We start from the raw sequence: 113,303 nt of genomic DNA, 5'->3' as shown, positions 1-113,303 counted from the left end.
ATCCCGCTCGGCCGGCCGCCGGCCACCAGCCAGCCGACGAACAGCAGCAGTTGCAGCACCGCCTGCACGCCGAGCGCGTGGGTGACCCGTACCGGCCAGGGGTCGGTGTCGTTGGCCCGGGTGTGGCCGAGGAACCGGGTGCACACCGCGACGCCGACCACGTACGCCGCCAGCGACACCACCGAGCGCACCGCGGCGCCGCCCGACCCGGCACCGGCGGCGATACCCAGCAGCGCCAGGTTGCCGGTCATCACCGCGGTGAACACGTGGCCGAGCGCCAGATAGCTCAGCGCGTCGGTGGCACCGGCTCCGGCGGCGAGCACCAGCAGCAGCGTGTCCGGGACCACGCGCAGGGCCGGCGGCCCCACGCGCTCCCGATCATCCTCGGACCGCTCGGCAGACATTGCTGTGAGCATCGCATCCGTGACCGTCGGTACGGGCCGGAACCGGCGAGGCTCACCGCGCGACGCGGTGCCGGATCACACCTCGACGACGTTGGGCACGATCATCGGGCGGCGCCGGTACTTGTCGTTGACCCAGCGCCCGACCGAGCGGCGCACCAGCTGTTGCAGCTGGTGCGGGTCGGTCACCCCGTCCTTCGCCGCCTTGTCCAGCACTTCGGTGATCAACGGGACCACCGGGTCGAACGCGGTCGGGTCCTCCGAGAACCCCTTCGCCGAGACGGTCGGCCCGCCGACCACCTTGCCGGTCACCGAGTCGACCACCACGGTCGCGGCGATGAATCCGCCGTCCCCGAGGATGCGCCGCTCGGTCAGCGCGCTCTCCCCCACGTCCCCGACGGCGAGCCCGTCGACGTAGACGTACCGGTTGGGCAGGTGGCCGACCAGCCGGGCCCGGCCGTCGACGAGGTCCACCACGTCGCCGTCCTCGCACAGCACCACGCCCTCGGCCGGAACCCCGGACTCGGTGGCCAGCCGGGCGTGCGCGCGCAGGTGCCGCCACTCGCCGTGAATCGGCAGGAAGTTGCTCGGGCGTACCACGTTGAGCAGGTACAGCAGTTCACCGGCCGGGGCGTGCCCGGAGACGTGCACCCGCGCCACGTCCTTGTGGATCACCGTGGCACCGGCCCGGGACAGCGCGTTGATCACCCGGTACACCGAGGTCTCGTTGCCGGGCACCAGCGAGGACGCCAGTACCACCGTGTCGCCCGGTTCGATCTTGACGTGCCGGTGGTCGCCGGAGGCCATCCGGCCCAGCGCGCTCATCGGCTCACCCTGCGAACCGGTCGACATGAACACGATCTCGTCGGCCGGCAGGTTGGTCGCCTCCTCCAGCGACACCACCAGCCCGGCAGCGATGTGCAGCAGGCCCAGATCGCGGGCGATGCCCATGTTGCGCACCATGGACCGGCCGATCAGCGCCACCTTGCGGCCGTGCTCGGCCGCCGAGTCGAGTACCTGCTGGACCCGGTGCACGTGGGAGGCGAACGAGGCGACGATGATCCGGCCGCGCGCGCTGCGGAAGATGCCGTCGATGACCGGCCGGATCTCCTGCTCGGAGGTGACGAACCCGGGGATCTCGGCGTTGGTCGAGTCGGACAGCAGCAGGTCGACGCCCTCGCCGCCGAGCCGGGCGAACCCGGCCAGGTCGGTGACCCGGCCGTCCAGCGGCAGCTGGTCCATCTTGAAGTCGCCGGTGTGCAGCACCGTGCCGGCGCCGGTGCGCACCGCCACCGCCATCGCGTCCGGGATCGAGTGGTTGACGGCGAAGAACTCGCACTCGAACGGGCCGAGCTGCTCGACGCCGCCTTCCCGCACGGTCAGCGAGTACGGCGTGATCCGCCGCTCGGCGAGCTTCGCCTCCACCAACGCCAGGGTGAACTGCGAACCCACCAGCGGGATGTCCGGCTTGCGGGCGAGCAGGTAGGGCACCGCACCGATGTGGTCCTCGTGCCCGTGGGTGAGCACGATCGCCTCGACGTCGTCGAGCCGGTCGGCGATCGGCGAGAAGTCCGGCAGGATCACGTCGACGCCCGGTTGGTCCACATCCGGGAACAGCACACCGCAGTCGACGACGAGCAGCCGCCCCTCGTACTCGTACACGGTCATGTTGCGGCCGATCGCACCGAGACCACCCAGCGGTACCACCCGCAGGCAGTTTGCGGCGAGCGGCGGTGGTGGGGCCAGTTCCGGATGTGCCTGGCTCACTGAGCCCTCCTATTCACTTCGTACAGTCCTCTACTCCCGGCGGCCCGGCGCCCACGGCCCGGCTCGCCGGCCGCGGCACAGCGTGGCCGCTCTCGTTCGCATCGCCGCTGGCCCGCACGGCTGGCACGGGCACCGCGGCGGTCAGAGTTCGACGCCGGCTCGCTCGCAGTCGGCGCGCAGCTGCTCGATCTCGGCCTCGGTCGCGTCCACCAGCGGCGAGCGAACCGGGCCGGCCGGCAACCCGCGCAACCGCATCGCGGCCTTCACCAGGATGACGCCCTGGGTGCGGAAGAAGCCGGTGAGCACCGGCAGCAGCCGGTGGTGCAGCGCGAGTGCGCCGGCATGGTCGCCGGCCTCGAACGCCTCGATCAGCTGCCTGGTCTCCCGCCCGATCACGTGCGTCGGGGTACCGACGACGCCGACCGCGCCGACCGCGAGCAGCGGCAGGGTCAGCTTGTCCTCGCCGGAGTAGACCGCCACCCCGCCGTGTCCGGTGACCGCCGAGGTCGCGGCGAGGTCACCCTTGGCGTCCTTGACCGCCGCGATGTTCGGGTGCTCGGCCAGCCGCAGCAGCGTCTCGGTGGCGATCGGGGTCGCCGTGCGCCCGGGTATGTCGTACAGCATCACCGGCAGGTCGGTGGCCTCGGCCACGGCGCGGAAGTGGGCGAGCAGCCCGGCCTGCGGCGGCCTCGAGTAGTACGGCGTCACCACGAGCAGACCGTGCGCGCCGGCCTTGGCGGCGTCGCGGGCGAGCTCGACGGTGTGCGCGGTGTCGAACGTACCGACGCCGGCGACGATCCTGGCCCGGTCACCGACCGCCTCGACCACGGCGCGCAGCAGCGTGTCCTTCTCCGCGTCGGTGGTCGTCGGCGCCTCGCCGGTGGTCCCGCTGATCACCAGCGCGTCGTTGCCCTGCACGTCGACCAGGTACTCGGCCAGTTTCTGCGCACCGGCGACGTCGAGCGAGCCGTCTGCGGCGAACGGGGTGACCATCGCGGTCAGCAGCCGGCCGAACGGCCGGCGCGGGTCGTGCGTCATGCCACCAACCTATCGGACCGACCGGCGGGCCCGGGCGGATCATCCGGTGAGACGTCCGTCCCCGGCCGGCTGATCCCACCCGGCTCAGCCCTCGGTGACGAACGGGCTGGCGGCGATCTCGGAACCGTCGTCCAACGCCGAGATGGTGAAGTCGCCGAACACGTTCGGGGCGACGATCTGGAGCTGCCGCAGGCAGGCGATGGCGAGCGCCCGAATCTCCACGTCCGCGTGCTCGGAGGCACGCATCGCGACGAAGTGCCGCCAGGCGCGGTAGTTGCCGGTGACCACGATGCGCGTCTCGGTCGCGTTCGGCAGTACCGCCCGGGCCGCCTGACGGGCCTGCTTGCGGCGCAGCGTCGCGTTCGGCACGTCGGCGAACTTCTTCTCCAGCCCCTCCAGCAGCTCGGTGTAGAGCTTGACCGCGGCCTCGGCGCCCTCGACGAACTTCGCGTGCAGCTCGGGGTCCTCGGCGATCACGTCCGGCTCGACCATGGCCGCGTTGCGCTCCGGCACGTACCGCTGGGAGAGCTGCGAGTAGGAGAAGTGCCGGTGCCGGATGAGCTCGTGGGTCAGCGACCGGGAGATGCCGGTGAGGTAGAAGGTGACGCTGCCGTGCTCGAGCACCGAAAGGTGCCCCACCTCGAGGATGTGCCGCAGGTAGCCGGCGTTGGTCGCGGTGGCCGGGTTCGGCTTCTTCCACGACTGGTAGCAGGCCCGGCCGGCGAACTCGGCGAGCGCCTGGCCGCCGTCCGCGTCGGTGGTCCAGGGCACGTCCTCCGGCGGCGCGAACTGGGTCCAGGCGATGGGCCGCACGGTGGGCGGAACGATCTCGGGCACGGCATCCCCCTCGAAGACTGACGACACGGCGCACCGGTCCCCTCCGCCGCCGCGCGCGCCTCGAATTTACCGGCAACCTCGATGCCTGCCGGCACCGGCCGGTTCGGTGTTCGGTGGCCGATTCGCAGGCCGGGTGGCGGTGCGCCGACCGCCGGGACGACCGGAGACAGCACGCAAGACAGCAGTACGGCATTGACTGGCGTCGTGGATGGTGTCATGATGACGTCATGAACGCATCAATGCTGGAGCTGGAACTCGTCCGCCGCGACCTGAACACCCACGACGAGGCCGTCCACCACGAGCCGGCCACCCGCCGCACCGGTGACCACCACTGGGAAGGCTGGCTGTACCGGGGCGGCACCGCAGCCGGCCCGGAGGACGACGGAGCCGGCCGGAACCGGTACGTCGACCGCGGCGGCAGGCCCGCTCCGCGGCGACGTCCTCGACATCGACGGGCGCGCCCCCGGTTGGTTGACATCACCCGTGCTGTCAGGATAGTGCCATGGACCTGAACCCGTACCTGGAAACGTTGCGCCACGACCTGGAGGCCAGCGCGGCACCCGGCGACGACGACGTACGGCGGGCGGCCGGGCTGCTCGCCGGTTCGCTGGAGGCCGCCGCGCGGCTCAGCCTGCTGGAGGCGCTGTCCGACGCCGCGGCCGAGATCACCACGAAACTGGACAACGCCTCGGTCGAGGTACGACTGCGCGGGCGGGCCGCCGACCTGGTCGTCAGCGAGGCGGCGCCGCCCGGCCCGCCGGAACCGCCGCCCAGCGCCGAGACCGAGACCGGCGACGTCGCCCGGATCACGCTGCGACTGCCCGAAGGGCTCAAGGCACAGGTCGAACGGGCCGCGTCGACCGAGGGCATCTCGGTCAACGCCTGGCTGGTCCGCGCCATCGGCGCCGCCGTCCGCGGCGGCAGCGGCCCGACCACCCGCACCCGGCTCGGTCGCCGGGTCACCGGCTACGCGCAGGCCTGACCGCCACTCGTTGACCCGCGGCCGCCCCGGCGTGCACCCCAAGCCACCCCACCGTCAGGTGAGCGCGCGGCCGATGCCACGCGCCGACATCCAGGAGCAGACATGTACGAGTTCGCGACCGACACCCCGGTCAGCATCGACCTGCGTGTCGCGGCCGGCCGTTGCGACCTGACCGCCGAGCCGCGCGACACCGCCACGGTCGAGGTGGAACCGCTCGATCCCGGCGACGACCGGGCCCGGCAGGCCGCGGCGGACACGATCGTCCAGCTCAGCGGCGGTCAGCTGACCGTGAAGACGCCGGACACCAGCGGCGTGGGCTGGCTGTTCGGCCGGCGTACCGCGAAGCTGCGGATCACCATCGCGGTGCCGGCCGGCTCCTCGCTGGAGTCCAAGGTCGCCTCCGCCGACCTGCGCTGCGTCGGCACCCTGTCCACCGTCTCGGTCAACAACGCCTCCGGCGACGTCCAGCTCGACCAGGTCACCGGCGACGTGTCGATGAACTCCGCCTCCGGCGACGTGCGGGTCGGGTACGTGGGTGGCAACCTGAAGGCCAACTCGGCGTCCGGCGACATCGACGCCGGCCGGGTCGACGGGGACGTCGCACACAACTCGGCCAGCGGCGACACCCGGATCGGCGAGACGCACGGCGCGGTCAAGGTACACAGCGCATCCGGCGACGTCCGGATCGACGCCGTGGTCGCCGGCTCGGTCCGGGCCAACACCGCCTCCGGCGACCTGTACTTCGGGGTGCCGGCCGGGACCGGGGTGTGGATGGATCTCAACACCGCCTCCGGCACCACCTCCAGCGACCTGTCCATCGGCGGCGAGCGGCCGCTGGCGGGTCACGACGTGGAACTGCGCGGCAGCACCGCGTCCGGCGACATCGAGATTCACCGGGTACCGGCACCGGCGACGTCCTGACCGGCGCGCGAGCCCGGCGGCGTCCTGGACGAGAGGGTGTCGGCGGCGGCCGGCACCCTCACACGTACAGGTAGGTGAACGGCGCCCAGGGCAGGTTGCGCAGAACGAAGAACGCCAACCAGGCGCCGGCGAACAGGGCGAGCGCCAGCGACGGGATCCGGGGCATCGGCAGGGTGATGCCGAAGACGCGGCGCAGTGCCCAGGCGACGTACGCGTACGCCACGAAGGGCGCGGCGAACACGGCGAGCACGTGGTTGCGGGCCGCCTCCGGCAGATTTCCGTGCAGCAGGTACCAGAAGGCGCGGGTGCCGCCGCAGCCCGGACAGTCAAGGCCGGTCAACGCCTTGAACGCGCAGCCCCCGGTCGGGCCGGCCGCACCGGTCGTCGGGTTGAAGTGTTCGACGTAGACCACGGCCATGCCGAAGCAGGCGAGCACCGACAACGGTGCCAGCCAGGTCTGCCGAACGAACAGGAACGCGAAGAACCGACCGATCGGGTTCCGCGGTGCGGGTGGCAGCGTGGGCTGCTCGGCGCCGGCCGGCACCGGGTAGCCGTAACCGGATGCCGGAGCCGGGTAGCCGTAACCGGCCGGCGGGACCTGCCCGCCGTCGCCGGCCACGCCCCCCACGCCGGCGGCCGGCGTCGCACCGGGCACCCCTGGTTGCGCGCTGACCGTGTCGCTCACCGACGCCATGGCCTCCCCTTCGCCAAACCACCTCACCGTACCGGACCGGTGCCCGCGGCACCGACCACGGCGGTCACCGCGCCAGAGCGGCGGCAAGCGGGCCGGCAAGATCACCCTGCTCCGGCCTGGCGATGTCGGTCAGGCCGAGCCAGCCCGCCATCGTGCGCAGCTCCGCGGCCAGCTCGACCGCGACCCGGTCGATGCCGCCCGGCGGGCCCGGCTCGGCCCACGCCGCCGGCACCCGAAGCAGCCCGGCGGACCGGTCGGCCTTCAGGTCGACCCGGGCCACCAGCGCGTCGTCGAGCAGGAACGGCAGCACGTAGTAGCCGTGCACCCGGCGGTGCGCCGGCACGTAGATCTCGATCCGGTAGCTGAACCCGAACAGCCGCTCGGCGCGCGAGCGCAACCAGATCAACGGATCGAACGGGCTGATCAGGGTCCGCGCGGTGATCCGCCGCGGCCGGCGGGCGGCCGGATCGAGATAGGCCGGCGCCGGCCAGCCGTCCACCTCGACCTCGATCAGCTCGCCGGCCGCCACCAGCGCGGCCACCGCCGGCCGGCTGGCCGCGGCCGGCAGCCGGAAGTAGTCGCGCAGGTCGGGCTCGGTGGCCACGCCGAGTGCGGTGGCGGCGGTGCGAACCAGTTGCCGGTACGCCTGAGCGGGCGGTGGTGTCGGCGCGGCCAGCACGTCGGCCGGCAGCACCCGCTCGGGCAGGTCGTACAGCCGCTCGAAGGTGGGCAGCCGGGCCGCCGAGGTGACCTCGCCGCAGTAGAACAGCCACTCCAGGCTGGTCTTCACCGCCGACCAGTTCCAGCCCCAGTCGCTGCGGTCGCGGGCCGTGTCGTCCTGGATCTCGCGGGCGGTCAGCGGCCCGCGCCGGGCCACCTCGTCGCGAACCCGGGCGACCAGGTCGGGACGCTCCGCGGCGAGCCGGCGCACCCCGCTCCAGGCGTGCTGCTCGGCCTCCGCCATCCGCCACCGCAGGGCCGGCTGCAGCCGGACCGGCACCAGCGACGCCTCGTGCCCCCAGTATTCGAACAGCTCGCGGGGCGCGGCGTGCGCGGCACGGTCCAGCAGCCGGGTCGGATAGGGCCCCAGGCGCGAGTAGGCCGGCAGGTAGTGCGCGCGCTGCAGCACGTTCACCGAGTCCAGCTGGATCACACCGACCCGGCGCAACACCCGCCGCAGGTGCCGGACGTCGGGCACCCCGGTGGGGCGCGGGTCGGCGAAGCCCTGCGCGGCCAGCGCGATGCGGCGGGCCACCGCGGCCGACAGATGCGGAACGCGTGGGTTGATCACCTGCGGCAGGCTACCGGCGGGGTCCGACAACCGGCCGGGCCGGCACCGGCGCGGTCAGGAAGCGAGGGCCGTCGGGGCGAACCGGGCACCGAGGGCGATCAGCGCCATGCCGGCCAGGAACACCAGCCCGGACAGCACCCAGCGGCGCGCCGTGGCCAGCGCGGTCGCCGACACCTGCGGCCGCTCCGCCGACTCGACCTGCGCCCGGATCGCGAACACGACACCACCGACACCGAGCACCTCGCCCAGCACGAACACCGCGATCACCCCGCGGGCGCCCAGCACGGACAGGCCCAGGGAGCGCAGCCACAGCAACCCCACCGCCAGTACCGCCACCGCGATCGCCAGCGCCAGCCAGAGCGCCCGCTCGCCCGGCCCGGACGGCCCACCGCCGGGACCGAAGCCGTTCTCCCGGTGCGCCACCCGGCCCTCCCCTCGACGCCGGTCGCGGCCGATCCGCCGACGCCGACCTGCCCCGGACACCGTGTTGCCGGGCCGGCCCCAGCGTACGGCCGGTGCACCGGCCGGGGCCGCCGGACGCGCCAACCCGCCCCGCGGTCCCCCGGGCTCCGGCCCGGCGGGCGAGGTCCTAGGGTTGACGGCATGGCGCTGGGTTACGTTCGTACCGCCCGCGCGGCCGAGGCCGCCGAGATCGCCCGTCTCCAGCTGGCCACCTGGCGCGCCGCCTACACCCGGATCGTCCCGGCCCGGATCCTGGACGGGCTCGACGAGGACGCGCTCGCCGCCCGCTGGCACGCCGCGATCACCGACCCGCCGTCGGCCCGGCACCGGGTGCTCGTCGCGATCGAGCAGGGCGGAGAGGCGAACCTGGTCGGGTTCGCCGCGATCGGCCCGGCCGACGAGACGGTCACCGCGCCGGACGAGCCGGCCGACGCGCTGCCGGCCGGGACGGCGGCCGTCACCGACCTGCTGGTCGAACCGCGGTGGGGCCGGCGCGGGCACGGCAGCCGGCTGCTCGCCGCGGCGGTCGACCTGTGGCGCGGCGACGGTGCCGACCGCGCGGTCGCCTGGCTGTTCGACCGGGACACCGCGAGCCGGGCGCTGCTCGGCTCCGCCGGCTGGCAGGACGACGGCGCGGTCCGGGCCCTGGACATGGACGGCACGCTGGTCCGGCAGCGCCGGCTGCACGTCTCCCTGGCAGCCGACGCCGACACCGAGACCGACGCCGAGAGCTCGCCCGCGCGGTCCGACTGACCGGCCGGGGCCCCCGCCGTCGGGAGTCTGGTCGGTTCAGACGTCCAGCAGTGTGCCGAGACCGACGGTCAGCCCCGGCCGGGACAGCACCGCCCGCACCGCCATCAGCACACCGGGCATGAACGACGTCCGGTCGTACGAGTCGTGCCGCAGCGTGAGCGTCTCCCCCGCCGCGCCGAACAGCACCTCCTGATGTGCCACCAGCCCGGCCGACCGCACCGAATGCACGTGCACCCCGGACACCTCCGCGCCCCGGGCACCCGGCAGGGCCGTCGCGGTCGCGTCCGGCGCCGGGCCGAGACCGGCGCGCTCCCGGGCTGCGCCGATCAGCTCGGCGGTACGCACCGCGGTCCCGCTCGGCGCGTCCAGCTTGTTCGGGTGGTGCAGCTCGACCACCTCGGCGGAGGCGAAGAACCGGGCGGCGCGCTCGGCGAACTCCATCATCAGCACGGCACCGATGGCGAAGTTGGGTGCGACGAACACCCCGACCTCCGGCCGGGCGGCGAGCCACTGCCGAACCCGGTCGAGCCGGTCGGCGTCCAGCCCGGAGGTACCGACGACGGCATGGATGCCCTGGTCGATGCACCAGCGCACGTTGTCCAGCACCGCCTGCGGGCTGGTGAAGTCGACGACCACCCGGGCGCCCGCGTCCGTCACGGCACCCCGCTCGTCGCCGGAACGGGCCGTCGCCACCAGCTCCATGTCACCGGCCGCCCGCACCGCGCGGCACACCTCGCTGCCCATCCGGCCGGCGGCACCAAGCACCCCGACCGGGATCGGCCCGCCGCTGCCCGTCTCACTCATCGCGCCCCTCCCTCGTTGCCCGCCGGCCGTCAGCGCCAGCCGAGCGGAGTGTCGAAGTCGTGCCCGGCGAACGGGCCGACCACCGCGAGCGACATCGGCCGGGCCATCAGGTCGGCCGCGACCGCGGCCACCTCCTCGGTGCTGACCTGGTCGATCCGGGCGAGCAATTCGTCGACGCTGAGCAGGTCGCCGTAGAGCAGCTCGCCCTTGCCGAGCCGGGTCATCCGGGATCCGGTGTCCTCCAGGCCGAGCACCAGCGAACCCTTCACCATGCCCTTGCCGCGGGCCACTTCCTCGGCGGTCAACCCGTCGGCGGCGGCCCGGGACAGCTCCGCGGAAACCAGCGACAGCACCTCGTCGGCCTTGCCGGGCGCGCAGCCCGCGTACACCCCGAACAGTCCGGTGTCGGCGAAGTGACTGCCGAACGAGTAGACCGAGTAGGCCAGCCCGCGCTTCTCCCGGACCTCCTGGAACAGTCGGCTGGACATGCCGCCGCCGAGCGACGCGTTCAGCACGCCGAGCGCGAACCGCCGCTGGTCGGCACGCGAGTACGCCGGGCAGCCGAGGACCAGGTGTGCCTGTTCGGTGTCCCGCGCGTCCACCACGGTACGGGGCCGCCCGAGCTGCCGGTTCGCGCCGGCGCGGTGCGCGGCGACCTCGTGCCCGCTGCCGATCAGCGGCCCGAACGCCGCCCGTACCGAGCGGAGCACGGCCCGGTGCTCCAGGTTGCCGGCCACCGCGACGACGATCCGGTCAGCGGTGTAGCGCCGGTGGTAGAAGTCGAGGATCTGGCGGCGCGACATGGCCGACACCGACTCGGTGGTGCCGGAGACCAGCCGGCCCAGCGGCCGGTCGCCGAACACCGCTTCGGCGAACCGGTCGTGCACCACGTCGCCCGGCTCGTCGTCGGTCATGGCGATCTCCTCCAGGATCACGCCACGCTCGGTCTCCACGTCGGCGGCGGCCAGCACCGACGAGGTGATCAGGTCGCCGAGCACGTCGAGCGCGAGCGGCAGGTCGTCGTCGAGCACCCGCGCGTAGTAGCAGGTGTACTCCTTGGTGGTGAACGCGTTCGTCTCGCCGCCGACCGCCTCGATCTCGGCCGAGATGTCCAGCGCGGAGCGCCGTTTCGTGCCCTTGAACAGCAGGTGCTCGAGGAAGTGCGAGGCGCCGGCCTGGCGCGGCGACTCGTCCCGGGAGCCGACCCCGACCCAGACGCCGACCGCGGCGCTGCGCATCGCCGGCACCGCCTCGGTGATCACCCGCAGCCCGCCGGGCAGTACGGTGCGGCGTACGGCGCCGCTCAGCGGGTCGGCGACCAGGGTCCGGGTCTTGGCTCGTTCGCTCACGCGTTCCTCACGTTCCTGGGCCGGCCTCGTCGCCGACCGGTACGTCCAGATGCGCCGAGGCGTCGGGTCCGGTAGCCCGGATCCCGACGCCTCGCCACGTTTGCCGACCGAGATCAGTGGTGCCGGCTGCGCCGCCGACGACGCTCGCCACCGTCGCGGTGCTCGCCGCCGTCGCTGTGCTCGGCGCCGCTCTCGGCGTCCTCCGCCTTCGCCGGGGCCGCCTCGCCGGCGGGCTCCGCCGCCTGCTCGGCCTGCTCCTCCTCCGGCTTGACCAGGTCGAGGTAGACCTTGCCGCGGTTGTCGACGTCGACGATCTCGACCTCGACCTTGTCCCCGACGTTCAGGTAGTCCTCGACCCGCTCGACGCGCTTGTTGCCGCCCAGCTTGGAGATGTGCAACAGCCCGTCCCGGCCGGGCACCAGCGAGATGAACGCGCCGAACGCCGCGGTCTTCACGACGGTACCGAGGTACCGGTCGCCCTTCTTCGGCAGCGTCGGGTTGGCGATCGCGTTGACCCGCTCCACCGCGGCCTGCGCCGACGGACCGTCGGACGCCCCGATGTAGATCGTGCCGTCGTCCTCGATGGACAGCTCGGCGCCGGTCTCGTCCTGGATCGCGTTGATGGTCTGGCCCTTCGGCCCGATCACCATGCCGATCTTGTCGACCGGGACCTTCACCGTGGTCACCCGCGGCGCGTAGTCGCTCATCTCGGCCGGCTGCGCGATCGCCGCGCCCATGACCTCCAGGATCGTCGCGCGGGCCTCGCGGGCCTGCTGCAACGCCTGCGCCAGCACCTCGGACGGGATGCCGTCCAGTTTGGTGTCCAACTGCAGGGCGGTGACGAACTCGCTGGTACCGGCAACCTTGAAGTCCATGTCGCCGAACGCGTCCTCGGCGCCGAGGATGTCGGTGATGGCCAGGTATTCGGTCTTGCCGTCGACCGTGTCGGACACCAGGCCCATCGCGATCCCGGCGACCGGCGCGGCGATCGGCACGCCGGCCGACATCAGGCTCATCGTCGAGGCGCAGACCGAACCCATCGAGGTCGACCCGTTGGACCCGAGCGCCTCGGAGACCTGCCGGATCGCGTACGGGAAGTCCTCCCGCTTGGGCAGCACCGGCACCAGCGCCCGCTCGGCGAGCCGGCCGTGGCCGATCTCGCGCCGCTTCGGGGAGCCGACCCGGCCGGTCTCACCGGTCGAGTACGGCGGGAAGTTGTAGTTGTGCATGTACCGCTTGGACTTCTCCGGCGCGAGGGTGTCCAGGCTCTGCTCCATGCGCAGCATGTTCAGCGTGGTGACACCCATGATCTGGGTCTCGCCGCGCTCGAACAGCGCCGAACCGTGCACCCGCGGCAGGATGTGCGTCTCGGCGCTCAGCGGCCGGATGTCGCGCGGGCCGCGGCCGTCGATGCGGACCTGGTCACGCAGGATGCGCTGCCGGACGAGCTTCTTGGTGACCGCCTTGACCGCGGCACCGATCTCCTTCTCGCGCCCCTCGAAGTTGGCGCCGACCCGCTCGTAGGCGAGCTCCTTGACCCGGTCCAGCTCGCTCTCGCGCTCCTGCTTGGCACCGATCTTCAGCGCCTCGGCCAGCTCACCGGAGATCGCCTGCTCGACCGCGTCGTACGCGTCCGGCTCGTAGTCCAGGAAGACCGGGAACTCGACGGTCGCCTTGCCGGCGGCGTCGGCCAGCCGCTGCTGCGCCCGGCACAGCTCGGCCAGGTGCGGCTTCGCCGCCTCCAGCCCCTGCGCGACGATCTCCTCGGTCGGCGCGACCGCGCCACCGCGAACCAGGTCGACGGTGGCCGGGGTGCCCTCGGCCTCGACCATCATCACGGCGACGTCACCGTCGTCGAGCAGCCGGCCGGCGATGACCATGTCGAAGGTGGCGCGCTCGCGCTCCTCCTGGGTCGGGAACGCCACCCACTGGCCATCGACGTGCACCACGCGGGTGGCGCCGATCGGGCCGGAGAACGGCAGCCCGGACAGCTGGGTGGAGGCCGATGCGGCGTTGATCGCGACCACGTCGTACGCGTGCTGCGGGTCCAGCGCCAGCACCGTCTCGACGACCTGGACCTCGTTGCGCAGGCCCTTGACGAAGCTGGGACGCAGCGGGCGGTCGATCAGCCGGCAGGTGAGGATCGCGTCCTCGCTGGGCCGGCCCTCGCGGCGGAAGAACGAGCCGGGGATCCGGCCCACCGCGTACATCTTCTCCTCGACGTCCACGGTCAGCGGGAAGAAGTCGAACTGCTCCTTGGGGTGCTTGCCGGCGGTGGTCGCCGACAGCACCACGGTGTCGCCCAGCTGGGCGAGCACCGAGCCGGCGGCCTGCTGCGCGAGCCGCCCGGTGGAGAACGTGATGGTACGGGTGCCGAAGTCGCCGTTGTCGATCACGGCCTGGGACGAGTGGGTGCCCAGGTTGACGACCTCGGGTTCGTACCCGGTGGTTTCGGTCATGGTGCGGATGCTCCTTGCATGTCGGGCTTCCCGACAGGCCGGCCTGCCACCAGACGACGTGCGGAGCCACTGCGCGTCCGGTCTTCGATCGAAGCACCCGGTCGTCGCCGTATCGGAATCGGCGACGCGCCGAGGGCCACTACCGAGGACCGGTGCGAAGCTCCCCGCCGGTCACGGTCGGCGGATGCCTGCCGGGGATGCGGCGGCACTCTGCCGACCGCATCGGATCCTGTGTGCCAGCCCCGCAGGCAGCGGCGGCGGCACGCAGGACCGGGCGGGGACGTCACCTGCACCGGTGCTGTCCCCGCCCGTCACGTCAACGCCGCAGGCCGAGCCGCTCGATGAGCGCCCGGTAACGGTTGATGTCCTTGCGGGTCAGGTACTTCAGCAGCTTGCGGCGACGGCCGACCAGCTGCAGCAGACCACGCCGGCTGTGGTGGTCGTGCTTGTGGCTCTTGAGGTGTTCGGTCAGATCCTGGATCCGCCGGGTCAGCAGCGCCACCTGCACCTCGGGCGAGCCGGTGTCGCCCTCCTCGGTGGCGTAGTCCTTGATGATCTGCTGACGGGTCTCGACGTCGAGCGCCATGTTCTCCCTTGTCGTTGTCGCCTTCTGTGTCCGGCCGGGGCGAACTGTCGTCCGCGCCGCGAAACCGGCCCGCACCCACGGCGCCGTGCAGGCATGCGGGTCACCACCGCTGACACGGTGTGCAATCCAACCGTACCAGTCAGGCGACCCGCGCCCGCCGCAGCCCCACCCGGCGCCAGGCTCAGACCGACCGGGGCAGGCCGAGCACCCGGCGACACTCCCGCACGTCCGACTCGATCTGCGCCACCAGCAGCTCGACCTGGTCGAACCGGCGCATCGGGCGCAACCGGGCGATGAAGTCCAGCTCCACCCGGTCGCCGTACAGATCGCCGTCGAAGTCCAGCACGTACGCCTCGACCCGGCGGTCCTTGCCGGAGAACTGCGGGTTGGTACCGATGCTGATCGCGGCCGGCAGCCGATCGGCCGCACCGTCGCGCATCAACCAGCCCGCGTACACCCCGTCCGCCGGCACCGCTGCCTTCGCCGGGGTGAACAGGTTCGCGGTGGGGAACCCGAGCAGCCGGCCGCGCCGGTCGCCACGTACCACCACGCCGGCGAGCCGGTGCGGCCGGCCGAGCGCGGCCGCGGCGGCGCCGACGTCGCCGGCGTCGATGCAGGACCGGATGTAGGTCGAGGAGAAGACCGTGTCGTCCTCGGCGACCAACGGCGCGCCCTCCACGGTGAAGCCGAACTTGCGGCCCAGCTCACCCAGCAGCGCGACCGTCCCGGCCGCCTTGTGCCCGAACCGGAAGTTCTCCCCCACCACCACGGCCTGCGCGTGCAGGTGCTCGACCAGCACGTCGTGTACGAACGTCTCCGGTGCCAGCTTGCTGAACTCGACGGTGAACGGCAGCAGGCAGAACACGTCCGCGCCGAGCCGCTCGACCAGCTGCGCCTTGCGCTCCGGGTCGGTCAGGACGGCGGGATGGCTGCCCGGCCGAACCACCTCCGACGGGTGCGGGTCGAAGCTGATCACCACGCTGGCCACGCCGAGCTTCTCGGCCAACGCCACGGTGTGCTCGATGATCGCCTGATGACCCCGGTGTACCCCGTCGAACACCCCGATCGTGACCACCGAGCGACCCCAGCCGTTCGGTGCCGCGTCCACCCCTCGCCAACGCTGCACGCCGCCCTCCCCCTTCGTCCTCGGTCGGCATTACCGACCGGTATTCACCGTACTCAACGGCGGGCCGCCCGCATCGGGTGCGGCCGGCGTGGGCCGGACCACCGGGCTCAGCGCGCGCCCTCGGCGGCGGCCAGCACGATCTGCGGCCGGGCCCGGCCGTCCCGGTCGGCCACCACGGCCAGCAGCGCACCGTCCGGCCCGTACACCGCGTACGGGCCGGTGCGCCCCTCGGCCGGCAGCGACCCGCCGTGGCCCAGCACCCGCGCCGCCTCGGCGTCGACGGTACGACCGGGCAGGATGCGCCCCGCGGCGTCGGCGAGCGACAGCGGTACCGGGTCGGCGCCGTCGAGGAGCGCGGCCAGCGGCACCGCCTCGGCCAGGGTGAAGTCGGCGACCCGGGTACGGCGCAGCGCGGTGAGGTGACCACCGACCCCCAGGCCGGCGCCGAGATCGCGGGCGATGGCCCGGACGTAGGTACCCGACGAGCAGGCGACCCGCACGTCGACGTCGAGCAGCCCGCCCGGCTCCCGGCGCAGCGCGTCGACCTCCAGCCGGTGGACGGTGACCGGGCGGGGCGGCAGGGACACCTCGTCGCCGGCACGGACCCGCTTGTACGCCCGCTGGCCGTTGATCTTGATCGCGCTCACCGCGCTGGGTACCTGCTGGATCGCGCCGGTCTGGGCGGCGAGCCCGGCTCGTACCTGCGCCTCGGTGACCGCGCTGGCGTCGGCGCCGCCGGTCGGTTCGCCCTCGGCGTCGTCGGTGACGGTGCTCGCACCGAGCCGGATCGTCGCGTGGTACTCCTTGTCCGCGCCGGTCAGGTAGGTCAGCAGCCGGGTGGCCCGGCCGATGGCGAGCACCAGTACCCCGGTGGCCATCGGATCCAGCGTTCCGGCGTGCCCGACCCGCCGGGTCCCCGCCAGCCGGCGCAGCCGCGCCACCACGTCGTGCGAGGTCATCCCCGCCGGCTTGTCCACCACCACGAACCCGGCCCTGTCCACGACCAGGCAGCTTAGAGGCCCGCGCAGGCAGGGCCATCGGCGCCTGCCGGTGCCGACCGGCCCGGAGGTCCGTGCCCGGCTGGGGCGGCCCGGTCCGACCGGGTCGGTGGGCTGTCTCGCCCCGGCCGGCACGGGGGCCTCGGCGGGGTCCGGCAGGGCTGTTTCGACGGTGCGGCACATCACCCGTCGGACCGGCCCGCACGACGGAATATTCGCTGCTTTCCGGGCGATACTCCAAGTGAGGCCGTTGGCCTCGCGACAGCCGAGAGCCCCGTCCAGGAAGGGGCCGGCCCGAGCATCCGAGGAGGAAGCCATGGTGTTGACAGCATTGCTGGTGGAAGCCGTAGCAGCGGTGTTGGTGGCGGGTGCGTTGGCGATGTGGTCGCGGCGCCACTTCGCTCCCCGGACCGTCGCCGGCACCCGGCGCGATCACCAGCTCTGAGCGAGCGCCGGCGCCGCGGGCGCCGGTACCCAGCCACCGCGGCGCCCGACCGGTCCGGTCGGGCGCCGCGACGCGTCAGCGGGGCAGCGGTTCGAGCTTCTGCCCGACCCCGCTCTCGTTGATCGCCTCCATCGGGACCCGGGCCGTCTCCGGGATCCGGATGATCGGCACCAGTGCGATCACCGCGGCCACCATCAGGTAGTACGCCGGCCAGTCGTCGTTGCCGGTGGCGTGGATCAGCGCCGTGACGACCACTCCGGTGGTACCGCCGAACAGGGCGGTCGAGACGTTGTAGCCGATGGCGAACGAGCCGTACCGCACCCGGGTCGGGAACATCGCCGGGAACGTCGACCCGATCACCGCGAGCATCAGCAGCAGCAACAACGCCACGATCAGGAAGCCGACGAACAGCAGGACCGTGCTCCCGCTCTGCATCAGCTTCAGGCTCGGCCAGCTCAGCAGGATGAACCCGATCGCCGCGGTCAGCAGCAGCGGCTTGCGGCCGACCCGATCCGACAGCGCACCGAGCGGTCCGATCAGCGCGATCTGGATCGCCTCGACCGCGATGATGATCAGTACCGAAGTGGTGTCGCTGATCTTCAGCGTGTCGGTGAAGTAGCTGGGCATCGTGGTCAGCAGCATGTAGTCGGCGACGTTGAGCAGGATGACGATGCCGACCAGGTTGAGGATCATCCGCCAGTTGCGGGACAGGGTCTCCAGGATCGGTGCCTTCTCCGCCTTCTGTCCGGACTCCTCCAGCCGCTGGAACTCCGGGGTGTCCTCCAGCTTGGTCCGCAGGTACAGGCCGACCAGGCCGAGCGGCAGCGCGACGAAGAACGGGATCCGCCACGCCCAGGACGAGATCTGCGAGTCGGTGAAGCCGAGCGTCACGGCCAGCACCACGATGTTGCCGAGGATGTAGCCGGACAGCGTGCCCGCTTCCAGGAAGCTGCCGAAGAAGCCCCGGCGCCGGGTCGGCGCGTACTCGGCGATGAACGTCGCCGCACCGCCGTACTCACCGCCGGTGGAGAAGCCCTGGATCAGCCGCAGCAGCAGGACCAGGATCGGCGCCGCGATGCCGATGCTGTACGCGCCGGAGTAGGTGGGCAGGCAGCCGACCAGGAACGTACAGCCGGACATCAGCAGGATGGTGATCGACAGCACCCGCTTGCGGCCGAGCTTGTCACCGAGCGGCCCGAAGAAGGCACCGCCGAACGGGCGGACGATGAAACCGACCGCGACCAGCGCGAGCGACTTGAGCACGGCGGTACCCCCGCCACCGCCGGGAAAGAAGACGGTACCGATCGTCGCGGCGATGATCCCCGAGGTGAAGACGCCGTAGTCGTACCACTCGGTGGCGTTGCCCATCGCGGACGCCAGTACCGCCTTGCGGACCGTGCTCGGGTCCACCGGCGGCTTCGTAGCCTGCGCTTCGGCCATGTTCGTCATCGACCTCCTCGTACCCGGTGCCGCCCGCGGGCTGGGTGCCGCACCGGCCGGGTTTCCGCTGCATTCGTCAAGGCAATCAATATCCAGGCGGGATCGGAGGCAAACGCGGGTAATTGCCCGGTTACCGACCGCGGTCAGCTGGTTCCCGGCCCGACTCCCGACCGGATCCGCCCGGGACCGCGCCGCCAGCTCAGGGCGTGTCGTTCGCCAGCGCGAGCAGCCGGTCGGCCGAGCCGTTGAACACGTCGGTGTCGACCGCACCCGAGATGCCCGACACCGAGCCGTTGTCCGCGTACTGCCAGAACGTGTACGTGCCCCAGCCGGCCGGCACGCTCGGGCTGCTGACGCCCCAGTGCGCCACCCACATCGGGTTGGACGAGCCGAACGCGGTACTGCCACCGGTGCAGCTGGACCACCAGGACGCGGTCGTGTACAGCACCGCGTCGCGGCCGGTGTCCGCCTTGTAGGTGGCGGTGAAGTCCCGGATCCAGCTGACCATGGCGGACGCGGACAGCCCGTCGCAGCCGGACACCTCCAGGTCCAGCGCGCCCGGCAGGGTGACGTTGTCGGCCGACCAGGCACCGCCGTGCGCGGCGAAGTAGTTGGCCTGCGCGGCGCCGGAGGAGCTGCCGGGCCGGGCGAAGTGGTACGCGCCGCGGATCACGCCGGCGTCGTACGCGCCGGTGTAGTTCGCCGAGAACGCCGAGTCGACGACCGACGTGCCCTCGGTGGCCTTGACGTAGGCGAACCGGATGCCGGACCCCTTCACCGAGCTCCAGTTGATGCTGCCCTGGTAGTGCGACACGTCGATGCCGGGCAGGCCGGCCGGCGCCGCCTGGACCGGGGCCGCGGCGAGCAGCGCCACGCTCGCGGCGGTGAGCACCCCGGCCAGGGCGACCATCGCCCGGAACCGGCGGGGAGTGCGGCTGACGACGGCAGGAACTTTCATGAGCCCTCCATCTCGGGTAGCTAACTGCCGCCCCATTAGAGCCCACTTCTTCGGCAAAAGCCATATTTGAAGCAAATCCGTTGTAACGGATTCATCGCCCGAAGCGAAGAAACCTGCTCCACCGTTCCGGTCGGCGGAGCTGACCGAACGGACGATCCGGCGCGGTACGCACGGTCGCGACAATCACCTGTCGCCGCCCACCAGAGAACGAAGAGAGCAGCCGTGCCCGAACCCGACCGCTCGGACGACTGGTGGAAGCGCGCGGAGCGCCGCGCGGTACGGACCGACCGGCGTCGCCGGATCGGCCGGGCACTGCTCGCCCCGTTCCGGTTCGTCCTGGCGCCCCGCTCCCCCGCCACCGTCGCCGTCACGGTGCTGCTGGCGGTCGCCGCGGTGCTCGCCGGCGACTACCTCTGGCGCCACCCGGACCAGCTCACCGACCGGTTCGCCGCCGCACACTCGTCCCCACCGGCGCCGGTGACCGACCCGTTCGTGGGCACCCCCGCGTACGACTATCCGTCCGGCGCCGCCGGCATCGCCTTGCCGGCGGCGCACGCCGTCGGCGGGTACTCGGCGGCGACGGTACGCACGGCACTGACCGCGGTGCGCACGGTCCTGGTCCGGGGCCACCTGGAGCGCCGGATGCTGGTCGACCACGACGAGTCCGCCCTGCTCGCCGCCCTGGCTCGCGACTCACGGCACCGTGGCCACGAACTGGTGCACGACGGTGTGTTCGGGCTCAGGGTCGCCGACGACGCCGAACTGACCGGGCAACGGCCGCGCGTCAAGGGCTCGTTGACGGTGTCCGTCACGCACCAGCAGGGCACCGGGTACCTCACGGTCACCAGCAACGTCGTCTGGGCGTACGCCTTCCGGCATGCGAGCGATCCGGTGGTGGTGCACGACAAGCTGGTCTTCTGGTACGTCACCGGCGACCACCTCGCGGCGGACAGCCGCGGCGTGTGGGTTCGCGACGTTCACTCGTACCTGTACGCGATGGACTGTGCCGCATCCGACCACGGACTGCTCAAACCCGCGCCGGACATCGATCCGTCCGCCAAGCCGGGTCGCGGAGCCGACGACGGCACCGCGATGTACGACCCGAAGCACGCTCTGGCCGTGTCGAACGACTGCCGCTGACGGCCGACTGCCGCTGGCGCTGACGGTCCGAGCCAGGCGGCGCCGTCACCCGGCGCCCCGATGACGCCGCTGGCCGGCGCCCGGGGTGGCACCGTCAGCCGGAGCCGGGGACCGCCCAGCCGCCGCGGACGGTACGGCCCACCGCGAGCACCAGCCGCAGCGCGATGAACACGCCGAGACCGGCCCACACGCCGCCCAGCCCCAACCGCAGCGCGTACGCCAGCCAGATCGCCGGCAGGAACCCGGCCAGCGTGGAGATCAACGTCAGGTTGCGCAGGAAGCCCACGTCACCGGCGCCGATCAGCACCCCGTCCAGCGCGAAGACGACGCCGGCCAGCGGCAACAGCCCGACGAACCACGGCCAGGCGAGCATCGCCTGGTGGTGCACCGCCGGGTCGGCACTGAACACGCCGGGCAGGACCGGGGCACCGAGCCCCACCAGCACCGCCAGGCCGGCGCCGCAGACCGCGCCGGCGATGCCGATCCGCCGGGCGGTCAGCCGTGCCTGCAGCGGCCGGCCGGCGCCCAGGTCCGCACCGATCAGCGACTGCGCCGCGACCGCCACCGAGTCCAGCAGCAGCGAGCAGAAGTTCCACAGTTGCAGCGCGATCTGGTGCGCGCCGAGAGCAGCCGCGCCGAACCGGGCGGCGACCGCCGCCGCCGAGGTGAAGCACAGCTGCATGGACAGGGTGCGCAGCACCAGATCGCGGCCGACCGACAGCTGGGCCCGCAGCAGCGCCGGTCGGGGCCGCAGGTCGACGCGCTCGGCCAGCAGCGCGGCCACGAACAGCACGGCCGAAACCGTCTGCGCGGTGACGTTCGCGATCGCGGAACCGACCAGCCCGAGCCCCGCCGGGTAGACCAGCACCGGCCCCAGTACCGCGGAGAGCAGGTTCGCGGCGAGCACGAACACCACCGGCCGGCGGGTCGCCTGGACCCCGCGCATCCACCCGTTGCCGGCCAGCGCGAGCAGGATCCCCGGCGCGCCGAACGCGGCGATCCGCAGCCAGCGCTCGGCGCCGGCGGCGATCGCGGCGCCGCCGGTACCGCCGCCGGCGAGCAGGTGACTGACCGGACCGGCCAGCAGTTGGGCGGCCACGATGAACCCGAGCCCACCGGCCAGGGCCAGCCAGCTCGCCTGCACGCCCTCGGCGACCGCGCCGGCCCGATCACCCGCCCCGTACCGCCGGGCGGCCCGGCCGGTGGTGCCGTACGCGAGGAAGTTGCCGAGGATCGCCGCGGCCGACAGGATGTTGCCGCCCAGTGCCAGCCCGGCCAGCGGAACCGCGCCGAGATGGCCGACCACGGCGGTGTCGACGAGGACGTACAGCGGCTCGGCGGCAAGCACCACCAGCGCCGGCAGGGCCAGCGCCGCGATCCGGCGACCGCCCACCAGGTCGGCCCGTACGGTCGATGTCACGCCGCCATCATGACACGGCGAGGTAATCAGCGAAAGCCGAAGTCACTGCTTACACTTCGGGGGCCCGTACCTCGATCGTCTGGTCCTCGTCCGCGACCAGGATCGGCCCGGCGAAGTGCTCGGCGGCCTCCGCTGCGGCCCGGACCCGGTCCGCGCCGGGCCAGAAGTGGGTCAACAGCAGTCGCCGCGCGCCGGCCTGCGTCGCGAACCCGGCCGCCTCCCGGGCGGACAGGTCGTAGCGCGGGTGGGGCATCACCTCGCTGACCGGACGGTCCTGGAAGGTGGCGTCGACCGCGAACAGGTCCGCGGCGGCGCCGAGCCGGGCCACTGCCGGATCCGGCCCGGTGTCACCGGTGTAGGCGAACACGCCGCCCGGGCCGGTCACCCGCACCCCCGCGTTCGGCACGTAGTGCGGCAGCGCGACCAGCTCCACCCGCAGCGGGCCGAGTTCGATGACGCCGCCCGGCCGGTACTCGTGCCAGTCGAACGTCGCGGCCATCAGCTCCGGGCCGTCCGGCCCCTCCAGCGGGGCGAGCAGTTCGGCGAGGCCGGCCGGCGCGTGCACCGGCAGCCGCGGCAGACCGGTGCCGCGGAAGCCGTAGTGCCGGGCACGCAGCAGCGCGTGCACGTCGAGCATGTGGTCGGGATGGGCGTGCGTGAGCACGACCGCGTCGAGCCGGTCGACCGGCAGCGCGGCGAACAGCCGCGGCGCGGTGCCGTACCCGAGATCGACGACGAGGTGCCGACCCGCGTCACTGACCAGGAACCCGGTGCAGGCGCGGCCCGGCTCCGGCCAGGCCGCGCAGCTGCCGAGGACGCGGATCCGCACCGGCCGAACGCTACCAGCGGCTCTCCAGTGAACGCTGCAGCGCGCGCTGCGCCTCCCGGCGCTGCTCGTCGCGCTCCTGCTGGCGGCTGCGCTCCTGCTCGGTCGCGGCCGGCTTGGACGGTGACTGGATGGTGGTCGGCATGGCAGTGTCCCCTCACGCCCCGGCCGCGGCGCGGCCGGCTGTCGGATCGGCTGTGGGGCCCGGCATCGGATGTCGGGCCGTGCTGTCGAGGCCCGACATCGCTGTCGGGTCGCGCCGCCGGACCGTTGCGGGGATCGCCCGCGGGTCGACCGGACGGACACGCCCTGCTCACCGAGCGCGGCGACAGCGTCGCCGCAGCAGCGAGCGAGGCGCTCGGCACGGCTGGAGCCGACGGATCCGCGTCGGCTCCGGGTGAACCGTCGAACGCGCTGCGTTGCCGCGCGTCCCGACCCAAGTTAACGTTCGTTCCAGTGGTTGCGCCCGACTTCCCACCATGCGGACTGTGATCGTGGCGTCATGCACCGCAGCCAACGCCGGCGGGCCCCCGCCGCCCGACCCGCACGCCGCAGGCCACCCGGCGGCCCCGGAGAACCCGGCGAGCAGGAACGGTCAGCGGGCGAAGAAGTGGAACCCGACCCACCACCAGAAACCGAGCAGCGCCACCCGACCGAGCGGCACCCGGCCCACCCGGTACCGCATGACGAAGCCGCACAGCTGCGCGAGCGTCGGCACCCGGGAACCCTCCCGGCGCCCGGCCACCTCCAGCGTCACGATCGACACCAGGGCCAGCCCGTACGCGACGAGCGTCGCGATGCGCGTGACGCTCATCGCCGTTCCTCCTTCGTCGGAACACCGATGAGGCGCCACCACGCGCAGCACCCATGACTCACTCGCTCACGCTCGCTCATCGCCGTTCCTCCTTCGTCGGAACACCGATGAGGCACCACCACGCGCAGCACCCACGACCCACTCGCTCACGCTCGCTCATCGCTTCACCAGCGCCCAGTACCCGGTGATCCAGCCGAGGAACACCGCCGCCCGGGCCCAGTAGTGCTCCAGCACCGGGTCGGCCAGCGCGGACAGCGTCGGGTGCGCCGGCGTCGACCCGAGCGCGAAGCTGACCAGCTCGAACGTGGCGAAGACCAGCACCGGCACCAGCCACCACAGCGCCTGCCGGGCGATGTGCCGGACCGCCCGGTGCCGGGCGAGCCGCCGGGTGACGCCGAGCCAGAAGAACACGCCGCCGAGCCCGATCATCGTGATCGTCGACCGCAGCGAGAACGAGGGGAACGCGCCGACGGCGAGCGAGGCGCCGACGAAGCCGACCGCGCGGGCCGGCGCGTACCAGCGTGGCGCCGCGGACTCGGCGGCGGCCGGAGAATGTTGATCCACGTCTTCCGATTCTCATCTGCCGGCCAGCCGCGGGACAGCCCGTTGCCCGGATCCGTCGCTCACAACGGGCGAAACCGCCGATTGCTCACCGCCCGGACCGACTGCCGGTCAGCGATCGAGCCGACAGCCCGCGAGTTCGGCGGTGACCGAGGCGAGCACCTCGTCGACGCTCCCGTGACCGGTGAACCCGGCCGCGAACCGGTGGCCGCCGCCGCCGAGCGCCGTCGCCGCCCGGCCGACGTCGACCGCGCCCTTGCTGCGCAGCGAGACCACCCACTCGTCGGCCGCGGCCTGCTTCGCCAGGCAGGCCACCTCCGCCTCCGCCGCCGTGCGCAGGTCACCGATCAGCGTCTCCAGCACCTGCGGTGGCTGGCCGTGCCGGGCCAGATCGTCGAGGGTGGCGTGGCTGGCCACCAGGCCGGCACCGGAGGCGGCGGCCCGGTCGAGCGTGGCCCGGCCCAGCACGTCGGCCAGCAGCCGCAGTGCGCCGAACGGACGCGTGTCGTAGAGCTTGCGGCTCAGCTCGGCGTGCGGGATGCCGGTGGCGACCAGCCGGCCGGCCAGCTCGTGCACCGCCTGGGTGGTGGCGGCGAACTTGAACGAGCCGGTGTCGGTGGACAGCGCGACGTAGAGGCATTCCGCGATCGACGCGGTCAGCCGGACACCGAGCCGCCGCAGCAGCTCGTCCACCAGCACCGCGGTGGCGGCGGCGGCCGGGTCCACCAGGTTCAGCTCACCGAAGCCCGGGTTCGAGGCGTGGTGGTCGAACACCAGGCTGTGCGCCGCGCCGTCGAGTCGGTCGGCCAGGTCGCCGAGCCGATCGACGCTGCTCGCGTCGAACGACACCAACAGCTCCGGCGCGGTCGGCGCCTCGCCCGGCGGTACCAGCAGCTCACGCCCGGGCAGTTCGGCCAGCACCCCGGTCAGCTCGTACGGGCTCGGGAAGCTCGCCTGCACCGGCAGGCCGAGCTGGGCGAGTCCGAGGGCGGCGCCGAGCATGCTGCCCAGCGCGTCGCCGTCCGGGTTCAGGTGGCAGGTGAGCAGGATCGAGCCGGCGGACCGGAGCCGGTCCAGTGTAGCCGCCCAGTCGGCCTCCGCGATCGGGCCGGACGCCGTCACGCGGGTCCGCCGGGCCGGGCGTGCGACAGATCACGGTCCGGCCCGCCGGTGGCGGCCTCCTGACGCTCGTCGTCCTCGACGTCCCCGTCCGTCTCGTCCGTTTCATCCTCGTCGTCGCCCTCATCGACCTTGTACGGCTGGGCGTCCCCGGCGTACTGCGCGTCGACCGCCTGGCGCTGCACCTCGGCGTCGGCGGCGCGGGCCGCGGCGAGCAGCTGCTCGATGTGGTCGGCCTGCTCGGGCACCTCGTCGATCACGAAGGTCAGCGTCGGCGCGAACCGCAGCCCGAGCCGCTTCCCGACGATGCTGCGCAGCAGACCGTTCGCGCTGGTCAGGGCGGCGGTGGTGGCCGCCTGCTCGGTCGGATCGCCGAGCACCGTGTAGAACAGCGTGGCGTCGTGCAGGTCGTTGGTGAGCCGGACGTCGGTGATCGTCACCATGCCCAGCCGCGGGTCCTTGACCTGCTTGCGCAACGCGGACGCGACCAGCTCCTTGATCCGTTCGGCGTACCGGCGCACCCGGGCGGGGTCCGACATGATTCCTCCTGCGCTCGTTTCGAACCCTTCGACAGTACTGGGGATACGGCCGGACGACCGCGCCGCCCCGGGCCCGGTTCACGATGCCAAGCTACCTTTCCAAAGCTAGCTTTCGAAAGCTATGGTGGCATGCATGTCTAAGCCCGTCGTGGAACTCACCGATCCCCGCGCGCTGCGCGCGCTCGCCCACCCGCTGCGCCTCGCGCTGCTCGGGCTGCTGCGCCGGGAAGGGCCGCTCACCGCCACCCGCGCCGGCCAGCTGCTCGACGAGTCGTCCGCCAGCTGCTCGTTCCACCTGCGCCAGCTCGCCAAGTACGGGCTGGTCGAGGAGGCCGCCGGCGGCACCGGGCGACAGCGGCCCTGGCAGGCGACCGCCCGCGCGACGAGCTGGCCGAGCCGGCCGGCCAGCATGGAGGTCCGCGCGGCAACCGATGCGCTGTCGGCGGTGATCGCGGAGCGCTACCTGGCGGCCATGCTGGACTGGATCGGCCGGCGCGAGTCGGAGCCCTCCGAGTGGCGCCAGGCCCCGTTCGGCGACCAGGACGTCTACCTGACCGCCGACGAGATGGCCGAGCTGGCCGAGCGGACCGCCGCCCTGTTCGCGCCGTACCTGCCGCGAACCGACGACGAGTCGCTGCGGCCGGCCGGCGCCCGCCGGGTGATGTACCTCGACGTCGCCCTGCCGATCGACCGCCGATCATGACGCGCGCCGGCACGCTGCGGATGCTGCACGCACCGGACTTTCGCCGGCTGTGGGGCAGCCACACCGTCTCGCTGCTCGGCGACCAGATCCGCACCCTCGCGCTGCCGCTCGCCGCGGTGCTCGTGCTGCACGCCGGCCCGGCCCAGATGGGCTTGCTGACCGCCGCGGGCACCCTGCCAGCCCTGCTGTTCTCGCTGCTGGCCGGCGCAGCGAGCGACCGGTACGGGCGGCGCCGCCGCACCATGGTCCTCGCCGACCTGCTGCGCGCGGCACTGCTCGCCACGGTGCCGGTCGCCGCCGTGTCCGGCGCGCTGAGCCTGACCCAGCTGTACCTGGTGGCGTTCGGCACCGGCACCCTGTCGGTGCTGTTCGACGTCGCGGACGCCAGCATGTTCGTCGCGGTCGTGCCGCGCGAGCGGTTCGTCGCGGCGAACTCGCTGATCCACGGCAGCCGGGCCGCGTCGTACCTGGCCGGGCCGAGCCTGGGCGGGCTGCTCGTGCAGGCCGTCGGTGCGCCGTTCGCGCTGCTCGCCGACGCCGTCTCGTTCCTGGCCTCGGCCGCGCTGCTGCGCGGCATCCGGGCACCCGAACCGCCCGTCGAACGCGCCGGCCTGGCCGGGCTGGTCGGCGGGCTGAGCTACCTGCGCCGCTCGGCGACCATCCGCGCGACACTCGCGGGTACCGCGGTGATGAACCTGTTCAACTTCGCCTTCGCCGCGCTGTTCACGCTGTACGCCACCACCCGGTTGGGCATCTCCCCCGGCACGCTCGGGCTGGTGCTCGGCGCCGGCGCGATCGGCAGCCTGCTCGGCGCGTTCCTGACACCGCGGCTCGGCCGGCTGATCGGGATCGGCCCGGCGGCGCTGGTCGGGATGGTGCTGTTCCCCGCCCCGCTGATCCTGGTACCGCTCGCGACCCGGCCCGGCCCGGCCGCGCTGCTGCTGGTGTTCGGCAGCGAGTTCGGGGCCGGCCTGGGCGTGATGATGCTCGACATCGCGTTCGGTTCGATCACCGCCGCGATCGTGCCGGTCCGGCTGCGGGCCCGGGTGTCCGGCGCGTTCCAGTCCGTCAACTACGGGGTCCGGCCGATCGGGTCGTTGCTCGGCGGCGTGCTCGGGGCTGCTCTCGGGCTGCGCCCGGCGCTGTGGATCGCCACCGTGGGCGCGCTGGCCGGCGTGCTGTTCGTGCTGCCCAGCCCGGTCCGCCGGCTGCGCCGGCTCCCCGACGAGCCGGAGGAGCAGCCGACCGGTACCCCGGTCGACGCCGAGGCGCCCGCCTGACCGCCGCGCTGCCCGGCCCGGCCGCCGGCCCTCGGGGCCATCGCCAGGCGTCGGGCCCGGCTCAGTCGTCCGCGCCGTAACGGCGGCGGCGCACCGAGAGCAGCTCGAGTTCCGGGCGACCGGCGACGAGCCGCTCGCAGGCATCGAGCACCTCGGTCAGGTGCCCGCTGTCGCCGGAGACCGCGGCGACGCCGACCTGGCTGCGCCGGTGCAGCTCCTGGTCGCCGACCTCGGCGACGGCCACGTCGAGCTTGCGCAGCGCGGCCACGACGGGACGCACGTACGACCGCTTCGCCTTGAGGGAGTTGCTGTCTTCGGGCAGCAGGACGTCGAACAGCGCGGTACCGGTATACACGTGCTCACGGTAGCGGGCCAGCCGAACCGCGTGCTGCGGCGGTGCCGGGCGCCGGAATGGCGCAGCGGTGCCGGCCGCCGGAGTAGCGCGGCGATGCCGGGCGTAGCGGTGCCGGCCGCCGGAGTAGCGCGTCGGCCGCCGGGCCCCGGTCAGTCCCGGCGGGCGACCAGCAGGTCGCGCACGATCGCCTGGTCGACGCGATGCTCGAACCCCTGGTACGCCGGGCCGTCCAGGACGGTGAGCCCGGCGTCGGTGAGGATCTCGGCGAGCTGCGCCCGGCGCGACACATGGGTGTTGAACGACAGCCCGAACGCGCCACCCGGCCGCAGCAGCTGCGCCCAGCTCGGCGCCGACGCGGCGATCAGCTCGACCGGGCTGCGCGACACGCTGCGGCCGTGGCTGCCGTGCGCCACTCCGTACGGCGCGTCCGCGACGAGCACGTCGAACGACCGATGCCGGAAGAACTGTCCGATGTGGACCGTGTCGCCGATGATCGCGGTCAGGTCGATCGTCTCGCCGGCCCGGTACTGCTCCTTGGTCGGCGCCAGCTCGACGTCGAACCGCCGCGCGAGCACCGCCCGGTTGCGCCGGATCGGCGCCCACTGCGCCTTGTGCTTGATCCGCGCGGTGCGCAGCCAGGTCTTGAGGAACGCCGCATACGCGTCGATGTCCTTGCCGTCGATGTCGACACCGGCGACCGACAGCCCGTACATCAGCGCCTGGTTGAGCGTGGTGCCGCGACCGCACAACGGGTCGAGCACCCTGAGCTTGCGGCTGAGCAGGTCGCCCGGCCGGTCGGTGGACAGCGCCGTGACGTTCAACAGCAGCTTGGTGAACTGCTCGTTCGTCTTCCCCGGGTACTTGAGGATGGTCAGCAGGTCCGACCCGAACAGGTCCAGCGGGGTGGCCGTGACCGGCCGCAGCAGCTCACCGACCCGTTCGAACATCGCGTACCGCGACGACAGGTTCGCAAGGAACGCCAGGTCGGTGTCGGTCAGCGCGTCGGCGCTGAACGTCACGTACGGCACGCCGGCGATCTCGGTCTCGGCGACGTCGGTGAGCTTGCCACCGAGCACCGCGGCGTCGAACACCGCCAGCTCCCGCCGGGTCAGCGTCACCGCGGTCTGCGAGTACACCCGGTTCAGCGACGGCAACAGCAGGATCGCGTACTCGGCCATGACGGTGCGGTGCTCCTCGCTGTCGGTGCGGTCACCGACGATTCTGCCAGCGCTGCGCGGAGACGGCCCCGGCGGCCGCCCAACGGTGGCAGCATGAGGCCGTGTCCGACGAGCCAGCGCCCGACGCCGACCGGCCCACCCTGGACCGCAGCGCGGCCTGGCGGGACCACCTGGCCAACGAACGCACCTACCTGTCGTGGCTGCGCTCCGCCCTCGCGGTGCTCGCGCTGGGGCTCGCCGCCGCCCGGTTCGGCGGCCGCGGCGGCGTCGGCGCCGGCGCCATCCTGACCGCCGTGGCGATCGCCGGGCTGGTCTTCGGTGCGGTGCGCTACCGGCGCGGCCGGCGCACGATCGCCACCGGCGTGCTGCCGGGAGGCAGCGGCACCGCGCCGATCGTCGCCGGCGTGGTCCTGGTGGCGAGTTTCCTGCTGGCCTTCGCGGTGCTCGAACTGGCCTCCTGAGCGAGGCGCCCACCGAACCTCGCCGGCCCGCCGAGGTTCGGTGAGCCACCGCTCGACGCTGGCCGGCGCCGGGATGCCCGGGCCCGGACGTGCTGCTGGCCGGGCCCCGGGCGGGGTCCGGCCAGCACCGTCACACGTCGCGCGTCAGGCGCGCGGCTTCTCGCGCATCTCGAAGTTCTCGATGACGTCACCGACCTTGATGTCGTTGTAGCCACCGAGCGTCAGACCGCACTCGAAGCCCTCGCGGACCTCGGTCGCGTCGTCCTTCTCCCGCTTCAGCGAAGCGATCGACAGGTTCTCCGCGACCACGGCGCCGTCGCGCAGCAGGCGCGCCTTGGCGTTGCGCCGCACCACACCGGAGCGGACCATGCAGCCGGCGATGTTGCCGATCCGGCTCGACTTGAAGACCGCGCGGATCTCCGCCGAACCGAGCTCGACCTCCTCGTACTCCGGCTTGAGCATGCCCTTGAGGGCCGACTCGATCTCCTCGATGGCCTGGTAGATCACCGTGTAGTAGCGGATCTCCACGCCCTCGCGCTCGGCCAGGTCGCGCACCTTGCCCTCGGCCCGGACGTTGAACCCGATGATCGTCGCCGTCGAGTCGCTCGTCGCGGACGCCAGGTTGACGTCGTTCTCGGTGATCGCACCGACGCCCCGGTGGATGATGCGCAGCTGCACCTCTTCCGGGATGTCCAGCTTGACCAGGGCGTCTTCCAACGCCTCGACCGAGCCGGACACGTCGCCCTTGAGGATGAGGGCGAGGGTGGCCTTCTGGCCCTCCTTCACCTGCTCCATCAGGGTCTCCAGCGTCGCGCGGCCACGCGAGTACGCGTTCGCGGCGGCACGCTTGCGGGCCTCCCGCTGCTCGGCGATCTGCCGGGCGGTGCGGTCGTCCTCGGCCACCAGGAACGTGTCCCCGGCACCCGGCACCGCGGTCAGGCCGAGCACCAGCACCGGGCGTGACGGCCCGGCCTCCTCGACCGGCCGGCTGTACTCGTCGAGCATCGCCCGGACCCGGCCGTGGCCGGTGCCGGCGACGATCGAGTCACCGACCCGCAGGGTGCCCTGCTGGACCAGCACGGTGGCGACCGGGCCGCGGCCCTTGTCGAGGTGACCCTCGATCGCGACGCCGTGCGCCGAGCCGTCCACCGGAGCGGTCAGCTCCAGCGAGGCGTCCGCGGTCAGCAGCACCGCCTCCAGCACGCCGTCGATGTTGATCCGCGACTTCGCGGAGATGTCGACGAACATGGTGTCGCCGCCGTACTCCTCGGCGACCAGGCCGTACTCGGTCAGCTGCTGGCGGACCTTCGCCGGGTTGGCGCCCTCGACGTCGATCTTGTTGACCGCCACCACGATCGGCACCTCGGCCGCCTTCGCGTGGTTCAACGCCTCGATCGTCTGCGGCATCACGCCGTCGTCGGCCGCGACCACCAGGATCACGATGTCGGTGACCTGGGCACCGCGGGCACGCATGGCGGTGAACGCCTCGTGGCCCGGGGTGTCGATGAAGGTCACCTTGCGCTCTTGACCCTCGTGCTCGACCTCGACCTGGTAGGCACCGATGTGCTGGGTGATGCCGCCGGCCTCGCCCTCGACCACGTGCGTGGACCGGATGGCGTCCAGCAGCTTGGTCTTGCCGTGGTCGACGTGACCCATCACGGTCACCACCGGCGGGCGCGACACCAGTCGTGCGGCGTCCACGTCGGCGTCCAGATCGATGTGGAACTGCGCGAGCAGCTCACGGTCCTCGTCCTCCGGGCTGACGATCTGCACGTCGTACCCGAGGTGCTCGCCGAGCAGCAGCAGGGTGTCGTCGGTGCACGACTGGGTCGCGGTCACCATCTCACCCAGGTTGAACATCTCCTGGACGAGCGAACCCGGGTTCGCGTCGATCTTGTCGGCGAAGTCGGACAGCGAGGCACCCCGCGGCAGCCGGACCGTCTGGCCCTGGCCGCGCGGCGCACCCGAACTCATCGTCGGTGCCGACAGGTTGTCGAACTCCTGCCTGCGCTGCTTCTTCGACTTGCGACCACGACTCGGACGGCCACCCGGCCGGCCGAACGCACCGCTGGTGCCACCCCGACCGCGACCGCCACCACCGGGGCGGCCACCGCCACGGAAGCCACCGCCGGCCGGTGCGCCGCCACCGCGGTAGCCACCGCCACCACCGGCACCGCCGCCGCCACCGCGGAAGCCACCGCCACCACCGGCACCGCCGCCGCCACCGCGGAAGCCACCGCCACCACCGGGACGGCCACCGCCGCCACCGGGACGGCCGCCACCGGCACCACGACCGCCGGGCCCACCGGGCCGGGCCGGCCGCTGCGACGGCATCTGGGACGGGCTGGGCCGGGGCGGCATCGAGGCCGGGCTCGGCCGCGGCGGACGCTGGTCGCCGCCGGGGCGCGGGCCACCAGCACCCGCGGCCGGACGCGCCGAACCGCCGCCCTGGCCGATTCCGAACGGGTTGTTGCCCGGACGCGGCGCGGGACGACCGCCGGGCCGCTGACCGGGCCGCTGGGCCGGGCGTGGACCTGGGGTCGCCTGCGGACCGGGACGCGGACCCGGGCGCGGACCCGGGCGGGCCGGCGCACCGGCGCCGCCGGCGGCCGGTGGCTGCTCCTCGGGGCCGGACGCGGCACGCTGCCGAGCCGCCTCCTGCGCGGCGCGGACCGCAGCCTCCTGGTCCTTCTTCAACTGGGCGGCGCGAGCCTCGGCGGCCGCCACCTCGATGTCGTGCGCGCTCGCCGGCTTGCTCGGCGCGCCCGGACGCGGGCGCGGACCGGGCCGCGGACCCGGCTTGGGCGTCGCGGCGGGCTTCGCCACCGGCTTCTCGGCCACCGGCGCCTCCGGCGCCTTCTCGGGCGTGGCCGCCGCCTTCTTCGCCGGGGCGGCCTTCTTCGCCGCCGGCTTCGCCGGCTGTTCGCCGCCGGCCGCCTTCTGCTGCTCCGCCGCCAGGACGTCGCGGAGCCGCCGCGCAACCGGTGCTTCCACCGTGCTGGACGCGGACTTCACGAACTCGCCCATGTCTTTCAGCTTTGCGAGCACGCTCTTGCTGTCGGTACCGAACTCTTTGGCGAGCTCATGTACGCGGGCCTTGCCTGCCACTGCACTCCTCATCTCGAGGCCGGGCGGGCAGACCCGCTCGACCTCACTCGTGCAACACCCGAAGCCTGTTCATCACAGTGACTTCATCGTGCGCTCATGTCGGTCGACCTACCTAGTTCGTTCGGGCCGGATCGGGACGATCCATGCCGTCGGCTGTTCCGTTTGCCGCGTGCTCACGCACGTGCTCCGTGACCAACGTGTCGTCGACACCCGACGCGGAGCTGATCCGCAACGCGCGAGCGAAGGCCCGACGCTTCCGGGCCAGCGCAACGCAGGCCGAATCACGATGCACATGGGCACCCCGACCCGGCAGTCTGCGCAGCGGATCGGGAACCAACCGGAGACCGGCCGGATCCGCAACCGCCACGACACGCAGCAGAACGGTGGCTGGCGCACGACGCCGGCAGCCCACACACGTGCGGACCGGAGACGCGCGACGTACCGCGATCAAGCTTACTCCTCGGCCGCCGGGCAGGCAGAACCCGGTGCATCTGGCCGATCCTGCTCGACCGGGATGCACCGGGGCGTGCCCGATATCAGGTTCAGCGAGCGGTATCGGCGGCGCCGACCGCTCCACCCGCCACCTCGGGCGGTGCGCTACCAGCCGGTTCGGCGTCGGACCGGATGTCGATGCGCCAACCGGTCAGCCGCGCGGCGAGCCGGGCGTTCTGCCCCTCCCGACCGATGGCCAGCGACAGCTGGTAGTCGGGCACCACGACCCGGGCGGCGCGGGCGGCAGCGTCGACCACCTGGACCCGCAGCGCCTTCGCCGGCGACAACGCGTTACCGACGAACTCGGCCGGGTCCTCGGACCAGTCGATGATGTCGATCTTCTCGCCGTCCAGCTCGCTCATCACCGACCGGACCCGGGCGCCCATCGGGCCGATACAGGCGCCCTTCGGGTTCACCCCGGGCACGCCGGAGCGCACCGCGATCTTGGTCCGGTGACCGGCCTCGCGGGCGATCGCGGTGATCTCGACGGTGCCGTCGTTGATCTCCGGTACCTCCAGCCCGAACAGCCGCTTGACCAGGTTCGGGTGCGACCGGGACAGGGTGATCTGCGGGCCGCGCAGCCCCTTGGCCACGTGCACGATCACGCACTTGATGCGCTGGCCGTGCTCGTACGACTCGCCGGGAACCTGCTCGGCCGGCGGCAGCAGCGCCTCGATCTTGCCCAGGTCGACGACCACGATGCCCTTCTCCGCGCGGGCCTCGTGCGCCTGGATCACACCGGTGACGATGTCGCCTTCCTTGCCGACGTACTCACCGTAGGTGACCTCGTCGGTCACCTCCCGCAGCCGCTGCAGGATGACCTGCTTCGCGGTCATCGCGGCGATCCGGCCGAAGTCGGCGGGGGTGTCGTCCCACTCCCGCAGCACCGTGCCCTCGTCGTCGACCTCCTGCGCGTACACCCCGGCGATGCCGGTGCGCCGATCGATCTCGACGCGGGCGTGCGGGTGCGCGCCGTCGGTGTGCCGGTACGCGGTGAGCAGCGCGGTCTCGATGGTGTTCAGGATCGTCTCGTACGGAATGTCGCGCTCGCGCTCCAGCGCGCGGAGGGCGGCCAGGTCGATGTTCATGCCTCCTCCTCCGGCTCGGTGACGCCTGCCTCGGCACCATCCGCCGCGGCGCCGTCCGATCCGGCCCCGGCGGGCCGGTCGAACTCGATCTGCACCCTGCCCGGACCCAGTTCGGCGTACCGGATCCGGCGTGGCGCACCAGCCACGTCCATCTCGACCCCCAATTCACCGGCCTCGACCGGTATGTCCGCCGCGGTGATCCGCCCCACCACCGTCTGCTCGGCCACCGGCACCGAGACCAACCGACCCACGTTGCGCCGCCAGTGCCGCGGCTCCCGCAGCGGCCGGTCCACCCCGGGCGAGGTGACCTCCAGCGTGTATGCCTCGGCGCCGAACGCGCCGTCGGACTCCGCGCCGTCCAACGCCCCGGAGATCGCCCGGGACAACTCCGCCACGGCGTCGAGGTCGACCCCGTCGTCGGAGTCCACCACCACCCGCAGCACGCTGCGCCGGCCGGCCCGGGACACGTCCAGCCCCTCCAGGTCGTACCCGGCCGACTCGACGACCGGCTCGACCAGCGACCGCAGCCGTTCGGCGTGCGCGCCGAGGCCGCCACCGCGGGGCGCCCGGGCGGCCGGCTCGCGCCGTGCCCCGGCGCCGCGCGCCGCTGCCGCACGGCCGGCGCGTTGCGGGCGAGAACTCATGCCGCACCTCCCCTCGACGACGGCGGCGGACGCTGCCGGCGTGACCATCCCCAGATCCGCTTCAGGCCGCGTCAGAACATCCAACGCGGCTCGACGAGAAGCGTAACCCGCCGTAGCGAGAAAGAACGGCCACCCACCCGGTTCCGGCCCCAACGGGTGGTTGCGACCACGGTCCGGGCGGCGCTGGCCGCATCGCGTAGGGTCGTGGGACACCGTGACCGTGTCCGCCCGGTCGGCTCGCCGGAGCCGACCGGCGCGCCGTCCGAGGATGGGGAATGGCTTCGTCGAACGTGCCGCGTCGAGGCGTGCTGGCCGGCGGCCTCGCCGCGGCGGTGACGCTGACCGCCGGTCTCACCGGCTGCCGGGACAGCCCGAAGGCACAGCCACCGAGCCCGATCCTGCCGGTACGGGCGGACAGCCTCGCGCTGCTCGCTGCCTACGACGCCACGCTGCGTCGCCACCCGGACCTGACCGATCGGCTCAAGCCACTCCGCGAGGACCACCGGCGGCACGTCCAGGAACTCGACCACGAACTCGGCAGCGCCGCACCGAGCGCGAGCGGCTCGGCGTCCGCCTCCCCCTCGGCCAGCGCGGTGCCCGCCACGGCCGACGCCGCTCTCGGATCGCTGACCGGGCAGGAGAAGCAGGCCGAGCAACACGCCCGGCAGTCCTGCCTGACTGCGCCCGACCGGTACGCCACGGTCTTCGCCTCGATCGCGGCCTGCCGGGCGAGCCACGTGGAGGCACTGCGATGACCCCCGCGCAGCACCGACTCCAGCAGGCGCTCGCGGCCGAACACGCCGCGGTGTACGGCTACGACGTGCTCGGACCGAGGCTGACCGGCACCGAGCAGACCGCCGCACGCAACGCCGAGCAGGCACACCGGGACCGGCGGGACGCGTTGACCCTGGCGCTGACCAAGCAGCACGTGACGCCGGTGGCCGCCGCGCCGGGTTATGCGCTACCGCAGCCCGTCACCGACCGGGCCAGCGCGCTGCGGCTCGCGGTCACGCTGGAGGAGCGCACCGCGAAGGCCTGGGGCGCCGGGCTGCCTGCGCTGTCCGCGGCGCAGCGCAAGCAGGCCGTCGACGCGGTCTCCGACTGCGCGGTGTGGGCCACCCGCTGGCGCCGCACCGCCGGGATGGCTCCGACGACGGTGCCGTTTCCCGGCCGCCCGTGACGCCGCACTCCCTGCCGGCCGCGACGCCCCGCTCCCGGCCGCCGCTGACGCCGGGTGCCCGCCGCTGACGCCGCGTTCCGGCCGCCACGACGCGGCGCCGGGTCGGCCACCCGCGGGCCGCGCCCGGTGCGCCGCTCAGCACTCACGCCACGTCTCCACGACGCCGAGCAGCTCGGACAGCCGCTGGACCACGGCATCCGGCACACCGTCGGTGTGCCCGCGCTGGGTCGCCGGGATGGCGCTGTGCGGGACGAGCACCGTGCGCATGCCGACGCTGCCGGCACCGTGGATGTCGTCGAAGGTGCGGTCACCGACGAACACGCAGCGAGCCGGATCGCTGACCCCCACCGCCGCCATCGCGGACCGGAACGCCGCCGGATGTGGCTTGGTCACCTCGATCTCGCTGGTGTAGACCGCGCCGTCGATCAACCCCAGCAGCCCGTCCCGGGCGAAGATGCGCTCGTGGTGCGCGCGGGTCCAGGTGGTGTTGGACAGCACGCCGATGCGCACCCCGCGCGCCCGCAGCTCGGTCAGCAGCGCCGCCGCCTCCGGGTCGGTGTGGGTGGCGTGCTCCACCTCGGCGGCGAACACCTCGTAGGCGGCCGGGGTGGGATCGATGCCGGCGGCGGTGAAGATCTCGGTCATGGTGCCGGACCGCTGCTGCAGCCGGGCCCGCTGCCACACCGCGAACTCCGCCGCCGCGAGCGCCCCCGCGGCCCGCTCGGCGTCCGCCGGCACCAGCCGGCGGGCGACACGCAGCCAGCTCTGCTCGTCGGGCGGGCACCACGGGGTCAGGGTGCCACCCCAATCGAACAACACCGCGTCGACGACCATCGCGCTCCCTTCGCCGCCGGGAACCGTACCGCGCGGATACGACGGTTCGCCGAGTCGGGCGCAGCGGGCCCATCGCGGGCCACCGCGGGCCAGAATGGCCCGATGAGCACGGATCAGCTGGGTACCTCGCCGCGCTGGCAGGTCGCGGAGGCGGTGGCCGACGCGGTACGGGCGCGGCACCCGGCGCAGGTACTCGCGGCCGGCGTGCAGGGCGCGCTCGCGCACGACGAGGACACCGGCCACAGCGAGGTGGAACTGGTCGTCGTCACGTACCGGTCGGGCGACGGGCCGCGGCCGGCACGGCGGCGCATCGACGGGGTGCTGGTGGATCTCGGCGTGATCGCCGCGTCCGAGTACCTGCAGCATGCCCGGACGCTGTCGACCTCGTGGCCGCTGGTCGCCGACCGGTACCTGGCCACGGTGCCGATCCACGACCCGCAGGGCTGGTTCCGGCAGCTGGCCAACGCGCACCTGGCCCGGCTGGCCGACGCGGGCGGCGGCGAGTTCGCCACCCTGGCCCGGGAGGCGTGGTGCGAGGCCAAGGCCCGGCACGGGGTCGCCGCCCGGCTCGCCGAGTGGTACGACACCGACGCCGCGGTGCTGGTGCTCGCCGAGGCCCGGATCGCGACGGCGGTGGTGCAGGGGCTGCTGCAGCGCACCTACTTCCGGGACAGCGTCGACGGGGTGCGCCGGGTGGGCCTGGCCGAGGCGAGCCTGACCGCGGTCGCAGACCGGTTGGACGCCCAGGCCGAGGAGCTCGATGCCGCCGGTCGCCCGGTCGATGGCGGCATCGACGACCTGCTCGGCTGAACGGGGCCCGGCGCCAGGCGGGTTCGGCGGCCGTTACCCGCCAGCGCCGGGGTGGTTCGGCGGCGGCTGCCCGCCAGTGCCGGGGTTCGGCGACAGCGACCCGCCAGCGCCGGGGGTTCGGCGGCGGCTACTCGCCGGCGCCGGGGTGGCCGATCTCGATCATGCGGGTGACCGCGGCACGGGCGGCACGGGCGGTCGCGGCCGGTACGTCGACCTCGTCGGTGCCCTCGCGCAGCGACCGCAGCAGCTTCTCCGGCGTGATCATCTTCATGTACTTGCAGGAGGCACGGTCGTTGACCGCCTGGAAGTCGACGCCGGGGGCGGCCCGCCGCAGCTGGTGCAGCATGCCGACCTCGGTGGCGACCAGCACCGCGGTGGCGCTGGTGTGCCGGGCCGCGGTGGCCATGTCACCGGTGGACAGCACCTTCACCTTCTCCGCCGGTACGACCCCCTCGCCGGCGAGGTAGAGCGCGGAGGTGGCGCAGCCGCACTCGGGATGGATGTACAGCTCGGCGCCGGGCACCGCGGCCACCCGCTCGGCGAGCTGGGCACCGTTGATGCCGGCGTGCACGTGGCACTCGCCGGCCCAGATGTGCATGTTGTCCCGGCCGGTGAGCCGCTTGACGTGCGCGCCGAGGAACTGGTCGGGGCAGAACAGCACCTCGGTGTCGGCCGGGATCGAGGCGACCACGTCGACCGCGTTGGACGAGGTGCAGCAGATGTCGGTCTCCGCCTTCACCTCGGCGGTGGTGTTCACGTACGAGACGACGACCGCGCCGGGGTGTTCCGCCTTCCAGGCGCGCAGTTGGTCGGCCGTGATCGAGTCGGCGAGCGAGCAGCCGGCGGCGGCGTCCGGGATCAGCACGGTCTTGTCCGGGGCGAGGATCTTCGCGGTTTCGGCCATGAAGTGCACGCCGCAGAACACGATCGTGCTCGCCTCGCTCGCCGCGGCGAGGCGGCTCAGCGCGAGCGAGTCGCCGGTGTGGTCGGCGATGTCCTGGATCTCCGGCAGCTGGTAGTTGTGCGCGAGGATCACCGCGTCGCGCTCGCGGGCCAGCGCGCGCACCTCGTCGGCCCAGTCGGTGTCCACCATCGGTCCTCCCCCTCGCGCGGCGGTCACGGCCGTCCCGCTGGTTTTCGCCTTATAGTCTAAAACTATGGCTCACCACGCTACCAGCGACACGTCCGCAGCGGAACACGAAGTGCTCGCCGCCGTGCTGTCGGTGCGAGCCGGATCACTTCGGGTGCTGCTCTGGCAGCGCGCCCGCGACCCGGAGTCCGGCCGCTGGTCGCTGCCCGGCGGTCGGCTCGGCCCGGACGAGGACGTGGACACCTCGATCCGCCGCCACCTCGCGCAGAAGGTCGACGTCGCCCGGCTGGCGCACCTGGAACAGATCGCGGTCCTCTCCGACCCGGCGCGGATGCCCGGCCGCCGGGTGCTCGCCACCGCGTTCCTCGGGCTGGTACCGACCGACCGGGACCCGGCACTGCCCGCCGACACCGCCTGGCAGCCGGCGGACGCGCTGCCGCCGCTGGCGTTCGACCACGCCGCGATCGCGGACCGGGCCCGAGGCCGGCTGCGGGCGAAGCTGTCGTACACCAACCTCGGGTTCGCGCTCGCGCCACCGGAGTTCACGATCTCCCAGCTGCGGGAGATCTACGCCGCCGCACTGGGCTACCGGGTGTCGGCGACCAACATGCAGCGGGTACTGACCCGCCGCGGAGTCCTGACCCCGACCGGGGCCGCGGCACCGCCCGGCCGCACCGGCGGTCGACCGGCGGCGCTGTACCGGTTCGCCGAACCCACCCTGCGGGTGACCGACCCCTTCGCGGTACTCGGCCCGCCGCGCCGGGCCAGGCGGTGACCGCCACGATCGCTAGGATCGCGCGGTGACCGACAGCGTGCTGCTCGTGCTGCCCGACCGCGACGACGCCGAACGCATCGCCGCCCAGTTGCACCGCGCCGGGTACGCCCCGGCCCTGGTGCACCGCGACATGCTCACCGGCGAGGACGACGCGGAGGACGTCGACTGGGTGGTGGAGCTGGTGACCGGACCGGGCGGGGCGCCCGCCGCCGACACGGTGGCCGCGCTGCGCGAGCTCGCCGACGAGCACGACGGCTTCGTCACGTCCTGAGCCGTCCGGACCCGGCGGCACGGGTGCGCCCGGGGCCGCCCCGGCTCAGGACGCCGTGACACCGATGAGGGTGCCGACCAGGTAGGTCGCTGCCGCGGCAAGCGCGCCCAGCACCAGCTGGCGCAACCCGTTGACCAGCCAGTTGCGGGCGGTGAACCGGGCGAACAGGGCGCCCGCGGTGAACAGCCCCACCCCGCCGACGGCGAGGCCCAGCCACAGCTGCGAGAACCCGAGCAGGAACGTGATCAGCGGGAACATCGCGCCGATCGAGAAGCACACGAACGACGAGACCGCCGCGAGCCACGGGTTCGGCACCTCCGTCGGGTCGACACCCATCTCCTCCTGCGCATGCACCCGTACCGCCTCGTCCAGGTTGCGCCCGACCGTCGCCGCGACCTGGTGCGCCAGCTCCGGCGGCAGACCACGCCGGATCCAGGCGGCAGCGAGTTCCGCCGCCTCCTCGTCCGGATGGCGTTCGAGCTCCCGGCGTTCCTTGGCGATCTCGTGCGCGACCTGCTCGTTCTGGGTGCGCACCGAGGTGTACTCGCCGAGCCCCATCGAGATCGCGCCGGCGATCAGGCCGGCGACGCCGGTCAGCACGATGGTGTGCCGGGAGACCCCGCCACCGCCCACCCCGGCGATCAGCGAGATGTTCGTGACCAGGCCGTCCATCGCGCCGAACACGGCGGCGCGCAGCCAGCCGCCGGACACGTCGGCGTGGTGGTCGGGTACCAGCGCGGCCGGTGCGGCGGCGCGCTCCGGGCTGCTCATCGACGCACCGCCGGCACGACCCGACGGCGCCCGCTGCCGGGCGCTGCCGCTTCGCCGAAACCGGCCACCGGGCACCAGCGCGCCGCGCCGACGACTCGCTCGCTCACGGCACCGTCAGGATCTCGGCGCCGTCGTCGGTCACCACCAGGGTGTGCTCGAACTGGGCGGTCCACCGGCGGTCCTTGGTGACCACCGTCCAGCCGTCGTCCCACGCATCGTGCAGGTGGGTGCCGAGGGTGATCATCGGCTCGACGGTGAAGGTCATACCGGTCTCGATCACCACGTCGAGGTCGGGCCGATCGTAGTGCGGCACGTACAGCCCGGAGTGGAACGCCTCGCCGATGCCGTGCCCGGTGAAGTCGCGGACCACGCCGTAGCCGAACCGCTTCGCGTACGACTCGATGACGCGGCCGACGACGTTCAGCGCCCGGCCCGGGCGGACCGCGCGGATCCCGCGCATGGTCGCCTCGTGGGTGCGCTCCACCAGCAGCCGCGCCTCCTCCGACACGTCGCCGGCGAGGAACGTCGCGTTCGTGTCGCCGTGCACGCCGTTCAGGAAGGCGGTGACGTCGATGTTGACGATGTCGCCGTCCGCCACGACCGTCGAGTCGGGGATGCCGTGACAGATCACCTCGTTCAACGAGGTGCAGCACGATTTCGGGAAGCCGCGGTAGCCCAGCGTCGACGGGTACGCGCCGTGGTCGCAGAGGAACTCGTGCACCACCCGGTCGATCTCGTCGGTGGTCACGCCGGGCTTGACCGCACGGCCACCCTCGGCGAGCGCGCCGGCCGCAACCCGGCTGGCCACCCGGATCTTCTCGATCAGTTCGGGTGTCTTCACCTCCGAGCCGGTGAACGGCGTCGGCGCCGGCTTCCCGACGTACTCGGGGCGCGCGATGGTGCCCGGCACGGCGCGCTGCGGCGACAGGGTGCCGGGGGTCAGTGGAGCACGGTCAGCCATGCCCCGAGACTATCCGCCACGGGTGGCGGGTCCGGCGCCCGTGCCGGCACGGGCGCCGGCGCCGGCCCTGTCACCGATCGGGGGACGGCGATCGCGCCGCGAGGTAGGGTCGGAAGCGCCATGAGCCATGCCCCACACCCCCGGCACCGTGCAGATCGACCGCGCGTCAGCGGGCCGCACCCCGATTCGTCCCAGGAGGGCGTGAACCGGGCGGGCCGAGCGCGCCACACCGCCGCTCCCGCGGCCCGCCGACCGCAGCGAGTGCAGCGACACGCCCTGATCTGGTACGCGGCGTACGGGTCGAACATGTCCAGCCGGCGGCTGCGCTACTACCTGGCCGGCGGCCGCCCGCCGGGCAACTCGCGCCGGTACCCGGGTGCCCGGGACGGCCGGGCGCCGGCGCGCAGCCGGGCACTGCGCATCCCCGGCGGCGTGTACTTCGCCGGGCACAGCCGGGCCTGGGGCGGCGGCCTCGCGTTGTACGACCCGCAGCTGCCCGGCGCCGCCGCGGTGCACGCGCACCTGATCACCATCCAGCAGTTCAGCGACATCGCCGCGCAGGAGATGGCCCGTACCCCGGGGCTGGACCTGGATCTCGCCGAGGTGCTCGGCACCGGGCGCGCCCAACTCGGCCCCGGCCGGTACGAGACGCTGCTGCGCACCGGGCCGGACATCGACGGCATCCCGGTCCTGACCTTCACCGCACCGTGGCAGGCGCACCAGACGCCGTGGCGGTCACCCGCGCCGCACTACCTGGCGCTGGTGGCACGGGGCCTGCGGGAGGCGTACGGCTGGGAGCCGGACCGCACCGCCGGCTACCTGCGGGCGCTACCCGGGGTCCGGGACGAGCAGGTGTCCGCGGTGGTCGACCGGGTCTACACGGGCGCTGTGCCCCGGTTGGCCCGGCCCGCCGTGCGGCCGGACATCGTGCTGCGGGCCGCGACCGGCACCGGACATCCGGCCGCGGGCAATCTCACGCCTGGACGGCGAGGGTGAACGGCAACACCTGAGCGGCGCCGGCCATCCGCAACTCGCGGGCCGCCACGGTCAGCGTCCAACCGGTGTCGGTCAGGTCGTCGACCAGCAGCACCGGCTCGTCCTCGGCGAGCTGCGCCAGGCCGGCCGCGAGCTCGTCGCCGACGCTGAACGCGTCGTGCACCGCGGCGAGCCGATGCACCGCGTTGCCACCGGCCCCGGCCCCCGGCGCGGCGCCGCCGACCCGGGACAGCTCGCCCAGGAAGTGCAGCCGACCCACCCGCGCCAGCCGCCGCGCCAGCGAGCCGACCAGCCGCGGGCGGGTCCGGGACGGCACCGCGACGACCGCGGCCGGGCGGCGCTGCCACGGCCAGTCCGCGAGCACCCGGATCACACCGGCGAACACCTCGTCGTCGATCTCGGCGTCCGCGGCGTCGGGGCGCAGCAGCGCGCGCAGCCTGGTCCCCCAACCGATGTCGGACAGCCGGCCGAGCGCCCGGCCCGGCGCGGCCAGCTCGGCCGGGTCGATCTTGCCGGTGTGCTCGATGCCCAGCGCAGCGCCACCGGTCGGCCACAGCTTCCGCGGCTCCACCGGTACGCCGGGACGGCCGAGGTGCTGCTGCGCCGCGTCCAGCGCCGCGGTGGACACGCCCGGGTCGTACCACCGGCCGCGGCAGGTGTCGCAGCGCCCGCAGTCGGTGGCGTACGGGTCGTCGAGCGTGTCGCGCAGGAACCGCAGCCGGCAGCCGCCGGTACCCAGATAGTCCCGCATCGCCTGCTGCTCGGCGGCGCGGGCGGCGGCGATCCGGGCGTACCGGGCCGTGTCGTAGCGCCAGCCGGCGCCGGTGGCCAGCCAGCCGCCCCGGACCCGGCGCACGGCCCGTCCACGTCGAGCACCTTGAGCATCAGCTCCAGCCGGCTGCGGCGCAGTTCCACCCGCGACTCCAGCACCGGGGTCGAGGTCGGAACCTCGGTCGACAGCGCGGCGAGGGTGGCCCGTACCTGGTCTTCCGGCGGGAACGCGAGCGAGCCGAAGTACCGCCAGATCGCCTCGTCCTCGGGCCCGGGCAGCAGCAGCACCTCGGCGTGCTCGACCGCCCGGCCGGCCCGCCCCACCTGCTGGTAGTACGCGATCGGGGAGGCCGGGGCGCCCAGGTGCACCACGAAGCCCAGGTCCGGCTTGTCGAAGCCCATGCCCAGCGCCGAGGTCGCCACCAGCGCCTTCACCCGGTTGGCGAGCAGGTCCTGCTCCGCGGCGGCCCGCTCGGCCGGGTCGGTACGCCCGGAGTAGGCGGCGACGGTGTGCCCGCGGGCGCGCAGGAAGTCCGCGACCTCGTCGGCGGCGGCGACGGTCAGCGTGTAGATGATGCCGGAGCCGGGCAGCTCGGCCAGGTGATCGGCGAGCCAGGCCAGCCGGTGCGCCGGGCTCGGCAGTGACAGCACCCCGAGCCGCAGGCTGTCGCGATCCAGCGGGCCGCGCAGCACCAGGGTCCGGTTCGAGATCCCGGGCGCCGACGGCTGCCCCGACGGCCCGCTCGGGACGTCGCCGAGCTGTTCGGCCACGTCGGCGGTGACCCGGGCGTTCGCGGTGGCGGTCGTGGCGAGCACCGGTACGTGCGGTTCGAGCCCGGCGAGGAACGTGGCGATGCGGCGGTAGTCGGGCCGGAAGTCGTGCCCCCAGTCCGAGACGCAGTGCGCCTCGTCGACCACCAGCAGGCCGGTGGTGGCGGCCAGCTCCGGCAGTATCCGGTCGCGAAAGTCCGGATTGTTGAGCCGTTCCGGGCTGACCAGCAGCACGTCGACCGTGCCGGCCGCGATGTCCGCCTCGATCGCCTGCCACTGCGTGACGTTGGCGGAGTTGATCGTGGCGGCCCGAATGCCGGCGCCGGCAGCTGCCTCGATCTGGTTGCGCATCAGCGCGAGCAGCGGCGAGACGATCACGGTCGGCCCGGCGCCGGCGGCCCGCAGCAGCGAGGTCGCCACGAAGTACACCGCGGACTTGCCGAACCCGGTGCGCTGCACCAGCAGCACCCGCCGGCCGGTGCCGTCGGCGGCCGGCGAGACGAGCGCCTCGATCGCGCGCCACTGGTCGTCCCGCAGCACCGCGTCCGGCCCCGCCAGCCGCCGCAGCACCGCCTCGGCGGCCGGCCGGCCCGCCCCGTCGCCGGCGCCGGCGGGAGCGGTGCTCGACTCGTTGCCCATCCCGTCTTGATACCAGCCGGCTGGGACGGCCCGGGCCGAGGGCGCGCCCTTCCCGCCCTTCCCGGCGCCGGTACCAGGCACGACGTACCGTCGCGGTCAGATCGGGGTGACGTAGGCGGCGGAGATGCCGCCGTCCACGAGGAACGTGGAGGCGGTGACGAAGGACGCGTCGTCGGAGGCGAGGAACGCCACCGCGGCGGCGATCTCCTCGGGCTCGGCGAACCGCCCCATCGGTACGTGCACCAGCCGGCGCTGGGCCCGCTCCGGGTCGGCGGCGAACAGCTCGGTCAGCAGCGGCGTGTTGACCGGCCCCGGGCACAGCGCGTTGACCCGGATGCCCTCCCGGGCGAACTGCACGCCCAGCTCACGGGTGAGCGCGAGCACGCCGCCCTTGCTCGCCGTGTACGAGATCTGCGAGGTCGCCGCGCCCAGCACCGCGACGAACGAGGCGGTGTTGATCACCGAGCCACGGCCGGCCGGACGCATCTGCTCGATCGCGTACTTGCTGCACAGGTAGACCGAGGTGAGGTTGACCCGCTGCACCCGCTCCCAGGCGTCCAGGTCGGTGGTGAGGATCGAGTCGTCCTCCGGGGGCGAGATCCCGGCGTTGTTGAACGCCACGTCGAGCCGGCCGTACTCGCGGACCACCGAGCCGAACAGGTCGCGTACCGCCGGCTCGTCGGTGACGTCCACGTGCCGGTAGGCGCCGTCGACCTGCTCGGCGACGGCGGCACCGGCTGTGTCGTCGATGTCGACGACCACCACGGTGGCGCCCTCGGCGGCGAACCGGCGGGCGGTGGCGGCGCCGATGCCGCTGCCGGCGCCGGTGACCACCGCGACCCTGCCCTCCAGGCGTTCGGTCATCGCTTGCTCCTTCGTGTTTCGCGGGTCGTCGGGGGTCGGCGAGCCGGCGGGGGCCGGTCAGCCGTCGGCGAGGAAGACGTTCTTCGTCTCGGTGAAACCGGCCAACGCGTCGGGCCCGAGTTCGCGCCCCAGCCCGGAGGAGCCGAACCCGCCGAACGGGGTCGAGTAGCGCACCGAGGCGTGCGAGTTGACCGACAGGTTGCCGGCCCGTACCCCGCGGCTGACCCGCAGCGCCCGACCGAGGTCGCGGGTCCAGATCGAGCCGGACAGCCCGTACGCGGTGTCGTTGGCGATCCGGATCGCCTCGTCCTCGGTGTCGAACGGCAGGACCGACGCCACCGGGCCGAAGATCTCCTCCCGCCAGGCGCGATCGGTGCCGCCGCCACCGGCGAGCACGGTCGGCGGGTACCAGAAGCCGGGGCCGGCCGGGGCGGCACCGCGCAGCAGCACCTCGGCACCGGCCACGTAGGAGCGCACCCGGTCCCGATGCGGCGCCGAGATCAGCGGCCCGACCTGGGTGCCCGGATCCCGCGGGTCACCGACCCGCACCGCGGCCAGGGCGTCGGCCAGCGCGGCGAGGAACGGCTCGTAGACGCCGCGCTGGACCAGGATGCGGGTGCGCGCGCAGCAGTCCTGGCCGGTGTTGTCGCAGAACGACATCGGCGTCGCCGCCGCCGCGGCGGCAACGTCGGCGTCCGCGAACACGATGTTCGCGCTCTTGCCACCCAGCTCCAGCGTCACCCGCTTCACCTGGTCCGCGCAGCCGGCCATGATCTTCCTGCCGACCTCGGTCGACCCGGTGAAGCACACCTTGCGTACCGCCGGGTGGGTCACGAACCGCTGGCCCACCACGTCGCCGGCCCCCGGCAGCACGGTCAGCACGTGCTCGGGCAGGCTGGCATCCAGCGCCAGCTCACCGAGCCGCAGCGCGGTCAGCGGGGTCAGCTCGGCCGGCTTGAGCACCACGGTGTTGCCGGCGGCGAGCGCCGGCGCGAAGCCCCAGGACGCGATCGGCATCGGGAAGTTCCACGGGACGATGATCCCGACCACGCCGAGCGGTTCGTGGAACGTGACGTCCACCCCGCCGGCGACCGGGATCTGTCGGCCGCACAGCCGCTCCGGCGCGGCGGAGTAGTAGTCGACGACCGCCGCCGCGTTGCCCGCCTCCCAGCGCGCGTTGCCGATCGGGTGGCCGGAGTTGCGCACCTCCAGCTCGGCCAGCTCGTCGGTGTGCGCCTCGATGAGTTCGGCGAACCGCCGCAGCAGCCGCCCCCGGTCGGCGGGAGCCACCCGGCGCCACGTCTCGAACGCCGCCGCCGCCCGTTCGATCGCGGCGTCCGCCATCTCCAGCGATGCCAGCGGCACGTCGCCGATCGGCTCCCCCGTCGTCGGGTTGACCAGTTCCATCGCACCCCCCGGTCCGTTCACTCGCGCCGGTCGCGAGCCGCCTTCCCGTCCGATGACCGCCTGCCGTTGTCCCGTCCAGATCATCCGCCGTCTCGCCCGCCCGCCCCCCTTCCCACCGTCCGCTGCCCGGTCCGGCCGCTCCGGTCGGCCGACCGGAGTCGCCTGCTCCGGTCACCGCACCGCCACGGTTGCCGTCGTACCAGCGATGTCGTCGCCGTCGCCGTCGGGTCACATCCGTTCGAACCCGCGGTACAGCTCCCAGTCGGTGACCGCCGCGTCGAACGCGGCCAGTTCGACCTCGGCGCAGTGCGCGTAGTGCTCGACCACCTCGGCACCGAACAGCTCGCGCGCCACGGCGCTGTCCCGCCACACCGCGACCGCCTCGCGCAGCGTGCCCGGAACCCGCGCCCCGTCCTGCCGGTACGCGTTGCCCTCGCACGGCGGCTCCAGCGCCAGCTCGTGCTCGATCCCGTACCGCCCGGCGGCGGTGATCGCGGCGACCGCGAGGTAAGGGTTGACGTCGCCGCCGGGTACCCGGTTCTCCACCCGCAACGAGTCGCCGTGCCCGACCACGCGCAGCGCGCAGGTGCGGTTGTCCAGCCCCCAGCGCACCGCCGTCGGCGCGAACGAACCGTCCCGGAACCGCTTGTAGGAGTTGACGTTCGGCGCGTACAGCAGGGTGAGCTCGGGCAGGCAGCGCAGCTGGCCGGCGAGGAAGTGCCGCATCGTCGGGCCGAAGCCGTGCTCGCCGTCACCGGCGAGCGCCGTCCTGCCGGCGTCGTCGCGCAGCGAGCAGTGCACGTGGCAGGAGTTGCCCTCCCGCTGGTTCGGCTTGGCCATGAAGGTCAGCGACCGGCCCTGCGCCGCGGCGATCTCCTTCGCCCCGGTCTTGTAGATCGTGTGGTTGTCGCAGGTGGTCAGCGCGTCGGAGTAGCGGAACGCGATCTCGTGCTGGCCGAGGTTGCACTCCCCCTTCGCGCTCTCCACCGTCATCCCGGCACCGGCCATCCCGCGCCGGATCGCCCGCAGCAGCGGTTCGATGCGCCCGGTGGCGAGGATCGAGTAGTCCGCGTTGTACTGGTTGGCCGGCGCCAGGTCGCGATAGCCGCGCCGCCAGGCGTCCTCGTACGAGTCGTCGTAGACGCAGAACTCCAGCTCGGTCCCGACGTATGGGTGCAGCCCGCGCGCCGCGAGCGCGGCCAGCTGGTCGCGCAGCACCTGCCGCGGCGCCACCGCGATCGGCGCTCCGTCCACTGCGGACACATCGGCCAGCAGCAGGGCGCTGCCATCCTGCCAGGGCAGCGACCGCAGGGTGGCGAGATCCGGGGTGAGCAGCAGGTCACCGTACCCCGTGTCCCAGCTGGACGTCGCGTAGCCGTCGACGGTGTTCATCTCGACGTCGACCGCGAGCAGGTAGTCGCACGCCTCGGTGCCGTGCTCGACCACCTCGGCCAGGAAGAAGTTCGCGTCGAACCGCTTGCCCACCAACCGGCCCTGCAGGTCACAGGCCGCGAGCACCACGGTGTCGACGCTCTCACCGGCCACCCGCCGGCGCAGCTCGTCGAGGCCGAGCGCCGGCTCCCGTCGAATCGGCATGGCAGTACCCATCTGCGTCCCTTCGAGCGGTCCGGTGGTGTTCAGTCCAGGTCGCCGACAGGCTCGACGAACGTGCCTCGGGCCGGAATCGTTCGCACCTTCCCCTGCTCCGCGAGCAGCCGGAACGCCTTCCGGGTGGTCATCGGCGCTATCCCGGTGAGCTGCTGAATATCCGATTCGCTGGGTAGTTTCTGGGCAGGCCCGTACTCTCCGGCATCGATGGCCTCCGCGAGGACGCGGGCCAGCTGCCGATAGACGGGTGACGGAGCCCCTCGCGTGATCGATTCCCAGCGCGGCATGTCTCGACGCTACGAGCTTCGTTTCAGCACGCTTCGCCATTCCGCGTACTAGCTCGACATAGCGCGATCTAGCGCGGTTTGCTAACGTGGCCTCACCATCACGCACTGGAACCACGGTCTCGGCAGCGCGGCCGAGGGTTCGGGAAGGGAGTGCCATGAGTCGGCCTGCGATCCGGTACGCGAGGCCCCGCGCGGGCGACGAGTGCTTCATCTGCCCGGCGGCCGGGGTGCCCGGCGTCGGGTCGTGGTGGGCGCTGGTCGTGTCCACCGTGGACACCCTCACCGAGGGAACCATGTACCTGCGGGTCGTTCCGCTCGATCAGGTCGGCAGCGCCGACGCGCGGGTGCACACCTACTTCGTCCGGCTGTCCGGGTTGCTGGTGCGGAGAACGGTGTGAGCGTCCGCATCGCGCTGGGCTGGCTGTTCACCCTCGTGCTGGCGTTCGTCCTCGGCTGCTGCCACGCGCACCGGGGGCGCTGAGGCGCCGACCTAGAGGTGGCGGAGCATGCGGGTGTTGCCCAGGGTGTTGGGCTTGACGCGCTCCAGCTCCAGGAACTCCGCCACCCCCTCGTCGGCCGAGCGCAGCAGTTCCTGGCGCACCCCGGTGTCGACGGCGGAGTCGGAGTCGATGACCGTGAAGCCGTGTCGGGCGAAGAAGCCGACCTCGAAGGTGAGCACGAAGACCCGGGTCACGCCGAGGTCGCGGGCGACCTCCAGCAGCTCGGTGACCAGCCGGTGCCCGATGCCGTTGCCGCGCTCGGCCGGGTCGACCGCGACGGTGCGGATCTCGGCGAGGTCCTCCCAGAACACGTGCACCGCGCCGCAGCCGACGACCCGGTCGCCGCGCTCGGCGATCCGGAACTCCTGGATGCCCTCGTACAGGGTGACGGCGGGCTTGGTGAGCAGCCGGCGCTCCGGCGCGTACCGGTCGATCAGCGCGCCGATCGCCCGCACGTCGGCGGTCCTGGCCCGCCGCACCGTCAGCGATGGAATCGCTATGCATTGCGCTGCATGTTCATCCACAAGGGCAGCATACACGCGAGCGGGCAGCGCCCCACCCTGCAGCGCACCGGATCCGTGACCGAGCACACCCGCACAACCGGGAGCGACCCCGCGCCGGGTCCGCCACACGGCAGCGGCCCGACCAGCCGGCGCCGCACGTACCCCGCGTCCGCCGTACCGGCCGGCCGTCCGCCGTACCGGCCCGACCGCCCGCCGTACCGGCCCGACCGGCCGGCGTCCGCCGTACCGGCCCGACCGCCCGGGCCGGCACGCCCCGTGATCAGGCGGCGTTGCTGGTCGGCTCGGCGGCGCGGGCGCGCAGCGGGGTCGCCTCGACCGCCTGCTTGCGGGCGGCCGCGTCCTCGGACATCCGCTCGGCGATCATGCCGGCCTGGTGTGCGAGCGCACCGACCACCGCGGGCACCAGCGGGAGCAGCCAGTCGGCGACGAAGCCGCGACTGGACATGTTCGCCACCAGCACCGCGGCGCCCGCCGCACCGCAGCCCTTGACCATGGCCCGCCACATCGCTCGGCCGGTGTCGACGATCGCGGCCTTGCGCGCCGAGGCGATGTCCGGCAGGTCACGCAGCGCCCGGGCGTCCCGGCGACCGAAGTTGAGACCCGCCACGGCGGCGGTCACGGACGTGCCGAGCACGGACGCCCACAGACCGCTGTGCGTGAACAGGGCGACCAGCGCGAGGACCACCAGTCCGGCGCCGACGGCGACCGCGGCCCTGATCCAGTCCGCCTTCTCCCCCGGGTACCAGTAGTACTTGGTGACGCCCTCGCCACGGGTCTTGACGATCCTCCCCATCACGCTCACCTCGTCTGCCCTCGGGTTCGGGGAACCATCGGTAACTCTGAGTGGTCCCTCGATTATCCCAACGTAGCGAGCGTGCTGTCACCAGCCCGACCGACGATACGCATAAATCTGACAGAAAATTCGGACTCTAGGGTATTAAAAGGATTCCTTTGTCGTAACATACGTCGCTGTCACGGTTCCCGTCAGGACGCGCCACCAGTACCCACCGTGCACCTCGGCAGACCCGTCACGCCACCCCAGCGACCCGCCCGCGACCGCCGTCAGAACAGCACCGTGGCGAACGTACCGACGGCGCGGAAACCGCACCGCTCGTACGCCCGGCGGGCCGGGGTGTTGTAGTCGTTGACGTACAGACTGACGGTCGGCGCGACCCGCTCCAGCGCGTCGGCCACCACCGCGGCCATCCCCGCCGTACCGATACCGCGACCGCGCCACTCCGGCGCCACCCACACACCCTGCACCTGCGCGGTGTGCCGGGTCACCACCGCCAGCTCGGCCTTGAACACGACCTTGCCGTCGACGAACCGCGCGTACGCCCGGCGGGACCGGACCAGCTCCGCGACCCGCTGCCGGTAGGCCCGACCGCCGGCCTCGGCGACCGGCGACACCCCGACCTCCTCGGTGTACATCGCCACCGACGCCGGGAACAGCGTGCCGACCTCGTTGGGCCGCACCAGCCGCACGTCCGGATCCGGCGGCACCGGAGCACGCTCGTCGGTCATCAGCAACGGCTGGCAGGGCCGGACCTCCCGGGCGGGCGACCAGTGCGGCGACAGCCGGTCCCACAGCTCCAGGACCGCGTCCGCCGCACCGACGATCGACGAGCAGCGCCGGCCCTCCCGGCGAGCCAGCTCGGCGAACCCGGCGATCGCCGCCGAGCCCGCCCGTACCGGGATCAGGTTCGCGCCCAGCCAGCACAGCGACTCCAACCGGCCGGGCGGGCCGTAGCCGAACACCCGCGCGCCGGTACGCCACCACGTCAAGCCACCCGCCTCGACCCGCTCCGCGACCTGCGCCGCCGCGATCGGCTCCGAGTCGAGCAGCCGATGCACCTCGGCCCGGTCGGTGTCGCCGAGCAACCGGACCGGAACCGTCAACACGCCGCGTCTCCGGGCGCCTCTCCCCGCACGCATCAAGCGTGCCAGACGACGGGCGCGGTTGTCGGCCGCATCCGCCGGACCATCGGCACGATCCGCCGTCCGACCCGGACCGATCACCCGGCCTCAGTGCACCTCGACGGTGGGGCCGAGGCCGCGCAGCTCCTCGGGCAGCTCGGCGCCGGACTCCTCGGCGATCCGCAACGCCTGCTCGATCAGCGTCTCGACGATCTGCGACTCGGGCACCGTCTTGATCACCTCGCCCTTGACGAAGATCTGGCCCTTGCCGTTACCGGACGCGACCCCGAGGTCGGCCTCGCGGGCCTCACCCGGACCGTTCACCACGCAGCCCATCACGGCCACCCGCAGCGGCACCGGCAGCCCGTCCAGGCCCGCGTGCACCTCCTCGGCCAGCTTGTACACGTCGACCTGGGCACGACCGCAGGACGGGCAGGAGACGATCTCCAGGCCACGCTCGCGCAGCCCCAGCGACTCCAGGATGCCGATGCCGACCTTGACCTCCTCCACCGGCGGCGCCGACAGCGACACCCGGATCGTGTCGCCGATCCCCTCCGCCAGCAGCGCACCGAAGGCGGTGGCCGACTTGATGGTGCCCTGGAACGCCGGCCCGGCCTCGGTGACACCCAGGTGCAGCGGGTAGTCGCACTGCTGGGCGAGCTGCCGGTACGCCCGGATCATCACCACCGGGTCGTGGTGCTTGACCGATATCTTGATGTCGCGGAAACCGTGCTCCTCGAACAGCGAGCACTCCCACAGCGCCGACTCGACCAGCGCCTCGGCGGTGGCCTTGCCGTACTTCTCCAGCAGCCGCTTGTCCAGCGAGCCGGCGTTGACGCCGATCCGGATCGGGGTACCGGCGTCGGCGGCCGCCTTCGCGATCTCCTTCACCTTGTCGTCGAACTGCTTGATGTTGCCCGGGTTCACCCGCACCGCGGCGCAGCCGGCGTCGATCGCGGCGAACACGTACTTCGGTTGGAAGTGGATGTCGGCGATGACCGGGATCTGCGACTTCCTCGCGATCGCCGGCAACGCCTCGGCGTCGTCCGCGGACGGCACCGCGACCCGCACGATCTGGCAGCCGGACGCGGTCAGCTCGGCGATCTGCTGCAGGGTGGCGTTGACGTCGGCGGTCACCGTGGTGGTCATCGACTGGACGCTGACCGGCGCGCCGCCACCGACAGGGACCCCACCGACGTCGATCCGTCGTGACTGGCGACGTTCCGCGAGCGCCGGCGGCGGAACCTCCGGCATGCCAAGACTGACCGTGGTCATACTGCGCCTCAATTCAGGGTGACCGGATTGATGATGTCCGCGGCCACGGTGAGCACCGACAGCCCACCGAAGATGATCACGACCGCGTAGGTGATCGGCATGAGTTTCAGGTAGTCGACCCGGCCCGGGTCCTGCCGGCCGCGGCGGGCCGCCCACCAGGAGCGGACCTTCTCGAACCAGGCGATCGCCACGTGGCCGCCGTCCAGCGGCAGCAGCGGCACCAGGTTGAACACCCCGACGAACAGGTTGAGCTGGGCCAGCAGCATCAGGAAGAACCACCAGGCGTGCAGCTCGACGGTCTCACCGCCGAGCCGGCTCGCGCCGACCACGCTGATCGGGGTGTCCGCACTGCGCTGGTGCCCGGCCAGCGCCGAGACCAGGTTCGGGATCTTGCTGGGGATCCGGGTGACCGCCTGACCCATCTGCTTCGCGGTCTGCCCGTACAACTCGGCCGCGTGCGGCACGCCGTCCACCGGACCGTACGTGGTGGTCGGCGAGACGCCGGCCTGCTGCGGCGAGACCAGCACGATGCCCATCACGGTCACGTCCGACATCGTCGGGTTGTCGACCGTACCGCCGGTCGGGCGCGGCGCCGAGACGAGCGTGACGGTGGTGCTGTGGGTCTTACCGGCCCGCAGGTAGGTCACCTTGGCCGGGCCGGCCTTCGTCTTCTTGATCCGGTCGGCCAGGTCGGAGTACGTCGGAGTCGCCACGCCGTCGAGCGCGGTGATGGTGTCACCGGCCCTCAGCCCGGCCTTCCTGGCCGGGCCAGGGATGTCCTTGGCGCTGCAACGGTCCGGGTGTTTCGCGTCGTAGGTGCGCTGCACGCAGGTACTGACCTGGCCGAGCTTGGCCGGCACGTTGCCGGTGGCGTAGTCGGCGTACTTCGGGTTCGGCACGCCGACGAACGCGGCGGCGATCCAGAAGATCACGAACGCCAGCACGAAGTGCGTCACCGAGCCCGCGATCAGCACCAGGGTGCGCTGCCAGACCGGCTTGCGCCAGAACACCCGGTGCCGGTCGGCGGGCGGGACCTCTTCCTCCTCCTCCAGCGGCGTCATCCCGTCGATCTTGACGAACGCGCCGGCCGGGATCGCCTTGACGCCGTACTCGACCTCGCCGTGGCGGAACGAGAACAGCGTCGGCCCGAAGCCGATGAAGTACCGGCTGACCTTCATCCCGAAGGCCCGCGCGGTGAACATGTGTCCGGCCTCGTGGATCGAGAGCGACACAACGATGCCCAGGGCGAACAGGATCACCCCGATCGCGTACGCCATCAACGTCCCTTCCGAAAGGCGGAGCACAGCTGCCGCGCCCGCTCGCGCGCCCAGCGTTCGGCGGTCAGCACGTCCTCGACGTTACCTGGTACCCCGAAGGCCGGCGCCTGATCAACAACCGTCGCAATCGTGTCGACGATCGCAGGAAACGGTAGATGGCCGGCAAGGAACGCGGCCACGCACTCCTCGTTCGCGGCGTTGAACACCGCGGGCCGGCAGTGCCCGGCGGCACCCACCTCGCGGGCCAGCGCCACGGCCGGGAACGCCGCCTCGTCCAGCGGCAGGAACTCCCACCGCTGCGCGGCGGTCCAGTCCATCGCCGGCGCGGCGTCCGGCACCCGGTCCGGCCAACCCAGCGCCAGCGCGATCGGCAGCCGCATGTCCGGCGGGCTGACCTGCGCCAACGTCGACCCGTCGGTGAACTGCACCATCGAGTGCACGATCGACTGCGGGTGCACCACCACGTCGATCCGCTCGTACGGAATGTCGAACAGCTCGTGCGCCTCGATCACCTCGAGGCCCTTGTTCACCAGGTTGGCGCAGTTGACCGTGACCACCGGTCCCATGTCCCAGGTCGGGTGCGCGAGCGCCTGCTCGGGTGTGACATCCGCCAACTCCTCCCGGCTGCGGCCCCGGAACGGCCCGCCGCTGGCGGTCACCACCAGCCGGGCCACCTCCGCCGACCGGCCGCCGCGCAGGCACTGGGCGAGTGCGCTGTGCTCCGAGTCGACCGGGATCAGCTGCCCCGGCCGCGCCACCGCGCGCACCAGCTCGCCGCCGGCCACCAGCGACTCCTTGTTCGCCAGCGCGACGGTGCGGCCGGCGCGCAGCGCGGCGAGCGTCGGACCGAGCCCGACCGAGCCGGTGATGCCGTTGAGGACCAGGTCGCAGGGGTGTTCGGCGAGCTCCGCGGCGGCCTGCGGACCGGCCAGGATCTTCGGGATCCGGTAATCACCGGTCGCCCAGCCGCGCCGCTGGGCCTCGGCGTAGAAGGCGAGCTGCAGGTCCTGGGTGGCGCTGGCCCGCGCCACCGCCACCACCTCGACCGACAGCTCCAGCGCCTGCCGGGCGAGCAGCTCGACGTTGCCGCCGCCAGCAGCGATGCCCAGCACGCGGAACCTGTCCGGATTTCGCGTGATCACGTCTATCGCCTGGGTGCCGATCGACCCGGTCGATCCGAGCAACACCAGCTCGCGCGTCGTCATACCGGCCATTGTTCCGTACCCGGCTGAACGCTCACCGGGAGCCGGCCGGCAGCGGTGGCGGGCCGGGGAAGGCGCTGCTGGCGGACGGTGTGCAACGGCTGACCGGCCCGAGAAGCAGGCCGGCCGGGTGACCGGCTCGGGTCGGTGCGGGACGAGCCGGATGCCTCCGTTCGGGTGGGCGGGGGCGCACCGCGAACGGAGAGCGACCGCGGCGCGGCGCACCGGCATGACCCGTACCACGTGACGAGGACGGGAACGGTCATTCGGATGTACGTTTGTCCACAGAATTTGTGGACGTCTGTACACAGAAATCGGGCCAGCCATGCCGTACGTTCTGCTTGCCGTCGCGATCGGCGCCGAGATCACCGCGACCAGCCTGCTCAAGCTCTCCGCCGGCTTCACCCGGCTGTGGCCGAGCGTCGGCGTCGCCGTCGGCTACCTGCTGTCCTTCCTGCTGCTGTCCCTGACGCTCAGAAGCGTGCCGGTCAGCGTCGCGTACGCGATCTGGTCCGGCGCCGGCACCGCGGTGGTCGCCGCGATCGGCATGGTGGTGTTCGGCGAACCGGTCAGCCTGGTCAAGATCGGCGGCATCGCGCTGATCATCGCCGGCGTGGTGGCGCTCAACCTCGGCGGCAGCCACGCGGGTTGAGCACTGCCAGACTGGGGCCATGAGCGAACCCGGAACCGCCGCGGGCCGGCGGGGGCGCAACGACCCCGGCCGGCGGGACCGGCTGGTCGACGCCACCGTCGCGGTGATCGCGGCACGCGGCGTGGCGGGCCTGACCCACCGGGCGGTCGCCGACGCCGCCGGCGTGCCGCTCGGCTCCACGACGTACCACCTGGGCAGCCGCGACGAGCTGCTCGGCGCCGCGCTGCGGGCCGCCGCGGACGACTACAACCGGCGGCTACGGGACCGCTTCGCCGCGCTGCCGCCCGATGCCGACCTGGCCGCGGTGCTGGCGGAGGTGATGCTCGACTGGCTCGGCCCGCAACGCGACCGTACCGTCGTGGAGTACGAGCTGTACCTCGCCGCGGTGCGCCGGCCGGCGCTGCGGGCCGCTGCCACCGGCTGGGTCGAGCAGATCACCGCGATGCTCGCCGAACACGTGGATCCGGTCACCGCCCGCGCGGTGACCGCCACCGTCGACGGCCTGCTGATCGAGTGGCTGGTCGCCGAACGCCTGCCGGACCGCGACGACCTGCTCCCCGTCCTGCGCCGCGTCCTGCGCCGGTGACCGGCACCGGTGTCGCGCCCGGTCAGGACGCCGGCGGGAGCAGCACAGCGGGATTCATGATGCCGGTCGGGTCCATCGTCGCCTTGACCGCACGCAGCAGCGCCAACCCCGCGGTACCGACCTCGGCGCCGAGGAAGTCACGGTGGTCGGCGCCGACGGCGTGGTGGTGCGTCAGCGTCCCGCCGCCGGCCAGGATGGTCTCGGTCACCGCGCGCTTGGCCGCGGTCCACTGACCGACCGGGTCGGCCGGATCGCGGGCCGCGAGGACCGTGACGTACAGCGAGGCGCCGCTGCGGTACAGGTGCGAGACGTGGCTGAGCACCATCACCCGGCCCAGCGAGTCGCGCAGGCTGCGCCGGATCCGCGCGTGCAGCGACGGCAGCGCACCGAAGTCGGCCGCCGTCTCCAGCGTCTCCACCAGCAGCCCGTGGTCGAGCAGCGTGTCGCGCAGGTTCGGCGCGGCGAACCTGCCGTGCAGCCAGGACCGGCCGGCGGCGGCACCGAGCGGTAGGCCGCCGTGCGCGCGCAGCACCCGGGTGGCCGCTCGGTGCCGGAAGGCGACCTGGTCCGGCTCCCCTCCCAGCCGAAGATCGCCAGGCAGCCCGGATGGCGGCCGCGGGCGGCGAGGTAGCCCCGGGCGAGCCGGGTCGACAGCGAGCCGGACAGCAGGAACGTCGAGCGGGTCTCGTCGGCGTCGGACAACCGGCACACGTCCGGTGCGAGCCCGGGCCCCAGCCGCTGCGCCAGCTCGCGCAGTGCGTCCAGGCCGGCCCGCAGGTCCGGCAACGACCATCCCTCGTACCGGCGGTGCGGCGGGATCCGGCGCACCGCCAGGGTCGCCTCGGTGAGCACCCCGAGGGTGCCCTCCGAACCGACCGCCAGGCCGAGCAGGTCCGGGCCGGCGGCGCTCGCCGGGCCCCGCCCCAGCACCAGCTCCCCGGTCGGCGTCACGCAGCGCACCGCGTGCACCAGCTCGTCGATCCGCCCGTACCCGGTGGAGGCCTGGCCGGCCGACCGGGTCGCCACCCAGCCACCGACGGTCGAGTACCGGTAGCTCTGCGGGAAGTGACCGAGGGTGTAGCCGCGGTGGGCGAGCGCGCGCTCCACGTCCGGCCCGCGCATGCCGGCGCCGAACGTCGCGGTCTGCGCGGTCTCGTCCAGCGCGACCAGGCGGTCGAGGCGGGACAGGTCCAGCGCGACCAGGGCCGCGTGACCGCCGCGGTGCGCCCCGGAAACGCCCCCCACCACGCTGGTACCCCCGCCGTACGGGACCACCGCGGTGTCGGTGTCGACGCAGGTGGCGAGCACGGCCTGGAGCTGGTCGGCGGCCGGCGTCAGGACCGCGTCCGGCGCCGCGGAGGCGTCCCCGGCGCGCAGCCGGACCAGGTCGAGGTAGCTGCGTCCGCCGGCGTGCGCCAGCCGTGCCGCCCGGTCGGTGCGCACGTGCTCGGCGCCGAGCAGCTCGACGAGCCGGCGGCGGGTGTCGGCCGGCAGCGCGGACGCGGGCAGCCGCACCTCGCTCACCGGTACCGAGGGGGTGTCCTCGGTGGCACCGAGCAGCCGTGCCAGGACCCGCCGGGCCGGTGCCGACAGCGCGGGCGCCGCGCCCGGCTCCCACCCGTTCCAGGCCGGCCCGCCGGGCCGGGCCGGGGTCGTGTCTCCGGTGCCGGGGCCGGTACCGGACCACTCGGGCCCAGCCGGACGGTCCGTCGCGTCCGGACGGTCGCGTCCGGACGGTCGGGCGGTCGCGCGGTCGGGGGTACCGGCATCGGCACCGTCCGGTTCGGTCCCCGATCGCACCGGACCGGCCCGTAACGGATCGTTTCGACCGGCCCTGTCCGGCCTCGAGGCGGCGGGCGCCCGGCCGCCGTGGACCGGGGCGCCGGTCGGCTGCGCGGGGTCGGGGGTCGGGTTCGGTGACTGGGCTCGACTCACGCGGTACAGTGTGACACATGACGTCGCTTCGTAACATCACTTCCGGCAGCGACACCGCGATCCTGGACGCGGCGCGCGAGTCGGTCCTGCAGGTCGGCGTCCGCCGGACCACCGCGACCGAGGTGGCGCGCCGGGCCGGGGTCAGCCGGATGACGCTGTACCGGCGGTTCGGCGATGTCGAGCAGCTGCTCGTCGCGCTGCTGACCCGGGAGATCGGGATGCTGCTGGCCGACCTCGCCGGCCAGACCGACGGTCTCGGCAGCGGGCGGCAGCGGCTGGTCGAGCTGTCGCTGCGCGGGGTGGACCGGCTCGCCGCCGATCCGCTCCTCGCCCGGCTGATCGAACTGGACCCGGAGTTGCTGCTGCCCTATCTGGTCGACCGCGCCGGTACCAGCCAGCAAGAGGCCCGGCTCGCCCTCGCGGCGGTGCTCGCCGAGGGGCAGGCGGACGGCTCCGTCCGGCACACCGACTCCGACGCCGTCGGCTGGGTGCTGCTGGTGGTGTTGCAGGCGTTCGTGTTCGGCGCCCGGATGCTCGCCGCGCAGACCGACCCGGCCACGGTGCGCACCGAGCTCGGCATCCTGCTCGACCGGTACCTGGCGCCATGACCGGCAGGCCGCAGGCGCTGGCTGCCGGCTCTCGTCGACTGACGGAGGTGGGGCGATGAGTACCGAGACGTTCCGGGCCGGCGCGGTCGCGCGCGAGGCGCCCCGCAGCTGGCTGTCCGCCGCCCGGCGGGACCGCGACCTGGCCCGGCTCGCCGCCGGCGGCACCCTGGACGTGCTGGTGGTCGGCGGCGGGGTGGTCGGAGCCGGGGTGGCGCTGGACGCGGCGTCCCGCGGGCTGTCGGTCGCCCTGCTGGAGCGCGACGACCTGGCCGCCGGGACGTCCTCGGCGTCGAGCAAGCTGGTGCACGGCGGGCTGCGCTACCTCGCCGCCGGCGACGTGCCGCTCGCCTGGGAGTCCGCGGCCGAACGGCACATCCTGATGCAGACGGTGGCGCCGCACCTGGTGCGGTCGCTGCCGTTCGTCACGCCGTACGGGCCGGGGTTCGTCAGCCCGCGCGGCGCGCTGGCGACCGTCGGCACGCACCTGGCCGACCTGCTGCGCCGCGCCGCCCGGACCCCGGGGCACCGGCTGCCGGCGCCGCGCCGGGTCGACGCCGCGACGGCCGCCTCGCTCGCCCCGGCACTGCGCCGCGACGGCCTCGCCGGCGCCGTGCAGCACTGGGACGGCCAGCTGTACGACGACGCCCGGCTGGTGGTCGCGCTGGCCCGCACCGCCGCGCTGCACGGTGCGGCGATCCTCACCCGGTGCGCGGTCGAGAGCATCGACGCTGGCCTGGTCACCGGCGTCGACCGGCGCGGCGGTGGGCGGTTCGAGCTGCGCGCCCGGGTGGTCATCAACGCGGCCGGGGTGTGGGCCGGCAGGCTGGACCCGACGATCCGGCTGCGCCCCAGCAAGGGAACCCACCTGGTCGTCCGGGCGGGCACCCTCGGCCTGCCCCGCGCCGGGCTCAACGTCGCCGTGCCCGGCGAGCACAACCGCTACCTGATCGCGCTGCCCGAACCGAACGGCACCGTCTACGTCGGACTCACCGACGACCCGGTCGACGGCCCGGTGCCGGATCGCTGCGAACCGGCCGAGCGAGACGTCGACTACCTGCTTGGTGTGCTGTCCACCGCGCTGGACCGGCCGCTGTCTCGCGCCGACGTGGTCGGCAGCTACGCCGGGATGCGGCCGCTGGTCGACGACGGTGCCCATCCGCAGGCCGGGACCGCCGACCTGTCCCGCCGGCACGTGGTGGCCGACAACGGCGACCGGCTGGTCACCGTGGTGGGCGGCAAGCTCACCACCTACCGGCGGATGGCCGCCGACGCCGTCGACCTCGCGGTGCGGGCCTACCAGCTGCCCGGCGACCCGTACGGCAGCACCGACCGGCTGCCGCTGGTGGGCGCCGCACCGACCGACCGGCTCGGTACGGTCCGGGCACCCCGCCGGCTGATCGCCCGGTACGGCACCGAGGCGCCGCAGGTTGCCGCGCTCGCCGACGCGGATCCGCGCCTGCTGGAACCGATCGCCGACGGGGTGCCGGTGCTCGGCGTCGAGTTGGCCTTCGGGGTACTCGCCGAGGGCGCGGTCGACGCCGACGACCTGCTGCGTCGCCGTACCCGCTGCGCGCTGGTCGCCGACTGGTACGCGGCGGCCGGCCCCGCCGCCCGGGCCGCCTTCGGCTGAGCGCCGCTCCGCGGACCGGTTGCCGCCAGGGCTGGCCGCCGCCGGCGGCCATGAGGCAGGCTGGCGGCCATGACGACCTACCACCTGCGGGCGACCGGGATGGTCGGCGCGCTGCTGCCGGCCCTGCTCGGAGCCGGCGTCGCGGCGGTCGGCGCCGATGCCGTGGTCCGGGCCGGCGGGCCGGTCGCCTGGGCCGTCCTCGTCGTCGGGCTGCTCGGCGCTCTCGCCTGGTTGCGGCTGCCCTGGGCGCTGCGGCTCGACCCGGCCGCCGGCACCGTGGTGTTCCTCGGGCCGTTGCGTCGCACCGCCGTACCGGCCGAGCAGATCGCGGCGATCTCGGGCAGCTGGACCGGCGGCATGAACCGCTGGTTCCTCGCCTCGGTCTGGGTGCAGCGGGCCGATCGGCGGCTCGGTTTCCCGCTACTGTCCGGCTTTCGCGATCCGGAGCAGGTCCGCGACGACCTGCTCCAGCTCAACCCGTCGATCCGGATGCAGTCGTGACGGCACGCGGTCCCGGTCAGGACCTTCAAAGCCCGGCGGCTCCTGATCCGTCACGGCTCTCGGTCGCGCCCCGGCAGTGCCGCCGCGCCGGGTCCTGGCCCCGCTCCAACCACCGGTCCCGCCGCGACTCCTGGCCCCGCCCCGACTCCTGGTTCCGCTCCAACCACAGGTCCCGCCGCGACTCCTGGTCCCGCCGCGGTTCGTGGTCCCGCGCCAATCACCGATCCCGCGGCGGCTCGTGACCCTGGCGCGACTCCTGGCCCTGGCACGGCTCCTGGCGCCGCTACGGCGCGGCGGCCCCGGTGGTCCCGGTGGCTCGGTCCCGGAGCCGGAAGGCGAGCTGGATGCGCCACTGGTTGAGGTCCGGCTGCTCCGCCGGATCGGTCTGGTAGTGCTCCAGCCGGCAGCCCCAGCGCTCGCCGTCACCGTCCGCCGTCATGTCCCAGCTCAACCCCTGGCCGGCCGCCCAACCGAGCAGCCACGCCGTCACCGGCACCAGATCGTCGGGACGCCCGACGTGGTCGAGAGTCGCGTACCGGCCGCCGGGCAGTTCGCCGCCGCGCACCTCGCCGTCGCCCGGTACCGGCGTGGCGACCGGCACCCCGGCCTCCACCCGCAGCCGCGCGTCCATGTCGATCACCAGGTACCGCAGGAACGGCGCGCCGGCGGGCGGCACCCCGCGGGCGGCCAGCCAGCCGAAGAGCGCCGGGATCCGGTCGGCGACCGCGCCGACGGTACGCATCGTGACCGCGCCGGAGATCCCGACGTACGGCTGGGGTTCGCGGTGGACCACCTGGGGCAGGGTGTGCATGCTCATACCGGCGCAGACGAGCCGTCCCGCCCCGACTCATCGGTACCGGTCAGGTCACGCAGAACTCGTTGCCCTCCGGGTCGGCCAGTACGATCGCCCGACCGGTCGGCTCGTCGACCTCCCGGAGCCGCCGCGCACCGGCCGCGACCAGCATGTCCACGTGTGCGGTGACCCGGCGCCAGGCGTCCGTACCGCGGTCGCCGCCGGTCAGCTGGATGTCGAGGTGGACGCGGTTCTTCGCGGTCTTGCCCTCCGGCACCCGCTGGATGAAGATCCGCGGTCCGGCGCCGTCCGGATCGATCACGGCCGCCATGTCCCCGGCCCGCTCGGGCGCCACGCCGATGTGCTCGGCGAACCGCTCCCAGCTGTCGAAACCGGGCGGCGGCGGCTGCGTCACGTAGCCCAGGGCGAGCGCCCAGAACTCGGCCAGCCGCGCCGGCTCGGCCGCGTCGAAAGTCACCTGTACCTGATGTGCCATGCCCGCCACGCTAACCGGCGCTGCGGTCAACTCCTGACCGCAAGCGGTGCGGTCAGCTCTCCGGCGTCGCCGGCGCGTCCCGGCGGCTGGACCGGATCTCGTGGCCCACGCTGGTGATGCACCGCCCCGACGCGAGATCGAACTTCCAGCCGTGCATCTGGCAGGTCAGCACGCCGTCCTCGATCTTGCCGAACCGGGTCAGGTCGGCCTTCAGGTGCGGGCAGCGGCGCTGCACCACCCAGTCACCCAGCACGATGTCCTCGGCGTCCGGCTTCTGCTCGGCGTACCAGCCCTCGGCGTAGTTGATCCGCTCCTCGGACAGGCACTTGAAGAAGGCGTAGACGAACTCGTTGTACTGCCCGATCCGCGCCGCGGAGAACCGGCAGGACAGGAACAGGCTGTTCACCCAGTCGACCTCGCCGATGTACAGCAGGTGCTCGATCAGGCGGCGCTCGGTGCGGAACCGGTACCGCACCTTCTCCCCCGCGTACGGCCGGACCTGGCGGTCCAGGAAGTCCACCACGATCGACTCGACCTGCTCGGCGTCCGCGTCGCCGTCGCCGTCCGCCCCGCCGGTGACCAGGTCGAACCGGACCGGACCGCCGATGCCCTTCGCCATCTGCTCGGCCTCGACCAGGATCGGCTCGATCCGCTCCTTCATCGCGGCCAGCACGTCGATCTCCGGGTGCGACCAGGACGCCTTCTCCGCCTCGATCACGATGCGCTGGCGCTGCTGGTAGTCGCGCAGGTGCTTCTCCTTGTCGGCGAAGAACTCGCGCACGTCCGGCACCGGCTGGGTCACGTCGCACCCGTCCGCCGTCAGTTCGACGACCGTGCCGGGCAGCGGGATCACGGTGTTGTCGTACCCCAGCTCGTGCAGGTGGTCGACGAACACCTGCTGGTCGGGGAAGATGTTCCCCTCGTCGCCGCCGGTGTTGCCCCGCCCACCCCCGGCGGGCAGGTCGTTGAGCTGCCACAGCTCGTCGTCCAGGAAGCACGGCGGGCCCGCGATCGGGAAGACCCAGCTGGCGTTCAGGTCGTCGATGTAGCGCACCGTACGGTCGAACTGGCGGGCCCGCTTCTGCTTGCCGAACGCGGTCTTCGCCGCCTGCGGCAGCTCGTAGACCATCGGGTACCAGATGGCGCCGGAGAACTGCAGCATGTGCGCGTGCACGTGGCCGAGATCCCGGAACACCGACAGGTCGGTCGGCCGCGCGTCGTTCTGGTTCAGCAGCCGGACCCCGTCGTACTCCACCCACAGCGACGAGTCGCCGATCGGGCCGTCGGTCGGCGAGGTCAGCGCCTGGATCATGACCCTCAGGCCGCCGTCGAGCTCCAGCACCTCGTTGCTGGTCGTCTCGATGAAGTGGCGAAAGCCCAGCTCCGCCAGCTCGTCGCGTAGCTCGCTCGTCGGGTACGCGGGGAGCAGCACGGTGGTCTTCTTCGAGATGTGTTCCTTCAGGTTCTTCGCATCGAAGTGGTCCCGGTGCAGGTGCGAGACGTAGAGGTAGTCGGCCTGCCCCAGCCGGTCCCAGTCGAGACCGGAATTGTCCGGGAACGGAAACCACGAGGCGAAGTAGGCCGGGTTGACCCACGGATCGGTCAGGATGCTGCCCGCACCCGTCTCGATGAACATGCTGGCGTGACCGGTACCCGTCACTCGCACCGCTGCGGTCCTCCCCTTGCGTGCCTGCGTCCGCCCGCGACCGCTGCCGCGCGCCCCTCCCCATCGGCGCCGCCACGGGGTGCGGCACGACGAGTGCGGCACCCAGCGTAATGCGCGCCGCCGCGTGCCGGGCGCGTGCCCACACCTCACCCGCCGCGGGGTCTGCCGGAAACCACACCGGCGGACGTGTCAAACTGACAGGCGTTCATGCGCGTACAGGAGGCTGCCCCGTGTCCGGATCGTCCGAACAGATCACGTCGCCCGACCAGCGCAAGCCGCTCAACCGCAAGGCCGCCCGGGCCGGCGCGATCATCTGCGCGATCGTGTGCCTGCTGATGACGATCGGCAACCAGAAGGGCCACGTCGGCGACGTGTTCCTGGTCGTCACCGCGGTGCTGCTGGTCGGCGCCGTCGTGCTCGACTGGCTGCTGCGCAAGAACGGCCTGCGCCGCTGACGGCGACCGCGCCGAACCACACGAACGCCCGGGTGCCTGTCGCACCCGGGCGTTCGTCGTCTCACGCCGACCACCGAGACAGCCGGCCCACGGAGCGGGTCGCCCACCCGGGTGGCCCGGCGGCGCTTCCCCTCGCCGGGCCCTACGGCGTGTCTTCATGGCCAGCCACCCGGCTGCGCCGGGTCCGTTCGCCCGGGCGGAGCCATGAAGACACGCCCCAGGCGGTCAGTACACCTAGCTGCCTCAGCGGGCGATGCCGCGCCGGGAGAACATGTCCCGCACGTCGCGCAGCGCCCCGTCGACCTCCGCCTCGAACAGGCCGCCCTGCACCAGGCTGAACTGACCGGGGTCCAGCTCGCTGTCCGACACCTGCACGGTGGCCCGGCCGGACATGGTCGCCGCGATCGCGTCGAACAGCCGGTTCACCTGCTGCGGGTCGTAGCCGCTGCCGAACCGGCGCACCTGGAACGTGCGCCGCGCCTGCTCCAGCCGGTGCAGGTCGTCCGGGGTGAACGGCGAGTCCGCCGCCGGGATCTCGGTCGTCATGTCGACCTTGCCATGCCGGCCCGGCTCGAAACCGGTCTCGAACCGGCCCGCGGGCGGCTGCTGCTCGTACCCGCGACGGATCTCACCGGACGGCGGCTCGAACCGCGGCGGCTCCGGCTCGTACCCGCGCGGCTGGTCGAACGCCGGCGGTGGGTACCCGCCCTGGTCGTACCCGGCGGCAGCCGGCGGCGCCGGCTCGTATCCGCGGTGCGCGTCGTACCGCTGGTCGGGCGCGAAGGACGGTGGCTCCGGCTCGAACCGCTCCGGTTCCGGCTCGTACCGGGACTCGCGCCGACGGCCCTCCGCAGCCATCGGATAGTCGCCGGCCGGCTCGTAATCCGACCGCACCGGCGGCAGTTTCTGGGTGAAGTCCTCCGGCTGCTGCGGTGCCGGTGGACGAGGCATCGCTCGGCCGGCCGGGCCTGGCACCTCCGCCCGCCCCGAACCCGGTGCGGTCGGATCGGCCGGCGGCACCGAGGCCGCGGCGCGCGCGGGCCGCACCATCGTCGGCTCGTCCTCGCGGACCGGCCGTGGCCGGTCGTCGCGGTACCCGTCCCGCCCGTACGGGTCGTGCTGTTGCGGCGCGGGGTCGTGGTCACGCGGGGGTGGGGGCGCGTCGAAGTCGCGACGCGGCGAAGCGTCGTAGCCGCCACCGTCATAGCCGCCGCCGTCGTAGCCGCCGCTCTCGTAGCCACCGGGCTCCTGCCTCGGGACCGGTTCGCGGTAGGCGCCGAGGCTGTCGTCACCCGGCGGCAACGCGAACGCCGAGCCCGGACCGGCCAGCTGGGCCGGCTCGGCGGCCGGCATCCCGCCGCCCTCCTCCAGCGCGGTCAGCTGCCGCTCCACCCGGTCCAGGTGCATGTCGACCTGCCACTCGTCGTAGCCGCCGAACCGGACCCGGAACACGAAGTCGTGGACATCGCGCGAGGTCACCGGCGACCCGAGCGGGCTGCCGGACAGGGTGGCCTCAACGCGCTCGAGGAACTCGTCGACCTCGTCGACCTTGTATCCACGTCGCAACGCGCGCCGACGAAACCGTTGACCCTGTTGACTCACTCGCCCACCTCCGCAGCCGCAAGCTGTCCACACGCACCGTCGATCTCCCGCCCCCGGGTGTCACGCACCGTGGTCGGCACGCCGGCCGCGCGCAGCCGCCGGACGAACTCCCGCTCGACCGGCTTGGGACTGGCGTCCCACCGGCTTCCCGGGGTCGGGTTGAGCGGGATGAGGTTGACGTGCGCCAACCGATCCGACAGCAGCCGACCCAGCAGGTCGGCCCGCCACGGCTGGTCGTTCACATCTCGAATCATTGCGTACTCGATCGACACCCGTCGTCCCGTTCGGGACGCATAGTCCCATGCCGCGTCCAGCACCTCGGCGACCTTCCACCGGGTGTTCACCGGGACCAGCTCGTCACGCAGCTCATCGTCCGGGGCATGCAGCGACACCGCGAGCGTGACGTTCATCTCCTCTTCTATCAACCGGCGGATCGCCGGCACCAACCCGACGGTCGACACCGTGACATGCCGCTGCGACAGGCCGAGCCCGGTGGGGGATGGCTCGGTGATCCGGCGCACCGCGGCGACCAGCCGGGCGTAGTTCGCCAGTGGCTCTCCCATGCCCATGAACACGACCCGGGACAACCGATGCGGCGCTCCGGTCAGCCCGCCGGCAGCGGCCAGCCGAGCCGCAGCCACGACCTGCTCGACGATCTCGCCGGTGGACAGGTTGCGGGTCAGCCCGCCCTGGCCGGTGGCGCAGAACGGGCAGCCCATGCCGCAGCCGGCCTGCGAGGAGACGCAGACCGTCACCCGATCCGGGTAACCCATTGCGACGCTTTCCACCAGCGCACCGTCGTGCAACCGCCACAGCGTCTTGCGGGTGGCGCCGTCGTCCGCGGACTGCCGACGGACCGGCCGGGCCAGCACCGGCAGCAGCGCCTCGGCCAGCCGGGCGCGGGCCGCGGCCGGGATGTCGGTCAGCGCCGCGGCAGCGTCCTCGGCCGCCGGGTCCAGCAACCGGCCGAAGTAGTGCTGAGACAGCTGGTTGGCGCGGAAAGCGGGCTCGCCAAGGGCGACCACGGCCTCCCGGCGGGCCGCCATGTCCAGGTCGGCCAGATGCCTGGGAGTGGGGGGACGGCGTCGGTTCGTGGGCTCGGTGATCAGTGGCAGGACTGTCATGTCCTGGCCAGTGTCCCACGTCCACGCACGATTGCCCGCCCCGGCAGGTTGCACCCGACCCGCCCGTCACCCGGCCGGCGCGAGCACGCTCAGCAGCGCGAACGAGACGGGCACCGCGAACAGGATCGAATCGAGTCGATCCATCACCCCACCGTGCCCGGGCAGCAGGTTGCCCATGTCCTTGATGCCCAGGTCACGCTTGATCATCGACTCGGTCAGGTCACCGAGCACGGAGACCAAACTCACCGCGACACCGAACACCACACCGGCCCACAGGGGCTGGTGGAACACGAGGTACACCAGGATCGCGCCGGCGACGGCACACGTCAGGACGGAGCCGGCGAAGCCCTCCCAGGACTTGCCGGGACTGATCCGCGGCGCCATCTTGTGCCGCCCCACGAGCACCCCGACCGTGTACCCACCGGTGTCGCTGCAGACCACCATCGCCAGCGCCGCCACCACGCGCGCGGCGCCGTCCTCCGGCCTGGCCAGCAGTACGGCGAAGCCGGCGAGGAACGGCACGTACGCGGCGATCAACGCGCCGGCCGCCACGTCCCGGCGATAGCCGGGCGGACCATCGGCGAGCCGCCAGATGAACACCGCGACCAGGGTGAAAACCAGGCCGATGGTGAGCGCCTCCAAGCCGCCGAACCAGGCCAGGCCCTGCATCGCGACCGCACCGGCCAGCAGCGGTACCAGTGGCGGGCGGGTGCGCTTGGCCGGCTCGGCGGCCCGGCCGAAGGCGCGCACCGTCTCCCAGGTGCCGAGCAGCACGCCGGCGGCGACCACGATCAGGAACGCGGCACGCTGCACGTACAGCGAGGCGAGCACGATCGCGCCGAGCCCGACGCCCACCCCGATGGCGGCCGGCAGGTTCCGGCCGGCCCGGGGCTTGTGCGCGGCCGCCGGATCCGGCGCCGTCGACCCATCGGTCGCCGGGTCGTCATCCGGGCCGGTCGACGGCGCGGCCGAGCCGGGCAGCCCCGGCTCGGCGCCGGGCTGGGCGGGCAACTGGCCGGTGGCCGCCCAGCTGTCGTCCGCTCCGGGTGCGCCGGCGCGCTCCGCCCGCGAACCTGCCTCGTACCGGGCCGACGGGTCGACGGCCGGCTGCGCCGCCGTGACGTCCCAGGTCGGCTCCGCCGCGCCCGCACCCCAATCCGGCTCCGGCCGAGCATCATCCGGCGCCGGGGTGTCCCACCCGGGCCGTTCCGGCGCGGCGTAGGCGTCGGCCGGGGTCGCCGGTGGTACCGACGTCGACCCGTCCGGGTCGTCGGCGTCCGGAGCGCGGTGCCGGCCGTGCGAGGGCCGGGGCTGCTCGTACGAGGAGAACGGTCCGCTGCCTGCCATCAGACCTCGAGAAGCTCGTCTTCCTTGCGCTTCAGGATCTCGTCCACGCTCCCGGTGTACTTGTGCGTGACGTCGTCGAGGTCCTTCTCCGCGCGGCGGACCTCGTCCTCCCCCGCCTCGCCATCGCGCATGATGCGATCGAGTTCGTCCTTCGCCTTGCGCCGGATGTTGCGCACCGCAACCTTGGCCTCCTCGCCCTTGCCGCGGGCGACCTTGACCATCTCCCGGCGCCGCTCCTCGGTCAGCGGGGGCAGGTTGATGCGCAGCTGGGTGCCCTCGTTGGCGGGGTTGACACCCAGGTCCGAGTCGCGCACCGCGCGCTCCATCGCACCGATCTGGGACGCGTCGTACGGCTTGATGATCGCCATTCGCGCCTCCGGGATGGCGATGGAGGCCAGCTGCGGCAGCGGGGTCGGCGCGCCGTAGTAGTCCACCACGATCTTGGCGAACATCGCCGGGGTCGCCCGGCCGGTGCGCACCGTCGCGAAATCCTCCTTGGCGTGCTCGATCGCCCGTTCCATCTTCTCCTCGGCTTCGAGGAGTGTGTCGTCGATCACCTTGTCGCCTCCTTAGGCGCGGTCTTGCAGAAGATTGTCGCCGACCGGCCAAGATCAAGCGCGGGCGGCCGACGGGGCGGTTCCGGCCGGCGCCGCCGGCCGGACGGTTGCCCCGGCGCGGCCGGCCGGCCGGGTTGGCCGGCAAAGCCGACCGAACGGTTCACTTCACCCGGGCGGGCGTGAGCAACGTACCGATCTTCTCGCCGAGAATCGCGTGCACCACGGTGTCCGCCCCCTCCGCGCCGAACACGAGCATGGTCAACCCGTTCTGGTCGCACATCGCGAACGCCGCCGCGTCGGCGATGGTCAGGCCGCGCTGCAGCGCCTCGGCCAGGCTCATCGTGTCGACCTTGGTGGCGGTCGGATCGATCCGCGGGTCGGCGGTGTAGACCCCGTCCACGCCGTTCTTGCTCATCAGCACGACGTCGGCCTTGATCTCCAGGGCCCGCTGCACGGCGACCGTGTCGGTGGTGAAGTAGGGCATACCGGCGCCCGCGCCGAAGATCACCACGCGGCCCTTCTCCAGGTGCCGGATGGCCCGCCGCGGGATGTAGGGCTCGGCGACCTGACCCATCGTGATCGCGGTCTGCACCCGGGTCTCGACGCCTCGCTGCTCCAGGAAGTCCTGCAGCGCCAGGCAGTTCATCACCGTACCGAGCATGCCCATGTAGTCGGCGCGGGCCCGGTCGATCCCGCGCTGGTTGAGTTCGGCACCGCGGAAGAAGTTGCCGCCGCCGACGACCACCGCGACCTGCACACCCTGCTGCTGGACCGCGGCGATCTGGCGGGCCAGATCGGCGACCACGTCCGGGTCGACACCGACCTTGCCGCCGCCGAACACCTCACCGGACAGCTTCAGCACCACCCGCCGGTACCTCCCGGACGGGGTCGGCGGGACCACCGTGGCTTCGTCCGCGTCGCGCTCTGCCGCCGTGCTGCCTGCCGCCATGCTCTCGCCTTCCCTGCCACCCTCGATTGTCCGCGCTATGCACGGTACCGACCGCCCGGTTTCCGCCGCCCGCAGGCAGGCCGCCGAACACCGCGCCGGCCGGGTCGCTTCGGACACGACGCGGCGCCCCCGCGACGGTATCCGCCGGATGGGGGCGCCGGTCGATGCACGCGCCGGACGGCCGGGCGAGGCCCCCGGGCACGGGGACCTCGCAGCAGCGCCCTGGGTCAGTCCTGGCCGACCTCGAACCGGGCGAATGCGGTCACCTGCACGCCGGCGGCCTCCAGGACCTGACGCACCGACTTCTTGTTCTCGGTCACCGACGCCTGCTCCAGCAGCACGTAGTCCTTGAAGTACGCGTTGACCCGGCCCTCGATGATCTTCGGCAGTGCCTGCTCCGGCTTGCCCTCCTCGCGGGCGGTCTGCTCGGCGACCCGGCGCTCGTTCTCGACGACGTCGCCCGGCACCTCGTCGCGGGTCAGGTACTGCGGGCGCATCGCGGCGATCTGCATCGCCGTGCCGCGCACCGCGGCGGTGTCCTCGCCGGAGTACGTCACCATCACGCCGACGGCCGGCGGCAGGTCGGGGCTCTTGCGGTGCAGGTACACCGAGATCGGGTCGTCGAGCACGGCGAACCGCTTCACGACGAGCTTCTCGCCGATCTTCGCGGCCTCCTCCTCGACCGCCTTGGCCACGCCGCGGCCATCCGGCAGCGTCGAGGCGAGCAGCGCGTCGAGGTCGGCCGGGCGGCTCGCGTCGACGTGCTCGACCAGCGACTGGGCGAACTCGATGAACGGGCCGGACTTGGCGACGAAGTCGGTCTCGCAGTTGAGCTCGAGCATCGCGTTGCCGGACTGGGCGACCAGGCCCTCGGCCGCGGTACGGCCGGCGCGCTTGCCGACGTCCTTGGCGCCCTTGATGCGCAGCAGCTCGGTGGCCTTCTCGAAGTCGCCCTCCGCCTCGGTGAGGGCCTTCTTGGAGTCCATCATGCCGGCGCCGGTGAGGTCGCGGAGCTTCTTGACGTCCGCGGCGGTGAAGTCAGCCATTGTTCTCTCTCTGGTTCAGCGGAAGTCTGGGTACGTTGACGGGCCCGACGCGGGTCGCCGGTGCGGCAGCGCACCGGCCGGCCACAACGTTCGGGCACCGACACCGCGTTCGGTGCCGGTGCCCGGGTGTCGATCATGCGCCACGTCGGGCGGCGGATCAGGAGTCGGCGCCGGCCTTGGCGTCGTCACCGGACTCGGCCGGCTTCTCGGCGGCGGGCGCCTCGGCCGCGGGCTGCTCGGCAGCGGCCTCCGCGGTCTGCCCGGCGGCCGGGTTCTCCAGCAGCTCCCGCTCCCACTCGGCGAGCGGCTCGGCGGAGGCGCCGGTGGTGGCCGGCTTCTCGGTGTCACCCAGCGCGGCACCGGCCCGGGCGATCTGCCCGTCGGCGGCCGCGGTGGCGATCACCTGGGTCAGCAGCGTGGCGGACCGGATCGCGTCGTCGTTGCCCGGGATCGGGTAGTCGACCTCGTCCGGGTCACAGTTGGTGTCGAGGATCGCGATGACCGGGATGCCCAGCTTGCGAGCCTCGTCGACGGCGATGTGCTCCTTCTTGGTGTCCACCACCCAGATCGCCGACGGCACCTTCTGCATGTCGCGCAGACCGCCGAGGGTGCGCTCCAGCTTGGTCTTCTCCCGTTCGAGCGAGAGCCGCTCCTTCTTGGTCAGACCCTGGTCGGCACCGATCTGCTCGATCGACTCCAGCTCCTTCATCCGCTGCAGCCGCTTGTGCACCGTGTTGAAGTTGGTGAGCATGCCGCCCAGCCAGCGGTGGTTGACGTACGGCATGCCGACGCGGGTCGCCTGCTCGGCGATCGCCTCCTGCGCCTGCTTCTTCGTCCCGACGAACAGCACGTTGCCCCCGCTGGCGACGGTGTTCTTGACGAACTCGTACGCCTTCTCGATGTAGTCGAGGGTCTGCCGCAGGTCGATGATGTAGATGCCGTTGCGGTCGGTGAAGATGTACCGCTTCATCTTCGGGTTCCAGCGACGGGTCTGGTGCCCGAAGTGGACTCCGCTCTCCAGGAGCTGTCGCATCGTGACGACGGCCACTGAGCTCTCCTCACATCGTGTGCGGGGCACGCCCGCACTCCCTGGTTGTCGCGGCGATCGGTGATCACCGCCCTGGTGCCCGATGTCCGCTCGGTGCCCGCTGTCGCGGGACCAGGGAGTCGGCGCCCACCGTGACGCTGTGGTGACGGTGACGGGCACGCGAGGTCGACCATGTCCAGCGCCCGGGTAGCTCACCCGGACACGGCGATACGGTCGCCGAGGGTCAAGTGTACGCAGCCGGCGCGGCGACCGGCGAGCGGCCGGGCGGTCGGCGGATCAGCCGGCTGCCATCGCACCGGCGAGCACCAGCAGGACGCCGGCGAACAGCAGGGCGACCGGGCGGCGGGACAGGGCCGCGAGCCCTTCGCCCGACCGTACCGCGATGCGTCCGGAGAACAGCTGGTAGAACCCGGCGGCGAGCAACGGCAGGCCCGGCAGCAGCAAGAGGCCGGACACCACCCCGCCGACCACCACGCCGTTGCTCATCAGCGAGCGCACCAGCACGACCGCGATCGGAATGTCGAACAGGATCGCGAGCGAACCGAACAACCAGGCCAGCTGCGCGTGCGCGCGGTGCACGGTGCCGGCATCGGTACCGCCACCACCCGGATAGACCGGCACCTGCTCGGTGAGCTGGGTCGGCTCGTGCAGCAGGTCGGACAGCGCCGCGTTGCCCTGCGGTGACGCCGGCTGCTGAACCGACTGGTGGGCCGGCTGTCCGGCCGCACCGGGCTGCCCGGCGGGCGCCGGCTGGGGGGTCGGTCCGGGCTGGCCGAACTGCGGCTGCGCGCCGGCTGGGCCGGCGGCGCCGGCCTGATGCGGGGTGGCCGGCTGCTGTCCGACACCCTGGGGCTGCGCGGGAGCCTGGGGCTGCGCGGGAGCCTGGCGTTGGCCGGGGGTCTGGTGTTGCGCGGGGGTCTGGTGTTGCGCCGGGGTCTGGTGCTGGGCGGCATTGTGCGGTGCCGCCGACTGCCCCGGAGCAGCCGATGACACCGGCTGATAGGCCGTGGTCGGCGACTCGACCGGTCGGGCCGGCACCCCGTCCTCGTCGGTCAGGCGCAGCTCGTCCCGGTCGCCGGGATGACGGCCAGGGGGCTCCGCGGCGTCCGGCTGCTGGGCCTCGGGGTAGCGCGGGATCCGCTCCGCATAACGCCGATCGCCGTCCCGGCCGGCGGGGTACCCCGGTCCGGCGGTCGGATAGTCGACGTCGTGGTAGGCCTGGCCCGGGTAGGCCGAGGCACCCGCCTCGGCGGGGCCGCTGTCTCGGTGTGTAGCCACGACCGGGCACGCTAAGCCACCGACCCCCTGGGCCGAAAGACCGGTGCACCACCGTGAGCGACCCCACAGAGCGGTTCGCCCAGAGATGTCATGATATCGACGCGCGTCTATTGATGGACGGCGCGGCAACGGCCAGAGCGGCCAGTTGCGCGAGTACCGCCAGCACCAGGGCGGGCCGGGCCGACGAGGCGGCGACCACGCCGGCGGACGCGGCGCCCACCGCGTAGCCGGCCTGCTTGACGCTCGCCCCGGCCGCGAAGATCTGAGTGCGCAACTCCGGCGCCGCGGCCCGATGCCGGATCTCCAGCAGCGCGGACAGTTGCGGCCCGTCACCCAGTCCGACCACCGCCGCGCCGACCACGGCGACCGGCCACGACCAGGCCAGGGCGAGGACCGAAAACCCCGCGCCCATCACCGCCGTCGCGGCCGCCACCTGGGCCGGCGCACCCAGCGGTACCGGGCGGCGAGACAGCACCGCGGTCGACAGCAACGCCCCGCCCGCGGTCACGGCCAGCAGCAGGGCACCGGCACCGGGCCGTCCGGTCAGCGCGGCACCGAGCACCGGCAGCGCGACCGTGGCCGCGCCGACACCCAGGTACGACAGCGCCGACACCACCGTCGCCGCCCGCAGGGCCGGGTCGGCGAACACCGCCCGGGCACCGCGCCGCAGCACCGCCACCAGCGACTCGTTCGCCTCCGACCGGTGCCGTACCGGCCGACCGGTCGGTCTCGACCGCGCCCGCCGGCCGGCTCGCAACGCGCGCATCTCGCGCCGCGGTCCCCCCGACGACGGCGCGAGCTGCGACGGCGGCGCGGGATGCGAGGGCGGCACGGGATGCGACGAAGACACGGGATGCGAGGGCGGCGCGAGCTGCGAGGGCGGCACGGGATGCGACGGCGCGGGATGCGACGGCGGCGCGGGATGCGAGGGCGGCGCGGCGAGCGACGAGGGCGCGGCTTCGTGTCGTGGCGGAGCGACCGGTACGGGGCACGCCGGGATGACGGGTGGCGGGATGGCGGGCCGCGGAAGGCGCAGCGCGAACGGTGTCGCGACGAGCAGCAGCGCCACGGCGGACAGCACGGCCGCGGTCGGGTACAACGCGGCGGCGAGCACCCCGGCCAGCGCCGGTCCGACGAGCGCCGCCACCGCGAACGATGCGGAATCGGCAGCGTAGCCGCGCCGCACCGTGGTCGCCGACAGCACCGTCGGGAGCCGGGAACTCCACCCCGCGCTGAGCGCCGGACCGAAGGCGCCGGCGGCGACCGCGATGAGCACCGGCGGCCACCACCGCGCGCCGTCCAGTGCCACGGTCAGCAGGACCAGACCCGCCCCGTAACCGAGCAGACAGTAGGCAAGGACGCGGGGCGGCCGGCGGGCCCGGTCCAGTACCGCGCCGAGGACCGGTCCACCGGCGGCGGTGGCGGCGGTCAGGGCACCGATCACCAGACCGGCGGACCAGGTGGAGCCCGTGGCGGCGAGGCCGAGCAGCACCAGGGCGGGGCCGGACGCCTCGTCCCCGGTGCGGGCCGCCGTGGCGCCGGCGAGGTACCGGATCAGCCCGTAACGCCTTCTCACCGACTAGACGTTACACTGATGCGCATGGATGGAGTCCGGTGGACGGCAGGGTCGGCGCCGGCCGACGCGGCGCAACGGGCGGCCGACCTGCTGGTCGAGCTGCGTTCCGCGGAACCCGACCCGGCCGGCCGAATCGCCGCCGTGCTCGGCGAGCACGGCGAGACCGGCGTCCGGCTCACCCCGGCCGACCTCGACGAACTGCGCGCCGCGGCCGAGCCGGTGGCCGCCGTGTTCGCCGCGCCCGACACCACCACCGCGGCCGCCGCGCTCAACGCCCTGTTCGCCCGGCACGCCGGGCCGCCCCGGCTCACCTCGCACGGCGGTACCGCCTGGCACCTGCACGTCGACGCGGACGACGACGGCGGCTGGGGCGAGTGGTTCGTCACCTCGTCCGGGCTGGCGCTCGCCGTGCTGCTGGCCGAACGGCAGGCACCACCCGGCGGGGTGTGCGCCGCACCCGGCTGCGGCGCACCGTTCGTCGCGCACGGCGCGGGCTCCCCCCGGCGCTACTGCTCGGCCCGGTGCGCCACCCGGGTACGCGTCGCGCGGCACCGGGCCGGCGGCTGAGCCGGCCGATCCGCGCCGACCCGACACCGCGCCCGTCGGCGCGGCCGCCGCGCCGGCACCCGCCCGTACGGGCCGGGGCTGAAGCGAGGATCGGCGCGTACCGACCGGCCACGCCCTAAGGTGACGCCATGACGAGCACAGGGTCCGATCCGCTGGTGGCGCGGATGCACGAGTTCGGCACGACAGTCTTCGCCGAGATGTCGGCGCTCGCGGTGTGTACCGGTGCGATCAACCTCGGGCAGGGGTTCCCGGACACCGACGGGCCGGCGGAGATGCTCGCCGCCGCGACCGCGGCGATCCGGGACGGGCACAACCAGTACCCGCCCGGGCCCGGAGTACCGGAACTGCGTGCCGCCATCGCCGAGCAGCAGCAGCGCGACTGGCACCTCGAGTACGACCCGGACGGCGAGATCGTGGTGACCGCCGGGGCCACCGAGGCGATCGCGGCGGCGATCCTCGGCCTGTGCGAGACCGGCGACGAGGTGGTCTGCTTCGAGCCCTACTACGACTCGTACGCGGCGTCGATCGCGCTGGCGCACGCGGTGCGCCGACCCGTGACCCTGCGGCCGGGGCCGGACGGCTACACCTTCGACCCGGACGAGTTGCGCGCCGCGTTCGGCCCGCGCACCCGGGTGCTGCTGCTCAACTCGCCGCACAACCCGACCGGCAAGGTGTTCACCCCGGCCGAACTCTCGCTGATCGCGCAGCTGTGCCAGGAACACGACGTGTACGCGGTGACCGACGAGGTGTACGAGCATCTGGTCTTCATCGACTCGGCCGCGCCGCACGTGCCCCTCGCCGCCCTGCCGGGCATGTGGGAGCGCACGATCCGCATCTCCTCGGCCGGCAAGAGCTTCTCCTGCACCGGGTGGAAGGTCGGCTGGGCCAGCGGGCCCGCCCGGCTGGTCTCGGCGGTACTGCGGGTCAAGCAGTTCCTGACCTTCGTCAACGCCGGGCCGCTGCAGCCCGCCGTCGCGGTCGCGCTACGGCTGCCGCCCAGCTACCTGACCGGGGTGCGGGACCGGCTGCAGGCCGGCCGGGACCTGCTCGCCGCCGGGCTCGCCGAGGCGGGCTTCGGGGTGCACCCCTCCTCCGGCACGTACTTCCTGACCGCCGACATCGGCGCGCTCGGCGGCCGGGACGGGATCGAGTTCTGCCGGGCGCTGCCCGAACGGTGCGGCGTGGTGGCGGTGCCGACCCAGGTGTTCTACGACAACCAGGAGGTAGGCCGGCGCGTCGTCCGGTTCGCCTGCTCCAAGCGCCCCGAGGTACTCGCCGAGGCGGCGGACCGGTTGCGCACCCTCGCCAGCTAGCGCCCGGGCCGCCGGTCCGGGCGAGGCCGATGCCCGGCAGGCAGCCCGGGCGCGGCGGTTCTCCGGCTCTCGGCCCGAGCGAAGCGGTTCCCCCGCTCTCGGCCCGAGCGAAGCGGTTCCCCGGCTCTCGGCCCGGGTGCGGGCCGCGCAGGTGTTCGGGCCCGGGCTGGTCCCGGTCGAACCTGACTCCGGCCCCGTGGGCAGGCACATGACGGCACCCTTAGCACACCGCTGCACGTTTCATGGCTTGTTGTCCACAGCCACCGTGGTTATCCACAGTTTGCGATGAGGTGGTGGCGGCCGGTGCCGTTTGGGGCGACGCTGCCCGGGTGGGACGTATCAGCGGATCGACGCACCGAACGCAACATGCCAGCCCGCACCGCCGCGGGACCGTCACCCAGGATCCGGCCAGCCCGCCGACACGCCGACCGACGGCGGCCGGCCCAGGCCAAGGGCAAGGGCAAGGGCAAGGGCAAGGGCAAGGCGAGTGTCGGTCCAGCCCCGACCGGCCGACATCGGGCTGGGCAGATCTGGGCTGGGCCGCGGGCGACGATTGGATCGCCGCCCCGGACATCCCGCTGCGGCCGCGGCTGGTGCCGGCGCTACCCGACGAGCCGGCCGGGACACTGCGGCGCTGGGCGCAACGGCTCCCGGTGGGGCGACTCTGGTCGCCGCGCCACGGGACCAGGCGGGAGGCCGCGCCGTCGGTGCGGCTCGGCGGGACAGTCGGGGCGGTGTCCGGGGATCCCAACCGGGCCCTGCGCGCCGTGGCCCGCCCGAACGGTGCCGGCCCGGCCCGGCACGGCCCGCGCCGGCTACGGCTCGTACGACCCGCTGTGGTGGCGCGGGAAGCGATCCGTCCCATGGTTCCGCGCCACCCGCAGGGTGCGGACCGACCGGTGGTTCCGGACCACCCGCAGCCCCGGGACAGACCGGTGGTCTCGCCCGGCGCGAATGTCGCCCGGGCGCGCAGCGCGGAGGCCGCCCGGGCGCGCAGCGCGGAGGTCGCCCGGGCGCGCAGCGCGGAGGCGGCGCCCGCCGGCGCACCACCCGGCGAGGCGGCAGCGGCGTGGGGGGCCGGCACGGCACGGCCTGACCGTGAGCGGTGGTCGGTCGTGCGGCGGCCCCGGGCAGTCGGCCAGTTGCCGCGTCACCCGAAGGATCCGTCGCGGCACGACAGTGCGGCGCGCTCGGGACACGACACTGCGGCGCCCTCGGGACACGACACCGCAGCGCCGTCGGGCCATGGCGCTGCGGCCCCCTCGGGACACGTCACGGCGGCACCGTCAGGACATGGCGCTGCGGCTCCCTCGGGACACGTCACGGCGGCACCGTCGCGGCCCGACGCGAGCCATGCCGCGCGAACCTGCGGAGCCAGGGCGGACCGGGGTGTCCGGGCGGGGGATTCCCGGACCGTCGTCGTCGACCTCGCGATCCGCCGCGATCGTCGTCGTGCCGCCACTGGCGAAACGCACCCGGTCGGAGCCGCGGACACGACGAGCAGAGTGAGCGGCGCCGACGCGTCTGGCAGGACCGCCGCCATCCTTCAACTGCCGGAGCGCCGGCGAAGGGCGGTGGACCACAGCTCCGAAGTGCTGTCCCGGCCGGACTCGATCGCCGACCGGGCGACGCCGACCCACCCGAGCAGGCCCGCCGGACGGGTGCGCGGCCTGCTGCGTCGCCCGGGGCGACCGGCCCGGGCCGCTCGCGGCCGATGGATCGCCGCGGTGGCGACGGTGGCAGCGCTGGCGATCTGCGGTGTGCTGGCAGCGCAGCGCCCGGCGCACGGTGGCCCGGCCGGGGCGACGCCCGCACCGCGCGCCGGATACCGCTGGCCGCTGCCCGGCACGCCGGCGGTTGTTCGGGCGTTCGACCCCCCGCCGGAACGCTGGTTGCCTGGCCACCGGGGCGTCGATCTTGGCGCCGCGGCCGGCGTGCCGGTGCTCGCCGCCGGCCCGGGTGTGGTCACCTTCGCCGGGCACATCGCCGGTGTCGGAGTCGTCAGCATCGACCACGCCGGTGGCCTGCGCACGACCTACCAACCGGTGCGACCGCTGGTCCACCCCGGTGACCACGTCGCCGCCGGGCAACGCATCGGCATCCTCGATGCCGGGCATCCCGGCTGCCGCCGGTCGGCGTGCCTGCACTGGGGGCTGCGCCGCGGCGAGCGGTACCTGGACCCGCTGATCCTCCTCGGCTTCGGCCGGGTGCGGCTACTGCCGCTGGCCCCGGATCGGGCTGTCTGAACCGAGACCGCCACGCGACCGACCCGTGCCCATCACGGCGTGGTCCGGACCTCCTGCCAGAGCCGGAGCCGAGCACGCAGGCGGCAGCACCTGGTGGACCGGCGCGGCCGACACGAGTTCCGGCCCGGCCGGGTGGCACCCGGTCCGTCAGCCGCCTGGCAACAGCCGCCGCACCGGTCAAACCGGCAGGCGGCAGGCGGCAGGCGGCAGGCGGCAGGCGGCAGGCGGCAGGCGGCAGGCGGACCATCGCATGGTGGCCCGGTGGGGCGCATCCACGCCCGGAGCCAGCGCTACCGGGCCCGCAGCAGCGGCGGCAGGCTGCGGGCCAGTCGCTCGAAGTCTTCGGCTCCGTTGTAGACCTGGGCGCAGATGCGCAGCAGCCCGATCCGGCGCCACGCGCTCACCGCGACATGGATCCGCAGCTGCTCGGCGATCCGGTCGCGAAGCTGGCTCGCCGCCTCAGGTGTGGTCGCCACACCGGCCGGCAGCCGAACGACCCGCATCGCCAACTCCGGAGCGCTTCGCACCGCCGGCGTGCCCAGCGCCTCGGTGATCAGGCGCTGCCCGTACCGGGCGAGCCGCGCGTTGTGGTCGCGCACGACATCCACCCCCAGCGCGGTCATGGTGTGCAGGCCGGCGGGCGCGGCGAGCCATCCTGCGAGGTCCTGGGTGCCCTGGAACTCGACGCTGGCCGGGAACCCGTTGTCGTACTCCCAGGACGCGGCCAGTGGTCGGACGCTGCCGTGGTGTGCGGCGGCGACCGACAGCAGGCCGGTGCCGCGCGGGGCGTACGCCCACTTGTGCAGGTTGCCGAACCAGGCGTCGACGCCCAGCGCCGACACGTCGACGTCGATCATGCCAGGCACGTGCGCCGCGTCGATCGCGACGAACACCCCGCGGCGGTGCAGTTCCGCCGCGATCCGCCGCACCGGGAACAACTTCGCGGTCGCCGAGCTGATCTGATCGATGATCGCGACCCTGGTCCGGTCGGTGGTCGCCGCGGCGATCGCCGCGACCACCGCGTCGTCGTCGTCCTCCAGCCCGATCCGGGCCTGGACCACGGTGGCGCCGGTCTCCGCGCACCGGCGCGCCGCCTCCAGAGCCACCGCACCGTAGGTGTGATCGGTGAGCAGGATCTCGTCGCCAGGACGCAGCCGCACCGAGCCGAGCACGACGGCGCAGGCGGCTGTGACGTTCGGCACGAGTGCCGTCCCGTCCGGATCGGCGCCAACGAATCGGGCCAGATGCCGCCGGGTGTGCCGGACGCGTTGGACGATTCCCGGCGGTTTCAGGAACCGCATCGGGTCCGCCTCCTGCTCCTCCCGCAGCCGCGCCGCCGCCCGCTGCGTCGGGATCGGCGCCGCACCGAACGAACCGTGGTTCAGATGGACGTAACCGGGGTCCAGAGTGAAGAGCAGTCGAGCGCCGGGCAGCGGCTCGGGTGGCTTGTCGATTGCCATGACCACGGCGTTGGGCCTTTCACGCGCGGGGATGTGCCTGACGGTACGCGCGGCGGAGCCGTTCGACCGAGACATGGGTGTAGAGCTGTGTCGATGCCAATGATGCATGACCCAGCAGTTCCTGCACCGACCGCAGATCCGCTCCCCCATCGAGCAGGTGTGTGGCCGCCGAGTGCCGCAGCGCGTGCGGCGCCACCACCGGCACCCCCGCCTCGGCCGCGCGGGCCGCGACGATGCGACGCACCGTACGCGGGTTCAGGCGGCCGCCGCGCACCCCGAGCAGCAGCGCCGATCCGCTCGGCCGCGCCACCAGCGCCGGGCGACCATCCCGCAGGTACGCCCGAATCGCCTGCTCGGCGGGCACCCCGTACGGGACGGACCGTTGTTTGTCGCCCTTGCCGGTGACGCGGACCAACCGACGCTCCTCGTCCACGTCGCCCAGGTCGAGCCCGCACAGCTCGCCGACCCGTACCGCCGTCGCGTACAGCAGTTCCAGCAGCGCCGCGTCGCGCAGCGCCACCGGATCTCGGACCTGCGCCTCGTCGACCGGCCCGTCGCCGGTCCCGGAGGCGGCCGGACCGCCTGACGCCTCGGTCGCCGACCCACCGGCGCCAGGCGCCTCGACGAGCGCCGCGGCCTGCTCGGCGGCAAGCACGGTCGGCAGCGTGCGCTCGGCTCGGGGCACGCCGAGCGCACGCGCCCGGTCGACGCGGATCAGGCCCGCTTGGTGCGCCCAGCCCGAGAACGTACGGGCGGCCGCCGCCCGGCGTGCCAGCGTGCTGCGTGCCGCCCCCGTACCGCGCTGTCGCGCGAGCCAACTGCGCAGCACCGGCAACGCCAGCGCGGCGTCGAGCGTGCCGGCGCGCATCCGGCCGGCATGATCCAGCAACTGGACGATGTCGGTCAGGTATGCCCGGATCGTGTGCGCCGAGCGGGCCCGCTCGCTCGACAGGTACCGGGCGAACAGGTCGACCGCGTCTCGCAGCTCCTCTGGCAGCGCTTCGTAGCGCGCCTCGGTGGAACTCCCGCTGCCTGCCACGCCTCGTACGGTGGGGTGCAGGGGATCTGGCGTCAAGCCGACCCGCCGCCGATGGGTGCCGCACTCCCGGTCGGGCCGACCGGCACTCAGCTCGGCGTGATCGGTCAACCACGGATGCTGGGGCGGCCCTGCGTCGAATCGCGCGGCGTCTCCTCGGGTCGAAGGCGGTAGCCGGCACCGGTGTCCTCGACGAAGCCCAGCATGGCCAGCAGCGGCACCGTCCGGCGGACCTGCTGCGCGGAGACCCCGGCGGCGACCGCGATCTCCTCGACGCTGGCCGCGCGGCGCAACGGCACGGCATCCAACACGGTCGTGGACACGGCGTCGAGATCATCGCGCGGGGTACGGGCGCCGTGCGGGATCGGCGCGAGGTCGTCGCCGATGCGACCGACCTCCTCGATCACCTCCGCCGCGGTCGACACGAGCCTGGCCTCGTCCTGGCGGATCATCAGGTTCGTACCCACGCTCATGCCCGAGGTGACGGGCCCGGGCACGGCCAGCACGATGCGACCCAGCTCCCGGGCCCGGCGCGCGGTGTTCCTGGTACCGCTGCGGGCGGACGCTTCGACCACCACCGTGCCACGGCACAGCGCGGCGATCACCCGGTTGCGGATCAGGAACCGGTGCCGCTGCGCACCAGCGCCCGGCGGCCACTCGCTGAGCAGCACGCCATCCTGACCGATGCGCTCCAGCAGGCCGGCGTTGGCCACCGGATAGCTGATGTCGAGCCCGCACGCCTGGACGGCGACCGTCGGCCCGCACGCGGCGAGCGCGCCGCGGTGCGCCGCCGCGTCCACGCCGTACGCCCCGCCGGAGACGACGGTCCAGCCACGGTCGGCGAGACCGAACGCGAGTTCCGCGGTGACGTGCGCGCCGTAGTCGGTGGCGGCCCGGGCACCGACGACCGCGACCGCGCGCTCGGTGGCCGCATCGATCCGCCGAGCACCTCGCGCCCACAACAGGATCGGCGGATCGGTGTGCGGGTCGGCCCGCGGATCGGTGTCTCGGCCGATCCGCACCAGGTCTTCGACCTGGGCCGGCCACTCGTCGTCTTCGGGCACGACCACGCGGCAGCCGAGCCGTTCGCCCTCCCGGGCCAACTGCAGCGCGCGCTGCACCGGGTCTCCAGCGGCGAGACGAGCCGCCGCGGCCGAGCTGACCCGCCCCGGCACGGCCCCGGTGTAGAGCCGGCGCAGCACCTCGATCGGACCGAGTTCGCGGACCATGGCACCGAGCGGCCGATGCCCGGGCTCGACCAACCAGCACAGCGCCACCCTGGCCAGGCGATGCCGCTGCCAACCGATGGTCTCCGCGGCCCGCGCCAACCGAGCGTCCACCGGGTCGGGTCGGAGCGACCGGGCACCACCCGCCGGCAGGTGCAACTGGACGGGGCGACGCGCGGGTTCGCCGCCCGCGGCGGCGGCCGGGCGGGGCGCAACCGACGCATCCTCGTCCCGGCTGGCAAACCGGCCGGCCACGCCCGGGCCGGTAGCGGGGGAACCGGACGAGTCTCGGCCAGCGGGATCCCGACCAGCGTCCGGCCCGACACCGCGAGGAGCGCCAGCACCCGGCGCGAGGGTGCGAGCGGCGCCCGGGAGAGCAGGGTCCGGGTGGGCAGTGCCCGGGCGGGCGGCCGCGGGACCGCCGAGCGCGGAAGAATCCGCACCGAAGCCGGTGGTACCCGGGCGAGCCATCCCGGGGCCAGGTGCGGCATCGGTCCTGCCGGTCTCGGTGCCGCGGCCGGTCGCGCCACGATCGGTGCGGCCTGGATCGGGGCGGCCTGGATCGGGGCGGCCTGGGCCGGGCGTGCCCGGGTCGGCGTGGTCGGTGTCGGGAGTCCCGGCGTGGGGCCGGTCGGGTCGTCCGGTCATGTCGATCACCTCGGTAGCCAGCAGAGTCCGGTCGGGGCCGGGCCGGTGTAGCCGGCCCGGAATGCTCGTGTGTCGCCTCACGGCGTGGTCCTGGTTCGCAGCTCGACCGCCTCGGCGACGTCACCGGCGTCCGGACGCGATCGCCCAGCCAGATCGGCCACCGTCCACGCGATCCGCAGCACCCGGTCGTACCCGCGCGCCGACAGGGCGCCGCTGTCCACCAGGCGCTCGGCGAGCGCGGTCACCGTCCGCGGCAGCCGCCATCGCCCCGAGCGCAACGTCCGACCGGGAATGGTGGCGTTGAGCGGACCGGCCGCGCCGGACCAGCGCGACGCGGCACTTCGACGCGCCTGCCGGACGCGAGCGGCGACGGTTGCCGAGTCTTCCGGGGTGCGATCCTCGCTGAGCAGTTGCACCGATCGGATCGGCAACAGATCGAGTTGCAGGTCGACCCGGTCCAGCAGCGGTCCGGACAGCCGACCGAGGTAGCGCCGGCGCACCAGCGGGCTGCAGAGGCATTCGCCGCCGCGTTCCCCGCAGGGGCACGGATTCGCCGCGAGCACGAGCTGGAACCGGGCCGGGAAACAGGTGTTGCCCGCCGCGCGGGCGAGCCGGATCTCGCCGTTCTCCAGCGGCTCCCGCAGCGCGTTCAGCACCCCGGGGCGGTACTCCGGTGCTTCGTCGAGGAACAGCACCCCGTGGTGCGCGAGGGAGATCGAGCCTGGTCGGGGCAGCCCGCTGCCGCCGCCGACGATCGCGGCGGGCGTCGAGGTGTGGTGCGGAGCCTGGTATGGAGGCTTTCTCAGCAGTCCCGCCGACGAGGGCAGCGTGCCGGCCACCGAGTGCACCGCGGTGACCTCGAGCGCCTGCTCGTCCGACAGCGCCGGGAGCACGCCGGGCAACCGTTCGGCCAGCATGGTCTTGCCGGCCCCGGGCGGACCGAACAACGCGACGTTGTGGCCGCCGGCCGCCGCGATCTCGACCGCGCGTCGGCCGCGCTCCTGCCCGACGACGTCGACCAGGTCGGCGCCCGGCGGGTCGTCGATGGTGTCGGCGACGGCGTCCGGACCCGGCAGTTCGCCCTCCCCGCGCAGGTGGGCGAGCAGCGTCGCGAGGGTGTCCACGGTCTGCACCACGGTGCCCGGCACCAGCGCCGCCTCGCGGCCGTTACCGGCGGGAACGAGGACCCGGTGGACGCCGGACCGAGCCGCGGCGAGCACCGCCGGCAGCACTCCCCGGACCGGGCGGACCCGGCCGTCCAGGCCGAGCTCGCCGATCAGCGCCACGTCCTGGATGCGATCGGCCGGGACGGCGCCGGCCGCGCACAGCACCGCCGCCGCGACACCGAGATCGAACAGCGAACCGTGCTTGGGCATCGACGCCGGCAGCAGGTTGACGGTGATGCGCCGGTTGGGCCAGGGCAGGCCGGAGTTGATGACGGCCGCCCGGATGCGTTCCCGTGACTCGTTGACCGCGGCGTCCGGAAGGCCGGAGACGATCATCCCGGGCAGTCCGGCGGACAGGTCGGCCTCGACCTCGATCAGCCGCCCGGCCAGCCCGAGCAGCCCGACCGACAGCACGCGTGCGTATCCCATCGCCGGCGCCTCAGAACGCCGAGGTCAGGTGTTCGAGCCGGACCGTGTCGCCGGGCGGCGCCAGCACGCTGATCACGTCGAAGCGCAGCGGGCCGCGGCGGGTGCCGGTGCTGGCCAGCCAGTCCAGCGCCAGGCCGCGAATGCGCTGCGCCTTGACCGCACCCACCGCGGCGGCCGGCGGCCCGAACCGCTCCGACCGGCGCGTCTTCACCTCGCAGAACACCAGTGTCGCGGTGCCGGGATCGACGGCGACGAGGTCGAGCTCACCGCGCGGGCAACGCCAGTTCCGCGCCAGCACGGTCAGCCCGTGCCCGCTGAGATGGGCGGCGGCCAGCCGTTCGCCGAACCGGCCGAGCGCCGCCCGCCGCTGGTACGCGGTGGTTTGGTCGCCGAGCCCGGCGTGTCGCCCCGAGCCTGATGAGTTCATCGAGCACCTCCCGGATCACGGCAACGGTGCCGCGGACCGGGCGTGCGATCCGGCGCTCAGGGCAGATCTGTGGACACCGGCCACCCCTGTGGACAGAGGTGGCGTTCGACCGAACCCGTGCTATCGCGAGGCGGGATCAGCTGTCCGGATCCGACTCGGGATCGGTACGTTCGTGCGGCGGGGCCGGCAGTCCGGGGCCGGGTGCGCCGCTGGCGTCGCCACCACGCGAGATCCGGCCCCGGCCGGGCAGTGGCCGCTCGCCGGTGTCGATGTCGCGTCCACCTGGCCCGATGTCGGGACGGTAGATGCCCTGAACCGGCCGCTCCCCCTCCGAGGTGCCGGGCATGGCCGGAGGGTTCGGGCCGGTGTCGGGTGGCATGTCCACCTCGCCCGGCGGATCGCTGTCGTAAGGTGTCTCCCGCGGCTCGTCCATGACCTCGGCATACCCGGCTGCGGCCGGATCATCCCTCCGGCCGTACCAGATACCGCCCAACCGGGTCCAACCGACCGAACCGAGTCGGATCGAAGCGGGCAGAACGCATCGGACCGGACCGCGCTGGGTCGGAACGAAGGCGACCGTCAAGCGCCGAAGCTGGCGTCGTCCGGGAGAGAAATGTCCGGCTTGTCGAGCTCTTCGATGTTGACGTCCTTGAACGTCATCACCCGCACGTGCTTGACGAACCGCGCCGGCCGGTACATGTCCCAGACCCAGGCGTCGGTCATCTCCACCTCGAAGTAGACCTCGCCGTCGGTGTTGCGCACCGCCAGGTCGACCGCGTTGGCCAGGTAGAACCGGCGCTCGGTCTCCACGACATAGGAGAACTGGCGGACGATGTCGCGGTACTCGCGATAGAGCTGCAGCTCCATCTCCGTCTCGTACTTCTCGAGATCCTCGGCGCTCATCTCGTCGCGTCCTCCATGCCGATATTGTCGCCTACGCCGGCGAGCCGGTCGCCGCGGGGACGCGCCGACGCCCCGAGCAGATCATGCCTCGTCGGCATCTGCCAGCAAAAGCGTCGACGCCGGTAGGGTGGGTCGGGACCGCCGGGTCGCCGAGTCGGCCCGATCCGCCACGGCCGCCACGTTCACGTACGAGAAGCGGTGCTCCGGGCACGGGCCGTGCCGCTCCAGTGCCGCCGAGTGCACCGGCGTGACGTAACCCTTGTGCTCCGCGAAGCCGTACTGCGGCCAGCGTTCGGCCAGCTCGGTCATCATCCGGTCCCTGGTCACCTTGGCCAGCACGCTCGCCGCCGCGACGCAGGCCGCGACCCGGTCGCCCTTCCACACCGCGAGGCCCGGCACGCCGACGCCGTCGACCGGGAACCCGTCGGTGAGCACGTAGTCCGGCGCCGGCGCCAGCCGGGCGAACGCGCGGCGCATCCCGGCCACGTTGCACACGTGCAGACCGCGGACGTCGACCTCGGTCGGGGTGATCACGACGATCTCGTACGCCTCGGCCCGCGCCACGACCTCGTCGTAGACCCGTTCCCGGGCGGCTGCGGTGAGCAGCTTCGAGTCGGCGAGGCCGGGAATCTCGCCGCGCTTGCCGGCGGGCAGCACCGCGGCGGCGACCACCAGCGGGCCGGCACAGGCGCCTCGGCCCGCCTCGTCGGCACCCGCGATGCGGCGGAAACCACGGCGGCGCAGCGCCTGTTCCAGCCCGTACATCCCGGACCCTCGACGGATCACGGTGCGCTGTGGCGCGAGCATCTGCCGGCAACCTCCGTGGGGCAACGCGGACGAGCGCGTCACGCTACGCCACCCGCAGCCGTCGGCTCGTACCGACCTCCCAGCCTACGGCGCGGCGGCAGCGGCGACCGCGCCGCGGGGTCACGGATCCGGCACCTTGTCGAAGGTCCTCGGGATGCCGAGGAAGCGCATCCGGCTTGGCGGCCAGTAGATCGCGAACGCATCACCGATCACCGAACTGGCCGGGATCGTCGCCTCGACCGGATCCCGGGTCTGCAGGTAGTGCTCCCGCGAGTCGCCGGACTCCAGTCGGTGATCACCCATCACCCAGATCCGGCCGGCCGGGACGCGCACGTCGAACCTGCCGTCGGACGGCGGATGAGTGCCGTTGGCCTCCCGGTACAGGTAGGAGGTCTCGTCCAGGACGTGACCGTTGACGCTGATCCGACCGTTCCGGTCACAACAGGTGACATGGTCGCCGCCAAGTGCGATGACCCGCTTGATGAAGTCCTTCTCGGTGGGATCGGTGCGCCACGACACCGGCGACCGGAACACGATCACCGCACCGCGGTGCGGCGACCGGAAGTCGTAGCTGATCTTGTTGACCAGCACCCGGTCGTTGATGTCGAGGGTGTGCTCCATGGACCCGGACGGGATCCAGAACGTCTGCAGGACGAAGACCCGAACCGTCACTGCGACCAGCACCGCGATCACGATCAGCACCGGCAACTCGCGCCAGAGCGAGCCGTGCTGCCGGGGCTGCGGCGGATGCGCGGCCCGGCGCTGCGCGTGGGTTTCGGTCACTCGGGCAGCCTACGACGCCACGATCATCTTCGATGGCGAGACCGCCGGGACCGCGGGTACGACAACGCCGGGCGGCGGCCCGAAGGCAGCAGCCCGGCGTCGGACCCGGCGCGTCAGCTGGCGCTGGGCTCGCGCTTCTCCTTGATCTTGGCGGCCTTGCCGCGCAGGTTACGCAGGTAGTAGAGCTTGGCCCGGCGCACGGCGCCGCGGGTGACCAGCTCGATCTTGTCGATCACCGGAGTGTTCACCGGGAAGGTGCGCTCGACGCCGACGCCGAAGCTGACCTTCCGCACGGTGAAGGTCTCGCGCAGCCCGGCGCCCTGCCGGCGGATCACCACGCCCTGGAAGACCTGGACGCGGGACCGAGTGCCCTCGACGACGCGGACCGAGACCTTGACGGTGTCACCGGGGCGGAAGTCGGGAACGTCTACCCGCTGAGACTGGGCATCGAGAGTGTCCAGCGTGTTCATCGCGACTGCTTCCTCAAACTCAAGGGCGCGCGTGAGCGCCGGGTGGAAACTTCTTTGGGTTGCGGGCCGTACCAGAGTCGAAGAGGCGATCTGGCGCCTGCGGCAACCCCACTACTCTGCCACACTCTCCGACTCGGGTGGATATCCACCCTCGGCGAGCGCAAGCTGGTCCGTCGCGTCCAGCGTACCGGGTGGCAATGCGGCCAGCAGATCGGGGCGGCGTCTCGCGGTACGGACGAGGGCCTGATCACGTCGCCACCGGGCGATTCGGCCATGATCACCGGAGCGGAGCACGTCGGGTACCGGCCGCTCCCGCCAGACCGGCGGTTTGGTGTACACCGGCGCCTCCAGCAGACCGCCGGTGTGCGACTCCTCGGCCAGCGACTCGGCGTTGCCGAGCACCCCGGGCAGCAGCCGGGTGACCGCCTCGACCACCGCGAGCACCGCCACCTCGCCACCGAACAGCACCACGTCGCCGAGCGAGACCTCCGTCACCGGCATCCGGTCCGCCGCGTCGTCCAGCACTCGCTGGTCGATGCCCTCGTACCGGCCGCAGCCGAACAGCAACCAGGGCTCGGCGGCGAGCTCGGCGGCGAGCGACTGGGTCAGCGGCGCTCCCGCCGGGCTCGGCACCACGAACCGTGGCGGCGCCACGCCGGCCGGCACCAGCTCGTCGAACGCCCGGCCCCACGGCTCGGGCCGCATCACCATGCCCGGACCGCCGCCGTACGGGGTGTCGTCGACGGTGCGGTGCACGTCGGAGGTCCAGCGCCGCAGATCGTGCGCCGACACGTCGAGCAGCCCGCGCTCGCGGGCCCGGCCGATCAACGACAGCGACAGCGGCGCGAGGTAGTCGGGGAAGATCGTCAGGACATCGATACGCACGATTCAGCCTCATCCGACCGGGCGGTCGTCACAGGTCGAGCAGGCCCTCCGGCGGCGTCAGCACCACCTGGCCGGCGTCCAGCCGGACTTCCGGGACCAGCGCGGTCACGAACGGCACCAGTGCCTCGTGCCCGTCCGGCCGGCGCACCGCGAGCAGTTCGGAGGCGGGTAGGTGGTCGACGCGGACCACCTCGCCGAGCGGCGCGCCGTCGGTGTCGACAGCGGTCAACCCGACCAGCTGCTGGTCGTGGAACTCGTCCGGATCGTCCGGGTCGACCAGCTCGGCGGCGTCCACCGACAGCTCGGTACCGCGCATGTCCTCGGCCTGGTTGCGGTCGGTGATCTCGGCGAACGCCACGATCAACCGGACCCGCCCGGCGGCCACCGTGCGCCCCCGGGCGTACTCCACGGTCAGCGGTCCGACGCCGACCGGCGTGGTGGCCAGCACCGCGCCGGTGGCGAAACGGATCTCCGGATCGTCGGTCCGCACGTCGACCAGGACCTCGCCCCGGACGCCGTGCGGACGGACGATGCGTCCGACGGTCAGCTGCACGTCAGTAACTGTCGATGATCTCGACTCGAATACCGCGTCCGCCCACCGACCCGACCACCTGGCGCAGCGCCTTGGCGGTACGGCCACCCCGGCCGATCACGGTGCCCAGGTCGTCCGGGTGGACCCGGACCTCGAGCCGCTTGCCGCGGCGCGAGTTGACCATGCGGACCCGCACGTCGTCGGGGTGTTCCACGATCCCGCGAACCAGATGGTCGAGGGCGGGGCGGAGCACCTCAGGATTCCGCGCCGGCATCGGCACCGGCCGCCTTCCCGTCGGTCGCCGCCGGCGCGCTGTCGGCCTTCTCGTCGGCCTTCTTGGCCGGCTCCTCGGCCTTCTTGGCCGGCTTCTTCTTCTCGGTCTTGGCCTCGGGCTTGCCCGGCGTGTCGACGCCGGCGGCCGCCTTGGCCTCCGCCTCGTACCGAGCCTGCCGGTCCTGCTTCGGCGCCGGCACCTTCAGCGGCTCCGGGGCCGGCTGGCCCTTGAACTTCTGCCAGTCACCGGTGCGGGACAGGATCGCCTGCACGGGCTCGCTCGGCTGCGCACCGACGGACAGCCAGTACTGCACCCGGTCGGAGTTGACCTCGATGTACGAGGGGTCCTCCTTCGGGTGGTACTTGCCGACCTCCTCGATGACGCGGCCGTCGCGCTTGGTGCGGGCGTCGGCCACCACGATGCGGTACTGCGGGTTGCGAATCTTCCCCAGCCGCTTGAGCCGGATGCGTACTGCCACGGTTGTGTTCGCTCCTGTGTCGAAAAGCCCCGCGGGCCGCGGCGCGGCGACCACGTGGGGCATGGTCGACGACGACGGATCCGTGTAGGCATGTTGACTGGCGACGCACCGGGTAGAGGGCGCCGGTCGCGCGCCGGTTCAGCGGTCCATTCTGCCAGACCGGCCGCGGCCTCGACGACACGCCCTCAATCGGGCACCGGTGCCCCGTCCCGGGTCGCACTCGGGTACTCGCCGGCGGCCACCTGCCCGTCCTCGGCGCCGACGCGCAGGGCGGCCGGCCGGCGCCCGAGGTCGGCTGCCGGAAGGTCGGGCAGCGACCAGGACGGATCGGGGCGAAAGTCGCACCAGGTACCGTCGAACGGGAAGCCGGCCCGCTCGGCGACCGGCTGGACCCGCTCCCCTCGGCCCGCACCAGTGCCGCCTCGGCCGCGGTGAAGAAGCCGGGGTCGCCGATCTTGGCGGCGAACGACTCCTCGTCCTTCCACTGCCAGGCGTGATCCGGCGTCACCCAACCGTCCAGCTCCTGGTCGACCACGTCGATGCCGGCGCCGTCCGGCCACAGTTCGTGCCGCTCCAGGTTGACGTACCAGCCGGCGAAGCTGTCCGGCCCGCTCGGACCACCGTCGGCAAAGAACCACCACACCGAATGGTCGGCGCCGGGCAGGTAGCGGCGCAGCACACCCGAGCCGGTCCACTCCGCCGGTTGCAGGTCGGTCGGCCACTGGTCCCGGGGGACGTCGCGCAGGGCACGGCCGGAAACGCCCCGCCGGCGCAGCACCGGGGTGCCACCGGCCACCCAGACCACCAGCTCGTCGGCGTCGTGCCGTAGGACCCGGGCCGGGATCACCTGGCACAGCGCGCCGCCGAAGTAGATCCGCTCGATGAGCACGTCGCCGCGGTTCAGCATCTTCGTCATGTCGGCAGCCTGCCCGCCGTGCGTCACGCCCGGTACCGCCGGATGGCCTCGCTCACACCCCGCCGGCGCACCGTCTGGGCGCCCGGGCGACGAGGGGCCAGCGGCGTTGGCACCCGTCGCCGGTGCCAGCGCCGCTGGCCGCCGCAGCCCGTGCCAGCGCCGCTGGCAGCCGTCGGCCCCGGCCGGGCGCCGGCGAGGCTGGCCACCCCGGCACCGAGCCGGCCGTGCCGTCCGCGCCGAGCCCGGTTCAGGCGGTCGGGGTGGCGAGGGCCTGCTCGGCGTGATGGCAGGCGACCAGGTGCGAGCCCGCGACCTCGACCGGGACGGTACGCAGGTCGGGTCGGTCGGTGTCGCAGGGGCCGGCGGCGAGCGGGCAGCGGGGGTGGAAGCGGCAGCCGGGCGGGGTGCGATCGGGCTCGGGGGTTCGCCGGCCGGCGGTCGGGCGGTCCGGCGCCGGCCGATGGCCGGCGCGGCGGCGAGCAGCGCCTGGGTGTACGGGTGGGTGGGCGCGTCGTACACCGCGTCGGTGTCGCCGGACTCGGCGAGCCGGCCGAGGTACATCACCGCGACCCGGTCGCAAACGTGCCGGACCACCGACAGGTCGTGTGCGATGAACACCAGCGCGACCCCGGTGCGTTCCTGCAGGTCCCGGAGCAGGTTGACGACCTGCGCCTGGACCGACATGTCGAGGGCGGACACCGGCTCGTCGCAGACCAGTACGGAGGGTTCCAGGGCGAGCGCGCGGGCGATGCCGATGCGCTGCCGCTGACCGCCGGAGAACTGGTGCGGGTAGCGGGACACCACGTCGGCCGGCAGCCCGACCAGGTCCAGCAGCTCGATCACCTTGCCGGCGCGGCCGGCCCGGCCGGTGGTGCGGTGCACGGTCAGCGGTTCGGCGACGATGTCACCGACGGTCAGCCGGGGATCCAGCGACGTGTACGGGTCCTGGAACACCATCTGGATGCGCCGGCGCAGCGCGCGGCGTTGCCGGCCGCGAGCGGCGGCGAGGTCGTGTCCGGCGACGGTGATGCTGCCGGCGTCGGGGCGTTCCAGGCCGACCAGCATCCGGGCCAGGGTGGACTTGCCGCAGCCGGACTCGCCGACGATGCCGAGCGACTCGCCGGCGGCGACCGACAGGCTGACCCCGTCGACGGCACTCACCCGGCCGCGGCCGAGCCCGGCCCGGAAGCTGCGGTGCAGGTCGGTCGCGACGAGGATCTGGTCATCCGGCGGCATGCAGCACCTCCGTCGCACGGTGGCAGGCGGCCTGCCGACCGGGGCCGACGATGGACATCGTGGGTTGCGTGCTGGCACAGCTTTCGACCGCCCAGGAGCACCGGGGGTGGAACGGGCAGCCCGGTGGTCGCCGCGCCGGCACCGGTGGGGTACCCGGGATCGCGTAGAGCCGGCCGCCGGCCGCGTCCGGCCGCGGCACCGAGCGCAGCAGCGCCTGGGTGTAGGGGTGCGCGGGGTGGCTCAGCAGGTCCTCGGTCCGGCCGGTCTCGACGATGCGGCCGGCGTACATCACGGCGATGTGATCGGCGACCTCACTGACCACGGCGAGATCGTGGGTGATCAGCAGTACCGCCATGTCGCGTTCGGCCCGCAGCCGGTCGAGCAGGTCGAGGATCTGCGCCTGCACCGTGACGTCCAGCGCGGTGGTCGGTTCGTCGGCGATCAGCAGGTCGGGTTCCAGCGCGATCGCCATCGCGATCAGGATCCGCTGCCGCATCCCGCCGGAGAACTGGTGCGGGTAGCCGCGCACGCGCTGCTCCGGGCCGGGGATGCCGACCGTACGCAGCAGCTCGACCGCCCTGGCCCGGGCGGCACGGCGGGACATGCCGCGGTGGGCGCGGAACAGCTCGCCGAGCTGGTCGCCGATGGTCAGTACCGGATTGAGCGCGGACAGCGCGTCCTGGAACACCAGGCTGATCCGGCTGCCCCGCACGCCGCGGCGCTGCGCCTCGCTCAGCGCGGTCAGATCGAGCTCGCCCAGTCGCAGCTGTTCGGCGTCGACCCGGGCGTCGGAGAGCCCGAGGATCGCGCGGGCGGTCACCGACTTGCCCGAGCCGGACTCGCCGAGCAGCGCGACGAGCTGGCCGCGGTGCACGTCCAGGTCGACGCCGCGTACGGCCGGGACCTCGCCGTCACGGCCGAAGCTCACCGACAGGTCCCGGACTCGCAGGGTGGGTGCAGCCGCCACGGCCACCTCCGATCGATTCGCCGGCGCCGCGCCGGCCGAAGCACCAGGCTGCCGCCAACGGGTTTCCGCGATGTTTCCACGATGTGCCCGACACTGGACATCAACCATTGATCCCTGCCTGATTCTTGCTGACATCTTGACTTCTGCGCCGCAGATTGGCAACCCTTGATTCGCCAGGATCGCCGGCGGCAGCGACGCCGGTACCGGCACACCGACCGCGAAGCGAAGGGAACGCCATGCTCGAACCGGCCGCCCGCTACACCGGCTACACCGCCTGGGACTACCTGGAGCCGGACGTCGACTACCGCGCGTTCCGGTACGCGAAGCAGATCGGCCGGGTGCCCGAGTACGCCGGCCTGTCGCTGTCCGACACGCAGGAGCAGCGGGCGCGACGACTGCTACGCGACGAGATCGTCATCTCGCTGCACGACCACGTCCAGGTCTTCCCGGAGGACATGGGCGAGCTGCGCGAGCACATCCGGCAGGGCCGCGAACCCACCGGGTACGCCGGTCTCGCCCGCTCCGGCATGACCGCCGTGTTCGACAACGGCATGGACGGCACCTGCTGCATCTCCTCCGACGCCGGCTGGAAGTACCAGGACGTGCTGTTCGACCTCGGGGTGCGGATGGCCGACCTCGCGCACCAGGACTTCGTGGTGAAGGCGGAAACCGTCGCCGACATCCGCGACGCGCACGCCACCGGCCGGGTGGCGCACGTGTTCGGGCTGGAAGCCGCCACCATGATCGAGAACGAGGTGGACCGGCTCGACGTGCTGTACGGCTTCGGCGTGCGCCAGATCGGCATCGCGTACTCGGAGGCCAACACGCTGGGGTCCGGGCTCAAGGAGCGCGGCGACGGCGGGCTGACGTTCTTCGGCGAACGCGCCGTGAAGCGGATGAACAAGCTGGGCCTCGCGATCGACATCTCGCACTCCGGCGACCGGACCGCGCTGGAGGTCATCCAGACCTCGACCAAGCCGGTGTTCATCACGCACTGCGGCTCCCGCGAGGTGTGGCCGACCAACCGGATGAAGCCGGACGCGCTGATCGCCGCCTGCGCCGAGCGCGGCGGGGTGCTCGGCCTGGAGGCCGCGCCGCACACCAGCCTGTCCGAGGCGCACCCGAAGCACTCGCTGGAGTCGGTGATGGACCACTTCACCCACCTGGTCGAGGTGGTCGGCATCGACCACGTGGCGTTCGGGCCGGACACGCTGTTCGGCGACCACGTCGGGCTGCACGACGCGTTCGCGAAGAACCTGTCGATCGCGCAGGCGCACGGCCACGTCGACTACCCGAAGGTCGAGTACGTCGACGGGCTGGAGAACCCGGCCGAGTGCTTCACCAACATCATCGGCTGGCTGGTCGCGCACGACTACTCCGACGACGAGATCCGCAAGGTCGTCGGCGGCAACATCCTGCGCGTGCTCGACGAGGTCTGGGTCTGATGCGCCGCCGGTCGTTCGCGGCGCTCGCCGCCACCGCGGTCGGCGCGCCGGCGGTCGGTGCTGCGCTGGCCGGCTGCGCGCCGAGCCCGCGGCCGGGCTCCCGGGCGGCCGGCGCCACCCTGACCGTCGCGACGACCACCGACGTGGTCAACTTCAACCCGCTGGTCGGCAACAGCCGCACCGACTACTGGATCACCGACCTGATGTACCCGCGGCTGCTGACCATCGACGACGCCGGCAACAAGCAGCCGTGGCTCGCCGTCGGGCACGGCTACCACGATCCGAGGACCGGGTACTACCGGATCCGCGACGACGTGCGCTGGAGCGACGGGAAGCCGGTGACCGCGGCGGACGTCGCGTTCACCGTCAACGCGATCAAGCGCGACAAGCCCGCCGGCAACACCACCTTCGGGCAGCTCACCAACGTGACGAGGGCGAGCGCGGCGTCGGACACCGAGGTACTGCTGCACCTGTCCAAGCCGGACCAGACGGTGCTGCGCGAGGTCGGGTTCTGGATGAACGTGGTGCCGGCGCACGTGTTCGGCAGGGTCGGCAACGTGGCGACGTTCGCCAACACCGGCGACTGGGTCGGCTGCGGGCCGTACACGCTGGTGTCGGCGGCGAAGGGGCAGGCGTACACGCTGGAGCGCACCGAGCCGTACCCGTGGGCGCCGGGCGGGAGGCCGAGCCTGGCCCGGGTGGTGTTCCGGGTGTACCCGGACATCAACACCGAGATCCTGGCGCTGCGCAGCGGCGAGGTCGATCTGATCGCCAACACGCTGCCGCCGGCGCAGGTCGACGTGCTGCGGCACACCGCGGGGGTCAGCCTGCGCAAGGTGCCGGGGCTGGGTTACGCGCACCTGGCGTACAACATGAAGCACCAGCCGCTGGACCGGCTGGAGGTACGGCAGGCGCTCGCGCACGCGGTCGACTACGCGGCGATCCGCCGGGTGGTGTTGCAGGGCCAGGCGGTGTCGACGCACTCCAGCCCGATCGCCCCGGTGCTGACCGCCTACGCCGACCCGGCGATGCACGAGTACCGGCACGATCCGGCACACGCGCGGCGGCTGCTGCGGCAGGCCGGGTACCGCCAGGACCGGCACGGCCGGTTCGGGCTGTCGCTGCGGATGATCTACTCGTTGCAGGACGCGGTCACCGCGCAGTGGGCCAGCATGGTCGCCTCGGACGCGGCGAAGGCCGGCATCGCCATCACGTTGCAGGGCATGGACCGCAACACCTACCTGGCGAAGACCGACGCCGGCGACTACGACATCTACGCCGGCAACTTCGCCATCATGGACGACCCGGTCACCAACATGGCGCTGACCTACCTGCCCGGCGGGGCGATCAACTACAGCAAGGTCGACGATCCGAAGCTGTCCAGGCTGATCACCGACGCGCAGGTCGCCACCCCGCAGAAGCAGCGCGAACTGGTCGCCGAGGCCGCCCGGCTGGTCCGGGACAACGTGTACGACAACGTCGTCTACATGCAGAACTTCTACGTCGCGCACCGCACCGAGTGGACCGGGTTCGTCGCCAAGCCGAGCGAGCTGCTCACCGTGGTCGACCCGGCGTCGCTCGCCCGGGTACGTACCCGCAGTTGATGAGGACGTGGCCATGACCACCGCACTGCGATTCGCCGCCCGCCGCGTGGCGCGCGGCCTGCTGACCCTCTGGTTCGCCGTCACCGCAACGTTCCTGCTGCTGCGGCTGCTGCCCGGCAACCCCGCGCTGGCGGTGGCGAACCCGAACATGACCAAGCACGACCAGGCGCTGCTGCTGCACCAGTACGGGCTGGACCAGCCGCTGCTCGTGCAGTACGGCAAGTACCTGTGGCAGTTGCTGCACGGCAACCTGGGGATCTCGTTCACCCAGCAGGTACCGGTCTCGTCGGTGCTGCTGGCCCGGCTGCCGTGGACGCTGCTGCTGACCGGCTCGGCCCTGCTGGTGACGATCGCGATCGGGGTACCGCTGGGCGTGCTCGCCGCCACCCGCCGCGGCACCGTGGTCGACCGGCTGGTGCAGTTGGGCGGCGTCGTGGGACAGTCGCTGTTCGTCCCGAGCGTCGGGATCTTCCTGCTGTTCTTCTTCGGGCTGTGGCTGCGCTGGCTGCCGATCGGCGGTGCGTACTCGCCCGACGCGGCCGGCGCCGGCTGGTACGGCAACGTGCTGGCGCACCTGGTGCTGCCGTGCCTGTCGCTGATGCTGCTGCAGATCGGCTCGTACGTGCTGACGCTGCGGGCCAGCCTGATCGACGCGCTGGGTGAGGACTACTGCGAGCTGGCCCGCGCCAAGGGGCTGCCGAACCGGGCGGTGGTGTGGAAGCACGCGCTGCGCAACGCGCTGCTGCCGACGACCACGCTGGTCGGCCTGCAGCTCGGGTTCCTGGTCGGCGGCGCGGTGCTGACCGAGACGATCTTCGCCTACCCGGGCATCGGCCGCGGCATCTACGAGGCGGTCACCCAGCTGGACTACCCGGTGTTGCAGGGCGCGTTCGTGCTGCTCGCCGCGACCGTGGTGGTGGCGAGCATGCTGACCGACCTGCTGTACGGGGTGCTGGATCCGAGAGTGAGGACCCGATGACCGCACAGGCACGTACCGACTCCCCGGCCGCGCTGGTGGAGCCGGTGCCGGTCGCCGACAGCTCCGCCCGGCGCACCTGGCGGGCGTTTCGCCGCAACCCGCTCGGGCTGCCCGCGGTGGTCGTCGTCGCGGTACTGATCCTGGTCGGCCTGTGCGCACCGCTGATCGCCGCCGAACCCACCGGGTACGGGGCGGACGTGTTGCGGGCGCCGTCCGCGGCGCACTGGTTCGGCACCGACAACCTGGGCCGGGACATCTTCGCCGAGGTCGTCTGGGGTACCCGGGCCAGCATGCTGGTGGCGGTCTGCTCGTCGGCGCTGGCGATCGCGCTCGGCGTGCTGGTCGCCGTGGTCGGGGCGTACTTCCGGCGGCTGGACACCGCGGTCGGCACCCTGGTCGATCTGATGCTGTCGTTGCCGGTACTGCCGCTGATGATCCTGATCGCGGCGCTGGCCGGCCCGAGCCTGCCGGTCACGGTGGCGGTGATCGCCGCGTTCAGCTGGCCGGAGGTGACCCGGGTGGTGCGCTCGGCGGCGCTGTCGGTGGTGGACCTGCCGTACATGGACGCGGCGCGGGTGATCGGCGGCAGCCACCGCTGGATCATCCGCAAGCATCTGCTGCCCGCGACGGCGCCGGTCATCGTGGTCTCGGTGGTGCTGACCGCTTCCCGGGCGGTGCTGTCCGCCGCCGGCCTGGCCTTCCTCGGCCTGTCCGACGCGCAGTCCTGGTCGTGGGGCCGGATCCTGTACGAGGCGCAGCAGTCCGGCGCGATGTCCAGCGCCTGGTGGACCACGCTGTTCCCGTCGCTGGCGATCCTCGCTCTGGTGGTGTCCGCGACGCTGATGTCCATCGCGTACAACGACGCCCGCAACCCGCGCAACCAGGGCCACTGAACGTCCACTGTGGAGGGAGACGGGGTGGGAACGCCGCTGAGTCAACGGCTGCCGGGCGAGCACTACCGGACGGTGCAGGACGCGGTACGCGACCGGCTGGCCGGCGCCGGCCTGGACGCGCTGTGCACCGACGACCCGTCCGACGTCGCCTACCTGACCGGATTCTTCCACCACCCCGGCGAACGGCCGGTCACGGTGCTGCTGGACGCCGAGCGCACCGTGCTGGTACTGCCGGAACTGGAACGCGAGCACGCGCAGGCGCAGCACGCGGCCGGTGACCTCGTCGCGTACCCGGAGTACCCGGGGCTGCGACCGCCGCTGTCGTACCTGCCGGGCACCGGCCGGCGCGACCGCATCGGCGTGCCGGGCAGCATGACCCTGGCCCGCCGGGACGCGTTGCGCGCGGCGTTGCCCGCGGCGACGCTGTCGGTGACGCCGGTGGTCGAGGCGATGCGGCAGGTCAAGTACCCGGCCGAGATCGCCCTGCACGCCGAGGCGGCCCGGATCACCGACCGGATGCTCGCCGCCGGCCGGGAACTGATCGAGCAGGCGGTGGCGGCCGGTGCCGACCTGCCCAGCGAGGCCGAGCTCGCCGCGCACGTCGGCGGCGTCGGCACCGGCATCATGTACGCCGAGCACACCGACGTGGTGGTGGTCGGGATGCTCGCCGGCGGCCTGGTGTACGCCGGCGCCCGCTCGGCCCACCCGCACGCGCTGCCCTCGGAGTACCGGCTGCGCGACGGCGACACGTTCATGCTGTCGCTGGGCTGCGCCGTCGGCGGCCGGTACGTGGAGGGCGAGCGGACGTTCGTGCTCGGTGAGCCGACGGCCGACCAGCGCCGCTACCACGACGCGGTACGCGAGGCACAGCAGGTCGGCGCCGACGCGATCCGAGCCGGCGCGGTGTGCAGCGAGGTCAACCGGCGCTGCCTGCAGGTGATCGTCGACGCCGGCCTCGGCGAGTACCTGCGGCACCGGCAGGGGCACGGGATCGGGCTGGGCATGCACGAACCACCGTGGCTCGCCGACGGCGACGACACCGTGCTGGCCGCGAACATGATCGTGTCCAACGAGCCGGGCCTCTACGTACCGGGCCACGCCGGCTACCGGATCTCCGACTCGATGCTCGTCACCGAGACCGGCGCGCGCCGGCTCACCAGCTACCCGCGGCAGCTCGACGACCTCGTCATCTGCCCGTAGCGCAACGGAAAGGGGCAGCCCGTGCGGCTGACGATCAACGACAACGAGCTGGCCGTCGAGGTGTTCGGCGCCGACGACGCACCGGTCCTGATCGCCCATCACGGGGCACCGGGGCTGGGTTCGCGCGCCGAGCCACGAGCCACCTTCGCGCCGTTCGCCGACACGTTCCGGGTGATCGTGTTCGACGCCCGGGGCTCCGGCGAGTCCGGCGGCAACGAGCCGTACACGCACGAGCAGTGGGCCGCCGACGTGGAAGGGCTGCGGCAGTGGGCCGGCGTCGAGCGGTTCGTGCTGGCCGGCGGCAGCTACGGCGGGTTCATCTCGATGGAGTACGCGATCCGGCACCCCGACCGGGTCTCCGCGCTGGTGCTGCGTGACACGTCGGCCGACCACTCCAACGACGACGCGGCTCGGCGCAACGCCGCCGCATCCACCCGGGTACGCATCGACCTGGCGAAGCTGGACCGGATCAACACCGGCCGGGTCCGCGACGACGACGACCTGCGCGACTGCTGGCGGGAGATCCTGCCGCTGTACGACCACGTGTACGACCCGGCCGCGGTCGAGGCGAAGGTCGCCGCGACGCCGTACCGGTACGCCACGCACAACTACGCCTTCGCGCACAACCAGCCGCACTACGACATCAAGGCACAGCTGCCGACCATCACCTGCCCGACACTGGTCACGGTCGGCCGCGACGACTGGATCACCCCGGTCGCGTGCAGTGAGACGATAGTGTCGCTGATTCCGGACGCCCGGCTCGTGGTGTTCGAGAAGTCCGGTCATTCACCGCAGATCGAGGAGGCCGAGCAGTGGCGGCGGGTGGTGCGTGAGTTCCTGCACGAGGTCGGCGCCGATGCGCGCTGACGCCGGTCGCCGGCTCCGGCACGCCCGGACGGGCGCCGGCGGATGAACTCGCCGATGAACGCTCCCGCGCTGGACGAGCTGAGCCGGCGCATCGTCGCCGCGCTGCAGGACGACGGTCGGGCCAGCTGGACCGACATCGCCGCCGCCTGCGGCAGCTCGCTGTCCGCGGTGTCCCGCCGCGGCCAGCAGCTGCTGCGCGACGGCATCGTCCGGGTCGCCGCCGTCCCGGACACCCAGCACGCCGGGCCGGCCGACCTGTTCGTGCTGCGCATCACCTGCTCCCCCGGCCGCCAGGCACGGGTCTGCGCCCAGCTCGCCGGCCGCGCCGACGTGCGGTTCCTCGCGCTGGTCAGCGGCGCGTACGACATCGTCGCCGAGATCAACGTGCCGCGCGCCGATTCGCTCGCCGCCCGGGTCGTCGAGGAGATACAGACCATCGACGGCATCGCCCGGTGCGAGACCGACCTGCGGCTGCACACCTACAAGGTGGCGCACGACTGGTACCGGGGCGGCGAGATCGCGGCCGGCCCCGAACCGCACGAGTGCGCGCCGGAGCATTTCGACGCCACCGACCGCGCCATCATCGCCGAGCTGCGCGGGCACGCCCGGGACAGCTTCCGTACCGTCGCGGCCCGCCTGTCGATCAACGAGAGCACCGTGCGCCGACGGTTCGAGGCGATGCGCGACCGCGGCTGCCTGACCGTCACCACGCTCGTCCCGTCGGCGGCGCTCGGCTTCGAGTCCGAGGTGCTGCTGGACGTCACGGTCGCGCCGTCCCGGCTGGACGAGGTGGCGCGGGAACTCGCCACCCACCGCGGGGTGCGCTACGTCGCGGCGATGCTGTCCGCGAACTGCCTGATGTGCGAGCTGATCCTGCCCACCGAACGCGACCTGTTCCGGTTCACCACCGACACGCTCGGCGCGCTGTCCGGGGTGGAGGGATGGCGGGCCAGCATGGAGCTGCTCACCATCCGCCGCGGCTTCGTGGAAACCCCGTGGTGGCGGGGTCAACTACCCAGCCGCCCCGCACCCTGACGGCACCGGTCGACGCCGCCCCGCGGCGCCGGTCACCGGCCGGCGCCGCCGCGAGAGCGGGTCGGTACGAGCGGGCTCGGTACGAGCGGGCTCGGTACCAGCGGGCTCGGTACCAGCGGATCGGTACGAGCGGGCTCGGTACCAGCGGGCTCAGTGACAGCGGGCTCAGTACGAGCGGGCGACGTAGGCGGTCAGCTCGGGCTCGTCCTCGCTGTCCGGCACCGAGCCGTCGGCGCGGACCAGGCAGCGCACCGTGACCGCCTGCTTGTTCAGTTCGGCCTCGCCGGCCGCGCCCAGCGCCGACCACGGGATCCGGGCGAAGCCGGTCGCCGCCGCGGCCACCGCGTCGTCCGGGGTCGTCACGTCGACGGTGTGCGCCTCCCGGAACGCGAGTGCCTGGTCGTACAGCGCCTGCTGGTCGGCGGCGAGCGCGGCCTGGATCTCGTCCACCGCCTTGTCCACCGGCACCGGGGTCTTGCCGCCGGTCGAACGCCGGGCCAGCACCACGTTGCCGGCGGCGAGGTCCCGCGGGCCGACCTCGACCCGGATCGGGTATCCCTTCAGCTCCGCGTCGACCGCACGGCGCCCGAACGGCGTGTCGGTACGGTCGTCGAACCCGACCCGCACCCCCGCGTCCCGCAGCGCGTCGCGCAGCTTCGCCGCGGTCTCCGGCACCGCGTCGCCGGACTTGACGACCATCACGTGCGCCTGGATCGGCGCCAACCGCGGCGGCACCCGCAGCCCGCTGTCGTCGCCGTGGCACATGATCAGCCCGCCGACCATCCGGGTGGAGGTACCCCAGGAGGTCGTCCAGGCGTACTCGCGGGTCCCGCTGTCGCCGGTGAACTCGATCCCGAACGCCTTCGCGAAGTTCTGCCCCAGCTCGTGCGAGGTGCCCATCTGCAGCGCCTTGCCGTCGCGCATCATCGCTTCCAGCGTGTACGTGTTGGTCGCGCCGGCGAACCGCTCCGCGGTCGTCTTGCGCCCCACGATCACCGGCATCGCCAGCACGTTGACCATCAGGTCCTGGTACGCCTCGTGCAGGATGCGCCGCGCGTACGCCCGGGCGTCGGCCTCGCTGGCGTGCGCGGTGTGCCCCTCCTGCCAGAGGAACTCGCTGGTGCGCAGGAACACCCGCGGGCGCAGCTCCCAGCGCACCACGTTGGCCCACTGGTTGAGCAGCAGCGGCAGGTCGCGGTAGGACTGCACCCACTTGGCCATGAACTCGCCGATGACCGTCTCGGACGTCGGGCGCACCACGACCGGCTCGTCCAGGTCCTTGCCGCCGGCGTGGGTGACCACCGCCAGCTCCGGCGAGAACCCCTCCACGTGCTGCGCCTCGCGCTTGAGGTAGCTCTCCGGGATGAACAGCGGAAAGTACGCGTTCTGGGCGCCGGCGAGCTTGATCCGGTCGTCCATCTCGGACTGGATGCGCTCCCAGATGGCGTACCCGGTCGGTCGGATCACCATGGTGCCGCGCACCGGCCCGTTGTCGGCCAGCTCGGCCTTGTTGATCACGTCCTGGTACCAGCGGGGAAAGTCCTCCGCCTGCGGGGTCAGCACTCGCGCCATGGTGCGACATCCTATTCGCCCAGCATGACCGCCCCACCAGCGGCGTACCCGCCACCCGGGTACCCGCTGGATTTCTCGGCGCGTGGTGTCGGATCGGGGGTGGCTCGTTCGTGGAGTATCTGGAGGCGGGCATCGGGTCCGCCACGGAACGGGAGTCGACGTGGCGAAGTACATCATCTACTTCAACCAGCAGTGGGTGGGTGACCATCCTGCGGAGTGGTTCGCGGCGCGTGGACCGCTGGCGAAGGCGGTAGTGGAAGAGATCAAGGTGGCCGGCGCGTACGTGTTCGCCGGCGGGCTGGAGGAGGACCACAGCAAGGCGTTCAGCGCGGACGCGACCAGCGGCACGCTGACGTTCACCGACGGGCCCTACGCCGAGACGAAGGAGTTCCTCGGCGGGTTCACCGTGGTGGACGTGGCCGACGAGGAGGCCGCCAGGCTGTGGGCCGGCAAGATCGCGGTGGCCTGCGGTTGGCCCCAGGAGGTCCGCCGGGTCGTTTGAGGCCCGGCGATTTCAGAGCGTGCGCCGCCGGATGGCCCCGACGAACGACCGCCACGCGACCTGGTCGATGACAAGGCGGCCGCCGTCCGGGCTCTTGCTGTCCCGCACGTACCACGCACCGTCGCTGGCGGCGACCTCGACGCATGCCCCGCCCTGACTGCCGCTGCGGCTGCTCTTCCGCCAGCGCAGCTCGTCACTCACCGGGCGTCGTCCTTGACCATGGCTACGAACGACCGCCACGAGGCGACGCCGACCGTGAGGTGGCCGGCCGCGGGGTCCTTGCTGTCACGGACATACCAGGCGTCACCGCTCGCGGCGACCTCGATGCAGTTGCCACCCTGGTTTCCGCTCCGGGTGCTCTTCCACCAGCACAGTCCATCGATGTCGGTCACAGCTCTCCCAACGTTGCCGCGATCATGTTCGCCGAATCGTCCGGCGACAGCGCCAAACCACGCAGCGCGTCGAATCTCAGGCGCAATTGTGTCACCACGTTGGGAGAAATGAAGATTCGACCGGCGCCCGGCCCCTCCACATACACCACGTGCTCCCTGTTCGGCAGATCCAGGACCTCGAAGGCTCCGTCCATCGCGGCGTGGACGCCGGCGGCGAAGGGGAGGACCTGGAGGCGGATGTGTTGGCGTTGGGCCATTTCCAGCAAGTGTTGGAGCTGGGCGCGCATCACGTCGGGGGTGCCGACGGGGCGGCGGAGTACGCCCTCGTCCAGGACGGCCCAGAGCAGCGGCGGGGACGGGCGGTCCAGGATCTCCTGGCGTTCCAGCCGGGCGGCTCGCGGCCTCGACGCCGCCCTCCGCGACCGCCTGAACAGCACTGTGCCCGGACTGGATCTCGCCACGATGCCGCGCCGGTTCCTACTGGTCGACTACACCGACGACAGCGACACCGGCTCGCCCGAGGTCACCGCGTGGGGCCTGCGGCTCGCCGGCTCAGCGCTCGTGGTCCACCGCGACCACACGATCAGCCAGTTCCGGCCCGCTCGCCGTGCCTTCGACCGACTGGTCGACTGCCACGACGAACTCCTCTGGCTCGACGAGCCGCCGACACCGGACGCCGACCAACCGAGGTAGCAGGCAGCCGGCTACACCCGCGACCGAGCAGCCGAGGCAGCCGGCAGCGTGGACCGGGCCGGACACGCCGGCAGGCCGGTGCCGGGAGCCCGACTCGCGGACACCCGGCGACGGCGGGTCCGGCAGCGGGTCACTGGGGCAGGGCGCGGCCCCGCCGCTCGTAGAGTGCCAGGACCTGCTCGCGGGGCAGCACGCCGCAGCGGTCCGCCCAGCGCTGGTAGTCGGCGGCGAGGTCGGCCACCACCTCGGGGTGCGCGCCGGCCAGGTCGTGCAGCTCGGTGCGGTCGGCGTCGATGTCGTACAGTTCCCAGCCCCCGGGTACTTGCGGACCAGCTTCCAGCGGCCCCGGCGGACCGCCGCGTTGCCCTCGTGCTCCCAGTAGAGGGTCCGGTCCGGCGGTTGCTCGCCGCGCCAGGTCGGCAGCATGCTGGTGCCCTCCGGCGGCAGCACGTCCCGCCCCTGGTACTGCGCCGGGTAGGGCGCCCCGGTCAGCTCCAACACCGTGGCCATCACGTCCGGGAGCTGGTGCGGGCCGTGCACGATGCGCGGCTCGGTACCGAGCCCGGCCGGCCAGTGCGCGATCAGCGGCGTCGCGATGCCGCCCTCGTGCACCCAGTGCTTGTATTCGCGGAACGGCGTGTTGGACAGGTTCGCCCACTCCCGGCCGTAGGTGGCGTAGGTGTCCTCGCCGCCCGGCAGGATCTCCGGCGAGTTGCCCGGCCGGACCGGGTCACCGGCGCGGGTGGTCTCGTCGAAGGCCACGAACCCGGTGATGAAGTCGCGGACCGTCTCGACCGGCATCTCCTCGGCGCAGCCGCCGTTGTCGGACAGGAACACGAACAGGGTGTTGGCCAGCCGCCCGGTCTGCTCCAGCGCGTCCAGTACCCGCCCGATCCCCTGGTCCATCCGGTCGATCTGGGCCGCGTACACGGCCATCCGGGCCGCCTGCCAGGCGTGGTCGTCGGTGCTGTCCCACGCCGGTACGGCCGGGTCACGGTCGCTGATCGCCCAGCCGCGGTCCAGGACTCCGGACTCGACGAGCCGCCGCATCCGCTCGCCGCGCAGCACGTCCCAGCCCTCGTCGAAGCGGCCCGCGTAGCGGTCGACGTCCTGTTGACGCGCGTGCAGCGGCCAGTGCGGCGCGGTGTAGGCGAGGTAGAGGAACAGCGGGTCGGCGGCCCGGTCGCGGTGGTGGCCGCGGATGAACCCGGCGGCGTTGTCGCTGATCGCGTCGGTGTAGTAGAAGTCCGGGTCGGCGGCCTCGGCCTCGATGTTGGTCTCGCCGCGGGTCAGGGTCCGGGTGCCGAAGTAGCTGCCGGCGCCTTCCAGCGTGCCGTAGAACTCGTCGAAGCCGCGCCGGGTGGGCCAGGCGCCGTTCGGGGTGTGCAGGTCCGAGGACAGGTGCCACTTGCCGCTCAGGTAGGTCCCGTAGCCGGCGGCGCCGAGCACCTCGGCGATGGTCACGCACTTGTCGTTCAGGGTGCCCGGGTACCCGTCGGGGCGTCGTCGTAGTTGAGGATGCCGATGCCCGTCTGGTGCGGGTGCAGCCCGGTCACCAGCGACGCCCGGGACGGGCTGCACCGTGCCGTGTTGTAGAACTGCGACATCCGGACTCCGTGCGCGGCCAGCCGGTCCAGGTTCGGCGTGGCCACCTCGCCGCCGTAGCAGCCGATGTCGGAGAAGCCCATGTCGTCGGCGAGCACCAGGACGACGTCGGGTTGTTCGGGCATGGGGCGGCCTTTCTTCGTGGTCAGGATGCGGAGCGGGTCGCCGGGATCGCAGCCGGTTCGGCGGCGTGCACGTCCCGCCGGAACGTCTCCGGCAGGAACATCAACGACACGACGCTGATCACGCCGATCACCAGCACGTAGGTGGCCACCGGCCAGGACTGGTGGCTGTAGTGCGCGACCAGCGCGGTGGCCACCGCCGGGGCGATCGCGCCCGAGGGCAGGACACCGATCTGGTAGACGATGGAGATGCCGCTGTAGCGCACCCGGGTCGGGTACAGCTCGGCGAACAGCGCGCCCTCCGCGCCGTACATGGTGCAGGCGGCGACGCCCCAGCCGACCACCAGGGCCAGCCAGATCAGGCCGGTACGACCGGTGTCGATCAGGCCGAACAGCGGGAACGCGGTCACCGCCGCGATGGCCGCGCCGGCGATGAACACCGGCCGCCGGCCGACCCGGTCGGACAGCCGCCCGGCGGCCGGGATCACGAAGAAGCCGACCACCGCGGCGATGAGCAGCCCGTTCAGCGCCACCGACTTGTCCAGCTTCAGCACGACGGTGAGGTAGGTGATGATGAAGGCGTTGTAGATGTTGAACGTCAGGCTCTCGGAGAAGCGAGCACCGACGGCGAGCAGCGTCGTTTTCGGGTGCCGGCGGAACACGTCGGCCAGCGGCAGCCTGGCCTGGCGCTTCGCCCGGACGATCTCGGCGAACGCCGGTGGCTCGCTGACCCGCAGCCGGATGAACAGGCCGATGGCGACCAGCAGGGCGCTGAGCAGGAACCCGATCCGCCACCCCCAGGAGGCGAAGGCGGCCGAGCCGAACCGGCTCAGCAGGTTGACCACCAGCGTGGACGCGAGCAACCCGATCGGCACGCCGAGCTGCGGCCAGCTGGTGTACCAGCCGCGCCGGCCGGCGGGCGCGTGCTCGGCGGTCATCAGCATCGCGCCGCCCCACTCGCCGCCCAGGCCGATGCCCTGCAGCATCCGCAGCACCAGCAGCAGGATCGGCGCGGCCACGCCCAGCTGCCCGTAGGTGGGCAGCAGGCCCATCAGGAAGGTCGCACCACCCATGATCATCATGGTGATCACGAGCATCTGCTTGCGGCCGAGCCGGTCGCCGAAGTGGCCGAAGATCAGCCCACCGATGGGGCGGGTGACGAAGCCGGCCGCGAAGGTGGTGAAGGCGATCAGGGTACTCAGCAGTTCGTTGCCGGTCGGGAAGAACGCCTTGTTGAACACCAGGGTGGCCATCGTCGCGTACAGGAAGAAGTCGTACCACTCGACGATGGTGCCGATCAGGCTCGCGACGGCGATCTGTCTGATCGAGGTGCCCGTGCCGCCTGCACGTCCACGCATCGTGGACCTCCCTTCGAGGGCGCGGCACCGGACTGGCACCACCGCGACCGGATGCAGTAGTGTCCCGTCCAGCGGGACACTGATTCGTTAGATGGGACAGTGTCCGGCACAGGCTCGCGCGTGAGCCGGCCCCGCGTCAACCCCTGCCCGCCCGATCAGGCGGGCCGACCGCCAGAAAGGGACGTCCGGTGAGCGAATCGCTGCGCCGCGGAGTCGAGCTGCTGGAAGCGCTCCGCACCGCCGACGCCGGCCTCGGCGTCCGGGAACTGGCCGCCCGCGTCGGGCTGCCCAAAAGCACCGTCGCCCGGCTGCTGAAGACCCTGGACGACTGCCAGCTGGCCAGCCAGGACCAGGCCACCCGGCGCTACCGGCTCGGCCCACGAACCCTGGCGCTGGGCGCCGCATACCAGGCCGGGCTCGACCTGCGGCGGATCGCGGTGGGCCCGATGCGGCGGCTGCGCGACCTGACCGGCGAGACCGTCGGGCTCAGCGTCGCCCTCGGCGCCGAACGGATGTTCATCGAGGAGGTGCAGAGCGTCTCGGAACTGCGCACCACCTCCGAACTGGGCCACCCGTACCCGATCTGGGCCGGGGCGCCGGGCCGGGTGCTCGTCGCGGGGATGGCCGCCGAGCAACGCGCCACGGCACTCGCCGACGCCGGACCGGACGCGTGGCGGATGGCCACGCCACCGAGCCCGGACGGGCTCGGTGCACTGCTCGAACGGATCCGCGCGGACGGCTACGCCACCGCCAGCAACGAGTCGGTGCCGGGCGTCAGCGCGGTCGCCGCCCCGGTGCACGACTTCGCCGGTACGGTCGTCGCGGCACTGTCGATCTCCGGCCCGAGCGGCCGGTTCACCGACGCCGCGCGGCACGACGCGCTCCCCGAACTGTTCGCCACGGCCCGGACGATCACCGCCGCGCTCGGCGGCACCGGGCACTGACTCGACCGGCAGCCGCTACCCGCCGCCGTGGTCGGGACCGTCACCGCGACCGCCGGATCGCGCCGGACAGCCAGCTCGTGCCGTGCCGCCGGATCCTGCCGGACCATCGGATCGCGCCGTGCCGCCGGATCGCGCCGGACCATCGGCCGGTGCCGCATCGCCGCCGGTACGGATCCAGGCGACGACGGCGGCGAGATCGACCGGCCCGGTGGTGTCGACCCGGCACACCGGACCGAGCCCGAGCGGCTCGGCGGTACGCGCCCAGTACGCCCAACGGTCGTCGCCGTGCGGCTCGCCGACGTGCACCGGGTGCCGCGGCCAGCGGGCGGTCGCCCGCCGGCGGGCCACTTCGACCGGGACGTCGCACCAGATCTCCAGCGGGCGGGTGACGCCGGCGCGGGCCAGACCGGCGGCGGCCAGCTCCCGTACACCCAGCCAGACGCTCTCCAGCACCGCGCCGCCGTACGCGTCGGCGAGCAGCGCCCACATCGCCTCGGACGCGGCGGCACCGAGCCGGCGCGCGGCCGGGCCGTCCGTCAGGTAGGCCGGGTCGGCGAGGTGATCGGCCAGCGTCTCCTTCAGCACGTCCTTGCCGAACAGCGGCAGTCGCAGGGCGGCGGCCAGCTGGCGGGCCAGCGTCGACTTCCCGGACCCGGACAGCCCGTTGACCAGCACCACGGTGCGTTCCGCCATCTCGGCTTCCTTTCCACCCTCAAGCGGGGGAACCGGCTCGACGCCGCGGGGGACGCCCTGCCCGGTGACCGCTGCGAGGGTGACGGCATGCGCCCACCGAACCGCACCGAACCGGCAGAGCTGCGACACACCGTACCGGCGGAACCGCCGGACTCCGCAGACCCGCCGGACTCCGCAGACCCGCCGGACTCCGCGGACCCGCCGGACTCCGGGGTTCGGCCACCGCGGGGCGACCGCGCGGCGAGCGTACGGGCGCTGCCCCGCCGGCTGCGGACCGCCGTACTCGGCTGGGCGGTGCTGTCCGGTGGCCTGGGGCTGGCCGGGCTCGTCACCGGCACCTCGCTGTTCGCGCTGGCCACCGATCCACTGCCGGTCGCGCTCGACTGGTACCCGGTCGCGATCGCCGCAGCGGCCGGCGCGACCGCGCTGCTCGACCGGCGGCGCGGGCGACGACGCGCCGCCCGCGGATGCTACGCGGTGCTGTGCGCGCTGTCCGTGGCCACCGCGTTCGGCCTGCTGATGGACCTGATCACGGCGGCGGTGGCGCAGCGGGTGGACAGCGCGCCGGCGGCGCTGGACCACGTGGTCGGCATGGTCGGCGTGGCACTGCTCGGCGCCGCCGCCCGGTCCGGTACCGGCCGCGCCGGGCCGGTACCGGCGACGCCCTCGCTGCCGGTACGGCTGGCCGCGTATGCCGGCGCCGCGGCGTTCCTGCCGTACGCGGTGATGAAGACGGTGTGGGCGCTGGGCGGGACGTTCGCCGGGATCAGCGGCGCGCGGATGCTCGCGATCTCGGCCCGCAACGGCGCCTCCGGCGTCTGGCTCACCCTGGAGTCGTACGGGCTGGACGCCACCGCACTGCTCGCCGCGCTCGGCGTGCTGCTGCTGTTCGCCCTCATCCGGCCGTGGGGTCGGGTGCTGCCCCGGTGGCTGCCGGTGCTCGGCGGGCGGCGCGTTGCCCGGCCGGTGCTGCTGGTGCCGGCGCTGCTCGGGGTCGCCACGCTCGCCCCGTACGGCCTGGTCGGCGTGGTCGACCTGGCCCTCGCCACCGGCGGCGCGATCCCGGTGGATCGCGGTGACCTGCCGACCGACGCGGACGCGCTGCTGGTCAGCTGGATCGGCCTCGGCGCCTTCGCCGTCTACGGCGTGGGCCTCGCCGTCGCGGCCCGCTGGTACTGGCGACGCACCCGCCGGCCGGCCGCTCCGTCGCCGCATCGACCGGCCGGTTCGTCCCACTGGCCAGCCGCGCCGTCGCCGCAGCGACCGGACGCGTCGTCCCGCTGACCGGCCGGACGCCGGTCGAGCCGCAGCCGGCACCGATCCGTGCGCCGGCTGCGGCTCGTGCGCCGACCCGATCCGCCCGCCGGCGACGGTCAGCCCACCGGTTCCAGCCGGACCACGATCGCCTTGGAGGTCGGCGTGTTCGAGCCCTTCGCGGTGGAGTCCAGCGGTACCAGCACGTTCGTCTCCGGGAAGTACGCCGCCGCGCAGCCCCGGGCGGTCGGGTAACCGACCACCCGGAAACCCGGCGCGCGCCGGGCCACCCCGTCCGTCCACTCGCTGACTATGTCCACAGTGGACGAATCCGGCACGCCCAGCTCGGCCAGGTCGTCCGGGTGCACGAAGACCACCCGGCGCCCGTCGTGGATGCCGCGGTACCGGTCGTCCCGCCCGTAGATCGTGGTGTTGTACTGGTCGTGGCTGCGCACCGTCTGCAGCAGCAGCCGGCCCGGCGGTACGGCCGGGGAGCTGATCTCGTTGACGGTGAACCGGGCCTTGCCGCTCGGGGTACCGAAGGTCCGCGAGTCGCGGGGCGGATGCGGCAGCACGAACCCGCCCGGCTGGTCCAAGCGCGCCTCGAAGTCGTCGAACCCGGGCACGATCGCCTCGATCCGGGCCCGGATGTACCGGTAGTCGTCGGTGAAGTCGCGCCACGGCAGGCCGTCGCCGAGCACCGCGCGGGCCAGCTGGCAGACGATCGCCACCTCGCTGCGCAGCTGGTCGGAGGCCGGGGCCAGCCGGCCGGTCGAGGCGTGCACGCAGCTCATCGAGTCCTCCACGCTGACCCGCTGCCGGCCGCCGATCTGGATGTCCGAGTCGGTACGCCCCAGGGTCGGCAGGATCAGCGAGGTGGCGCCGGGCACCAGGTGCGAGCGGTTGAGCTTCGTCGACACGTGCACGGTCAGCGCGCAGTTGCGCAGCGCCTGCTCGGTCACCTCGGTGTCCGGGGTGGCCGCGGCGAAGTTGCCGCCGAGCGCCATGAACACGCTCGCCCGGCCGTCCCGCATCGCCCGGATCGCCTCGACCGTGTCGTACCCGACGCGTTGCGGCACCTCGATGCCGAACTGCTCGGTCAGCTTCGGCGCCCAGGCCGGCAGCTTCTCCCAGATGCCCATGGTGCGGTCGCCTTGGACGTTGGAGTGACCGCGCACCGGGCACAGGCCGGCGCCCGGCTTGCCGATCATGCCGCGCAGCAGCTGCACGTTCACGATCTCGCGGATGGTGGCGACCGCCTCGGTGTGCTGGGTGATGCCCATCGCCCAGCACACGATGCTGCGCTTCGCCGTGGCGAGCGCCTCCGCGGCGCGTTCGATCTCCTCCCGGGCCAGCCCGGTCGCCGCCGTCGCCGCGTCCCAGTCGACCTCGCGTCGGGCCGACCGGTAGTCGTCGAACCCCTCGGTGTACCGGTCGATGAAGTCGCGGTCGAGCACCTCGTCCCGGCCCGCCAGCAGCGCACCGAACGCCGCGAACAGCGCCAGATCGCCACCCAGCCTGACCTGCAGGAACTGATCGGCCAGCGGGGTACCGGAACCGACGATGCCGCTGGGCCGCTGCGGGTTGCGGAAGGTGATCAGGCCCGCCTCGGGCAGCGGGTTGATCGCGATGATCTTCGCCCCGTTGCGCTTCGCGTGCTCCAACGCGGTCAGCATCCGCGGATGGTTGGTTCCCGGGTTCTGGCCGACGATCACGAGCAGGTCGGCGTGCTCGACGTCGTCGATGCTCACCGATCCC

At 73.1% G+C, this 113,303-nt stretch carries 114 protein-coding genes and 3 pseudogenes (2 of these 117 only partly in view); 34 read left to right on the top strand and 83 right to left on the bottom strand.

All coding sequences use genetic code 11. The annotated features are described in order from the left end of the window. From Athai_RS11810 to thyX, 4 genes are all read right to left on the bottom strand, one after another. A protein-coding gene (locus tag Athai_RS11810; protein ID WP_203961546.1) for a DUF1275 family protein crosses the window boundary here: on the bottom strand, positions 1–368 show its 5' portion. 325 nt of this gene lie to the left of the window's left edge; only the first 368 of its 693 coding nucleotides appear in the window; it begins with the start codon at positions 366–368; its stop codon lies beyond the left edge, outside the window. Positions 369–479: 111 nt separating this feature from the next. After that, positions 480–2,168 carry a ribonuclease J gene (locus Athai_RS11805; protein ID WP_203961545.1) on the bottom strand — a complete coding sequence of 563 codons (1,689 nt, stop codon included), beginning with the start codon at positions 2,166–2,168 and terminating at the stop codon, positions 480–482. Positions 2,169–2,309: 141 nt separating this feature from the next. Beyond that, a complete protein-coding gene (dapA, locus tag Athai_RS11800; protein ID WP_203961544.1) occupies positions 2,310–3,206 on the bottom strand; it encodes a 4-hydroxy-tetrahydrodipicolinate synthase in 897 nt (298 codons plus the stop codon). 84 nt (positions 3,207–3,290) lie between these two features. Continuing rightward, on the bottom strand, positions 3,291–4,034 hold the full coding sequence (thyX, locus tag Athai_RS11795) for an FAD-dependent thymidylate synthase (protein WP_203965557.1): 744 nt from the start codon (positions 4,032–4,034) through the stop codon (positions 3,291–3,293). 511 nt (positions 4,035–4,545) lie between these two features. On the opposite strand from thyX, the gene Athai_RS11790 reads away from it, so the two are divergent. Both Athai_RS11790 and Athai_RS11785 read left to right on the top strand, forming a co-directional pair. Beyond that, a complete protein-coding gene (locus Athai_RS11790; protein ID WP_203961543.1) occupies positions 4,546–5,025 on the top strand; it encodes a toxin-antitoxin system HicB family antitoxin in 480 nt (159 codons plus the stop codon). Between the two features lie 102 nt (positions 5,026–5,127). Then, entirely contained in the window at positions 5,128–5,946 is an 819-nt protein-coding gene (locus tag Athai_RS11785; protein ID WP_203961542.1) for a DUF4097 family beta strand repeat-containing protein, read from the top strand. Between the two features lie 58 nt (positions 5,947–6,004). On the opposite strand, the gene Athai_RS11780 is transcribed toward Athai_RS11785, so the two are convergent. The 3 genes from Athai_RS11780 to Athai_RS11770 all read right to left on the bottom strand — a co-directional run bounded on the left by Athai_RS11780 (position 6,005) and on the right by Athai_RS11770 (position 8,354). After that, positions 6,005–6,640, bottom strand: coding sequence for a DUF2752 domain-containing protein (locus Athai_RS11780; RefSeq protein WP_203961541.1), 636 nt, complete (start codon positions 6,638–6,640; stop codon positions 6,005–6,007). A 64-nt stretch (positions 6,641–6,704) separates the two neighbouring features. Next, entirely contained in the window at positions 6,705–7,928 is a 1,224-nt protein-coding gene (locus tag Athai_RS11775) for a winged helix-turn-helix domain-containing protein (protein ID WP_203965555.1), read from the bottom strand. A gap of 57 nt (positions 7,929–7,985) precedes the next feature. Continuing rightward, positions 7,986–8,354, bottom strand: a complete 369-nt coding sequence (locus Athai_RS11770) for a hypothetical protein (protein WP_203961540.1) — start codon at positions 8,352–8,354, stop codon at positions 7,986–7,988. Positions 8,355–8,534: 180 nt separating this feature from the next. On the opposite strand from Athai_RS11770, the gene Athai_RS11765 reads away from it, so the two are divergent. Beyond that, the gene (locus Athai_RS11765) at positions 8,535–9,146 is read left to right on the top strand and encodes a GNAT family N-acetyltransferase (RefSeq protein ID WP_203961539.1); all 612 of its coding nucleotides are present in this window, start codon (positions 8,535–8,537) and stop codon (positions 9,144–9,146) included. 36 nt (positions 9,147–9,182) lie between these two features. Here the strand turns inward: Athai_RS11765 and dapB are convergent, their stop codons facing one another. The 6 genes from dapB to truB all read right to left on the bottom strand — a co-directional run bounded on the left by dapB (position 9,183) and on the right by truB (position 16,429). Beyond that, positions 9,183–9,950, bottom strand: a complete 768-nt coding sequence (dapB, locus tag Athai_RS11760) for a 4-hydroxy-tetrahydrodipicolinate reductase (protein ID WP_203961538.1) — start codon at positions 9,948–9,950, stop codon at positions 9,183–9,185. Between the two features lie 29 nt (positions 9,951–9,979). After that, positions 9,980–11,350, bottom strand: a complete 1,371-nt coding sequence (locus tag Athai_RS11755) for a M16 family metallopeptidase (protein ID WP_203965553.1) — start codon at positions 11,348–11,350, stop codon at positions 9,980–9,982. A 62-nt stretch (positions 11,351–11,412) separates the two neighbouring features. Beyond that, positions 11,413–13,758 carry a polyribonucleotide nucleotidyltransferase gene (locus tag Athai_RS11750; protein WP_203961537.1) on the bottom strand — a complete coding sequence of 782 codons (2,346 nt, stop codon included), beginning with the start codon at positions 13,756–13,758 and terminating at the stop codon, positions 11,413–11,415. A gap of 316 nt (positions 13,759–14,074) precedes the next feature. Beyond that, positions 14,075–14,344: a 30S ribosomal protein S15 gene (rpsO, locus tag Athai_RS11745; protein WP_203961536.1), complete on the bottom strand. Its 270-nt coding sequence runs from the start codon at positions 14,342–14,344 to the stop codon at positions 14,075–14,077. Between the two features lie 181 nt (positions 14,345–14,525). Then, on the bottom strand, positions 14,526–15,470 hold the full coding sequence (locus Athai_RS11740) for a bifunctional riboflavin kinase/FAD synthetase (RefSeq protein ID WP_203961535.1): 945 nt from the start codon (positions 15,468–15,470) through the stop codon (positions 14,526–14,528). Between the two features lie 107 nt (positions 15,471–15,577). After that, positions 15,578–16,429 carry a tRNA pseudouridine(55) synthase TruB gene (gene truB, locus Athai_RS11735; protein WP_239157383.1) on the bottom strand — a complete coding sequence of 284 codons (852 nt, stop codon included), beginning with the start codon at positions 16,427–16,429 and terminating at the stop codon, positions 15,578–15,580. Between the two features lie 355 nt (positions 16,430–16,784). Here truB and Athai_RS34765 point away from each other — a divergent pair, with 355 nt between their 5' ends. Continuing rightward, the gene (locus Athai_RS34765) at positions 16,785–16,913 is read left to right on the top strand and encodes a hypothetical protein (RefSeq protein WP_275422422.1); all 129 of its coding nucleotides are present in this window, start codon (positions 16,785–16,787) and stop codon (positions 16,911–16,913) included. Between the two features lie 75 nt (positions 16,914–16,988). Here Athai_RS34765 and Athai_RS11730 read toward each other — a convergent pair whose 3' ends face one another. Together Athai_RS11730 and Athai_RS11725 are read right to left on the bottom strand one after the other, a co-directional pair. Then, positions 16,989–18,362: an MFS transporter gene (locus Athai_RS11730; protein WP_203961534.1), complete on the bottom strand. Its 1,374-nt coding sequence runs from the start codon at positions 18,360–18,362 to the stop codon at positions 16,989–16,991. 190 nt (positions 18,363–18,552) lie between these two features. Continuing rightward, positions 18,553–19,311 carry a GH25 family lysozyme gene (locus tag Athai_RS11725; RefSeq protein ID WP_239156881.1) on the bottom strand — a complete coding sequence of 253 codons (759 nt, stop codon included), beginning with the start codon at positions 19,309–19,311 and terminating at the stop codon, positions 18,553–18,555. A gap of 222 nt (positions 19,312–19,533) precedes the next feature. Here Athai_RS11725 and Athai_RS11720 point away from each other — a divergent pair, with 222 nt between their 5' ends. Then, positions 19,534–20,451: a hypothetical protein gene (locus Athai_RS11720; RefSeq protein WP_203961533.1), complete on the top strand. Its 918-nt coding sequence runs from the start codon at positions 19,534–19,536 to the stop codon at positions 20,449–20,451. A gap of 94 nt (positions 20,452–20,545) precedes the next feature. On the opposite strand, the gene Athai_RS11715 is transcribed toward Athai_RS11720, so the two are convergent. The 7 genes from Athai_RS11715 to rbfA all read right to left on the bottom strand — a co-directional run bounded on the left by Athai_RS11715 (position 20,546) and on the right by rbfA (position 25,730). Continuing rightward, a complete protein-coding gene (locus Athai_RS11715) occupies positions 20,546–21,871 on the bottom strand; it encodes an MATE family efflux transporter (protein WP_203961532.1) in 1,326 nt (441 codons plus the stop codon). Positions 21,872–21,920: 49 nt separating this feature from the next. Continuing rightward, a complete protein-coding gene (locus Athai_RS11710) occupies positions 21,921–22,700 on the bottom strand; it encodes an MBL fold metallo-hydrolase (RefSeq protein ID WP_239156880.1) in 780 nt (259 codons plus the stop codon). Between the two features lie 10 nt (positions 22,701–22,710). Then, a complete protein-coding gene (locus tag Athai_RS34760; protein ID WP_275422421.1) occupies positions 22,711–22,842 on the bottom strand; it encodes a hypothetical protein in 132 nt (43 codons plus the stop codon). A 450-nt stretch (positions 22,843–23,292) separates the two neighbouring features. Further along, a complete protein-coding gene (locus tag Athai_RS11705) occupies positions 23,293–23,511 on the bottom strand; it encodes a DUF6186 family protein (protein ID WP_203961531.1) in 219 nt (72 codons plus the stop codon). 156 nt (positions 23,512–23,667) lie between these two features. Beyond that, the gene (locus tag Athai_RS11700) at positions 23,668–24,075 is read right to left on the bottom strand and encodes a hypothetical protein (protein ID WP_203961530.1); all 408 of its coding nucleotides are present in this window, start codon (positions 24,073–24,075) and stop codon (positions 23,668–23,670) included. A gap of 108 nt (positions 24,076–24,183) precedes the next feature. Further along, positions 24,184–25,194 carry a DHH family phosphoesterase gene (locus Athai_RS11695; RefSeq protein ID WP_203961529.1) on the bottom strand — a complete coding sequence of 337 codons (1,011 nt, stop codon included), beginning with the start codon at positions 25,192–25,194 and terminating at the stop codon, positions 24,184–24,186. Continuing rightward, on the bottom strand, positions 25,191–25,730 hold the full coding sequence (gene rbfA, locus Athai_RS11690; RefSeq protein WP_203961528.1) for a 30S ribosome-binding factor RbfA: 540 nt from the start codon (positions 25,728–25,730) through the stop codon (positions 25,191–25,193). The genes Athai_RS11695 and rbfA overlap by 4 nt, the downstream gene beginning before the upstream one ends. 133 nt (positions 25,731–25,863) lie before the next feature. Here rbfA and Athai_RS11685 point away from each other — a divergent pair, with 133 nt between their 5' ends. Further along, positions 25,864–26,433 carry a winged helix-turn-helix domain-containing protein gene (locus tag Athai_RS11685; RefSeq protein ID WP_203961527.1) on the top strand — a complete coding sequence of 190 codons (570 nt, stop codon included), beginning with the start codon at positions 25,864–25,866 and terminating at the stop codon, positions 26,431–26,433. After that, complete coding sequence (locus tag Athai_RS11680; protein WP_203961526.1) at positions 26,430–27,713, top strand: MFS transporter; 1,284 nt, start codon at positions 26,430–26,432, stop codon at positions 27,711–27,713. The genes Athai_RS11685 and Athai_RS11680 overlap by 4 nt, the downstream gene beginning before the upstream one ends. A gap of 61 nt (positions 27,714–27,774) precedes the next feature. On the opposite strand, the gene Athai_RS11675 is transcribed toward Athai_RS11680, so the two are convergent. Both Athai_RS11675 and Athai_RS11670 read right to left on the bottom strand, forming a co-directional pair. Then, complete coding sequence (locus Athai_RS11675) at positions 27,775–28,068, bottom strand: DUF503 domain-containing protein (protein ID WP_203961525.1); 294 nt, start codon at positions 28,066–28,068, stop codon at positions 27,775–27,777. A gap of 149 nt (positions 28,069–28,217) precedes the next feature. After that, positions 28,218–29,246 carry a TRM11 family SAM-dependent methyltransferase gene (locus Athai_RS11670; protein WP_203961524.1) on the bottom strand — a complete coding sequence of 343 codons (1,029 nt, stop codon included), beginning with the start codon at positions 29,244–29,246 and terminating at the stop codon, positions 28,218–28,220. Between the two features lie 101 nt (positions 29,247–29,347). On the opposite strand from Athai_RS11670, the gene Athai_RS11665 reads away from it, so the two are divergent. Next, on the top strand, positions 29,348–29,707 hold the full coding sequence (locus Athai_RS11665; RefSeq protein ID WP_203961523.1) for a DUF202 domain-containing protein: 360 nt from the start codon (positions 29,348–29,350) through the stop codon (positions 29,705–29,707). Between the two features lie 144 nt (positions 29,708–29,851). On the opposite strand, the gene infB is transcribed toward Athai_RS11665, so the two are convergent. The 4 genes from infB to rimP all read right to left on the bottom strand — a co-directional run bounded on the left by infB (position 29,852) and on the right by rimP (position 35,039). Continuing rightward, a complete protein-coding gene (infB, locus tag Athai_RS11660; protein ID WP_203961522.1) occupies positions 29,852–32,815 on the bottom strand; it encodes a translation initiation factor IF-2 in 2,964 nt (987 codons plus the stop codon). Positions 32,816–32,927: 112 nt separating this feature from the next. After that, positions 32,928–33,263: a DUF448 domain-containing protein gene (locus tag Athai_RS11655; protein WP_203965544.1), complete on the bottom strand. Its 336-nt coding sequence runs from the start codon at positions 33,261–33,263 to the stop codon at positions 32,928–32,930. 94 nt (positions 33,264–33,357) lie between these two features. Next, positions 33,358–34,395, bottom strand: coding sequence for a transcription termination factor NusA (gene nusA, locus Athai_RS11650; protein WP_203961521.1), 1,038 nt, complete (start codon positions 34,393–34,395; stop codon positions 33,358–33,360). After that, positions 34,392–35,039 (bottom strand): ribosome maturation factor RimP, encoded by a 648-nt coding sequence (rimP, locus tag Athai_RS11645; protein WP_203961520.1) that lies wholly within the window; start codon positions 35,037–35,039, stop codon positions 34,392–34,394. Before rimP ends, nusA begins: the two co-directional genes overlap by 4 nt. 275 nt (positions 35,040–35,314) lie before the next feature. Between rimP and Athai_RS11640 the strand changes: the two genes are divergently transcribed. Together Athai_RS11640 and Athai_RS11635 are read left to right on the top strand one after the other, a co-directional pair. After that, positions 35,315–35,794, top strand: a complete 480-nt coding sequence (locus tag Athai_RS11640; RefSeq protein WP_203961519.1) for a hypothetical protein — start codon at positions 35,315–35,317, stop codon at positions 35,792–35,794. Next, the gene (locus Athai_RS11635; protein WP_203961518.1) at positions 35,791–36,219 is read left to right on the top strand and encodes a ferritin-like domain-containing protein; all 429 of its coding nucleotides are present in this window, start codon (positions 35,791–35,793) and stop codon (positions 36,217–36,219) included. Before Athai_RS11640 ends, Athai_RS11635 begins: the two co-directional genes overlap by 4 nt. 135 nt (positions 36,220–36,354) lie before the next feature. On the opposite strand, the gene Athai_RS11630 is transcribed toward Athai_RS11635, so the two are convergent. After that, a complete protein-coding gene (locus tag Athai_RS11630; RefSeq protein ID WP_203961517.1) occupies positions 36,355–37,053 on the bottom strand; it encodes an HAD family hydrolase in 699 nt (232 codons plus the stop codon). 102 nt (positions 37,054–37,155) lie between these two features. On the opposite strand from Athai_RS11630, the gene Athai_RS11625 reads away from it, so the two are divergent. Beyond that, positions 37,156–37,863, top strand: coding sequence for a nucleotidyltransferase domain-containing protein (locus Athai_RS11625; RefSeq protein ID WP_203961516.1), 708 nt, complete (start codon positions 37,156–37,158; stop codon positions 37,861–37,863). Between the two features lie 127 nt (positions 37,864–37,990). Here the strand turns inward: Athai_RS11625 and nadA are convergent, their stop codons facing one another. After that, complete coding sequence (gene nadA / locus Athai_RS11620) at positions 37,991–38,956, bottom strand: quinolinate synthase NadA (protein ID WP_203961515.1); 966 nt, start codon at positions 38,954–38,956, stop codon at positions 37,991–37,993. A gap of 64 nt (positions 38,957–39,020) precedes the next feature. Between nadA and Athai_RS11615 the strand changes: the two genes are divergently transcribed. Both Athai_RS11615 and Athai_RS11610 read left to right on the top strand, forming a co-directional pair. Further along, a complete protein-coding gene (locus tag Athai_RS11615) occupies positions 39,021–39,728 on the top strand; it encodes an NUDIX hydrolase (RefSeq protein WP_203961514.1) in 708 nt (235 codons plus the stop codon). 25 nt (positions 39,729–39,753) lie between these two features. Further along, positions 39,754–39,999, top strand: coding sequence for a hypothetical protein (locus Athai_RS11610; RefSeq protein WP_203961513.1), 246 nt, complete (start codon positions 39,754–39,756; stop codon positions 39,997–39,999). Positions 40,000–40,044: 45 nt separating this feature from the next. On the opposite strand, the gene Athai_RS11605 is transcribed toward Athai_RS11610, so the two are convergent. Then, positions 40,045–40,770, bottom strand: coding sequence for a VIT1/CCC1 transporter family protein (locus Athai_RS11605; RefSeq protein ID WP_203961512.1), 726 nt, complete (start codon positions 40,768–40,770; stop codon positions 40,045–40,047). A gap of 103 nt (positions 40,771–40,873) precedes the next feature. Then, positions 40,874–41,731 (bottom strand): type I methionyl aminopeptidase, encoded by an 858-nt coding sequence (gene map, locus Athai_RS11600; RefSeq protein WP_203961511.1) that lies wholly within the window; start codon positions 41,729–41,731, stop codon positions 40,874–40,876. Positions 41,732–41,992: 261 nt separating this feature from the next. Here map and Athai_RS11595 point away from each other — a divergent pair, with 261 nt between their 5' ends. Then, positions 41,993–42,727 carry a histone deacetylase gene (locus Athai_RS11595; RefSeq protein ID WP_203961510.1) on the top strand — a complete coding sequence of 245 codons (735 nt, stop codon included), beginning with the start codon at positions 41,993–41,995 and terminating at the stop codon, positions 42,725–42,727. Here the strand turns inward: Athai_RS11595 and Athai_RS11590 are convergent. From Athai_RS11590 to Athai_RS11570, 5 genes and pseudogenes are all read right to left on the bottom strand, one after another. Beyond that, positions 42,705–44,908 (bottom strand): annotated as a pseudogene (locus Athai_RS11590) (DEAD/DEAH box helicase). The gene Athai_RS11595 and the pseudogene Athai_RS11590 overlap by 23 nt on opposite strands. Before the next feature lie 96 nt (positions 44,909–45,004). Beyond that, positions 45,005–45,772 (bottom strand): 3-oxoacyl-ACP reductase, encoded by a 768-nt coding sequence (locus Athai_RS11585; RefSeq protein ID WP_203961509.1) that lies wholly within the window; start codon positions 45,770–45,772, stop codon positions 45,005–45,007. A 57-nt stretch (positions 45,773–45,829) separates the two neighbouring features. Then, complete coding sequence (locus Athai_RS11580; protein ID WP_203961508.1) at positions 45,830–47,179, bottom strand: aldehyde dehydrogenase family protein; 1,350 nt, start codon at positions 47,177–47,179, stop codon at positions 45,830–45,832. A gap of 228 nt (positions 47,180–47,407) precedes the next feature. Continuing rightward, entirely contained in the window at positions 47,408–48,775 is a 1,368-nt protein-coding gene (locus Athai_RS11575; protein ID WP_203961507.1) for a glutamine synthetase family protein, read from the bottom strand. Positions 48,776–48,816: 41 nt separating this feature from the next. Then, a complete protein-coding gene (locus Athai_RS11570) occupies positions 48,817–49,074 on the bottom strand; it encodes a winged helix-turn-helix domain-containing protein (RefSeq protein ID WP_203961506.1) in 258 nt (85 codons plus the stop codon). Positions 49,075–49,229: 155 nt separating this feature from the next. Between Athai_RS11570 and Athai_RS11565 the strand changes: the two genes are divergently transcribed. Further along, entirely contained in the window at positions 49,230–49,472 is a 243-nt protein-coding gene (locus Athai_RS11565) for a hypothetical protein (protein WP_203961505.1), read from the top strand. A 92-nt stretch (positions 49,473–49,564) separates the two neighbouring features. Here the strand turns inward: Athai_RS11565 and Athai_RS11560 are convergent, their stop codons facing one another. From Athai_RS11560 to dxr, 6 genes are all read right to left on the bottom strand, one after another. Continuing rightward, positions 49,565–50,074: an amino-acid N-acetyltransferase gene (locus Athai_RS11560; RefSeq protein WP_203965543.1), complete on the bottom strand. Its 510-nt coding sequence runs from the start codon at positions 50,072–50,074 to the stop codon at positions 49,565–49,567. A gap of 283 nt (positions 50,075–50,357) precedes the next feature. Beyond that, positions 50,358–50,891: a hypothetical protein gene (locus Athai_RS11555; protein WP_203961504.1), complete on the bottom strand. Its 534-nt coding sequence runs from the start codon at positions 50,889–50,891 to the stop codon at positions 50,358–50,360. 269 nt (positions 50,892–51,160) lie between these two features. Beyond that, a complete protein-coding gene (locus Athai_RS11550; protein ID WP_203961503.1) occupies positions 51,161–52,000 on the bottom strand; it encodes a GNAT family N-acetyltransferase in 840 nt (279 codons plus the stop codon). A 123-nt stretch (positions 52,001–52,123) separates the two neighbouring features. Next, positions 52,124–53,290 (bottom strand): flavodoxin-dependent (E)-4-hydroxy-3-methylbut-2-enyl-diphosphate synthase, encoded by a 1,167-nt coding sequence (gene ispG, locus Athai_RS11545; RefSeq protein ID WP_203961502.1) that lies wholly within the window; start codon positions 53,288–53,290, stop codon positions 52,124–52,126. 8 nt (positions 53,291–53,298) lie between these two features. After that, on the bottom strand, positions 53,299–54,567 hold the full coding sequence (locus tag Athai_RS11540) for a M50 family metallopeptidase (RefSeq protein ID WP_203961501.1): 1,269 nt from the start codon (positions 54,565–54,567) through the stop codon (positions 53,299–53,301). Further along, the gene (gene dxr, locus Athai_RS11535; RefSeq protein ID WP_203961500.1) at positions 54,567–55,772 is read right to left on the bottom strand and encodes a 1-deoxy-D-xylulose-5-phosphate reductoisomerase; all 1,206 of its coding nucleotides are present in this window, start codon (positions 55,770–55,772) and stop codon (positions 54,567–54,569) included. Before dxr ends, Athai_RS11540 begins: the two co-directional genes overlap by 1 nt. Positions 55,773–56,094: 322 nt before the next feature. Between dxr and Athai_RS11530 the strand changes: the two genes are divergently transcribed. Both Athai_RS11530 and Athai_RS11525 read left to right on the top strand, forming a co-directional pair. Beyond that, positions 56,095–56,421, top strand: a complete 327-nt coding sequence (locus Athai_RS11530) for a DMT family transporter (protein WP_203961499.1) — start codon at positions 56,095–56,097, stop codon at positions 56,419–56,421. Positions 56,422–56,440: 19 nt separating this feature from the next. Continuing rightward, positions 56,441–57,007, top strand: coding sequence for a TetR/AcrR family transcriptional regulator (locus tag Athai_RS11525; RefSeq protein WP_203961498.1), 567 nt, complete (start codon positions 56,441–56,443; stop codon positions 57,005–57,007). Between the two features lie 22 nt (positions 57,008–57,029). On the opposite strand, the gene Athai_RS35065 is transcribed toward Athai_RS11525, so the two are convergent. Both Athai_RS35065 and Athai_RS35060 read right to left on the bottom strand, forming a co-directional pair. Continuing rightward, positions 57,030–57,446 (bottom strand): FAD-binding oxidoreductase, encoded by a 417-nt coding sequence (locus Athai_RS35065; protein ID WP_338028179.1) that lies wholly within the window; start codon positions 57,444–57,446, stop codon positions 57,030–57,032. Next, positions 57,332–58,807, bottom strand: a complete 1,476-nt coding sequence (locus tag Athai_RS35060; RefSeq protein WP_338028130.1) for an FAD-binding oxidoreductase — start codon at positions 58,805–58,807, stop codon at positions 57,332–57,334. Before Athai_RS35060 ends, Athai_RS35065 begins: the two co-directional genes overlap by 115 nt. 152 nt (positions 58,808–58,959) lie before the next feature. Between Athai_RS35060 and Athai_RS11515 the strand changes: the two genes are divergently transcribed. The 3 genes from Athai_RS11515 to Athai_RS11505 all read left to right on the top strand — a co-directional run bounded on the left by Athai_RS11515 (position 58,960) and on the right by Athai_RS11505 (position 61,681). Continuing rightward, entirely contained in the window at positions 58,960–59,550 is a 591-nt protein-coding gene (locus tag Athai_RS11515) for a TetR/AcrR family transcriptional regulator (RefSeq protein WP_203961497.1), read from the top strand. Between the two features lie 55 nt (positions 59,551–59,605). Next, the gene (locus Athai_RS11510; protein ID WP_203961496.1) at positions 59,606–61,180 is read left to right on the top strand and encodes a glycerol-3-phosphate dehydrogenase/oxidase; all 1,575 of its coding nucleotides are present in this window, start codon (positions 59,606–59,608) and stop codon (positions 61,178–61,180) included. Between the two features lie 69 nt (positions 61,181–61,249). Then, positions 61,250–61,681: a hypothetical protein gene (locus Athai_RS11505; RefSeq protein WP_203961495.1), complete on the top strand. Its 432-nt coding sequence runs from the start codon at positions 61,250–61,252 to the stop codon at positions 61,679–61,681. 283 nt (positions 61,682–61,964) lie between these two features. Here the strand turns inward: Athai_RS11505 and Athai_RS11500 are convergent, their stop codons facing one another. The 3 genes from Athai_RS11500 to Athai_RS11490 are packed head-to-tail and all read right to left on the bottom strand — an operon-like array spanning position 61,965 to position 64,636. Next, positions 61,965–62,498: a GyrI-like domain-containing protein gene (locus Athai_RS11500; protein WP_239156878.1), complete on the bottom strand. Its 534-nt coding sequence runs from the start codon at positions 62,496–62,498 to the stop codon at positions 61,965–61,967. Positions 62,499–62,541: 43 nt separating this feature from the next. Beyond that, positions 62,542–62,970, bottom strand: coding sequence for a VOC family protein (locus Athai_RS11495; RefSeq protein ID WP_203961494.1), 429 nt, complete (start codon positions 62,968–62,970; stop codon positions 62,542–62,544). A 52-nt stretch (positions 62,971–63,022) separates the two neighbouring features. Next, complete coding sequence (locus Athai_RS11490) at positions 63,023–64,636, bottom strand: Rieske 2Fe-2S domain-containing protein (protein ID WP_203961493.1); 1,614 nt, start codon at positions 64,634–64,636, stop codon at positions 63,023–63,025. A 230-nt stretch (positions 64,637–64,866) separates the two neighbouring features. Here Athai_RS11490 and Athai_RS11485 point away from each other — a divergent pair, with 230 nt between their 5' ends. Next, positions 64,867–65,091, top strand: a complete 225-nt coding sequence (locus tag Athai_RS11485; protein ID WP_239156877.1) for a DUF2631 domain-containing protein — start codon at positions 64,867–64,869, stop codon at positions 65,089–65,091. Positions 65,092–65,334: 243 nt separating this feature from the next. Here Athai_RS11485 and Athai_RS11480 read toward each other — a convergent pair whose 3' ends face one another. From Athai_RS11480 to Athai_RS11440, 9 genes are all read right to left on the bottom strand, one after another. Beyond that, the gene (locus Athai_RS11480; protein WP_203961491.1) at positions 65,335–66,693 is read right to left on the bottom strand and encodes a DivIVA domain-containing protein; all 1,359 of its coding nucleotides are present in this window, start codon (positions 66,691–66,693) and stop codon (positions 65,335–65,337) included. Then, positions 66,690–67,817, bottom strand: a complete 1,128-nt coding sequence (rlmN, locus tag Athai_RS11475) for a dual-specificity RNA methyltransferase RlmN (RefSeq protein WP_203961490.1) — start codon at positions 67,815–67,817, stop codon at positions 66,690–66,692. The genes Athai_RS11480 and rlmN overlap by 4 nt, the downstream gene beginning before the upstream one ends. Positions 67,818–67,883: 66 nt before the next feature. After that, entirely contained in the window at positions 67,884–69,164 is a 1,281-nt protein-coding gene (locus Athai_RS11470; RefSeq protein ID WP_203961489.1) for a phosphatidate cytidylyltransferase, read from the bottom strand. Further along, entirely contained in the window at positions 69,164–69,721 is a 558-nt protein-coding gene (gene frr, locus Athai_RS11465) for a ribosome recycling factor (protein ID WP_203961488.1), read from the bottom strand. The genes Athai_RS11470 and frr overlap by 1 nt, the downstream gene beginning before the upstream one ends. Positions 69,722–69,881: 160 nt before the next feature. Beyond that, entirely contained in the window at positions 69,882–70,586 is a 705-nt protein-coding gene (gene pyrH, locus Athai_RS11460; RefSeq protein ID WP_420829827.1) for a UMP kinase, read from the bottom strand. A 311-nt stretch (positions 70,587–70,897) separates the two neighbouring features. Then, complete coding sequence (gene tsf / locus Athai_RS11455; RefSeq protein ID WP_203961486.1) at positions 70,898–71,716, bottom strand: translation elongation factor Ts; 819 nt, start codon at positions 71,714–71,716, stop codon at positions 70,898–70,900. Between the two features lie 157 nt (positions 71,717–71,873). Further along, complete coding sequence (gene rpsB, locus Athai_RS11450; protein ID WP_203961485.1) at positions 71,874–72,764, bottom strand: 30S ribosomal protein S2; 891 nt, start codon at positions 72,762–72,764, stop codon at positions 71,874–71,876. A gap of 276 nt (positions 72,765–73,040) precedes the next feature. After that, the gene (locus tag Athai_RS11445; protein WP_203961484.1) at positions 73,041–74,042 is read right to left on the bottom strand and encodes a hypothetical protein; all 1,002 of its coding nucleotides are present in this window, start codon (positions 74,040–74,042) and stop codon (positions 73,041–73,043) included. Between the two features lie 88 nt (positions 74,043–74,130). Continuing rightward, the gene (locus Athai_RS11440; protein WP_203961483.1) at positions 74,131–75,618 is read right to left on the bottom strand and encodes an MFS transporter; all 1,488 of its coding nucleotides are present in this window, start codon (positions 75,616–75,618) and stop codon (positions 74,131–74,133) included. A gap of 24 nt (positions 75,619–75,642) precedes the next feature. Between Athai_RS11440 and Athai_RS11435 the strand changes: the two genes are divergently transcribed. The 3 genes from Athai_RS11435 (at position 75,643) to Athai_RS34075 (ending at position 79,744) form a co-directional block, all read left to right on the top strand. Next, positions 75,643–76,185 carry a CGNR zinc finger domain-containing protein gene (locus Athai_RS11435; RefSeq protein ID WP_203961482.1) on the top strand — a complete coding sequence of 181 codons (543 nt, stop codon included), beginning with the start codon at positions 75,643–75,645 and terminating at the stop codon, positions 76,183–76,185. A 128-nt stretch (positions 76,186–76,313) separates the two neighbouring features. Continuing rightward, positions 76,314–77,498, top strand: coding sequence for a pyridoxal phosphate-dependent aminotransferase (locus tag Athai_RS11430; protein ID WP_203961481.1), 1,185 nt, complete (start codon positions 76,314–76,316; stop codon positions 77,496–77,498). 1,574 nt (positions 77,499–79,072) lie between these two features. Next, positions 79,073–79,744, top strand: a complete 672-nt coding sequence (locus Athai_RS34075) for a murein hydrolase activator EnvC family protein (RefSeq protein ID WP_420829773.1) — start codon at positions 79,073–79,075, stop codon at positions 79,742–79,744. Between the two features lie 290 nt (positions 79,745–80,034). Here the strand turns inward: Athai_RS34075 and Athai_RS11420 are convergent, their stop codons facing one another. From Athai_RS11420 to Athai_RS11340, 17 genes and pseudogenes are all read right to left on the bottom strand, one after another. Beyond that, the gene (locus tag Athai_RS11420; RefSeq protein ID WP_203961480.1) at positions 80,035–81,204 is read right to left on the bottom strand and encodes an aminotransferase class V-fold PLP-dependent enzyme; all 1,170 of its coding nucleotides are present in this window, start codon (positions 81,202–81,204) and stop codon (positions 80,035–80,037) included. Between the two features lie 19 nt (positions 81,205–81,223). Next, positions 81,224–82,243 (bottom strand): tyrosine recombinase XerC, encoded by a 1,020-nt coding sequence (locus tag Athai_RS11415; RefSeq protein ID WP_203961479.1) that lies wholly within the window; start codon positions 82,241–82,243, stop codon positions 81,224–81,226. Between the two features lie 104 nt (positions 82,244–82,347). Further along, complete coding sequence (dprA, locus tag Athai_RS11410) at positions 82,348–83,580, bottom strand: DNA-processing protein DprA (protein ID WP_239156876.1); 1,233 nt, start codon at positions 83,578–83,580, stop codon at positions 82,348–82,350. 611 nt (positions 83,581–84,191) lie between these two features. Beyond that, positions 84,192–85,709 (bottom strand): YifB family Mg chelatase-like AAA ATPase, encoded by a 1,518-nt coding sequence (locus Athai_RS11405; protein ID WP_203961478.1) that lies wholly within the window; start codon positions 85,707–85,709, stop codon positions 84,192–84,194. Between the two features lie 10 nt (positions 85,710–85,719). Continuing rightward, positions 85,720–86,136, bottom strand: a complete 417-nt coding sequence (locus Athai_RS11400; RefSeq protein WP_203961477.1) for a YraN family protein — start codon at positions 86,134–86,136, stop codon at positions 85,720–85,722. Positions 86,137–86,272: 136 nt separating this feature from the next. Further along, the gene (locus Athai_RS11395; protein ID WP_203961476.1) at positions 86,273–86,569 is read right to left on the bottom strand and encodes a hypothetical protein; all 297 of its coding nucleotides are present in this window, start codon (positions 86,567–86,569) and stop codon (positions 86,273–86,275) included. A 146-nt stretch (positions 86,570–86,715) separates the two neighbouring features. After that, complete coding sequence (locus Athai_RS11390) at positions 86,716–87,039, bottom strand: DUF2469 domain-containing protein (protein ID WP_203961475.1); 324 nt, start codon at positions 87,037–87,039, stop codon at positions 86,716–86,718. 81 nt (positions 87,040–87,120) lie between these two features. Then, the gene (locus tag Athai_RS11385; protein ID WP_203961474.1) at positions 87,121–87,846 is read right to left on the bottom strand and encodes a ribonuclease HII; all 726 of its coding nucleotides are present in this window, start codon (positions 87,844–87,846) and stop codon (positions 87,121–87,123) included. 120 nt (positions 87,847–87,966) lie between these two features. After that, entirely contained in the window at positions 87,967–88,629 is a 663-nt protein-coding gene (gene lepB / locus Athai_RS11380; RefSeq protein WP_203961473.1) for a signal peptidase I, read from the bottom strand. A gap of 113 nt (positions 88,630–88,742) precedes the next feature. Further along, on the bottom strand, positions 88,743–89,099 hold the full coding sequence (rplS, locus tag Athai_RS11375; protein WP_203961472.1) for a 50S ribosomal protein L19: 357 nt from the start codon (positions 89,097–89,099) through the stop codon (positions 88,743–88,745). A gap of 111 nt (positions 89,100–89,210) precedes the next feature. Continuing rightward, positions 89,211–89,984, bottom strand: coding sequence for a tRNA (guanosine(37)-N1)-methyltransferase TrmD (gene trmD / locus Athai_RS11370; RefSeq protein ID WP_203961471.1), 774 nt, complete (start codon positions 89,982–89,984; stop codon positions 89,211–89,213). 28 nt (positions 89,985–90,012) lie between these two features. After that, positions 90,013–90,537: a ribosome maturation factor RimM gene (gene rimM / locus Athai_RS11365; RefSeq protein ID WP_203961470.1), complete on the bottom strand. Its 525-nt coding sequence runs from the start codon at positions 90,535–90,537 to the stop codon at positions 90,013–90,015. A 1-nt stretch (position 90,538) separates the two neighbouring features. After that, positions 90,539–90,790, bottom strand: coding sequence for an RNA-binding protein (locus Athai_RS11360; RefSeq protein WP_030446474.1), 252 nt, complete (start codon positions 90,788–90,790; stop codon positions 90,539–90,541). Next, positions 90,771–91,268, bottom strand: coding sequence for a 30S ribosomal protein S16 (gene rpsP, locus Athai_RS11355; RefSeq protein ID WP_203961469.1), 498 nt, complete (start codon positions 91,266–91,268; stop codon positions 90,771–90,773). The genes Athai_RS11360 and rpsP overlap by 20 nt, the downstream gene beginning before the upstream one ends. Before the next feature lie 460 nt (positions 91,269–91,728). After that, positions 91,729–92,469 (bottom strand): annotated as a pseudogene (locus tag Athai_RS35055) (ribonuclease FAU-1 family protein); the annotation flags it as partial. Further along, a pseudogene (locus Athai_RS11345) lies at positions 92,432–93,420 on the bottom strand (ABC transporter ATP-binding protein). The pseudogenes Athai_RS11345 and Athai_RS35055, both read right to left, overlap by 38 nt. Next, positions 93,407–94,387, bottom strand: a complete 981-nt coding sequence (locus tag Athai_RS11340) for an ABC transporter ATP-binding protein (protein ID WP_239156875.1) — start codon at positions 94,385–94,387, stop codon at positions 93,407–93,409. Before Athai_RS11340 ends, Athai_RS11345 begins: the two are co-directional and overlap by 14 nt. Positions 94,388–94,623: 236 nt before the next feature. Here Athai_RS11340 and Athai_RS11335 point away from each other — a divergent pair, with 236 nt between their 5' ends. Genes Athai_RS11335 through Athai_RS11305 form a run of 7 tightly spaced genes read left to right on the top strand, consistent with a single transcriptional unit; the run spans position 94,624 to position 102,410 of the window. Then, on the top strand, positions 94,624–95,832 hold the full coding sequence (locus Athai_RS11335) for a dipeptidase (protein WP_203961467.1): 1,209 nt from the start codon (positions 94,624–94,626) through the stop codon (positions 95,830–95,832). Continuing rightward, positions 95,832–97,436, top strand: coding sequence for an ABC transporter substrate-binding protein (locus Athai_RS11330; protein WP_203961466.1), 1,605 nt, complete (start codon positions 95,832–95,834; stop codon positions 97,434–97,436). Before Athai_RS11335 ends, Athai_RS11330 begins: the two co-directional genes overlap by 1 nt. Positions 97,437–97,449: 13 nt before the next feature. Next, on the top strand, positions 97,450–98,415 hold the full coding sequence (locus Athai_RS11325; protein ID WP_203961465.1) for an ABC transporter permease: 966 nt from the start codon (positions 97,450–97,452) through the stop codon (positions 98,413–98,415). Continuing rightward, on the top strand, positions 98,412–99,308 hold the full coding sequence (locus Athai_RS11320) for an ABC transporter permease (protein ID WP_203961464.1): 897 nt from the start codon (positions 98,412–98,414) through the stop codon (positions 99,306–99,308). Before Athai_RS11325 ends, Athai_RS11320 begins: the two co-directional genes overlap by 4 nt. 24 nt (positions 99,309–99,332) lie before the next feature. Next, positions 99,333–100,508, top strand: coding sequence for a M24 family metallopeptidase (locus Athai_RS11315; protein WP_203961463.1), 1,176 nt, complete (start codon positions 99,333–99,335; stop codon positions 100,506–100,508). A gap of 21 nt (positions 100,509–100,529) precedes the next feature. Continuing rightward, complete coding sequence (locus Athai_RS11310; RefSeq protein ID WP_239156874.1) at positions 100,530–101,375, top strand: alpha/beta fold hydrolase; 846 nt, start codon at positions 100,530–100,532, stop codon at positions 101,373–101,375. Positions 101,376–101,429: 54 nt separating this feature from the next. Then, entirely contained in the window at positions 101,430–102,410 is a 981-nt protein-coding gene (locus Athai_RS11305; RefSeq protein WP_203961462.1) for an Lrp/AsnC family transcriptional regulator, read from the top strand. Between the two features lie 165 nt (positions 102,411–102,575). Here Athai_RS11305 and proS read toward each other — a convergent pair whose 3' ends face one another. After that, a complete protein-coding gene (proS, locus tag Athai_RS11300) occupies positions 102,576–103,982 on the bottom strand; it encodes a proline--tRNA ligase (RefSeq protein ID WP_203961461.1) in 1,407 nt (468 codons plus the stop codon). A 160-nt stretch (positions 103,983–104,142) separates the two neighbouring features. Here proS and Athai_RS11295 point away from each other — a divergent pair, with 160 nt between their 5' ends. Further along, the gene (locus tag Athai_RS11295; RefSeq protein WP_203961460.1) at positions 104,143–104,484 is read left to right on the top strand and encodes a YciI family protein; all 342 of its coding nucleotides are present in this window, start codon (positions 104,143–104,145) and stop codon (positions 104,482–104,484) included. 12 nt (positions 104,485–104,496) lie between these two features. Here Athai_RS11295 and Athai_RS11290 read toward each other — a convergent pair whose 3' ends face one another. The 6 genes from Athai_RS11290 to Athai_RS11265 all read right to left on the bottom strand — a co-directional run bounded on the left by Athai_RS11290 (position 104,497) and on the right by Athai_RS11265 (position 108,654). Beyond that, positions 104,497–104,685: a DUF397 domain-containing protein gene (locus Athai_RS11290; RefSeq protein WP_203961459.1), complete on the bottom strand. Its 189-nt coding sequence runs from the start codon at positions 104,683–104,685 to the stop codon at positions 104,497–104,499. Beyond that, positions 104,682–104,876, bottom strand: coding sequence for a DUF397 domain-containing protein (locus tag Athai_RS11285; RefSeq protein WP_239156873.1), 195 nt, complete (start codon positions 104,874–104,876; stop codon positions 104,682–104,684). Before Athai_RS11285 ends, Athai_RS11290 begins: the two co-directional genes overlap by 4 nt. Further along, on the bottom strand, positions 104,873–105,313 hold the full coding sequence (locus tag Athai_RS11280; protein WP_239156872.1) for a DUF5753 domain-containing protein: 441 nt from the start codon (positions 105,311–105,313) through the stop codon (positions 104,873–104,875). Before Athai_RS11280 ends, Athai_RS11285 begins: the two co-directional genes overlap by 4 nt. 115 nt (positions 105,314–105,428) lie before the next feature. After that, complete coding sequence (locus tag Athai_RS11275) at positions 105,429–107,033, bottom strand: sulfatase-like hydrolase/transferase (protein ID WP_203961457.1); 1,605 nt, start codon at positions 107,031–107,033, stop codon at positions 105,429–105,431. A gap of 11 nt (positions 107,034–107,044) precedes the next feature. After that, entirely contained in the window at positions 107,045–107,299 is a 255-nt protein-coding gene (locus Athai_RS34755) for a sulfatase-like hydrolase/transferase (protein WP_203961456.1), read from the bottom strand. 20 nt (positions 107,300–107,319) lie between these two features. Next, positions 107,320–108,654 carry an MFS transporter gene (locus Athai_RS11265; RefSeq protein WP_203961455.1) on the bottom strand — a complete coding sequence of 445 codons (1,335 nt, stop codon included), beginning with the start codon at positions 108,652–108,654 and terminating at the stop codon, positions 107,320–107,322. Between the two features lie 188 nt (positions 108,655–108,842). Here Athai_RS11265 and Athai_RS11260 point away from each other — a divergent pair, with 188 nt between their 5' ends. Further along, on the top strand, positions 108,843–109,598 hold the full coding sequence (locus Athai_RS11260; RefSeq protein WP_203961454.1) for an IclR family transcriptional regulator: 756 nt from the start codon (positions 108,843–108,845) through the stop codon (positions 109,596–109,598). Between the two features lie 15 nt (positions 109,599–109,613). On the opposite strand, the gene Athai_RS11255 is transcribed toward Athai_RS11260, so the two are convergent. Next, a complete protein-coding gene (locus Athai_RS11255) occupies positions 109,614–110,291 on the bottom strand; it encodes a P-loop nucleotide/nucleoside kinase family protein (RefSeq protein WP_203961453.1) in 678 nt (225 codons plus the stop codon). An 87-nt stretch (positions 110,292–110,378) separates the two neighbouring features. On the opposite strand from Athai_RS11255, the gene Athai_RS11250 reads away from it, so the two are divergent. After that, positions 110,379–111,575: a hypothetical protein gene (locus Athai_RS11250; protein WP_203961452.1), complete on the top strand. Its 1,197-nt coding sequence runs from the start codon at positions 110,379–110,381 to the stop codon at positions 111,573–111,575. 89 nt (positions 111,576–111,664) lie between these two features. Here Athai_RS11250 and Athai_RS11245 read toward each other — a convergent pair whose 3' ends face one another. Beyond that, on the bottom strand, positions 111,665–113,303 hold the 3' portion of the coding sequence (locus Athai_RS11245; protein WP_203961451.1) for an FdhF/YdeP family oxidoreductase. 629 nt of this gene lie beyond the right edge of the window; the window shows 1,639 of its 2,268 coding nt (coding positions 630–2,268); its start codon lies off the right edge, out of view — the gene reads right to left on this strand; the stop codon is at positions 111,665–111,667.

Origin of the sequence: Actinocatenispora thailandica, from assembly GCF_016865425.1 — a bacterium.
In the GTDB taxonomy this organism is placed as follows: domain Bacteria; phylum Actinomycetota; class Actinomycetes; order Mycobacteriales; family Micromonosporaceae; genus Actinocatenispora; species Actinocatenispora thailandica.
The sequence above is the reverse complement of the archived record's forward strand: the minus strand, read 5'-3'. Positions and strand labels throughout refer to the sequence as shown.

Bases quoted from the DNA above. Each gene is read 5' to 3' on its own strand.
- Athai_RS11730 (WP_203961534.1), bottom strand. From the start codon at position 18,362: ATGACGAACATGGCCGAAGCGCAGGCTACGAAGCCGCCGGTGGACCCG.
- Athai_RS11400 (WP_203961477.1), bottom strand. From the start codon at position 86,136: ATGAACTCATCAGGCTCGGGGCGACACGCCGGGCTCGGCGACCAAACC.
- rbfA (WP_203961528.1), bottom strand. From the start codon at position 25,730: ATGTCGGACCCCGCCCGGGTGCGCCGGTACGCCGAACGGATCAAGGAG.
- rplS (WP_203961472.1), bottom strand. From the start codon at position 89,099: ATGAACACGCTGGACACTCTCGATGCCCAGTCTCAGCGGGTAGACGTT.
- Athai_RS11335 (WP_203961467.1), top strand. From the start codon at position 94,624: ATGCTCGAACCGGCCGCCCGCTACACCGGCTACACCGCCTGGGACTAC.
- Athai_RS11780 (WP_203961541.1), bottom strand. From the start codon at position 6,640: ATGGCGTCGGTGAGCGACACGGTCAGCGCGCAACCAGGGGTGCCCGGT.
- Athai_RS11630 (WP_203961517.1), bottom strand. From the start codon at position 37,053: ATGGTCGTCGACGCGGTGTTGTTCGATTGGGGTGGCACCCTGACCCCG.
- truB (WP_239157383.1), bottom strand. From the start codon at position 16,429: ATGACCTCGCACGACGTGGTGGCGCGGCTGCGCCGGCTGGCGGGGACC.
- Athai_RS11585 (WP_203961509.1), bottom strand. From the start codon at position 45,772: ATGACCGAACGCCTGGAGGGCAGGGTCGCGGTGGTCACCGGCGCCGGC.
- Athai_RS34765 (WP_275422422.1), top strand. From the start codon at position 16,785: ATGGTGTTGACAGCATTGCTGGTGGAAGCCGTAGCAGCGGTGTTGGTG.
- Athai_RS11765 (WP_203961539.1), top strand. From the start codon at position 8,535: ATGGCGCTGGGTTACGTTCGTACCGCCCGCGCGGCCGAGGCCGCCGAG.
- Athai_RS11575 (WP_203961507.1), bottom strand. From the start codon at position 48,775: ATGCCGATTCGACGGGAGCCGGCGCTCGGCCTCGACGAGCTGCGCCGG.
- Athai_RS11515 (WP_203961497.1), top strand. From the start codon at position 58,960: ATGACGTCGCTTCGTAACATCACTTCCGGCAGCGACACCGCGATCCTG.
- Athai_RS11435 (WP_203961482.1), top strand. From the start codon at position 75,643: ATGGATGGAGTCCGGTGGACGGCAGGGTCGGCGCCGGCCGACGCGGCG.
- Athai_RS11320 (WP_203961464.1), top strand. From the start codon at position 98,412: ATGACCGCACAGGCACGTACCGACTCCCCGGCCGCGCTGGTGGAGCCG.
- Athai_RS11405 (WP_203961478.1), bottom strand. From the start codon at position 85,709: ATGGGATACGCACGCGTGCTGTCGGTCGGGCTGCTCGGGCTGGCCGGG.
- Athai_RS11305 (WP_203961462.1), top strand. From the start codon at position 101,430: ATGAACGCTCCCGCGCTGGACGAGCTGAGCCGGCGCATCGTCGCCGCG.
- Athai_RS11615 (WP_203961514.1), top strand. From the start codon at position 39,021: ATGGCTCACCACGCTACCAGCGACACGTCCGCAGCGGAACACGAAGTG.
- Athai_RS11705 (WP_203961531.1), bottom strand. From the start codon at position 23,511: ATGAGCGTCACGCGCATCGCGACGCTCGTCGCGTACGGGCTGGCCCTG.
- Athai_RS11790 (WP_203961543.1), top strand. From the start codon at position 4,546: ATGGACCTGAACCCGTACCTGGAAACGTTGCGCCACGACCTGGAGGCC.
- Athai_RS11680 (WP_203961526.1), top strand. From the start codon at position 26,430: ATGACGCGCGCCGGCACGCTGCGGATGCTGCACGCACCGGACTTTCGC.
- Athai_RS11670 (WP_203961524.1), bottom strand. From the start codon at position 29,246: ATGGCCGAGTACGCGATCCTGCTGTTGCCGTCGCTGAACCGGGTGTAC.
- Athai_RS11470 (WP_203961489.1), bottom strand. From the start codon at position 69,164: ATGGCAGGCAGCGGACCGTTCTCCTCGTACGAGCAGCCCCGGCCCTCG.
- ispG (WP_203961502.1), bottom strand. From the start codon at position 53,290: ATGACCACGGTCAGTCTTGGCATGCCGGAGGTTCCGCCGCCGGCGCTC.
- Athai_RS11495 (WP_203961494.1), bottom strand. From the start codon at position 62,970: ATGGCACATCAGGTACAGGTGACTTTCGACGCGGCCGAGCCGGCGCGG.
- rimP (WP_203961520.1), bottom strand. From the start codon at position 35,039: ATGAGTTCTCGCCCGCAACGCGCCGGCCGTGCGGCAGCGGCGCGCGGC.
- Athai_RS34760 (WP_275422421.1), bottom strand. From the start codon at position 22,842: ATGCCGACCACCATCCAGTCACCGTCCAAGCCGGCCGCGACCGAGCAG.
- Athai_RS11750 (WP_203961537.1), bottom strand. From the start codon at position 13,758: ATGACCGAAACCACCGGGTACGAACCCGAGGTCGTCAACCTGGGCACC.
- Athai_RS11420 (WP_203961480.1), bottom strand. From the start codon at position 81,204: ATGGCAATCGACAAGCCACCCGAGCCGCTGCCCGGCGCTCGACTGCTC.
- Athai_RS11390 (WP_203961475.1), bottom strand. From the start codon at position 87,039: ATGAGCGCCGAGGATCTCGAGAAGTACGAGACGGAGATGGAGCTGCAG.
- Athai_RS11525 (WP_203961498.1), top strand. From the start codon at position 56,441: ATGAGCGAACCCGGAACCGCCGCGGGCCGGCGGGGGCGCAACGACCCC.
- rpsO (WP_203961536.1), bottom strand. From the start codon at position 14,344: ATGGCGCTCGACGTCGAGACCCGTCAGCAGATCATCAAGGACTACGCC.
- Athai_RS11625 (WP_203961516.1), top strand. From the start codon at position 37,156: ATGAGCACGGATCAGCTGGGTACCTCGCCGCGCTGGCAGGTCGCGGAG.
- Athai_RS11540 (WP_203961501.1), bottom strand. From the start codon at position 54,567: ATGGCGTACGCGATCGGGGTGATCCTGTTCGCCCTGGGCATCGTTGTG.
- Athai_RS11325 (WP_203961465.1), top strand. From the start codon at position 97,450: ATGACCACCGCACTGCGATTCGCCGCCCGCCGCGTGGCGCGCGGCCTG.
- rlmN (WP_203961490.1), bottom strand. From the start codon at position 67,817: ATGACAGTCCTGCCACTGATCACCGAGCCCACGAACCGACGCCGTCCC.
- Athai_RS34755 (WP_203961456.1), bottom strand. From the start codon at position 107,299: ATGCCCGAACAACCCGACGTCGTCCTGGTGCTCGCCGACGACATGGGC.
- Athai_RS11640 (WP_203961519.1), top strand. From the start codon at position 35,315: ATGGCTTCGTCGAACGTGCCGCGTCGAGGCGTGCTGGCCGGCGGCCTC.
- Athai_RS11570 (WP_203961506.1), bottom strand. From the start codon at position 49,074: ATGCCGCGCTGGGAATCGATCACGCGAGGGGCTCCGTCACCCGTCTAT.
- dxr (WP_203961500.1), bottom strand. From the start codon at position 55,772: ATGACGACGCGCGAGCTGGTGTTGCTCGGATCGACCGGGTCGATCGGC.
- Athai_RS11725 (WP_239156881.1), bottom strand. From the start codon at position 19,311: ATGAAAGTTCCTGCCGTCGTCAGCCGCACTCCCCGCCGGTTCCGGGCG.
- map (WP_203961511.1), bottom strand. From the start codon at position 41,731: ATGGCTGACCGTGCTCCACTGACCCCCGGCACCCTGTCGCCGCAGCGC.
- Athai_RS11605 (WP_203961512.1), bottom strand. From the start codon at position 40,770: ATGAGCAGCCCGGAGCGCGCCGCCGCACCGGCCGCGCTGGTACCCGAC.
- Athai_RS11580 (WP_203961508.1), bottom strand. From the start codon at position 47,179: ATGGAACTGGTCAACCCGACGACGGGGGAGCCGATCGGCGACGTGCCG.
- Athai_RS11685 (WP_203961527.1), top strand. From the start codon at position 25,864: ATGTCTAAGCCCGTCGTGGAACTCACCGATCCCCGCGCGCTGCGCGCG.
- Athai_RS11510 (WP_203961496.1), top strand. From the start codon at position 59,606: ATGAGTACCGAGACGTTCCGGGCCGGCGCGGTCGCGCGCGAGGCGCCC.
- nusA (WP_203961521.1), bottom strand. From the start codon at position 34,395: ATGAACATCGACCTGGCCGCCCTCCGCGCGCTGGAGCGCGAGCGCGAC.
- Athai_RS11330 (WP_203961466.1), top strand. From the start codon at position 95,832: ATGCGCCGCCGGTCGTTCGCGGCGCTCGCCGCCACCGCGGTCGGCGCG.
- Athai_RS11265 (WP_203961455.1), bottom strand. From the start codon at position 108,654: ATGCGTGGACGTGCAGGCGGCACGGGCACCTCGATCAGACAGATCGCC.
- Athai_RS11500 (WP_239156878.1), bottom strand. From the start codon at position 62,498: ATGAGCATGCACACCCTGCCCCAGGTGGTCCACCGCGAACCCCAGCCG.
- Athai_RS11530 (WP_203961499.1), top strand. From the start codon at position 56,095: ATGCCGTACGTTCTGCTTGCCGTCGCGATCGGCGCCGAGATCACCGCG.
- proS (WP_203961461.1), bottom strand. From the start codon at position 103,982: ATGGCGCGAGTGCTGACCCCGCAGGCGGAGGACTTTCCCCGCTGGTAC.
- Athai_RS11395 (WP_203961476.1), bottom strand. From the start codon at position 86,569: ATGGACGAGCCGCGGGAGACACCTTACGACAGCGATCCGCCGGGCGAG.
- Athai_RS11785 (WP_203961542.1), top strand. From the start codon at position 5,128: ATGTACGAGTTCGCGACCGACACCCCGGTCAGCATCGACCTGCGTGTC.
- Athai_RS11555 (WP_203961504.1), bottom strand. From the start codon at position 50,891: ATGGGGAGGATCGTCAAGACCCGTGGCGAGGGCGTCACCAAGTACTAC.
- nadA (WP_203961515.1), bottom strand. From the start codon at position 38,956: ATGGTGGACACCGACTGGGCCGACGAGGTGCGCGCGCTGGCCCGCGAG.
- Athai_RS11565 (WP_203961505.1), top strand. From the start codon at position 49,230: ATGAGTCGGCCTGCGATCCGGTACGCGAGGCCCCGCGCGGGCGACGAG.
- Athai_RS11255 (WP_203961453.1), bottom strand. From the start codon at position 110,291: ATGGCGGAACGCACCGTGGTGCTGGTCAACGGGCTGTCCGGGTCCGGG.
- Athai_RS11505 (WP_203961495.1), top strand. From the start codon at position 61,250: ATGACGACCTACCACCTGCGGGCGACCGGGATGGTCGGCGCGCTGCTG.
- Athai_RS11250 (WP_203961452.1), top strand. From the start codon at position 110,379: ATGCGCCCACCGAACCGCACCGAACCGGCAGAGCTGCGACACACCGTA.
- dapB (WP_203961538.1), bottom strand. From the start codon at position 9,950: ATGAGTGAGACGGGCAGCGGCGGGCCGATCCCGGTCGGGGTGCTTGGT.
- dapA (WP_203961544.1), bottom strand. From the start codon at position 3,206: ATGACGCACGACCCGCGCCGGCCGTTCGGCCGGCTGCTGACCGCGATG.
- Athai_RS11360 (WP_030446474.1), bottom strand. From the start codon at position 90,790: ATGCCGGCGCGGAATCCTGAGGTGCTCCGCCCCGCCCTCGACCATCTG.
- tsf (WP_203961486.1), bottom strand. From the start codon at position 71,716: ATGGCTGACTTCACCGCCGCGGACGTCAAGAAGCTCCGCGACCTCACC.
- Athai_RS11385 (WP_203961474.1), bottom strand. From the start codon at position 87,846: ATGCTCGCGCCACAGCGCACCGTGATCCGTCGAGGGTCCGGGATGTAC.
- Athai_RS11430 (WP_203961481.1), top strand. From the start codon at position 76,314: ATGACGAGCACAGGGTCCGATCCGCTGGTGGCGCGGATGCACGAGTTC.
- Athai_RS11635 (WP_203961518.1), top strand. From the start codon at position 35,791: ATGACCCCCGCGCAGCACCGACTCCAGCAGGCGCTCGCGGCCGAACAC.